The following is a 115,343-nucleotide window of genomic DNA, read 5'->3' as shown; positions in this document are numbered from 1 at the left end:
GCTTTTTGGTGATAATTTTGCCAATAGAATGGTTATTGCCACACTCGCAGCGCATAGCCTCAGATGGACATATACAACTTGATTGCCAAGATTTAAATTTATCTTTTATTATTCTATCTTCAAGTGAGTGAAAGCTTATTATTGCTACTCTTGCGTGATTTATGGCTGAGTTTTGGATCGAATTTAATAACTCTTTTAGCACATCTAGTTCTTTATTTACCTCTATTCTAATTGCTTGAAATGCTAAAGTAGCTATACTTACAGATCGATTTTGTAAATTTGAATTGCCAATGATTTGGACTAGTTCTTTAGCTGAGCTTATTTCTTTATTTTGCCTAGCAATAATAATTTTATTAGCTATACTCTTAGCATTTGGTAGCTCGCCATATTCATAAAATATCTTTTCAAGTTGAGATTGACTATAATTATTTACTATAGTTTTTGCATCAAGCCGATTTGAGCTATCCATTCTCATATCAAGAATATCGCTTTTAAGGGCAAATCCACGTTCATTTAAATCTAATTGAAGTGAGCTAACGCCGATATCAGCTAGAATAGCTCTTATATTTTCTTGTGGAATTTTTTGTAAAATTTGGCTAAAGTTGCTTTTGTAGATTTGAATTCTATCTGTGTAATTTTTAAATTTATTCGTGCAATAAGAGATCGCCATATCATCTTGGTCACAGGCTATTATTTTGATATTTGACAAGGTATCAAGCAAAGCTTTTGAGTGACCACCATAGCCTAGCGTGCAATCTAATATAACACCATCATTAATATCTCTAAAAGCTTCAACAACTTCGTTAAGTAAAACAGGAATATGGATAGAATTCAAAAGTTTGCCTTTAATAAATTTAGCAAAAATTTTATCATAAATTTAATGAATAGAGCCTTATAATTTGGTATAATATTGTAATTTGTGTGCAAATTTTAGGAAGAGTTATGAATATAGAGTATTCAATCAGCGAGATTAAAAAAATCTCAGCATCGATGTTTAAAAAGAATTTTCTAGGTATTTTTCACGGCTCAATATCGGCAAGAATTGAGCATAATCAATTTGTTATTAATAAAAAAGATGCGATTTTTGATGGACTAAATGATAATGATTTGACACTTTTATATTCTAAAAAAGATTATAGATGGAATGATGCAAGCATAGATGCTGATATCCATCTAAATATCTACAAAAATATAGCTGAGGCAAAATACGTCTGCTATTCAATGCCACCATTTATTACTGCTTATAGCATAAATCATTCATTTTTGGAGCCAAAAGATTATTTTGGCTATATGAAATTTGGTAATATTTTTATTTATGATCCAAAAAGATTTGATGATTGGTATGAAAGAGCGCCATCAGAAATTTATCGCTATATGATAGAAAAGCGTACAAATATCGTAGTTATCAAAGGTTATGGAGTTTATCTTTATGAACGAACTGCACATGATTTGGCTAAATCAATAGCGCTTTTAGAAAATAGCTGCAAACTATTAAATTTTTCAAATGGATTTGCAAGTTGATTTTTGGGTAAATTAACTTTAAGAAAAATTTGATTTTAATGTTGATTTTAAGGTAATTTAAAAGCAATTTTTGCTAAAATAAAGCCTTTAGAAAAAAGGTGATTTGATGATAACTTGGATGCAAAAACACAAGAAATATTTAGTTGTTACGATTTGGGTTAGCACTATAGCTTTTGTTGGTGCTGGATTTGTAGGTTGGGGTGCCTATGATATGAATACCAATCGTGCTAAATCGGTAGCTAAAGTTGGAAATAGAAATATTTCAATTGGTGAATTTCAACAAAAATATGGTACTATGTATGAGTATTATATCAATGCTTCTAATGGCAAATTTAGCAAAGAACAAGCCGAACAAATGGGGCTTGATAAGATTGTATTGCAACGATTAATCCAAGATAATATTATGTTAAGTTATGCTGATGAACTAGGGTTAAGCATCTCTGAGGAAGAGATAATTTTAGCTTTAATGAGTGATGCTAGTTTTTTGACTGATGGCAAATTTGATAAAACAAAATACGAAAATGCATTAAAACAGGCTAGAATTTCACCAAAAGATTATGAACAAAATTTAGCTAATAGTCTGTTACTGAAGAAGCTTTTTAGTGCTATTAGAGTTGATGTTAGCGATAAAGATTTAGATATGTTAGCAGCTAGCTACTTTATGCAAGATAAGGTATCTGCGCAGATTATTTCCCTAGATAGAAATAGTATAAAAGTAGATGAAAATGAGCTAAAATCAATCTGGGAAAAAAATAAAGATAAATATCTAACCCAGACAAAATACAATCTCAAAGGCAAATTCATCCCAAAAGTTGTAAGCGATGAGAATTTAACCTTATTACAAGAGTATTATGAAGAAAATAGAGCTCAGTATAGAGATGGATTTGATAAAATTTTAAGCTTTGAAGCGGCAAAAGAGCGTGTAAAAGATGATTACGATATGAGACAAACAAGAAAATTAGCCTTAAGCGAATATCTAAAAGCCAAAAAAGGTGAAGTGGAGCTTGAATTTGATCTAATTGCCTTAGATGATGATTATGAATTTGAAGCACAAGAGCTGAAAAATACTCAAATCGGCGAATATATAAAGCCAGTTAAATATAGAATGAACTATCAAGACGGATATCTGATATCAAGATTGGATTCTAAAGATTTGCCAAAGCCTATGAATTATGAAGAGGCTAGAGAGTTAATAATAGATGAGTATATAGATAATAAACTAAAAGATAGCCTAGAGATTAAGGCCAAGAGAGCTTTAGATAATTTTAGTGGTAAAGATATTGGATTTGTATCTAGGGATTCTATGCCGCAGATTGATGGATTAAATGAAAATGAAGTGAGTGAGTTTATAAATTCAATCTTTGCAAGAAATGTAAAAGATGGCTATATAATTGTAGGTAATAAAGCTATAATATATAAGATCACAGATCAAAAATTAGCAAATGCTAATGATATATCGCAATATGAAAATTTATTAAGCAATAGTGCTTATAATATTAAAAATGAACAGCTAATAGATGATTTACTCTCATCACTTCAGCATAGATATAAGATAGAACAATATTACAAAGGTCAGTAGTCGTGGGAACTAAAATTTTAGGTATTGATATCGGTTCTACGCAGATTTGCGCTGTGATGGTAGAACACGAGCCAAGGTCATTAGAAAATACTATAAAAGTTATCGGTATGGGAACTATCAAATCCCAAGGACTAAAAAAGGGCTCAATCACAAATATCGAATTAGCTTCAAATTCTATAAAATCAGTCGTAAGCAGCGTAGTACGGACAGCTGGAATTAAATTTGATAAAGTTATAGTCTCAATATCTGGTAAAGATGCAAAAAATATTAATTGTAAAGATGTGGTAAATATTCCTGAAAAAGAAGTAACAATCAAGCAGATTGAGCGCGCTATTAGTTCAGCTGAATATAAGGTAAAAATTCCACACGATTATGAAATTTTGCATACTTTACCATATAATTTTAAAGTAGATGAACAAGACAATATAGAAGATCCACTTGGTATGAATGGTACTAGGCTAGAGGTGCAAGCTCATATCATTGCTGTGCAAAAATCCGCTATTATGAATTTACGAAAAGCGATAGAAAAAGCTGGATTAAAAGCTGATAATATTGTATTATCCGGATATGCTTCGGCAATTTCTACATTAAATGAAGATGAAAAAGCTTTAGGTACAGTATTAATTGATCTAGGTGGTTCTAGCTGTAATATGGTGATTCACTCAGGAAATTCAATTAGATATAATGATTTTTTATCAGTTGGAAGTTTAAACATAACCACTGATATATCTACAGTACTTCACACTCCACCAGCAGTAGCTGAAGAAGTAAAAATAAAATATGGCACATTAAAGCCTAGAAGTAACGAGCTAATAGTATTGCCTGATTTAGGAGATGAGAACTCTAGTCACGAAGTAGATATTAGTGTAATAATAAATGTTATATATATGCGTGTTGAAGAGGCTTTAATGATACTTGCTAAGATGCTTAGCGAGAGTGGATATAAAGAGTATGCTTCAGCCGGTATTGTGCTAACTGGTGGTATGGCTAAGATAGAAGGGCTTAGAGAGTTAGCTACTGCAATATTTGATAATATGCCTGTTAGAATTGCTAGACCAAGAGAGTTTAGCGGTTCTATTGATGTCTTTCAAGACCCAGCAAATTCATGCGCAATTGGACTTTGTCTATATGGTGCTGGATATTTTACTCCATATGAAATAGACTCTGAGCGAAAGCTACGCCACAAAGATGAGATAGTATTAAGACCAAATCCATTTGTGGAAACTAAAGAATTTGATGAGCATATCCCGCAGACTATTCCAAGTAATAATTCAGCTAATTTTGATGATGTTATGCCTAAAGTTCAGCCTAAGCAAAAAATGGAACTAGATCTTAAAATTGATGATAATGGCGACAAAGATGTCCTAAAAGAGAATATTGCCCTAGAAAAGGTCAATTCTGTCTCTAAATTTATGAACTATTTAAAAAATTTATTTTAAAAAGGGGCTTGTGATGAGTGGTTTTACAGTAGAAGAGAAACAAAATGTTTATGGTGCAAAGATTAAGGTTGTAGGTGTCGGCGGCGGCGGCGGTAATATGATTAATCATATCATTAGAGAAGGTATACATAACGAAGATGGTATGAAAACTGTGGATTTAATTGTAGCCAACACAGATGCGCAAGCACTTGATAGTTCAGCAGCCCCAAATAAAATTCAACTAGGTGAGAAAAAAACTAGAGGCTTAGGTGCTGGTATGCAACCAACTGTAGGCAAAGAGGCTGCAATGGAGAGTTATGAAGATATTAAAACAACATTAGAAAATTCTGATATTGTATTTATCGCTTCTGGATTTGGCGGTGGTACCGGTACTGGCGCAGCTCCTATTGTAGCTCAAGCTGCTAAAGAGATTGGTGCGCTAACTATTGCTGTAGTAACTACCCCATTTAAATTTGAAGGTAGCAAGAGAATGCGCTTAGCAGTTGAGGGTATAAACGAGCTTAAAAAAGAGTGCGATAGCGTAGTAGTTGTACCAAATGAGAAATTAAGTAATATAGTAGATAGAAAAGCTGGAATTAAAGATAGCTTTAAAATTGTAGATAGTATTTTAGCGCGTGCAGTAAATGGTATGAGTTCAATCGTTCTTAGTCATGGTGAGAGTGATATTAATCTTGACTTTGCTGATGTAAAAACTGCTATGAGTCATAGAGGTCTATCACTTATGGGGGTAGGAGAAGCTCAAGGTGATGGCGCAGCTCAAGAAGCCTTAAAATCAGCTATGCAATCTCCATTATTAGATGATATGGATATAAAAGGTGCGATGGGTGCTATTGTACATTTTACCATTCATCCAGATTGTCCAATGAGCGATATGACTGAGGCGATGGAGATTATTGAAGCAGCTGCTGATCCTGATGCAGATATATTCTGGGGTACAAAATGTGATATAAATATGCCAGTTGATAAAGTTTTAGTAACTTTAGTAGCTACTGGTTTTTCAGATAGCAATGTAGCTAAACTTCAACCATCTACCGCTACTGCTAATGCAACTACAGTAGCAGCTACTAAAGAGAGTACTCCAGTAAAAGCTGAAGAGCCAAAAGAGAGTATATTTAGTTATCGTAGAGTTTCAGGTTTGGATTTAAATATTAGTAGCGATGATTTAGATATTCCAACAATTAGTCGTCACCAATTAGATTAATAAATTTAGCCCCTTTATTGGTGGTCAAGCTTAAATTTGGCCACCAACTCTTAAATCTATCTTTTATTTATAACTTAAATTTAACTACAAATTCCAAAATCTACCTTTTATTTAAGCTAAACTGAATATAATTATAAATCTAATTTAAATTTAAGGTGGTAACATGGAAATTACACTCAATTTTTACTCCACTAATTATATTTACCAAACTAGCATAGCTATAGTAACCACTCCATTTAAATTTAAAAATAATGAACAAATTCAACTTGCTACTAAAAATATTAATGAGCTTAAAAAAATGTGCGATGGCGTTGTAGTTATCTCAAATGAGAAATTAAGTGATATCACAGATAGTAAAGCTGACCCAAAAGATAACATTGAATCATTTGATACTATTTTAGCGAGTGCAGTAAATGGTATAAGCTCTATATTTCTTAGTCATAGTGAGTACGATATCAATATTGATTTTGTTGATATTATAACCATTATGAGTAGTATAGAATGTTTCTTGACGGGTATTGGCGAGGCTCAAGGCGAGAAGGCAGCTCAAGAAGCCTTAAAATCAGCTATGCAATCTCATCTTTTAGGTGGTATAGATATAAAAGGCACAATGGGTGCTATAGTTAATTTTACTATACATCCTGATTGTCCGATGAGCGATATAGCCGAAGCTATGGAAATTATAGAAGCAGTTGCTGATCTTAATGCTGATATATTTTTGGGGACAAAATGCGATACAACTATGCCGATTGATAAAGTTTTGGTAACCTTAATGGTTGCTGACTTTTTTGATAATGTATTTAAACTCCAATAAAAAAGAGCTCTAGCTAAGACATAAGAATAGATATTAGTAGTGAGAATTTGGGTATTGGCTATTATCAAAAATTCTCATAAATGCTTTATTGTTTAAATAAATTAAATATAATAGGTATTAATATTAAATTTTAAGGATTTAAATGGAAATTACACTCAATTTTTACTCCACTCTTTGTGCGATGGTTTTTGTTTTGTTATTAGGTACTTTCATCATCAAGCATGTTAAATTCCTAAGAGTTTATAATATCCCTGAGCCTGTTGTGGGTGGGATTATTGTGGCTATTTTGTTATTTATAGCTAATAAATATATTGGGATTAGCTTTAATTTTGATGGTTCGCTTAAAGATCCATTAATGCTTGCCTTTTATGCTACTATCGGTCTTAGTGCGGATTTCGCCTCTTTTAAAAAGGGTGGAAAGGTAATTATCGGATTTTTATTTATTGTAACTGGGTTATTGATTTTACAAAATTTAGCCGGTATCGGTGTGGCTTTGGCAATGGGTGAAAATCCTATTATAGGAATGCTATCAGGATCTATCACAATGAGTGGTGGGCATGGTACGGGTGCAGCGTGGGCGGCTGAGTTTATCAAAGAGCCTTATAACTACGCTCCAGCTATGGAAGTAGCGATGGCAGCGGCTACATTTGGTTTGATAGCAGGCGGAATCATAGGTGGACCTGTGGCTAGATATTTGGTTGTGAAAAATAATCTAAGCGGACATCGCTTAGAAGAAAAGGACGATCCAACTCTTTTTGAAAAGCCTGAAAAACGAAGATTGATAACATCTTCTTCATTTGTGGAGTCTTTGGCGTTGATTGCTATATGTTTGCTAGTGGGGACTGAGCTTAAAAAAATTGTTACATTTGTAACTATGCCTACATTTGTTTGGTGTTTGCTTACTGGTGCTGTGCTTAGAAATATCCTATCAGCAACCAAAATTCACACAGTATTTGATCGTGAAATTTCTGTGATTGGCAATGTGAGTTTATCTCTATTTTTGGCATTTGCTTTGATGACTATCAATATCGCTCAACTTATCTCACTAGCACTTCCAATGCTAACAATTCTTATAGTTCAAATTATCCTTATGATATTATATGTTATATTTATCACTTTTAGATTTTGTGGTAAGAATTATGATGCGGCTGTGCTATCGGCTGGGCATTGTGGATTTGGTCTTGGTGCTACGCCTACGGCACTTGTAAATATGCAAACGGTAACAAAACATTATGGCCCAAGCCATATGGCGTTTATCGTTATTCTATTGGTTGGGGCGTTTTTCATAGATATTATAAATGCCTTTATAATTTCAGCAATGATGGGATTGCCTATATTTAATTAACCCCTAAGGCGGCAAATTCGGGGCGATACTCAAAATGCATTGTATCAAAATGCTCCCATCTGCCGCCCCAGATAAATCCATTTTTTTCAAATACCTCTACTATTTTATATGGAATTTTGTTTTGATAGCCATCTTTACTCCATAGCCAGTAGTGGCTATTTGCTACATTTATATCTATAGCGATTCCCCAGCTATGCGGTGATAGCCTGTTGGTTTGGGCTATATTTCTATATTTAAATGTTCCGCCGATATCTTTAAGATAGATAATCAAATTTGGCTCATTTTTTACCAATATATCAAGCTCATCGCTGACTTTTTGTAGTGCTTTGGCTGCGCCATTTAAGGAGTTGAATTTGATCTTTTGGTTTAGGCTATTTTTTAGCCAGATTACTTCGCTTAGATTAGCCTCTACTGCTTCTTTGCTATCGCCATAAATTGCGTTAAAAAACTGCTCATTTCTTATCCGTCCAGCGTCTGTTAACTTAGAGTTTAAAGGCTTTAAAAGTGGGTAGTTGAGAGCAAACATATCTTTTATACTTGGGTTATTTAAAATATCGCTACTACCGATCTCATATGGCATATATGAGTTGTTGGCAAATATTATATTATTGTTTTGAAATTTGATATTGTAGCTATTTTGTAGGGCTAGTTTTGGATTTGGGGTTAAGATATTCATAGACTCTACAAGGCTTAATAAAAGCGCTTTTATATCACTTCTATCCTTGCCAATCTCGATATCAGTTATAGCTGTGCGACCTATGACTGCTCTAGAGTTGTTTTTGGTTTTTAAACCCCATGAAGCGTGAGTAACGCTGATTTTGCCATCTACTACGCCGGTGTAGAGCATGATATGGCCACGCATATACAAAAGCGTAGCATAAGGCATGCCAAATTCAACTATTTTGGCCTTTTTGGCTTCATCTGATAACTCTTTTAAATCTATTATTTGAGCGATTTGGGATTGTTGTTTGGAGTTTCGTGGTAGCCAAATTCCAAAACTAGCAAAATAGTCTTTGGTAAAAGCAGAGCAATCTCTAAGCTCATCGAGTCCGCCCCAGCCGTAATTCATCCCTATCATCTCATTTAATATTAGTTTAGCGTTTTTGGAGTTTAGCTCTAAATTTATAGTGGCGATATCTTGGCTGATTTTATAGCCTTGTGGGGTGATGAAGTTGCCATTTTCAATCTTTGTATATGGGACTAGGCCGCCGATTCTTGAGTAAAATAGAAATTTATTAGATTGATCTTTTATAGCGACTCTATCTTTGATAAATATGCCAAATTTGGATTTTCTAAACTCATTAGCCTCTTTTTTGTTTAGAATCTTGATATCGTTACTGGCTACAAAGCCGGTAAATGAGTCGCTTTGGATAAATGCCCACGCACCATCAAGGCTAAAATGTGATACCAAAACTGGATGAAAGGCTTCTAAATTTGAATCTTGTAAGTAATCAAATGGATATCCCTCGCCTGGCCTACTATCCAAAAATAGTCTCTCTTTGGTAGGAAAACTCCTAACGGCGGTATCTCTAAGGATTATTGCAGGTTTTAAAACTCTTTTATAAGCTGCGAAATTCGCATTTTGTCTGTGTCTATCAAACCACTCTTGATCACGCAAGATATGGCTCTCTCCATAATATTTTTGCTTATCATAAGTGTAGGTATTAAACGCCCACATAGCCTCATTTATATCCACATCAAATCCGCTATCCCAAACGCTAAAATATCTATTGATTAATTCATTATTATTTGATTTGAAGTTTAGAGTGGTATCAGGTAGGATATTTGCACTTTGATTAAAATCCAAATCAAGCCTTAAATTTAACTCATTTAGCGTATAGCTCTGTTTAGCGCAGCCCAAAAATATAAAAATTATTAGAAATAGTAGTGAATTTTTCATCTTTATCCTTAATATTTTTTGGGTATAATTCTAACAAAAATAGGATAAATAGTTTGTTAAATTGTATTATAGAGCTTCTTAGGGATAATAATCTATTTTTAACTGGTGGTGGCGGAGTAGGCAAGAGCTATACCACCAAAGAGATTATGCGAATTTATAAAGATAATGGTAAGAATATTGTAGCACTTGGTAGCACTGGGATTAGTGCTGTTGGGATCGGTGGGGTGACTATACATAGCTTTTTTAAATTTGGGCTTTGTGCTAATCATATGGAGCTAAAAGCTCTTGATCTTAAGCAAAAATCAAAGTTAAAAGAGTTATTTGATATTATCAAAAATATCGATCTTTTGATAATTGATGAGATATCTATGGTAAGTGCTGAATTGATGGAGATGATATCTTTGCGTCTGATGCAGGGTGAATTTAAAGGGCGGCTTATGGTTGTAGGGGATTTTTATCAGCTCCCACCTATTAAACGCCAAAAAGATGATATGACATTAATAAAATTTAACTATGCATTTGACTCGACAGCTTGGTATAATTTTAAATTTAAAAATATTGAATTGGTAATATCTAAGCGTACATCAGATACTCAGTTTTATTCTATGCTTTCACGCATTAGACTAGGAAATATTGATGCTGAAATTTACAAAAAACTAAGCTCAAAAATTACAAATGAGATTGCCAAAGATAGCGTAATTTTATATGGTAGAAATGCTGAAGCTGATGCATTAAATGCTAAAAAATTAGCCCAGATTCCAAATCAGCTTGAAACTATAAGTGCAAGTGGTAGAGTTTATGATGAGACACTGCAAAACGATGCTTATACTAAATGGATAAATAATCTAAATGTCTTAAGTGAGCTTAAGATAAAAATTGGTGCTAGAGTTATGTTTTTATGTAATAAATGGGGCGAGTATTATAATGGCGAACAAGGCATTATCAAAAATATTAATAAAGATGATAATGGCGTGGTAGTTAGCATAAGTGTACTAAAAGATAGCGGAAATATAGCCGATGTAGAGCCATTTACATATTCACTTTTTGAGTATGAAAAAGATGATGAAGGCGGTATAAAAGAGAAATTGCGGGCTGAATTTACTCAGTTTCCACTAAAATTAGCCTACGCTATTACAATCCATAAATCACAAGGTATGAGTATAAGGCGTTTGGTATGTGATTTAAATAATATTTTTGCTAATGGACAGCTTTATGTAGCACTATCACGAGCAATTAGCTGGAATGATTTAAGTATAATTTATACACGCAAAAGAGATTTTTACTCATATCTAAAAAGTGTAGTAAATATAGATAAATGCGTAGCTAGGTTTTATGAAAAAGAGAATTTTATAAAGGAAGGAATATGAAAAAAATTTTTATGTTTTGGCTAATTTTATGTGGAATTAGCTTTGGTGATGTGGTGAGTGTAGAGGGGTTTGAGAGTGATTTATACTCCAAATATGATGTAAATAATCTTAAAAAAATATCAATGGATTTAGAGATTATAACTAGAGATGATAATGTGGCAAGAGCGCCTATTTATGATGCTTTAAATATTGTTGTAGGTAGCTTTTATGCTGAAGATATTATGACCTCAAAGGGCAAAGAGAGCTTTAAATCTACTCTAACAAAATATATAGATAAAAAGCACTCTATAACAATCGATGATATATATATCATTAGGCTCAAATTTGTCGATGAAACTAATGTTCAAAAGATTCTTGATGCTATAAGAGATATGCACAACAAGGGTGATTCAACTCAGCCTAATTTGCCAAATTTACCAAAGATTGAAAATCAACTCTTAGATGGTAGATTTTAATAAAAATTTTAATTGCTAATAATATCGTAATTGCTTGGAATTTGTGGCGTTAAAATATCCTTGCTTATTATTTTATCTTTGCTTATTTGGGTAAATTCAATTATAGCTTTATTGCCTAGTTTATCCTCATAAGCAATGAGTTTTGGTAGTGAGTTTTGCGTTATAATATCATAGACTACATCTTCATAAACTGCTTGAAAATTATCATCGCTAAGCTTTTTGGCGTTTTTTAGTATTTTAGTGATATCTGGAGAACTTTTTAGGTTAGTAATTATGGCTTGTTCTAATTCTGGTTCTATGATAATAACTTGATTATTGCTAAAATATATTAGTTTTTGCATTGGTGTATTATATTGCCAAAATGCACCAAAATCACTATCAATAGCTAACGACCCAGTATATATTATCTTTTGGTCTTGACTGGTGATAGTTTGAGTAAATTCGCCAATTAAACTTTTAAATGTTAACTCATTAGCTCCAAAAAGATTTAAAGATAGGATAAAAACAAGTATAAATTTTCTCATATTTTGCCTTAAATTTGAGTATTTTAAATAGATGATTTTAGCTAAATTTAGCAAATAAAAGCTTAAATTTAAGGGATTTTTAGATAAAATAGCGACTTATTTTAACTACAGGATATAATATGCTTTCATTCATAGCTAGAAAAATATTTGGAACTAAAAATGATAAAGAGATTAAAAAATATTATAAAAGAGTAGCCAAAATTAATGCCTTAGAATCAAAATATGAAGCCTTAAGTGATGATGAATTAAGGGGCGAATTTATTACTTTGCAAATCTCTTTAATAGATGGTAAGGTTACTAAAGATAGCATATTAAATGATGTTTTTGCTATTGTTAGAGAGGTCTCTAAAAGAGTTTTAAATATGAGACACTTTGATGTGCAACTAATAGGCGGTATGGTTTTAAATGAAGGCAAGATTGCAGAGATGAAAACTGGTGAGGGCAAAACCTTAGTAGCGACTTTGCCGGTGGTGTTAAATGCTATGGATAAAAAAGGGGTTCATGTAGTTACAGTAAATGACTATTTAGCCAAAAGAGATGCTACTCAAATGAGTGCTATATATAATTTTTTAGGCCTTAGTGTTGGTATTATAGTAGGTGGCGAGTATGATGATACAAAGCGTAAAGCCTCATATGATGCTGATATTACATATGGTACAAATAATGAATTTGGCTTTGATTATCTGCGTGATAATATGAAATTTGAACTATCTAGCAAGGTGCAAAGAGAGCATAATTTTGTAATTGTAGATGAGGTTGATAGTATCTTAATAGATGAGGCTAGAACTCCATTGATTATCTCAGGGCCTACTAATCGCACATTAGATGGGTATATAAAAGCTGATGAAGTGGCTAGAGCGATGGTAAAAGGCGAGCCAGCTGCTACACCACAAGATAAGCCAACTGGGGATTTTATAGTAGATGAAAAGAGTAGAACTATAATAATAACTGAGGCTGGAATCGCTAAAGCTGAACAGCTATTTGGTGTAGAAAATTTATATAATTTAGAAAATGCAATCTTAAGCCACCATCTAGATCAAGCTCTTAAAGCTCATAATCTATTTGAAAAAGATGTACACTATGTAGTTCGTGATGAAGGCGTAGTAATTGTAGATGAATTTACAGGAAGACTTAGCGAAGGTAGGAGATTTAGTGAAGGCCTTCATCAAGCCTTAGAGGCCAAAGAGGGTGTAAAAATCCAAGAAGAGAGCCAAACTTTAGCTGATATCACTTTTCAAAATTACTTTAGGATGTATGGAACAATTGCTGGAATGACTGGTACAGCACAGACTGAAGCAGCTGAATTTGCTCAAATTTATAACTTAGATGTAATCTCTATCCCAACTAATCTACCAATTAAAAGAGTTGATAAAGATGATTTAATATATAAGAGTGAAAATGAGAAATTTAAAGCTGTAATAGAAGAGATAAAAATAGCAAATGCTAAAGGTCAGCCAGTGCTAGTAGGTACTGCAAGTATCGAAAAGAGTGAAGTATTTCACAAAATGCTAGTCAAAGAGCGTATAGCTCACTCTGTATTAAATGCTAAAAACCATGAAAAAGAGGCGCAAATCATTGCCGAAGCTGGAGCCAAAGGTGCTGTAACTATTGCAACTAATATGGCTGGTCGTGGCGTGGATATCAGAATCGATGATGAGGTTAGAGCGCTTGGTGGGTTATATATCATAGGCACAGAAAGGCACGAGAGTCGCCGTATAGATAATCAATTAAGGGGTCGTGCTGGTCGTCAAGGTGATCCCGGTGTTAGTAGATTTTATCTAAGCTTAGAAGATAATCTCCTTAGGATATTTGGTAGTGATAAGATAAAAGCTATTATGGAAAGACTTGGAATCGAAGAGGGTGAGAGTATAGAGAGTAGGCTAGTTACTCGTGCTGTAGAGAATGCTCAAAAGAAAGTAGAGAGCTTGCATTTTGAGAGTAGAAAGCATGTCTTAGAGTATGATGATGTAGCAAATGAACAAAGAAAAACTATATATAAATATAGAGATGAGCTATTAGATCCAAATAGCGATCTTAAAGAGAAAATAATCTCAAATAGAGAAGATTTAGTATTAATGATGTTAAGTGAGGCTGATGTTATAGAAGGTGGGTTAAGCGAAGATTTTGATACGAATAGATTAGCTCTTGTGGTAAAAGAAAATAGTCTAATTGATATTGATCCAAATGAGCTTAAAGGTCTTGATTTTAATGAGCTTAAAGGATTGATTATAGATAAATTGGCTGCTGATTATGAGCTAAAGATGTCGCAAATAGATATTGAACAAAGAAAAGGGATTGAAAAATTGCTATATCTTCAAATTTTAGATGCGGCATGGAGAGAGCATCTATATCAAATGGATATCTTAAAAACAGGAATCGGCCTTAGAGGTTATAACCAAAAAGATCCCCTAACAGAGTATAAAAAAGAGAGTTATAATCTATTTATGGAGCTTGTGAGCAAGCTTAAAACAGATAGTGCAAGAGCCTTACAGGTGGTTAAATTTAAAATAGAAGAGCCATCGCAAGAGCCAAAATCTAAAGATATAGAAACGCCAAAAGAGAGCCTAAAAACCGGTAAAAAACCATCTCGCAACTCGCCTTGCCCTTGTGGTAGTGGATTAAAATATAAAGAGTGTTGTGGTAAGAGTGGGCCAAAAATCGGAGTCTTTGCCTAGTGGTTAAGTATCTGCTATTTAAATATCTACGATTTGATAAGTCTCAGCCATTTATCACACTATCGGCGATTTTAGCTTTTTTGGGGGTTAGTGTTGGGCTTATGGTGCTTATAATTGCTATGGCTATAATGAATGGTTTTGATAAAGAATTTGAGCGTAAGCTATTTACTATGAACTATCCAATCACGATTATAAGCTATATGAAAGGCTCTATCGATGATAGCGATGTAGCTAAGCTTAAAGAGCAGTTTAAAGAGCTTAAATTTAGCCCATATATCTCTACTCAAGCTATTGTAAAACATGGCAATAAGCTTGAAGGCGGTCTATTGTTTGGAGTAAATTTTGATTATGAAAAACAGATAAACTCTGTGGTAAAAGAGGCACTTAGCAATACTACTCCAAGTGGTTTTGAAATTCTTCTTGGCAAGGGAATTGCTGATGATTTTGCCCTTTCGCTTAATGAGAAGGTTACTATGCTATTTATGCAGCTTAGTGCTGGCGGGTTAGTATCTATGCCAACGATGAAAAGATTTAATTATGTAGCTAATTTTAGCTCCGGATTAATCGCATATGATAAGGCTTATTCTTATACAGATGTTAATGCTTTGGCTAAAATTTTAGGCTATGAAAGTGGTAGATATGATGGAATTCATATCTACTCAGATAATCCAAAGAGTGATATTGTCAAATTAAATCAAAATCTATCCCCAGGTCAAAGAGCTATTGGATGGTGGGAACAAAATGGTAATTTTTTTAGTGCTTTAGAGCTAGAAAAAAGGGCGCTTTTTATTGTTTTAATGCTTATTATTTTGGTAGCTAGTTTAAATATCATTAGCTCACTTTTGATGACTGTGATGAATCGTCGTCAAGAGATTGCTCTTTTGCTTGCACTTGGTGCTAGTAAAAGCGAGATTAAAAAAAGTTTTTTTGTTCAAGGTGTTGTAATCGGAGGAAGCGGGATAATTTTTGGTCTTATTTTGGGGCTTTTTGGAGTGTGGTTGCTAGGTAGCTTTGATATAGTAAATTTACCTGCTGATGTTTATGGAAGCTCAAAATTACCAATGGAGTTAGCTTTAAGTGATTTAGCAATGATCTTGATTGGTGCGATAGTAATTGTTTTGCTATCATCATATTATCCAGCCAAAAAAGCTAGTAATGTAGATATTTTAACTACCTTAAGAAATGAATAAATTTACTTAGAGTTTAGTAGTTTTTGGCACAATATTAGGTTTATGTAGAAGGAAATTTATGGATATTACTCTATTTTTACAGCAGATGGTAAATGGTTTTAGTCTTGGATCCATGTATGCTTTGATAGCTATTGGCTATACTATGGTTTATGGTGTTTTAAGGCTTATCAACTTTGCTCATGGCGATATTATGATGGTTGGGGCATATGTGGCTTTGTTTTGTATGACTAGTATGGCACTTCCTTTTGGATTTGCTTTACTTTTTGCAGTTGTTGTATCGGCACTTCTTGGTGTTTGTACTGATAAGATTGCTTATAAACCACTTCGCTCAGCTCCTAGAATTTCACTATTAATTACAGCTATTGGTATTAGTTTTTTACTTGAAAATGTGTTTCAAGTAGTGTTTGGTGGCACACCTAGATCATTTAATGTACCTGAGTTTTTTGAACAAGTAGTAAGTATTGGTGCGATTACATTGCCAGTTAGTGCTATTTTTGTACCAGTAATTACAATATTTTTATTAATGATAGTGTTGTATGTGCTTTATAAAACAAAATATGGCATAGCAATTAGAGCGCTTGCTTTTGATATTAGTACAGTTAATTTAATGGGAATTGATGCAAATTTAATCATATCTATTGTTTTTGGACTTGGCTCATCTCTTGCTGCCATTGGCGGTGTATTTTGGGCTATTAATTATCCTAGTATCGATCCATTAATGGGCGTATTAATTGGGCTTAAGGCTTTTGCCGCTGCGGTGCTTGGCGGTATTGGTAGCGTTGGCGGAGCTGTGCTTGGCGGATTTATTATTGGATTTACAGAGGTTGTTGCTGTGGCGCTATTTCCAGATCTTGCAGGGTTTAAAGATGCTTTTGCATTTATCTTTTTGATTTTGGTTTTACTATTTAAACCAACTGGAATTTTGGGATATAATTTTGAAAAGAGTAGGTTTTAGATGGCAAGTAGATTTAAATTTTGGTTAGCTGTTATTTTAGCAATTGGGTTTTTATTTTTCTGTGATGCGTATCTAGGCGAGTATAGTTTAGGAATTGTAAATAATATTGCTATATTTATTACTCTTGCTATTAGCTATAATCTTATAAATGGAGTTACTGGACAATTTAGTCTTGAGCCAAATGGGTTTGTGGCTGTTGGGGCTTATGTAGCTGCTATTTTGCTTCTTAATGCTGATTCTAAGCTATATCAATTTGATGCAGCTGAGCCATCAAATATTATCTTAGCTATTTATACTAGTAATTTTATTTTAGCAATGTTTATCAGTGGTGTTTGTGCTACACTTTTAGCTTTACTGCTTGCTATGCCTGTATTTAGAGTTAGGGGTGATTATTTGGCTATTGTTACTTTGGGGTTTGGTTTTATAATTCAACTTTTAGCTGTAAATTTCCCTGCCTTTACAAATGGTTCAATTGGCTTAAATGAGGTTATGAGAGTTGATAGTAATGGAGATTTAAGTCGCTTTACAAATATTTTTTATAGTGGTGGACTAGCTATTTTTGCTACTGTTGTAATTTTAAATTTAGTATATTCTAAATTTGGCCGTGCTATGAAAGCCGTAAGAGATGATGAAGACGCAGCTATGGCTATGGGGATTAATACCTTTGCTACTAAGACTACAGCGTTTTGTGTAAGTGCATTTTTTGAAGGTATGGGTGGAGCTTTACTAGTTGGATTATTAGGTAGTGTTAGTCCTGATCAATTTACATTTATGTTTACATTCTTACTGCTTATTATCATAGTGCTTGGTGGACTTGGTAGTACTACTGGAGCTATTATTGGTACAGTGTTAGTAATTGGTGGTAGTGAGTGGCTAAGATTTTTAGATGAGCCTATGAATATCTTTGGCTATCAAACTGAGGCTTACCCAGGGCTTAGAATGGTTGTATTCTCATTAGTATTAATCTTTGTAATGCTGTTTGCTAGAAAGGGTATTATGGGGCAGATGGAGCTAGGGGATCTATTTAGAGGTAGACGCAAATGATATTAGAACTAAGTAAAATTTGTAAAAATTTTGGTGGTGTAGAGGCTATCAAAGAGACTAGCTTTGGTGTAAAAAGTGGAGAGATTTTTGGGCTTATTGGGCCTAATGGGGCTGGAAAAACTACTATGTTTAATATAATTACTGGAGCCTATGAGCCAAGCAGTGGTGAGATCAAATTTGATGGCAAAAGATTAAATGGAATTAAGCCAAATAAAATTGTAAATTTAGGTATTGCTAGAACATTTCAAAATATTCGTCTTTTTGGTTCTCTTACTGTCTTAGAAAATGTATTAATCGGCTTAAATAGCTCAACAAGATATAGTTTTTTAGAAGCTTGTTTGCATCTTGGTAGATTTGCTAAATCTGAAAGAATAGCCAAAGAGCGCGCTATGGCAATTTTAGAGCGTTTAGGTATTGCTAGATATGCTAATGAATTTGCTAAAAACTTAAGTTACGGAACGCAGCGCAAAGTAGAGATAGCAAGAGCGTTAGCAACTAATCCAAAACTACTTTTACTAGATGAACCAGCAGCTGGTATGAATCCTAGCGAGAGCGATGAGTTAGCAAATTTGATATTTGATCTTAGGGCTACTGATGGGTTATCTATTTTATTAATTGAGCATGATATGAAATTTGTAAATCATCTTTGCGATAGGGTTTTGGTGCTTGATTATGGTAGGGTGATTTTTACTGGCTCGCCAGCTGATGCGGTAAAACACGAAGATGTTATAAGTGCTTATTTAGGGGATTTTATACAATGATAGATGTTAGAAATTTGCATGTATATTATGGAATGATTGAGGCTGTAAAGGGGATTAGCTTTTCTGTGCAAACTGGTCAAATAGTAAGCTTAATCGGCTCAAATGGCGCAGGCAAAACTAGCACTCTAAATGCGCTTATAAATTCAGTCAAAAGAAGTGGTGAGATAAATTTTTTAGGCTATGATACTAGCAGACACAAGACTCACACAATCGTAAAGCAAGGTATAGCCTTAGTGCCAGAGGGCAGAAGAGTTTTTATAAATCTAAGCGTAGAAGAAAATCTTAAAATGGGTGCTTTTAATAATGATGAAAACTATGAGCATTTAAAAGAGACTATGTATGATCTATTTCCAAGGCTTAAGCAAAAGCGTGATCAACTTGCTGGAACTCTAAGCGGTGGAGAGGCTCAAATGTTAGCTATATCTAGAGCTTTAATGAGTGAGCCAAAGCTTTTAATGCTTGATGAGCCTAGCCTTGGCCTTGCTCCTAAGATTGTAGGCGAGGTTTTTGATATTATTGAGAGGCTTAAAGAAGAGGGTATTACTATATTATTGGTTGAGCAAAATGCATTTTTAGCCCTTAAAACTAGTGATTATACCTATGTATTAGAAAATGGCCATATCGTTATGGAAGGTGTATCAAAAGATATGATAGGCAATGATGAAATTCGCAAAAGATATCTTGGTGCATAATTGTAAATTTAGATAGATTTAGAGTAAATTTAAGTATAAATTAGGGCGAGTTTCTTCGCCCATTTTATTAAAATTTATAGTTATATCCTACATATACACCATAGTTAAGTATGTTATCATAATCTTCTATACCAGTTGTTTGGTAGTCGCCTTTTATACCAAATTCAATCTCATTATTTTCAACAACTTCATAGATACCACCAAGTTTTACTTGACTTTCAACCACTACAAATAGATCTTTAATCGCTGCAACACTGCTCATTAAATCTATATCAACCAAAACTTTTTGCCAAATTTAATTATGTTTGCTATATAAAAAATTTAAATTATTAAAATTTAATTATAAAATAAAAATTATAAAATAAAAATTATAAAATAGTAATTAAAAGTTACTTATAGTAACATTTATGGAGTAATCATCTGGCTTGGGCTTCCATTTATACTATGATAGATTGTGGTTTTGTATTTATATGCTTTTAGTTTTAGTAGTTTGCTTTGTAAATTTGGCTGAGTAGATGGGCTAAACCACGCATTATTGCTAATAGCTATCATAAATTTAGGATTATCCTTAAATAGCTCATCTTTGGTAGCTTCATAGCAGATAGCATTTCGTATCTTGACTCCATCTATCTCATAATCACTTACGCTATTAGCATGACTATAATCTACGGCTGAATCAAAGAATATCTCATTTATTAAATTTTTAATAAAATTTGGAAGTGGTATCTCTTCACCAAATGGCACTAATATTAGCTTGTCAAGTCTTTTTATTTCCCCTTTATCAAAAAGATAGGTTGAATTGTATATCTTATTATTATTAGCTCCTAGAGCTCCAGCTACGATGGCGATTTGATATGATTTTTGTTTTAAAACGCTAAGTAAAATTTCACTATGATCTAAAAATAGTGGAAATGAACTCTCAGGTAAAACTACAATTCTAGAGCCATCACTTATAGCTTGATCAATCATATCAAGATTGCTTTTTACAATTTTATCTTTTGTAGAGCGTTCCCAGATTTTATCTTGACTAATATTTGTGCTAATAAGTGAGATATCAAAAGGAAGGCTTTTAGACTCAGTTTTATAGTTGTAATTAATCGCTAAAGAGCAAATAAGCAATGAGATACCAATATATATATTAAATTTAATAGCTATAATTATAGATATAAGCACCAAAGCAAGAGTATAAATAGTAGGCTTAAAAAGTGTATCGACAAATATCAATTCAAAATTCAACCAATCAAAGCCAAAAGGTGTCACATAACTAGCAAATAGCAAGAAAATAGCCTTGATATAGATACTCTCTAGCCAACTAACAGCTAAAAATATAAAGCCATATATTAAGCAAATTCCCAAAATTTCAACAGGTATAAGATAGCCAAAATTATAATAAATCAAACTAAAACTAATCCAATAAAACCAAAATAATCCGATAAAAAACCCACTCCAAAACCAAATTTTTCTATCGCTTTTTAAAAGGATATATAAACCTATAATCGCACTTAAAAGCCCTAAATTTGCTATATATTTTAAATTTAGTAGATCCAAAAATATAAAAAGGGATAGCAAAATAGAGATCATAAAGCCTTTTATTATAAATTTTAATGTAAAATAGGCAACTAATTTTTTCTTAAAGGATTTACATGGCAGAAAATTCAATGCTAACTTCATTATTACCTCTTGTTGTATTGTTTGCAATATTCTATTTTTTGGTTATTAGACCACAGCAAAAGCAGCAGCGTGAGCATAAAAATATGCTAGCAAATCTCCAAAAAGGTGATAAAATCATCACAAATGGAGGCTTAGTATGCGAAGTGGTAAAACCAGAAGATGATTTTATCAAAGTTAAACTTAATGATGATGTAATTGTCCGCATTGATAGAAATTTTGTCGCCAAAAAATTAGACAAAATAGAGTCAAGTGATGAGAAGTAGGGTAACTTATAGGCTTATAGTTTTTATCCTTGCTTTAGTGTTTGGTATATTTTTTTCTATACCAAGCTTTACTGATAGTCAAAATGGTAAAAAGGTAAGCCTAGGGCTTGATTTACAAGGTGGTTTATATATGCTATTAAGCGTCCAAACAGACGCAGCTTTAATATCTAAAATCAAATCAATAGCTTCAGCTATCAAATACGATACTGATAAAAATGATATCTTAGTAGATAGATTAAAAGCCGATGAGAGCGGGATTAGTATAGCTCTTTTAGATAGTGATGATATCAAGAAATTAGATGGAATTTTATCTAAAATCAGTGGTATTGAAATTCAAAAAGATGAGCTAAATTACAGAATTTTACTCACCCCGCAAGAGAAGATCGACACAGCCAAATACGCAGTAGATCAAGCAGTAGAGACTATCAGAAATCGCTTAGATCAATTTGGCTTGGCTGAGCCTACGGTGATTAAGCAAGGTGAAGATAAAATTTTAGTTGAACTTCCTGGTATTAAAAATGCAGCCGATGAGCAAAGAGCCATGGATTTGATAGCCAAATCAGCGCATTTACAGCTCATGGCAGTGGATGAAAAACGCCAAGATATGGCTCAAACTATGAACGAAGATGAGGCCGCAGCTTATGGAGATCTATTATTAAGCGATGCTAGAAATCCAAGATATAAGTATTTAGTTAATGAAATTCCTATCTTAGATGGTAGTATGCTAGTAGATGCTAAGGTGGCATTTGATAATCAAACAAATATGCCAATTATAAATTTTACTCTAAATGCTCAAGGCGCTAAGATATTTGGGGATTTTACTGGAGCAAATGTAGGTAAAAGACTTGCTATAGTATTAGATAATAGAGTATATTCAGCTCCATCTATTAATGAGAGAATTGGCGGCGGAAGCGGTCAGATAAGTGGTGGATTTAGTGTAGAAGAGGCTAGAGATGTGGCTATAGCTTTAAGAAGCGGGGCATTGATAGCTCCTGTGAATTTAGAAGAGAAAAGAAGCATAGGCCCAAGCCTAGGTCAGCAAAGTATCGATCAAAGTATGGTGGCGCTATCTGTGGGTGCTATTTTGGTTTTGATATTTATGGTTATGGTGTATGGTCTAGCTGGAGTTTTGGCTAATATCGCTTTAGTTGTTAATATAGTGCTACTTATAGCGGTTATGGCGCTATTTGGTGCGACGCTTACACTTCCTGGTATGGCTGGTATTTTGCTTACTATCGGTATGGCCGTGGATGCCAATGTGATTATAAATGAGCGTATTAGAGAGCTTTTAAAAGAGGGTCACAATATCCACACTTGTATCCAAAAGGGCTATCAAAATGCTATGAGTGCTATCGTGGATTCGAATTTAACCACGCTTATAACTTCAGCTGCTCTATATGCTTATGGCACTGGACCTGTAAAGGGCTTTGCTGTAACTATGAGTATAGGTATTGTAGCCTCTATGCTTACGGCGATTTTAGGTACCCATGGGATGTTTGAGTTTTTAAGTCGCAAGATAGAAAAGGGTAGTAGCGTGCTGTGGTTTGGTTATAGGATTAAAAGGGGCTAAAATGCAGGTATTTGATAAGGGTAAAATATATAATTTTATGAGCATTAGATGGGTGATGTTTGCTCTTAGTGGTGTGCTGTTTTTTGGCTCTATTGCGCTTTTATTTACCAAGGGGTTAAATTATGGGATTGACTTTGCTGGTGGGACGCTAATTCAGGTTAAATATCATGATAAGGATGCGCCAATAGATTTGATTAGGCAGAAATTTGCTAGTAATGAAATTTTGAAAAATGCTAGTATCACAGAGTTTGGTTCAGCTAGCGAAATCACCATTAGATATACCACAACTAGTGATAGCTTAGGCAATAATCCTGGGGATTTTGTGGCTGATATGCTTAAAGGTAGTGGGGAATTTGAGATTCGCCGAGTTGATGTAGTAGGGCCAAAAATCGGTAGTGAATTAAGGCAAAAAGGTATAATGGCTATTGTTGTTTCGCTTATTTTGATACTTGTTTATATCGGTATTAGGTTTGAGTGGAGATTTGCAATAGCAGCTATATTTAGTGAAATTCACGATGTAGTTATCGTGCTTGGGGCTATTAGTTTGCTTAGTATTGATGTGAATTTAGATACCTTAGCGGCGGTTTTAACTGTTTTAGGATACTCTCTAAATGATACTATTATTATATTTGATAGGATTAGAGAGAGGATTAGAGATAGTAAATTTATAGAGTTATTTGGGGTGATTAATGAGTCTGTATCGCTTACTCTTTCTAGGACTTTGATGACTTCTGTGACTACTCTTTTAGCGGTGATTACCCTATTTTTCTATGGTGGAGATATGATACATGGATTTTCTACTATTATGATAATTGGAATTTTAATCGGCACTCTAAGCTCGGTTTTTATAGCAGCACCTATGCTAAGTTGGTTTAGATTTAGTGTTGAGGGTTATAGAGCGTTGATTGTTGCTAAGGAGCTAAGAAAAAAAGAGAAAGAGAAAATTCGCGCTATGTATGAAAAAGGTAGATTATAAGGAGTTTATATGGATTGGGGTAAGGTTATATTTACATTTTTTGCACTTATGAGCTTGACTACTACGGCTGGGTTTTTATTTGAAGATAGTGCTGTGGCTCTGTTTATCGCTGCTAGTATAAATTTGATCTCAACTCTATTGAAAGTAGGAGTAAGAAATTTGCTCGCAGCGGAGCTTTTTGCTAGTTCATTGGTGGCTGATTTACACCTAATTCCTGCTTTTGTATTGCTAATAACTGGCTATAGCCAAAGTATGGTATATACGCTAGTTATAGGTGCGATTTTGGCAAATATATTTTCTATTATTTTGATATTGATAGAAGCGTATAAAACTAGAGATGAATTTTAAGGATAGATAATGCAATATGTAGCTAAAGATATAGAGTATAAATGGCAAACTACTTGGAGAGATAGCGGTTATAGCGAGCCAAAAGATGATTATAGCTTACCTAAAAAATATATTTTATCTATGTTTCCATATCCTAGTGGCAGACTTCACATGGGGCATGTGCGAAACTACGCTATAGGTGATGCCCTATCTAGGTATTATAGAAATATGGGGTTTAATGTTCTTCAACCAATGGGTTTTGATAGCTTTGGTATGCCAGCAGAAAATGCTGCTATAAAGCATAAAATTCATCCTAAAAAATGGACATATGAAAATATAGAATATATGATAAAAGAGCTTGATACCTTGGGGTTAAGCTTTTCTAAAAATCGCTTATTAGCTACTAGTGATCCACTCTATACAAGATGGGAGCAAGAGTTTTTCATAAAAATGTATGAAAAAGGCTTAGTATATCGCAAATCCGCTGTGGTAAATTGGTGTGAAAATGACCAAACAGTTTTGGCAAATGAGCAAGTAGAAGATGGCAAATGCTGGAGATGTGGCCACGATGTAATCCAAAAAGAGATGCCAGGATATTATCTTAAAATTACAGATTATGCTAATGAGCTTTTGGAGTGTTTAAAAGATTTAGATGGTAAATGGCCAAATCAAGTTATAACTATGCAAGAGAATTGGATAGGTAAAAGTAGTGGGCTTGAGTTTGAATTTAAGCTTGATGATCGTAGCAAGGAGATTGCTAGTGAAGATGGATTTATGGTCTTTACTACTAGGGCTGATACTATTTATGGAGTTAGTTATTGTGCTTTAGCGCCAGAGCATAGCCTTACAAAAAAGATTTTAAATAGTGATAATACCCCAAAAGAGATAAAAGATAAGATCAAATTTATGCTAAATCAAAGTCCAAAAGAGCGCCAAATAGCCGATAAAGATGGGGTCTATCTAGGCATTAATGCTATCCATCCGATAACTAAAGAGCTAGTGCCGATATGGTGTGCGAATTTCGTCTTGGCTGAGTATGGTCATGGGGCTTTGATGGCGGTGCCTGCTCATGATGAGAGGGATTATGAGTTTGCTATTAAATTTAATCTACCTATTAAAAAGATAATAGAGTGCGATGAGTTGCCATATACTCAAAAGAGTGGCAAGCATATAAATTCAGATATGATAAATAATATGGATTATGATGAGGCCAATAAAACTATCATAAATTACTTTGAAAATAGCAGTAGCGGTAAAGAGGTTACAAACTACAAATTAAGAGATTGGGGTATCTCTAGACAGAGATATTGGGGTGCGCCGATCCCTATAGTGCATTGTGATAAATGCGGAGTTGTGTGCGAGAGTATTGAGAATTTACCTGTTTTATTGCCTGAAGATGTGAGTATCACAGGTGAGGGAAATCCGCTAGACAAGCATCCAAATTTCAAAAAGTGTAAATGCCCTAAATGCGGTGGTGAAGCTAAAAGAGAAACCGATACTATGGATACATTTTTTGAAAGTAGCTGGTATTTTGCTAGATATGCAAGTGATGAGAAAACTTGGGAAAAAGTAGCCTTTGATAAAAAAAGTGTTGATTATTGGATGAGTGTAGATCAATATATCGGTGGGATAGAACACGCTATACTTCATCTTTTATACGCTAGATTTTTTCAAAAAGTTTTAAGAGATCTTGGTTATTTGCGTGATAGTGAGCCTTTTGCTAGTTTATTAACTCAAGGTATGGTCTTAAAAGATGGCGCTAAAATGAGTAAAAGCAAGGGAAATACAGTTGATCCAGATGAGATTATTAATAGATATGGTGCTGATACCGCAAGGCTATTTATACTTTTTGCAGCACCACCGCAAAAGGAGCTTGAGTGGAATGATAGCGCTGTTGAGGGTGCTTTTAAGTTTATAAATAGGCTTTGTGATAGAAGTGTAAATGCCTATAAAACAGAGCAAATCCCATCTATAAATCACTCAAATTTAAACAAAGATGAGAAATACGCAAGGCTAAAAGTCTATGAAGCACTTAAAAAATCAAGCGAGGTTTTTGAGAGTAGCTTTACATTTAATACCTTAATCGCTGCTTGTATGGAGGCTCTAAATGCCCTAAATGCTCAACAAAACAAAGATATATGGACGGAGGGGTATTATATAATTTTAAGTTTGCTTGAGCCTATTATCCCGCATGTCTCTTGGGAGCTTAGTAGCGAGCTATTTGGACTTAAAAATCTTAGAAAAATCGAGCTTAAAAGTGAAGTTTTTGAGAGTGATACTATAAATTTAGCTATCACTATAAATGGCAAAAGACGAGCCGAGATAGAGATAGATAAGAGTTTAAGCGATCAAGAGATCATAAATCAAGCCAAAATCGCTGTATCTAAGTGGATTGGCTCATCTGAGATTATAAAAGAAATTTATGTGCCAAATAAGCTTGTAAATATCGTCATAAAGGGATAGAGTGAGATTAATTGCCATTTTATTGCTAGCGTTTTTTATCGCAGGTTGTGGCTACAAACCATCTAGCGTGGCAGCTAGAGATGCTATAGGAAGCAGCGTTTGGGTTGATGTGATAATTAGTAAAACTGATCCTGAGAGTACTGTGGTTATCAAAGATGGTATAAAATCAGCAATGCTTAGGCGCTTAGGTGTAAATTTAGTAGATAAAAATGAGGCTGATAGCATAATAATAGCTTCTATTAAATCGCTTACATTTTCAGCTATATCATATGATCAATTTGGATATGCTACAGCATATAAAGCAAATTTAGTAATGGAATATAGATTAAAGCAAAAAGATGGCTCAATAAAGAGTATTTTAACTAGCGGAGATTATGATTTTAGAGTTACAAAGCGACTAAATGATAGAAGATTTACCGATAGTGTTATTAGCGATAATGAGAGATTTGATGCTATTACAAATGCATCTTTGCAGTGTTTTGACGAGTTTGTAAGTAAGCTAGCTATGCAAGGTCTTTTAAATGGCAAGCCTAATCTCTGAGGTTATCAAAGATGTATTTAAGGAGGCGAGTGATAAGAATATTATTCTAACTCCAGATAACTATCATGAGTTATTTTGTGCGGCTGCAGCTAGGCGAGGACTGAGTGTAAATGAGTGCAAGAGACTTGAAGGCTATATTGCTCGCTTAGATAAGAGTTACCAAGATGAGATAAAAAAGATAAATGTAAAAAGCATTGATGAGCTTTTTGCTTTTATCTGTTTTAGGTTAAATCGTGCTAATCTAAATGATATAGCTAAAATCAGTCAAGCCCAGACAATGCTTTTAAAACGAGTGTTGCATGCTATAAATTTAATGCACAATAATAAGGCTAAAGAACTAGCTAATTCAAGCTATTCTATGCTAAATGGAACAATTAATGTTGAGAATTTAAATTTAATCAGAGACCGATGGTTTGAGTTTGTTAGCCATTTTGATACTAATTACATCAAGCGACTTGAAAAATATGGAATCAAACAAAGTGATGATATAGAAACCATAATTTCTAAAATTGAGAAATTTAAATATAAAACTAAAGAGAAAAATTTAGAATATCTATCTTACTGCGAGTTATTAATTGCTGCTCTTGTACCATCTATTGCGCCTGGTGCAGATGATGATATAGCTAGAGTAAGTGAGCATTTAAGATCTAATCCTGCTTTATTAACTAGTCAAGCTATGGAAGAAGATATTAAAAAATGTATTTTAAAGCGTGTAAGATTAGACCAAAATGAGATAAAACAAAAAATTAGCGCCTTAGATGAGATTTTAAACAATTTAAATAAACAAATTCAAGATTTTGCTAATACTCTTTTAGATAATGGCAGCAGTCTTGATGGTGCGATTTTTGAGATAAATAGCATAACTAGCTATGATGAATATAATGCTATTAGACAAAAACTACAAAATACATCAAATTCACTTCGTAGTGAAATTTCGGCTATGGGGTTAAAGCTTAGCGATGATAGCAAGATAATTAATGGATTAAAAGAGCGTATAAAAGAGCTTGAAGAGATGATGGAGCAAAGTAAGACCGATGAGCTAACAGGAGTTAATAATAAAAATAGCTTTGAGATAGAACTTGCTAATATCGAAGAGGCTAGAGTAAAGTATGGTGTTGATTATAGCATTGTAGCTATTGGGATAAATTTACTAGATGAAATCAAAGCAAAATATGGAGCAAATGCCAAAGATGCAATTTTATCTACAATGGCTAAAATCGTACAAAATCGTTGTGTAAATGGAGAGTTTATAGCTAGAACAAATACGGATGAGTTTGTGATTTTAGTAGGTAATTTAGATAAAAATGCTACTAATAGGTTAGCTGAAATTATGATAAATGATATTAGTGGGTGTAAATTTAGATATAAAGATGAGCACATAATAGTAAGTGCAAGTTGTGGAATTGCTACACGCTCAGAGTGCAATAGTCAAAATGAGATGCTACAAAGGGTAAATTTAGGGTTGCAAACAGCTAAAAATGAGGGGATAAATTGTATACGAGCACTTTGATGGATTATGAAGCATTTTTAAATAAAAAGCCATTATATTATGATGAGATTGATTATACTAGATTTCCTAGGATATTTAATTTAGTTAAATTACACTTAAATTTACCACCTATAATCCATATAGTAGGCACAAATGGCAAGGGAAGTACAGGTAGATTTTTAGCTCAAATTTTAGCTGGGGCTGGTAAAAAAGTTGGACATTATACTAGTCCGCATATTTTTGATTTTAGTGAGAGATTTTATAGTAGTTTTGAAGAAATTGATAAATTTAGATTAAATTTAGCTCATAATAGACTTTTAGAGATTTTTAGTTTAATTAATAATACTAGTGAAATAGTAGAGAGTTTAAGCTACTTTGAGTGGGCAACATTGATGGCTGGGGTAATTTTTGAGGGGTATGATTTTTTAATTTTAGAGGCTGGAATGGGCGGAGAATATGATGCGACAAATGCCTTTGATAAGTCTCTTAGTATATTTACCCCTATTGGTCTAGATCACATTGATATGCTTGGTAGTACGATAGAAGAAATTGCTAAAACTAAACTTAATTCAATGCAAAATCAAGCATTAATTAGTAGTGAGTTTGCCTGTATGGAGTTAGCAAATCAAATCGCTAAGCAAAAAAGTGTAAGATTAATAAAGCAAAGTGAAATTTATGCTAAAGAGATTCAAAATTATGCTATTAAATTTAATTTACCAGAATTTTTAAGAGCAAATTTAAGTTTAGCAGTAAATGCAGCCAATATTTTAAATATAGAGAATTTAGCCCAAATCATATCAAATTTAGGCGCCTTAACTTTGCGTGGCAGATGTGAAAAAATAAAGCCAAATCTTATAATTGATGTTGGACATAACGCTCACGCTGCTAAGGCTATAGCTCAAAATTTGCAAAATATAGGTTGGAGAGAGGTAAATTTAATATATAATGCCTTTGATGATAAGGATATCTTTGGCGTTTTATTAAGCTTAAAGCCTTTTATTGGTAAAATCCATATTTATAATTATAAAAGCTATAGTAGAAAATTAGCTACACATAAGATAACTCAAATTGCCAAAGATCTTGGTATTACATGTTGCGAGTTTACAAATTTAGATGAAAATGAGAAATATTTAGTCTTTGGTTCATTTATGTTAGTAGAAAACTTCATTAAGGAAGAGATTGAAAGATAAGATTGTTGTTACTATAACTGATGTCAATGGCTCTAGAAATTATTTATTAAGCCAGGTTTTAAAGAGAATTTTTATATATGTTGTTGCGGTTTTATTGCTTATTTTTGTTCTTGGTGGGCTATATATGGGATATTTGCAAGATGAGACAAATGTTCTAAGAGAGACTAAAGAGGAGCTAATAAGTAGTAGTAAAAATTTAAATATAGAGTATGAAAATATAAAACAAAAGCTTTCAACCAAAGAAGAGGAGTTGATGGCTATAGAAGATAAAATTTCATTTTTAGAAGAGCAAATCGGGCTAAATGATGACTCAAATAGTACTACAATTGATGATAGATTAGAGCAGATTAAGCTTACTGTTGAGCAACAAAATATAATATTTTCAATGATTCCAAATGGCAAGGTAATAGAAGATGGCGGTATTACAGCAGCATTTGGTTGGCGAACTCATCCAGTGTTAGGGCATAAGCATCTTCACCAAGGAATTGACCTTAGAGCGCCAATTGGAACTCCAGTGTATGCTCCAGCAGATGGAGTGGTACAAGTGGCGGGATTTAATGTAGTTGGCGGATATGGATATTTAGTAGTTTTAGAGCATAATTTTGGCTTTAAGACTAGATTTGCCCATCTATCTAGAAAAGATGTGGTAAAAGAGGGACAGTTTGTTAAAAAGGGCGATCTAATAGGCTATAGTGGAAATACTGGTATAAGTACAGGTCCGCATCTGCACTATGAGATAAGATTTGTACAGCGGCCACTTGACCCGATAAATTTTATCAATTGGAGTCGAAAAAACTATGAAGAAATATTTGAAAAGGAGAAGCGAGTAACATGGCAGTCTTTGGTAAAGGCAGTAGCAAATTTAACTCTGAAACAACCATAATATCAGAAGGCGCATATATAAAAGGCGAGTTAGCCTGCGGTTCAGTTTTATATATTGAAGGTCATGTAGATGGTATGATAAAATCAAATAACACAGTAGTAATTGGTAAAAATGGTAAGGTTACAGGAATAATATCAGCTAATAAAATTGTAGTAAATGGTATTTTTGAAGGCAATGTAGATGCAGATTCAGTGGAGATTTTAAGTGGTGGATTTGTGTTAGGTGATATTTGTTCAGGTAGTTTTAGCATAGAAAATGGTGGTAAATTTGATGGTAAAAGCTCTCTTAAAAAGTCAAATTCAATGCAATCGCTAGAGAATTTTGAGATAATTGACACAGAGGAAAGTGGTGCAAGCAAAGATATATGAGTTTTTTAAAGCTCATAGGGATAAATTTAAAATATTAATAGTAAGCGACGATAAGAGCGCTTCTAAGGCTTACGCAGCAGCGACTTATGCTGGGCGTGAGTGTTTTGTTTTGCCTGATTTTAGAGCTAAAAGAGGCGATGATTTACGGGCGTTTAATAGTGAGCTTTTAGATATTAGTAAAGCTTTAAGCAGCTTTTGGCAAAGTTCTAATTCAAATAAACTTTTAATAACTCCATTTCGAACAATCCTACATAAATTACCAAGCGCTAATCAATTAAGAGTAAAAAATATAAATTTTGCCGATACAATTGATTTAAATAGTTTTAAAAACGAAATGCTAGCTTATGGATATACTTTTGTTGATATTGTCGAAAGTAGGGGAGAGATTAGGATTAGCGGAGATATTATTGATATTTATAGCGTAGCTGATGAGTGGCCGTGTAGAATTTTGCTTGATATTAATCTAGTTGAGAGTATTCGTAGGTTTGACCCAGCTACGCAAAAAAGTATAAAAGATGAACAAAGCATCACTATTACTCCATATGTGGCTGCGCTTGATCAGACTGAATTTAAGAATGCATTAAAGAGTGCTGAGCATATAGAGTCAAATTCTCTTACGCATGATCTAAATTCGTTTGGATTTTGGGTAATTGATGGATTTATAAATTATTTAGAACAGTTTGAGGCTGTGCGTGATGGAGATATAGATTTTGATGAGTGCGAGATGGATATAAGTGCTCTTGAGGCGGTAACAATCTTGCCTTTAGCAAAATCATATAGGCCATTTGAAGGCAAGATAAATAATGAACTAATTAATTTTCACAAAGATAAAAAAATAGATATTTTAAGCTCTAATAAGAGTGCTTTTAGAGCATTGGGGCTTGATATTAATTTAAATTTAAATTTTATTCAAAGTGACTTAATACTAAATCTAATAAGCAAAGATGAGCTTATAATTAGCCTAAATCAGCCTATTTCACGTCAAAAAAGACGCAAGGCTAGTATTGTTTTAGATGAGTTAAAGATTGGAGATTTTGTCGTTCATAGCGAGTATGGAATTGGTAAATTTGCTGGTCTGGAGTTAATAAGAGTGCTTGGTAGTAGCAAAGAATTTGTTGTTTTAACTTATCAAAATGATGATAGATTGCTTTTACCAACAGAGCATCTTGATATGATAGATAGATACATCGCTGGAAGTGGAGCAGTAGTTAACCTAGATAAGCTTGGCAAGGCTAGTTTTGCAAAGCTTAAGCAAAAAGTCAAAGAAAAACTCTTTATCATTGCTAGTAAAATTATTGCTTTAGCAGCAAAGCGTGAGTTAATCGAAGGTGTTAAAATAGAAGCCAATACAGCTGAATTTGCTAAATTTCAAATGGAAGCAGGCTTTTGCTACACTAGTGACCAAGATAGAGCTATAAATAGCATTTTAAGCCATTTAAAAAGCGGTAAGGTTATGGATATGCTCTTAAGCGGTGATGTGGGCTTTGGTAAGACTGAAGTTGCTATGAATGCGATATTTGCCTGTGTTAAGAGTGGATTTCAAGCGCTATTTTTTGTGCCTACTACCTTACTTTGTGCTCAGCACTACAAAAGTTTACAAGAGAGACTGAGTAAATTTGATATTGATGTAAGACGACTAGATAGATTTAGTAGCACAAAAGATAAATCACGCTTGCAAGCTGATTTGCAAAATGGCAAACCACTTGTAGTAATTGGAACGCATGCTTTGCTTAGTGTACAAAGTGCAAATTTAGGACTGATAATAATCGATGAAGAGCATAAATTTGGCGTAAAGCAAAAAGAGAAACTAAAGGAATTTAGTGAGCATTCTCATCTATTATCAATGTCAGCTACACCAATTCCACGAAGTCTAAATATGGCGCTAAGTAGCATAAAAAGCTATTCTACATTAACAACGCCACCACTTGATAGATTAGATGTTAGAACTTTTGTTAAAGAGTGGGATAAAGGATTAATTAAAGAGGCTATAATGCGTGAAATTCGCCGTGCTGGGCAAATTTTTTATCTTCATAATAAAATTGCTGATATGCCTAGTATTGAGCGTGAGCTAAAGCAGATTGTGCCGACTTTAAAAATTTTAACTCTTCATAGTAAAATTGATGCTAAAACTAGCGAAGATGAGATGATTAAATTTGCTAATGGTGAGTATGACTTGCTTCTTTGTACTAGTATTGTAGAAAGTGGAATTCACTTGCCAAATGCAAATACTATAATAATAGATGAAGCTAATAAATTTGGTATTGCAGATTTGCATCAGCTACGAGGTAGAGTTGGTAGGGGTGCTAAGCAGGGATTTTGCTACTTTTTGGTTGAAGATAGGCAGAGTTTAAGCGATGAAGCGATTAAACGACTTGTAGCACTAGAATCAAATTCATTCTTAGGTAGTGGCGCCTTATTAGCTTATCATGATTTAGAAATTAGAGGCGGAGGAAATCTAATTGGTGAGGCACAAAGTGGCCATATAGAAGCTATTGGTTACTCTTTATATCTTAAAATGCTCGAAGATGAGATAAATTTACTTTTAAATAAAGATAATAAAAACGATACTCAAGTCGATATAAAACTAAGCGTAAATGCATTTTTAAATAGTGAATTAATTGCTGAAGATAGGCTACGACTTGAACTTTATAGACGACTTAGTAAATGTACTGAGGTAAGCGAAGTTTATGAGATTGGCGGTGAGATTGAGGATAGATTTGGTAAGCTTGATGTTTATACTAAGCAATTTTTAGATATTATTGCTATTAAAATTATGGCTGCTAAACAAGAATTTAAACATATTAGCAACTATGAACAAAATATAACATTAACCAAAATTGCTGGAACAAAAGTTGCTTTGAAATCGCCAAGCAAAGATGATGACGATGTCTTGGCTGAAATTTTGAGCTATTTAAGGAAAAATAGATGATGATTTCAAGTGTTTCATACTACCAGCCAAATTATATGGTAGATAATCAACAAGCTGATGCAAAAACAGGTGATCAAGAGAGCCATAAGCACAACAATCAAACTCAAGCAGAGTTAAAAAAAAGATATAAACATGAGCTAAGTCAAGAGCAAAAACTTCAAGTAATAGAACTTCAAAAGCGAGATATAGAGGTTCGCAATCATGAAGCTGCTCACATGTCAGCAGGAGCTGGACTAACTACTGGGGCTAGTTATAGCTACCAAAGAGGCCCAGATAATAAGATGTATGCTATAGGTGGTGAGGTTGGCATAGATACATCACCAGGCAAAACTCCAGAAGAGACATTAAAAAAGGCCGCCCAAATCAAAAGAGCAGCCCTAGCACCAGCCCAGCCAAGCTCAGCTGATCTTCAAGTAGCAGCCACAGCTACAAATATGGAGATTGATGCTAAGATTGAAATTCAAAATGAATTACTAAAAGAGCAAAAGCAAGATAAGCAAAGTGATGATAAAACTCAAAGTAATAAGAATCAATCTGAGCAAAACGAGTCAAATTTAATTCAACATATTTATCAAAATAAAAATAATCCATATGTGCAATATGATTATAGCTCTAGAGTAATAGGATTATTTTAATGAAAATAAAATGGAGAAATACCTATGCAGCACTCGTGCGAGATGGCAAGTTAAGACCGGTTAGAGATATTGCTAAAATTGAACTTGATAGTTTTGTAAATTTGCAAAGTCAAATAGAACAGCTTGAGCTTAATACAATTAAATTTATTGAGCACGGAGTGATAAATCATGCGCTTTTGTGGGGCGAGAGAGGCTGTGGAAAGTCTAGTTTAGTGCGTGGAATATTTTGTAAATTTATGGATAAAAACCTGCGTTTAATCGAGATAAGTGCTAGAGAGTTAAAAAGTTTGCATAAAATTCTTGATAAAATAAGAGATAAGAAAAAGTATAAATTTATAATTTTTTGTGATGATTTTGGATTTGAAAATGGGGATAAGGCCCTAATTGAGCTTAAAAGCCTCTTAGAAGGCTCGATTGAATCTCCGCCAAGTAATGCAATATTTTATGCTACAAGCAATTTAAAGCACTTAGTAAGAAGCCGCCCAAATAGCGACAATTATATCGTCGAAAAAGAAAATAGTAGAGAAAATTTAAGCCTAGCTGATAGATTTGGATTGCATATTAGCTTTTATGAGCTTAGCGTAGATGAGTATATGGATATTGTTTATAATCTTTTTAAAGGGTGTGATATAGATAAAAATCGCCTAAAAACTCAAGCGCTTGCTTTTGCAGCTAGTAAGGGTGTAAGAAGCGCAAGAAATGCTAAGCAATTTTGGCAAAGTATAAAGGACGATATTGAGAAGTGTTGAGCTATTTTTGGCACTTGATGGGGTTTGCGAGTTTGACTTTGAGTTAAATAGACATTGGTGGCCAGATTATGGGAGCTTTTGGGTTATAGTGGGTGCGATTTTGACTCAAAATGCTAAGTGGTCAAGCGTGGAAAAATCTTTAGCCAATTTAAGAGATTATGGGGTTAAAGAGCTATCAGATATCGCAAATTTGAATATCGAAGTTTTAAGCGAACTTATTAAGCCGAGCGGATTTTATAATACCAAAGCCAAAAGGCTTAGTATGCTTTGTAATAAAATTATAGATAAATTTGGTAATTTTGATGAGTTTGCTAGTAGCGTTAGCTTTGAATGGCTCATAGCACAAAAGGGCTTAGGACTTGAGAGTGTTTATTCTATTTTGTGCTTTGGTTGTGGGCGTGATGTGATGGTCGTAGATAGCTATACTAATAGGATTTTAAGTGCTTTAGGATATGAATTTGAAAGCTATGAAGAGGCTAGGGAGTGGCTAGAGAGTATCGATAGAGATGAGATTTATAAAGCAATTGGTGATATAGGCGATAATGAGCTATTTTGTCGTTATCATGGGGTTATTGTGGAATTTTGTAAAAGCCATTTAAAAGGGGCTAAATTTGATGATTTTGCTTTGAGTTTATTTAGTGAGATTGCTATTTAGATAGCGTTTAAATCAATTTCTATCTTTATAATTAAAATTCACAATAGCTTAACAAATATCATATATAATTACGCTGTATTAATTATTAAAAGGAATTAAGATGAAAAAACTCAGTTTAATAGCTATTTTAGCTTTAACAATTAGCGCAAACGCAGCAGGTTTTACAGGCGGTGCTAGCCAATCAAATACTTCAGGCTTTACAGGTGGTCAAGCACCGATGAATCAAGGTGGATTTTTAGGTCCTAGATATGGGGTAAATAGCGTCAAAGCGGCCCTTAGTGCGTGGGATGATACCTGGGTTGAGATAAAAGGCAAAATCATCTCTCAAGTAGGCCACGAAAAATATAAATTTAGCGATGGTAAAGATACTATTATTATAGAGATTGATGATGATGATTGGGGTGGAGTTAGTGTTGGGCCTGATGAGCTTATCACGATATATGGCGAAGTTGATGGCAACGCTCTTAAAGCAAATGAGATTGATGTAAAAAGAATTACTAAATAAGACTTTAAGTTAGTCTAAATTTAATAAAAAACTTCAAAAACCGCCAAAGTTTGAGTATAAATCACTCACTTTTGGGCGGTTTAAATTTAAACTTAGTAAAATTTAGTTAAAATTCACTCCTAAATTATTAAAAAAGAAAAAATAATGCAAGATATCTTAAAATCTATGAAAAATATAGCCGTTGTAGGCTTTAGCCCTAATGATACTAAAGCTAGTAATCAAGTAGGTTGCTATCTTATAGATATGGGTTTTAATGTCTTTCCTATTTATCCAAAAAGTGGCGAGATAAAAGGTCGAAAAATATATCAAAGTATAGATGAAATTTCAGAAAAAATAGATACTATTGTGATGTTTAGAAAGGCCGAATTTGCCACTGAATTGGCTAAAAAAGCTATAAATTTAGGTGTAAAAAATCTATGGCTTCAGCTAGGAATTGTAAATGATGAGGCTAAGCAAATAGCACAAGATGCAGGATTAAATTTCATACAAGATGCCTGCATAATGATAGAGCATAAAAGGTTTAAAAATGATAAGTCTAAATAAAATTATTCAAGCTAAACGAAATATTGATGGATTTGTGGCTAAAACTCCATTTGGCTTTGCTCCAAAACTAAGCAAGATAGCTGGTGCTGATATATACCTAAAAAAAGAGAATCTTCAAATCACAGGAGCATATAAAGTAAGGGGTGCTTTTAACAAGATTGCAAATTTAGATGAAAATGCCAAAAAGTGCGGTGTAGTTGCTGCAAGTGCTGGTAATCACGCTCAAGGCGTAGCAATTAGCGCTAAGCATTTTGGAGTAAAAGCTATAATTATTATGCCAGAGGCTGCTCCGCTTTCAAAAGTATCAGGAACTAAAGCTTTGGGTGCTGAAGTGATATTAAAGGGTAATAATTTTGATGAGGCTTATGCCTATGCTTTAGAGTATGCTAAAGAGAATAATATGAGCTTTATCCACCCTTTTGATGATGAGTTAGTCCAAGCAGGTCAAGGGACAATAGCTTTAGAGATGCTTGATGAGGTTAGCAATTTAGATTATATTGTCGTGCCTGTTGGTGGCGGTGGGTTAATTAGCGGTGTGGCGAGTTGTGCTAAGCAGATTAATCCTGATATTAAGATTATTGGTGTTAGTGCAAAAGGCGCGCCGGCTATGTTTGAGAGTTTTAAAGATAAGTGCCAGCATAACTCAAAAAGCGTTCGAACTATAGCTGATGGAATTGCTGTAAGGGATGCAAGTCAGATTACTCTATCTCATATTTTAGAGTGCGTTGATGATATGGTACAAGTAGATGATGAAGAGATCGCAAATGCTATTTTGTATCTTTTAGAACAGCAAAAGATTATGGTCGAAGGTGCTGGGGCTGTATCTGTGGCTGCAATTTTAGAAGGAAAATTTGAATTTAAAAAGGGCGCTAAAATCGGTGCTATTTTAAGCGGTGGCAATATAGATGTCCAAACTCTAAGTGTAATTATCGAAAAAGGGCTTTTAAAAAGCTATAGAAAGATGATAATTAATGTCACATTGATAGATAAACCGGGTGCTTTAATGGCGCTTGGAGATGTTTTACGGATCGCTGGAGCAAATATAGTTAAGATTGATTATGATAGATTTTCAACCAAATTAAGCTATGGCGACGCCAAAATTACCATCACGCTAGAAACCAAAGGCAAAGAGCATCAAGATACTATAGAAAAAGCATTAAAAGATGCTGGATATGAGTTTACTCAGGAGTTTTAATTAATTTTTTGAGCTAAATTTAGATTTTAAATTTAGCTCTTATTAGTTATTTTTTGAGCTACGCTTTTGTTTGTTACTTTTTTAATCTCATCAAAACTTGCATTTTTAATATTTTCAAAGCTTCCAAAATAGTTAATTAATTTAATTATAGAACCTTTTGAAATGCCTAAATTGGCTAATTGACTACTTTGTATATCGTTTTTTTGCCTAATTTTTTGATGAAAGCTAATGGCAAATCTATGCGCCTCATCACGCAAACGCTGAATAAATTGAAGTTTAATATCGTTTGAGTTTAGACTAAATTTGCCTATATTTGTGCAAATTTTATCATTTGCCTTGCCTTTAGCACGATGGGCTTTAGCATCAATTTTTTCTTTAGAAATTGCGATTATATCTACATTTGCACCGCTACTTTTAATAATATCATTAGCTAAATTTAGTAGCGCATCGCCTCCATCTATTACCCATAAATCTGGAGCTGATGATTTATCAAAGCTTTTGGCTCTATGAGTTAGCATCTGTTGCATCTGGTCATAATCATTTATATTTTGTAGATGCATATGGCGGTATTTTGCCTTATTAAACTCTCCATTTTCCCATACAACCATCGCACCCACAGGGGCTGTGCCAAATAGATGAGAGTTATCGAAAATTTCAATTTTCAAAGGTAGGTTATTTAGCCCAAAACTCTCTTGAATATCCCTTGCTAGGGTGTAGTCATTTGTTTTTATATGTTTTTTGATTAATTCAATAGCATTTTGATAAGCTATATTTACTAGCTCTTTTTTTTCACCTATTTTTGGCTGGATGATTTGAAATTTCTTATTGTGGCGAAAATTTAAGATATTTTCTAAAATCTTAGCATCCTTAAGCTTTATATATGTATAAATTTTAGTTGCACCAACTGGTTGGTCTATGTTAAAAGTATCTAAAATCATTGTAGAATATAGAGTCTCTAGATCTGATTCTACCATATCTTTAGCCGGTTTTATAGTATGAGTAGATGCGCATACTCTACCATCGCGCACGCTAAACCTGACCCCGCAAACAAAGCTACTACTAATATTTACACTAATTACTTCAAAATCTTCTAATTTAGCTAAATCGATTTGAATTTTAATAGCTGTATCGTTGATTGCTTTTATCTGATCTCTAATCTTAGCAGCCTCTTCAAAATTTTCATTTTGAGCTAAGTTTAGCATTATTTTTTCTAAATTTGGTATTAAAAGCTCTGGATTTTTAATCTTTTTTATAGCTTCATCTATGATTTTAGCATACTCTTCTTTATTTATTAATCCAAGGCAAGGTGCGTGACAGCGTCCAATTTGATAAAATAAACAGCCCTTTTTTTCTCTTAAACAAGATCTTTTTTGTACTAGTTTAAACTCCAAATACAAAGCTTCTAAAATTTCATTAGCACCCCTAAAAAATGGACCAAAATATTTGATATTAGAGCCTTTTAAAACCTTTCTAGTAATTTCAAATCTAGGAAAATCTACACTTAAATCTACACAAATATATGGATATGTTTTATCATCTCTTAGTAAAATATTATATTTTGGATGAAGTTGCTTGATAAATGAATTTTCTAATATTAACGCATCTTGTTCGCTTGAAGTTGTAATCCACTCTATATGTATAGCTTCACTTATCATTTTGGCTATTCTAGGGCTTAGTCTTGGGCTAGGTGAGGCATCAGCGTTGAAATAGCTTTTTACTCGATTTTTTAAATTCTTAGCCTTGCCAACATATAAAAGTTTTGAGTTTTTATCAAAATATTGATAAACTCCAGGGGAATTAGGTAGGGATTTTAGTTCATCGATTAGCATTTATAGACTCTCTAAGCTTTTCAAAAAGTGCATGAATTTGCTCATCTTTTGTACTGTTTTTAAATAATCCATCACTTCTTTCTATAAATATAGGCTTTTGTTGCGGTGATACTGCTTGAAAATTTTTTAGTTTTGTAATAAAGATTACCACACTATTTATTGGTTGTAATGCACTATTTGGATTGTTGCTAATATAGGTGTTTAATAGGTTTTTTATTTGAAATTTGATACTATCATGATTTAGCTCAAATTTGGCAAGTGGATGTGTAACGGCTATGAATAAAATTCCATCTTTTTGATAGCTAAATTTAATAAGCTTACTCTTAGCTACACCTAATAAATTTAGTAAATTTCTTGCCTCTTTAGCAGCTTTTAAATTTTTATATTTAGGATCGTTGATAATATGATTAATAATCTCAAAACTTCGCATTTGGCTATTATAGCTGCTTTTTGCTTAATTTTTTTAGTAGGGTGTGGATATAAAGCAGATCCATTTTATACAGATTCGCAGCAAGTAAATGTGGCTAATTGATTTATCAGCCAAATTTAGATAGACTTGCACAAATTTAATTTTAGGATGAGTTATGAAAAATGCAGATATTTTGGTACTAGATTTTGGCTCGCAATATACTCAGCTAATTGCTAGAAGACTTAGAGAACAAGGAGTTTATACTGAGCTTGTACCTTTTAATGCTAGCATAGATACTATAAAAGCCAAAAATCCAAAAGGTATAATTCTAAGCGGTGGCCCAGCTAGTGTTTATGATGAAAATGCCTATTTTTGCGATGATGGGATTTTTGCTCTTGGACTTCCTATTCTTGGGATATGCTATGGTATGCAATTAATCGCTTACAAAAATGGCGCAAATGTCGCACCAGCCAATCACAAAGAGTATGGCAAGGCTAATATCAAGATTATAAAAGAGTGTGAATTTATGAGTGGCGTGGTAGATAATAGCATTGTTTGGATGAGCCACTCTGATAAGGTAAATGAGCTACCAAAAGGCTTTGAAGTGATAGCTAAGAGCCAAAATAGCGAATTTTGTGTTTTTGGTGATTTTGAGCGTAAAATTTATGCTATGCAGTTTCATCCAGAGGTCGCTCATAGCGAGTTTGGGAGTTTGATGCTTAAGAATTTTGCCAAGATTTGTGGGTGCGATAGCACTTGGAATATGGGAAGTTTTGCTAAGACTCAAATTCAAGCTATTAGAGAAAAAGTAGGCAATGATAAGGTGCTTTGTGCTGTAAGTGGTGGTGTGGATAGCTCTGTTGTAGCAGCGCTTTTGGCTACTGCGGTGCCAGAAAATTTGATAGTTGTATTTGTAGATAATGGGCTTCTTCGCACTAATGAGGCTAAGCAAGTTGAGGAGATGTTTAAGCTAAAACTTGGGGTAAATTTGATTAGCATTGATGCGAGTGAGTTATTTTTAAGTCGTTTAAAAGGTGTAAGAGACCCAGAGAAAAAACGCAAAATCATCGGCGAGACATTTATAGAAGTTTTTGATAACGAGGCTAAAAAGCACACTAATGTGAAGTATCTAGCACAAGGGACGCTATACACTGATATTATAGAAAGTAGCGTTGTAGGGGCTTCTAAAACTATCAAAAGTCATCACAATGTAGGGGGGCTTCCTGAGTGGATGAAATTTGAGCTTATTGAGCCTTTAAGAGAGATTTTCAAAGATGAGGTTAGAGCGCTTGGCTTGGAGCTTGGGCTTAGTCGTGATGTGGTTTTCCGCCATCCATTTCCAGGACCTGGCCTTGCTATTCGCATTATGGGCGAAGTAAATGAGCCTAGCTTAGAACTACTTAGAAAAGCTGATGTGATACTTCAGCAAGAGCTTAAAAGTAGTGGTTGGTATGATAAGACTTGGCAAGCATTTTGTGTACTTTTAAATGTAAGCTCAGTTGGTGTGATGGGTGATAATAGGACTTATGAAAATGCTGTTTGTATCAGGGTAGTGGATGCTAGCGATGGTATGACGGCGAGTTTTTCTAGATTGCCTTATGATCTATTAGAAAATTGTAGCCGTAGGATCATAAACGAAGTTAGCGGGATTAATCGTGTAGTTTATGATATCAGCTCTAAGCCACCAGCGACAATCGAGTGGGAGTAAATGAAATTGAGGGAAAATATATGAAGCTTAATTTAGAAAAAGAATGTATAAGTGTTGATGGTGTTGATATCAACATAAGGGAACTTAGCGAAGTAGGATTAATAGACATTGATTTTATAAATGTAAAAATTACATTTGCATATTTGTATGCTAGAGATTATATTTTTATGTATAGCGACACTACATCGTACGAAGAGTTGATTAAAAAAATAGCTGGAAATAGAACAGATATGAGACGAAAATTGCTTCAATATAAGAATGATTTTGGTGTTGAGCATTTTTTATGGAAGCAATTATTACAAAGTATGTGCGCAAAATTTGGAGTAGATAGATATGAATGTGCGGGTATATATGATGATTACTATGCGAGGTACTTTACTATAACCAGTGACTATTTTTCTGGTGCAAGTTGGTTGTATCCAAGAAAGGTAAATTGTATAAAAGAGGCGTATGATTTATTGAGTAGTGTGTTGCCACAGAATTTTTCTAAAACAAGAGAAAATTATCTAAGACAAGAGATTAAAGATAAATTAAAAGAGTTTACAGATATATGTGGTAATAATCTTGAGAATAGAGACAATTATTTGGAAAAACTTGAAATGCTTAATGAAAGTAGTCTAGATAAATGGAATACTTCAAAGGATAAATTACAATCATTAAGAGTAAAGTTACAAGGACTTACTCAAGAAGGAATTTTTGATGCTAAAGAGAGTAGCAACATTCAATTGTTTTTGGATTATTGTTTTCATTATGTGTGCGGAAGAGTTGATAAACTTAATGAGAAATCATTACTTCAACAATATGGCCCTATAAGTGGTTTGAAAATAAAACTTCGAGAGAGCATAGATAGATTAGGATTTAAGGAATTGCTAGATTTGTATAAGGAATATAAGGAAAAAGAGAATCTACTATGTTCAAAAGCACGTCATGCTGGAATGAAGTTAAATGAGTTTCCTTATGGAGAGTATATAGATATTTATAGGTTGGGGAGCATCCTTATTAGCGATAAAATGAATCGGGTTAATAAAAATAAGACAAAAAACAAATATATTTCACAAGATTTGTTAGATGAAGCATTGATTTTTTATTATGACACAGAGTCTGCTAAGGAGGCAGATTTCATACGAACAAATGAAAAGTATGCCCAAGATAAACTAAGTGGAAATGAAGGGGAACAAAAAGTAGACTATGCTTTAAAATGGTTAGATAAATCTTACATTCAAATCGAAAAAAAATCGATTGATAAGGTTGGAAATAGATGTATTTTTATTAAAAATGCCGAGTTTATTGATGAACAACAGGAATATGATCATTTAATTGTTTCAAATAAGGGAATTTTTAATATTGAAACAAAAAATTATACTGGAAAGTTAGTTGTTGACCAGTATGGTAATTGGATAAGAAAAAAGGATAATGAAGAAGAAGGACTAAAAAATCCACTTCAGCAAATAAGGCAGCATGAAAAAATTCTGATGTCATTCCTTCCAGAAAATTGCAAGGTTATAAGTATTATTTGTATTGCAAATGATAAGGCTATAATAGAAGGAAGTGAAAATTGTCCCATACCAATTATAAAAAGTGATATGTTAGTTGAATATATTGAGAATTATAATGAAGTTGAGGCGAAGATTTCAGATTTGCAGGTAAAGCAGTGTGTGAATGCGATATATAGTCATATGGTGCAATAAAAAAGAGTAGGTTAAAAAGCTACTAATTGATAACTTATGATTTATTTAATCTCTAATACGCCTTTTGATGATGAGAGTGTGGAGCAAATTTCGCTTTGCGATATTAAATTTAATAAATTTAATATCGATTTGAGTGAGTTTGACGCTCTTATAGTTACTAGTAAAAATGGTATTAATTCGCTTAAATTTAACTCTATAATCTTAGCTGATATTTTGGTTTTTGCTATTGGCAAGGCTACAGCGCTCTCTTGTAGGGAATTTGGCTTTACTCAAATTTACGAAGCGAAAAATTCGCACGGAAGTGAGTTTGGGGCTGAAATTTTAGAGAAATTATATGGTAAAAGGGTTTTATTTATCAAAGCCAAAGAGACAATTTCAAATTTAGATATATATTTTAATCAAAATGGTATTGATATAAGCGTGATTGATGGTTATGAGAATTTAATCTTAAAAAAAGATATATCTAGCAAGCCAAAATCTAACTCAATTTTGATATTTACAAGCCCGATTAATGTTAGGGCTTTTATCCAAAATTTGGGTTGGGATGATAGCTACAAAGCAGTTGCTATCGGCAAAGCCACAGCCCAAGCATTAAAGCCATATACAGATCCCATAATCTCTAAATCTCAAACTATTAAAGGTTGCGTAGAGTTAGCCAAATCTTTAAAGTGATAGCGACAAAAAGGCTAACCCTAAAATTATACGATAAACCCCAAAACTAATATAACTAAAATGCGCCACAAAACGCAAAAATAGCTTAATCACTATTAAAGCTACGATAAACGCCACAGCAGCGCCAGTTAAAAATATCCAAATTTGGTCTAAATTTGTAGCGAAAATCTCTCTATTTTTATAGCTATCATATATTGTAGCTGCTAGCATAGTGGGGATAGCGAGCAAAAAGCTAAATCTAGCAGCCACTTCACGACTAAGCCCACAAAGCAAACCTGTGATAATAGTAGAGCCACTTCTAGAAGTCCCTGGTATCATAGCTAGGCATTGGCTAAGACCAATTATAAGGGCTTGATTATAGCTGACATTGTGTAGGTGAATTGTGCTAGGAGTGTAGCTAGGGCGTTTATGAAATAGCTCAACAATGATGAAAATAATACCGCCGATTATCAGCATATAGGCTACTGTATTTGGATTAAATAGCTCTTTAATATATTTGTAAGCCAAAAATCCAATAATCGCAGTCGGTATAAATCCGATAATTAGCTTAATCCATAGTGAAATATCACTTGTCAAACGCTCTTTAAAGGCCCATACAACAGCCAAAATACTACCTAATTGAATAACTACTTCAAAACATTTTAAAATTTGAGTCTGTTCAAGACCCAAAAAGTGCGAAGTAAGTATCATATGGCCAGTTGAGCTAACTGGTAAAAACTCAGTAAGCCCCTCTACAATACCTAAGATTATAGCCGAGATTATATCCATTTTATCCCTTTAATATCGTGTTTAATTTGGCTAGATTTTGCGTGATTGACCCAGATGTATATAGTGCTGAAACAATGGCTATATAATCAATTTCAAGATCTTTAACGATATTTAAATTTGAGCTATTTATCCCGCCTATTACTGCGATTTTACTAGTTAGGTTATTTTTTGCTTCTTTTATTATATCAAGTGAGCAAATAGACGCATTTGGCTTAGTAGGACTAGCAAACAAAGCTCCAAAAGCTACATAATCAGCCCCATTTTTTACTGCATCTTTAGCACGCTCTAAGTCATTATAACAACTTACTCCTATATATGCATTATAGCCTAAAATATCTCTAGCTTTTTGTAAGCTATCATCATCTTTGCCTATATGTACTCCACTAGCATCTACCATTTTAGCTAGTCGTACATCATCGTTAATTATAAATTTAGCACCGCTATTTTTGCAAATTTGGCTTATATCTTTTAGTAAGGCGATATCGTGATTTTGGCTTTTGTTTCTATATTGGATTATTTTGACCCCACCGGCTAAAAGCTCATTTATTTGAGCTTTTAGAGTGTTTAGTGGGGTGAAGTGTTGATCGGTTAGTGCGTAAATTTGATTCATTTTAAATCATATTTGATTAAGAGTTTATCATAAGTACCGTTTTCTTTAACCTCTTTTAATCCTGCATTAAATTTAGCCAAGAATTCGCTATCTTTACCTTTATCAAATGCAAATGCAAACCCATCGCTACCATCTGATTCTTCTAAAAAGCTTATGATATCGCTATTTTTCTTAAGATATCCAAATCCTACTGAACTATCAACGATAACTACATCTACCTTGCCAGCTTTTAAATTCATAATTGAACCAGCAATACCTTCAGTTGGTATAACTTTAGCTCCTTTTATAGCGTGAGCTACACCTTCTTGAACAGTACCTAGCATTACACCAATTTTTAATTTACTTAATTGTTCTTTATTGGTTATATCTTTATTTGTAGCTAGTTTTAGATATAAATTTTTAGTAAAAAAGTATGGATCGCTAAAATCTACTGATTTTTTTCGTTCTGGTGTAGCGCTCATACTAGCTGCGATAGCATCTATTTTACCAGCTTTTAAAGCAGGGATTAGAGCATCAAAGCCAATCTTTGTAAATTTATACTCAAATCCAGCAATTTTTGAAATTTCATCTATTAAATCAATATCAAATCCAGCAATTTTACCATTTTCGTTTATATAATCAAACGGAGGATATTCAGCATCAGAGCCTACTATAATTGTTTTAGCATTTAAGCCAACTGCAGTCAGTGCAATTACAAGAATAAATTTGAATATATTTTTCATTATTTAACCTTATTTTAGATTATATTTAACTAAAAGCTTATCATATGTGCCATCGTTTTTTAATTCATCAATAGCTGAGTTGATTTTTGCTTGAAGTTCTTTGTGTTTGCCTTTATCAAATGCAAAGCTAAAGCCTTCGCTACCATCTGGAAGATGTAAAAATTCAACTAAATCTGGATTTTGTTTTAAATATCCATAGCCTATTGAGCTATCTACGATAAGAGCATCGGCTTTTGTGTTTTTGACTGCCATAACCGCACCAAATATCTCATCAATAGCCATAACCTTAGCTGATTTAATATCTTTAGCGGCTAGCTCTTGGACTGTGCCTAATTGGACGGATATCTTTTTGCCTTCAAGTTGCTCAAATTTAGTTAGCTCTTTATTATCAGCTCTTTTGATAAATAAATTCATAGTATGATAATATGGTTTGCTAAAATCAACGGCTTTTAATCTCTCAGGCGTAGCACTCATAGCAGCTGCGATTATGTCTATTTTGCCAGCTTTTAGTGCAGGGATTAAAGAGTCAAATGAGATATTTACAATCTCAATTTTAAAGCCAATTTTTTTTGCAATTTCAGCCATTAAATCCATATCAAATCCAGTAATTTGATTTTGTTCATTGACAAATTCAAATGGCGGATAAGCGGCATTTGTGCCTACTTTGATTGTTTGAGCATTTGCTGCGACTATTAGCATAGCGATGCTAATTAAAAGTTTAAATAGTAACTTCATTTTGTTCCTTTATTAGTGATTTAGTACTTTGTTTAAAAACTCACTTAGTCTTGGATGAGTAGTATCTTCAAATATTGCTTTAGGGCAGCCATCTACGGCAATTATGCCTTTATCCATAAAAAATATTCTACTAGCTACATTTCTAGCAAATCCCATCTCATGAGTTACTACAACCATAGTTAGTCCTTCATTTGCTACCTCTTTCATAATAGATAAAACCTCGCCAATCATCTCAGGGTCTAAGGCGCTTGTAGGCTCATCAAATAGTATAACTTCAGGTTTTAAAGCTAAACTTCTAGCGATTGCAATTCTTTGTTTTTGGCCACCACTTAGTTTGTGTGGATATACATCGGCTTTGGATTCTAAGCCAACTTTTTTTAAAAGTTCAATAGCTCTATCTTTTGCTTCAGATTCACTACATAGTTTGGCTTGAATTGGAGCTAATGTTAAATTTTGCATTACAGTTTTATTGGCAAATAGATTAAAATGCTGAAATACCATACTTACTTTTTGTCTAATTTTATTAATATTAACTTTTTTATCTAAGATATTTTGGCCATCTATTATTATCTCTCCATCTGTAGGCTCTTCTAATCTATTTAAACAGCGTAAAAATGTACTTTTACCGCCGCCACTTGGGCCAATTACAGCTACTACCTCGCCTCTATTTATCTGCGTATTTATACCATTTAAAACGCATAAATCACCATAGTTTTTTGTTAAATTTATTGTCTTAATCATGTCTATTTAGCCTATTTTCTAATAATTTTGCTATAACGGAGAATAGTTTAACATTAGCATAATATACCACACCAGCAAATAAAATTGGCTCAGGAGTAAATAGTGTAGATTGCAAGCTTTTGCTCTGCATTGTTAAATCAAATATTCCTATTAATCCTACTACAGATGTCTCTTTAAATAAGCTTATAAATTCATTAGCAAGAGCCGGTAGAATATTTTTAATTGCTTGTGGGAATATTATTAGACGCATTGAAACACTGTAGCTTAATCCCATAGCACGAGCTGCTTCCATCTGACCACGATCGACACTATTGATACCACTGCGAACTATCTCAGCGACATACGCAGAACTATTAAGTCCTAGGGCAATCACAGCTGCATAGAAGTTATCGCTAAGTGTAGCAAGTATAACAAAAGCAAATATCATTAATTGTAAAAGTACAGGCGTACCACGAATAATATCTATATATTCATCTATAAAAAATGATAAAATTTTAATATTTAAGAATTTTAAAAAAGCTAATATAAAGCCCAAAACAATACCGATGCTAATCCCGCCAAAAGTAAGCATAATAGTAGTAAAATATGCATTTGTGTAGGCTGATTTTTGTGCTGATGTAAGCTCACTAGGAAATGTAAGCCACACGCCAATAACAATTATACTAACAGAAAAGATGAATTTAAAAAATTTTTCATTGAGTAATTTAGTCAAATTTATAAACCTTATTTTGATTTTCAAAGTAACTTGCAATTATACATTAAAATTAATTTTTTATAGCTTAAGATTTTTATATGATTATCTTTTTTATTGTTGATTTATGATATTTTTAATATTATAAAACATTAAGATATAATTTAATAGATATTATCAATAAGAGCAAATAATGAGTATAGAGTATTGCCAAATAGTGGCGAAGTAATAAAGCAGAGTAAAAACTCATCTATAATAGAGTTAGCTCAGCTTAGTAAAGATACAAATGATAGAATAAATAGAGCATTGCATAGCAGTATGCCTAAGGCTAAAATAAGTATTCTAAGTAAATATGATAATAGAATGCGATATGTGCGTGGGGGAGTAGCAATCTGTAATTATAACATATAGAAATTAAGGGGGTTCTTATAGTTTAAATTCAAAATTGGAACACAACTTGCTTAAGGACTAGAAAATTAACGCAGGAGCGATTATGCAAAATGGATATTATCAAGCAACTGGCGCAATGGTGACTCAGTTTAACCGCTTAGATATCATTACTAATAACTTAGCTAATGTAAATACTAGCGGATATAAAAAAGATGATGTGGTAATAGCTGATTTTGAAAGAATATTTAAAGAGACAAAGGATGCTTTGCCGCTAGAAAATCACACTAAAGATTCAGCTAAATTTCTAAACCGCACATTAAATAGAGTGCCACATATCAATGAGGTTTATACTGATTTTGGCACTGGTGGGCTAAAGCATACTAATAATCCGCTAGATATATCACTTGGCAAAAATGATCTATTTTTATTAGTAGATAGTCCATCAGGTATAAGGCTGACTAAAAATGGCTCACTAAATTTAGATAGCGAAGGATATTTAGTTACAAAAGAGGGTTATAGAGTACTGCCTAGCAACTATGCTGCTCAACAAGGACCAAATAGAGGTATTCAAATCCCGCAAGATACTCAAATGACAGTCGACAAAGATGGTAATATTTACGCAGGAGATGAGCCTGTGGGGAGATTTTATATCGCTCAGCCTAGAGAGCTTAGAGATTTACAAAAAGAGGGCGATAATCTCTATAAACTAGATAATATCGATGGCCTAACTGACAATATTGAAAGCGGATCAATTGCTCAAGGCTATGCACAAATCTCAAATGTAAATCCAGTTAAAGAGATGGTAAGTCTAATTGAAACACAAAGAATGGTAGATATGTACCAAAAAGTTATGACAACGCATATGAGCGACCTTAACCAAGATGCAATAAATAAACTAGCTTCTATGAGAGCTAATTAAAGGATAAGATAATGATAAGATCACTATATACAGCAGCTACAGGTATGATAGCACAACAAACACAAATCGATACAACTTCGCATAACATCTCAAATGTCAATACTATAGGTTTTAAGAAAAATAGAGCCGAATTTGCTGATTTAATGTATCAAACAATGCAATACGCTGGTACTCCTACAAGTGCTACTACAATGAGCCCAACAGGTATGGAAGTAGGTCTTGGCGTGCGTCCGACTGCTATTACAAAGATGTTTGGGCAAGGATATTTTAAAGAGACAGGAAATGCACTTGATATGACAATTGCCGGTAATGGATTTTTCCAAGTTCAGCTTCCAGATGGTACTACAGCATATACAAGAAATGGGGCATTTAAGTTAGATGGCGATGGAAATATAGTAAATAGCGATGGTTATAGACTACTTCCTGAGATGACTATCCCAGCTGACGCTACTGAAATTTCAATAGGAACTGATGGAACTATATCAGTACTTCAACCAGGCAATGAAGAGATGACACAGATCGGTCAAATAGAGTTAGCTAACTTTATAAACCCAGCCGGACTTCACGCTATGGGGGATAATCTATTTTTAGAAACCGCAGCGAGCGGAGCACCAAATATCGGTAATGGCGGTACTGATGGCTTCGGTCAGATCAAGCAACACTTTGTAGAGATGAGTAATGTCCAATTAGTAGAAGAGATGACTGATCTCATCACAGGCCAAAGAGCTTATGAAGCTAACTCAAAAGCAATCACAACAAGTGATGAAATGCTCCAAACCGTAAATCAGCTAAAACGATAATTTAAATAATTAAATTTGATATAGCCCTATTTATGGGCTATATTTACTGCTTTATCTCCTCTATCTCTATATTTTCTAAAGCTTTGATAAGTGGCTCTATATCATAGGATTTGATCTTTTGCTCCATTGTTTTTAGATATTTATCTATGTTTTGTGGAGTTAGGATATTTGTTTGATTTTTTATAGCGTCGAGCTGGATTGAATTTAAATCTATGTTATAGTGGCTTAAATCGTTGTAATTAGCTATATCATCAGCATAATCTAAATCATCAAATCCATATACTTTGACATTTTCTAGTTTGCTAGTTTCTTTAATAAACCATTTTAAAATTTCGCTCCATGTGTAAAAAAATATTGAGTTATCGTCTGTAAAATTATTTTCTATTACATAAAATAATCTAAGATATGGTGGGATAATGATTGAAAATTTAGTATTTGTGTATTTTTTAATGAAATTAATTAAATATCGATTTATATATTCTTGTTGTTTGGTGATATTAATCATATTTGGTTTTTTGAGATTATGAAATTTAGAATTTTTGATTGCTAAAAGTGTTGGTTTTACTCTCTCATCATTTTTATGTTTTATCCAATTATCAAATCCACCAAATCTATGTTTATTTTTATTATACCATGAAGTAATATTGTGGATTTTATACTCACCTATACACTCTTCTTTATCTAAAAATAATACTATGCATTTTAACATTTCTTTATTTAGATAAATTTTAATATCATCAAACGGATTTTTATTGTATAAATAATCAAAATGTGATACATCTTTTTTTGAGATTTTCACATTATAAAATGGATCTAATGAGTATATAATGTGTTTAGGTGGCGGTATTTGCCTTAAAAGATAGTCTGTGATTACAGCACTTTCATTAAGATAACTATCCAATAAAGATATATTGACAAAATTTCCACCTATTTTTTGATTTGCTTGAGTGGCTGAAGTTGTCTCTAGCATTGAGGTGCCTATTATATATGAGTCAAATTTATAATGTTTTATAATCCCTAAAGCTTGTTTTCTCATATCTGTAAAAAATGTAGCTTCTCTAAAGTATGGCTTATGAAATATCTGAAATGGGTCATAAATATATGTTAACCCAAGAATTATAACTACAAAAGGCAGTGGATATAATAAAGAAATAAATATAAATTTTTTCGCATTTTTATCTGACATGTTAAAACCTTAAAAATTAAAATATATAAACTCTACATATGGAGTTATGCTAAGTGTGATGAGTGCTATATATAGCAACAATCCAGCGAAAATTGCGTTTTTCAAATTTGGCTTAAATGAATTTAGCATCTCAATGCTATTTTTGCACATTAGAGTTATGATTAGTGCGATGATAAGATATATTATAGTATCATTTCTACCGCCAATTTGCTCTAAAATAAAAGGAAATCTAAGCTTTTGTGGTAGTTCTATCCAGACAACCCCAAACATTCCTTTAAGTAAATTCAAAGCCCCATCTAAGTTTTGACTTCTGAAAAATATCCAAGTGATATTTAAAAAATTAAATGTTATAAACCAGCAAAAAATTTTATAGATTTTTGAATTTGCGTATCTTAATGAGATATCAAAATATAGATAAATTCTATGAATCACCATAGCAATGCCATGAAGCGCACCCCAAATCACAAATCCCCATCCAGCACCATGCCAAATTCCGCTTAAAAATGCTACGATAAAGAGATTTCTAAGGGTTAAAACCTTGCCAAATCTATTGCCACCAAGTAGAATATATAGATAATCTTTTAAGAATCTACCTAAGGTTATGTGCCATCTACGCCAAAATTCGGTTATGCTTAATGATTTATATGGTGAGTTGAAGTTTATAGGCAAGATGATACCAAATATCAGCCCAAGCCCAATAGCCATATCACAATACCCACTAAAATCAAAATAGAGTTGAAAAGTATATGAAAGCGATGTTACCCATGACTCTATGATATTCATTACCCCGCCATTTTCTACATAGCTAAATCCAGCATTAGCCCACTTCGCAAAGCTATCTGCGATAAATACCTTTTTAAATAGTCCAATACTAAAGATAAATAGCCCTTTGGCTATGGATTGATATTGAGTAGGGATAGTCTCATTAGCTTTAAATTGTGGCATCATCTCTTTGTGATGGACTATTGGTCCGGCGATTAACTGCGGAAAGAAGCTGATAAACAAGCAATAATCTATAAAATCTATCTTTTTACCATGCTCCCTTAGGTCATTGATATCTACATTTTTATAGCAATCAGTTAAAAATGCGATCTGCTGAAAAGTGAAAAATGATATAGCTAAAGGCAAAACTATATGTGGCAAGGGGATATTGAAATTTAAATTTAAAATTTGATTAAAGAGATTGAAATTTTCTAATAAAAAATCTGTATATTTGAAAAACCCAAGTAAGCCAAGATTAAGGATAATTCCAATGATTAAAAGGCTCTTACCTCCCCCCAATTTGGCTAATTTGATAGATAAAATTCTACTAGCGATAAGGTAATTTATCAAAATCGACCAAACCAAAATAGGCAGATACAAAACATTCCAAAAAGCATAGAAAAATAGACTTCCTAGGACTAAAAATATATTAGAAGCCCTATGATAATTAAGGTATTTTAATAGATAAAATCCAACTATCATAACAGGCAAAAAGCCAAATATAAAAGCATAAGAGCTAAAAACCATAAATCTCCTTTTGTAAAAATAGCCCAAGATAATAGCAAAAAATTGCTAAATTTAATCTATAGTTTATTGGATTTTAAAATTTATTTTGTTATTCTTTTGGGATTTAATTAAAGGTATTTTGATGGCAAATTTAGTTAAGATTAGAGCCTTTGGCGAGTGGGAAGACCAAGAGCTTTTGATGCTTAGCATTCCGCATATTAATAGCGATTGGGCTGAGTATTTAGATGAAATTTTAGATAGCTATGAAGAGTTAGTAAGGGTGGTTAGTAATTACCAAAAAGTGCTATTGATCGCCCCAAATTCAAGTGATTTTGATAGGTTTAAAAAGTATAAAAATTGCGAATTTTTACAAATCGATACCGATGATACTTGGATTAGAGATTATGGTGCTATCGATGTGAATTTAGATGATGAGATTATCAGCTATGATTTTAAATTCAACGCTTGGGGCGGAAAGTTTAAAAGTAGCAAAGATAATGCACTAAATAAGAAGTTATTTGAGTATTTTGGAACTAAATTAGAAGAGATTAATTTGATTTTAGAAGGTGGAAGTATAGATTTTAATGGTGATGGAGTAATGCTTACAACCACTGAGTGCTTATTAAATGATAATAGAAATAGATTTAGTAAAGATGAGCTTGAGATAAGGCTAAAAGATCTGTTTGGGTTAAAAAAGATAATTTGGTTAAATCATGGATTTATAAAAGGCGATGATACCGATAGTCATGTAGATACTCTAGCTAGATTTATTGATAAAAATACAGTAGCTTATGCTGCTTGCTATGATAAGAGTGATGAGCATTATGAAGAATTAAATTTAATGAAGCAAGAGCTTGAAGCAGCTGGGTTTAATCTTGTAGCTCTACCATTGCCAAAACCTGTAATTTATGAAGGCAAAAGACTTGGCGCTACATATTGCAATTTTATATTTATAAATAATGCTGTAATTGTACCAACTTATGCAGATAAGGTGGCTGATGAATATGCTATAAATGCTCTTAAAAATGCTTTGCCTAATAAAGATATAATAGGTGTAGATAGTAGAGTCTTTATCAGGCAAAATGGTAGCTTACACTGCTCAAGCCAAAATAGATTTAAAAGGATAAAATAGTGAAAGTAGCATTAATCGCACATAGATATTATGGGGACAAAGATAGCACAATTAAGTATACTACACAGATGATTCAAAAAGCCGCCAAAGATGGAGCGCAGCTAGTCGTGCTTCAAGAGCTTCATCAAGGGGCGTATTTTTGTCAAGATGAGAGCGTGGGTAAATTTGATCTAGCAGATGATTATGAAAAAGATAAAATTTATTGGTCTAATGTAGCTAAGGATAATAAAATAGTGCTAGTAACTTCGTTATTTGAGAAGAGAGCTGAGGGCTTATATCACAATACTTCAGTTGTCTTTGATAGCGATGGAAAAGAGGCTGGCAAATATAGAAAGATGCATATCCCTGATGATCCAAATTTTTATGAGAAATTCTATTTTACGCCAGGTGATTTAGGTTTTAGGCCTATTGATACGAGTTTAGGTAGGCTTGGGGTTTTAGTTTGCTGGGATCAGTGGTATCCAGAAGCGGCTAGATTGATGGCTTTAAGCGGGGCTAAAATTTTGATATATCCAACGGCAATTGGATGGTTTGATGGAGACGATGAAGCGACTAAATCGGCTCAATTAGAAGCTTGGGTGGCAGTCCAAAGGGGGCATGCTGTAGCCAATAATCTACCTGTTATCGCTGTTAATCGTGTAGGATTTGAGAGTGATGAGTGCGGTGGTGGGATTAGATTTTGGGGAAATAGCTTTGTTTTTGATGCTCAAGGCGTGGAGCTATTTAGAGCCAATTCCACAGATGAGATCGTCCAAATAGTAGATATAGATATGAAAAAATGCGAAGAAGTTAGGCGATGGTGGCCGTTTTTAAGAGATAGAAGAGTCGAGTCTTACGGCGATATCACAAAAAGATTTATAGATTGAGCCTATCTTTGAAATCAGGCATTAAAGAGTAGATAAAATTATAAAACTCCTTTTGGTGGTGTGGGTAGATAAGGTGCGCTAGTTCATGAAGGACTACATATTCGATAAATTTGATATCTTTTTGAATTAAATTTGTGCTAAAGTTTAAGTAGCCTTTTTTACTATTGCAGCTCCCCCACCTTGTGTTCATCTTTTTGATTCTTATGGCATTTATAGGTCTATTTATTTTAGGATTATATATATTTATATACTGGTTTATTAGATCTTTTAATATGCTATTTGCGTAGTTTGTAAAAGTTTGAATATCTGGTGTAAATATTTGATTATCAATAATTTTAAAATCTGGTGAAATTTGAATTTGATAGTTTTTACCTAGAAATTTTATGGAGTTTGGGTCTGTTTTTGGGATTTTTGATAGGGTTTTTTCTATCCATTTAGTATGAGATGAGATAAAGCTGTCTATCTGAAATTTGCTTGCATTGAGTGGAGCTACTAGCTTAATATCGCCAGTTTTAGTAATCTTTAAGCGTAGATATTTTACCCGTTTTTTGCTATATTCTATTTTAAAACCCTTATACTCTATCAAGCTAATTCCTTAAGATTAAATTTCAAGATTTTATCTAAATTATTGCTATATTTATTTAAAAAATATTCAAAATTTAAATTTTAAATTTAAATATTTTTTAAATAAATAGTATTTGATTTAATATTTGATTTTATTATTAAACTCTATTTTAGTAATGCTTTTGTATAATACTAGATTTAATTTTTTAAATAAGGAATAAGATGGCTAGATCATTTAGTAGATCAGACATTAGAATTTTGGGGCTTTCATCTCTTGGTGGAATGCTTGAGTTTTATGATTTTATTATCTTTGTATTTTTTGCTTCTTATATATCATTGCTATTTTTTCCGGCTGATTTAGATCCATTTTGGGCTATTTTTAATACATATGGCACCTTTGCTGCTGGATATTTAGCTAGGCCGATTGGTGGGGTGATTATGGCACATTTTGGGGATAAAAATGGCCGTAAAAATATGTTTATGCTCTCTATTTTGCTTATGGTTATTCCTACATTTTTATTAGGTATTATGCCAACATTTGAAAGTATTGGATATTTAGCACCAATTATTTTAGTTATTATTAGAATTTTACAAGGTATTGCAATTGGCGGAGAGCTTCCTGGAGCGTGGGTATTTGTTAGTGAGCATGCACCTCGTGGAAAGCTATATACTAGCATAAGCATTCTAACAGCAGCAGTTGTAGCTGGTATCTTGCTTGGTAGTTTTGTTACTATGATTGTTAAAGATATTTGGAATGATAATGAGATTAGAGATGGGATGTGGAGATTGCCATTTATTTTAGGTGGTGTCTTTGGGATTATATCTATATATCTTAGAAGATATTTAAGTGAAACTCCGGTATTTAAAGAGATGCAAGAGAGAAATGAGCTTGATAAAATTCCTTTAAAATCTGTATTTAAATTTCATAAAATTGATAGTATCGTATCTATGCTTATCACTTGGGTTTTAACTGGATGTATTGTTGTTCTTATACTTTTAATGCCAAATTTTATGCCTAAGGCATTTAACGCTGATGGAGTTGAGTTAGGGCGTCTTACAACTATATATATGCAGATGGGTGCTATAGTTCTTTTATGTTTTGGTTGTTTTGTTTATGGTAGATTAAGTGATAAATATGGTATTGCTAAAACTACTTTAGTATTGGCTTTATTATTTTCAATTAGTGTTTATGCCTATTTTGATGCGCTTTATAGTGGGGCGAGTTTTGAGATGGTATTGATTTTATACTTGCTAAGTGGGTTGCTAGCCTGTGTTGGGCCGTGTGGGGCGCCATTTTTGATGATTGCAATATTCCCTAATAAACTTAGATTTAGTGGGATTTCATTTGCTTATAATATTGCTTATGCTATAGCTGGTGGTGTTACTACTCCATTTGCTACTGCTATGGTATTTAAATTTGACCCTATGTATTTGGCGTATTATATGGTAGTTCTTGGCTTTATAGCTGCTGGTTGTAGTATATGGTTTATGCTTAGACGCAAAGATCTTAACATATAGGAATTGATATGGCTCTTATTGATCTTATAGAAGTTAGTAAAAAATTTGGCGATAAAATTATTTTAAATGAGACGAATTTCAGTGTAAATGAAAAAGAAAGAATCGCCATAATAGGTAAAAATGGTGGCGGTAAGAGTACATTAATGAAGATCTTGCGTGGAGAGTGCGAGATTGATAGCGGTAGAGTGATAAGGCAAAACTCAATAAGTATTGAGATGTTAGCTCAATCACCTAAATTTAATGATAATTTAAGCGTAAAAGATGCATTAAATTATGAATTAAAAGAGATATTTGATGCTAGAGATGAGTATGAGAAAGTTTTAGCTAAAATAAGCAATGAGCATGATAATCATGAATTACTTCATCGTCAAGATGAGCTTGTTAAATTTATTGAGTCTAAAGATGGTTGGAATATAGAAAATAAAATTGAGAGAATTTTAGATAGTTTTGGGCTTAGAGAGTATGAGAATAGGCTTGTTAATAGTTTAAGCGGCGGAGAGATACGCAGAGTAGCACTTGGTGCTTTAATATTAAAAAAACCAGATGTGCTTTTACTTGATGAGCCTACAAACCATCTTGATGTTTATATGGTGAGATTTCTTGAAGAGCTATTATTAGCCTCTAATCAAACAATTGTATTTATTAGTCACGATAGATATTTTATCGATAGACTTGCTACTCGTTCAGTTGAGATTGAAGATGGAGCATTAAGAAGTTTTGATGGAGGATATGCTAATTATCTAACCAAAAAAGAGGAAATTCTAAGAAGCTTAGCTAAATCTCACGAGACACTAATAAAAAATTTAAAAAGCGAAGAAGAGTGGTTAAGACGCGGTGTAAAAGCAAGGCTAAAACGCAATGAAGGTAGAAAACAAAGAATCTTAGCTATGCGTGAAGAGGCTAAGAAAAATCCAGGATTAATTAGAAGAGTTAAACTAGAGCTAGAAAGAGCTAGTAAGAGTTTTAATGGTGGTGGATTAAATCAAAATCGCAAAAAGATGCTATTTGAGTGTAAAAATTTATCTAAAACTATAGATAATAAGGTACTTTTTAGCGATTTTAACGCTAGGGTTTTACAAGGTGAGCGCATAGGAATAGTAGGTAGAAATGGTAGCGGTAAATCTACTATGCTAAAGATATTGCTAGGAGAGCTAAGCCCAGATAGTGGTGTAATCAATCGTGGCGATATCAAAATTGGCTATTTTGATCAAAGCAGAAAGAGTATTAGTGATGATAAGTCCTTAATTGAGCTATTTTGCCCTAATGGTGGCGATCATATAATGGTTCGCGGAAGAAATTATCATGTGTATGGATATCTTAAAAATTTCTTATTTCCAAAGGAGTTTTTAGACAAACCTGTGGGCGTACTAAGTGGCGGAGAAAAAAATCGCCTAGCTTTAGCTCTTCTTTTTACTAAAGAATATGATTGTTTAATTTTAGATGAGCCAACAAATGATCTTGACATAGCTACTATTAATATATTAGAGGAGTATCTACTTAGCTTTGAAGGAGCGATATTAATAGTAAGCCATGATAGGTATTTTATAGATAAGATTACTAATAAGCTTTGGGCGTATGAAAATGGCAAAATTGAGCAAATTTATATGGAGTATAGTGAATACTTAGATATAGAAGAGGAGCTAAATCAGCTAAGTGATATAGAATCAGAGCTAGGTCAAAACATAGAAACTAAAGAGAAACAAAAAACATCTAAGGTTAAACTAACCTATAAGCAAAATCAAATTCTACAAAATCACCCAGCACTAATAGAAGCTTTAGAGAGTAGAATAAGTGAATTGAATCACGCTCTTTCAACCCCAGAAATTTACCAAAAAATAGGCTTACAAACTCTATTTGAAGAGCTTGAAGAGAAAAAGGGTGAATTGAATTTGCTAGAAAATGAGTATTTTGAGGTGCTTGAGCTTTCTCAAAATTAAGGGATATAAATGGTAGAAAATAGACAAACTTGGAGTTCTAGACTTACATATATTTTAGCTGTTGCGGGTGCTACTATCGGCTTTGGCGCTACTTGGCGTTTTCCATATTTAGTAGGCCAAAATGGCGGCGGAGCTTATGTTCTTATATTTTGTATAGCGATGATTGTTATTGGCATTCCAATGATTTTAGCTGAAAATGCCATAGGTAGAAGACTACATATCAACTCAGTAGATGCATTTGGTGGTTATGCAAATGGTAAAAAAGTAAATCCATTGTGGAAAATTGTCGGATGGATGGGGATTTGTGGTGCCTTTGGTATTATGGCGTATTATATGGTAATTGGCGGTTGGGTGTTAGATTATATATATAATATTATTGTTGGTGGATTTGATATTTCACAGCCAATTAGTGCTACTGTAACAGCTGAGTTTTATGAGATAAATATTATTAATTCGCCACTTGCTATTGGTATTATGACAGCTATTTTTGTGCTTATTAATTATATTATATTAGTAAAAGGCGCAGTAGATGGAATAGAGAAGGCCGCTAAATATCTAATGCCATTACTATTTATATTGATGCTAGCTATGGTTGCTAGGAATGTCACACTTGATGGAGCTATTGAAGGTATTAAATTCTATCTTACGCCTGATTTTAGTAAAATAACTATGAAGCTATTTATCGATGTTTTAGGTCAAGTTTTCTTTGCATTATCGCTTGGATTTGGGGTTATGATTACACTTTCTAGCTTTTTAAGAAAGGATGAAGATCTTATAAAAACCTCAGTAATTACTGGGATTGTAAATACCGTAATTGCTGTAGTAGCTGGATTTATGATATTTCCATCTTTATTTACTTTTGGAATTTCTCCTGATAGCGGACCAAGTTTGGTATTTAAGAGCTTACCAATAGTATTTTCTAATATGTTTGCTGGTCAGATTATGGCTATTGCGTTTTTTGGGCTACTTATGATTGCGGCACTTACTACTTCGTTGCCAATTTATGAGGTTATTATTACTGTTTTAGAAGAAAAATTTAAAATTAAACGCCATAATGCTATTGTGTTAGTACTTAGTGTAATTTTTGTAGTTGGCAATATCCCTTCTTTGATGGCGACAAATATCCTATCAGATATTACAATTTTTGGTAAAAATATATTTGATGCTTATGATGCTATTAGTGCTACTATATTTTTTGTGCTGACTTCTTTGTTTTGTGCGCTTTTTGTTGGTTGGGTGCTAAAAGATGAGGCTAAAGCTGAGATAATGTATGGAACGAAAAGCTCAAAAACTATTGTAAATATGTGGTTTTATTATGTTAAATTTGTAATTCCATTTATAATCTTAGTTGTATTTATTAGTAGTTTTTATAATAATTTTTTAAAGTGAGTTTTTATGCTTGAAATTTTAATTACTTTGTATGCTTTATTTACAATTTATAGAGTGGTTTTAAGTATCTTACAGATAAATTACATTAAAAGATGTAAGGAGCCAGTAGTATTGCCTAAGGCAGAATTTCATAATGCCGCAATCGTAGCAATACAAAAGCAAAAATTTGAGATAATTCATAATATTTTTCTATTTATTACTGTAGCTATATGGAGCGTATGGGGCGCTAGTGCTTTGGCTTCTAGCCTTAGTGGTATAGAGATGGTTATAGTAAGAGATGCTTTGCTTGTTGCTTTATTTTTAGTCATTGGGGCAGTAATTAACCTACCTTTTGAGATATATAGTAAATTTGTAATGGATAAGAAATTTGGCTTTTGCAATAGCACAGTTGGGCTTTTTGCTATGGATTTTATTAAAAGTATAATAATGATTTTTGTATTTGGATTTGGAGTTTCATGGATTTTATTAAATTGCTATGAGTTTTTAGGGCAGAGCTGGTGGATATGGGCTTTTGCGATTAGTTTTGGATTAATTTTGTTAGTAAATTTGATATATCCGACAATTATTGCTCCAATATTTAATAAGATTACTCCATTGCAAAATGATGAGTTAAATTTAGCTATAAATAATCTATTAAACTCATGTGGATTTAAAAGTAGTGGTATATATAGTATGGATGCTAGTAAAAGAGATAATAGATTAAATGCTTATTTTGGTGGGATTGGAGCGACTAAGAGAGTAGTATTATTTGATACATTAATAAACAAACTTGATAAAAATGAGATTATAGCAGTTCTTGGCCATGAGCTTGGTCACTTCAAACATAAAGATATAATTAAAAATATAGCCTTAATGAGTGCGGTTTTATTTGGTTTTTTTGCAATTTTTGGAAATATTCCAGTTAATATTTATACCGCACTTGGATTAGAACAAAGTGGTGGCGGATTGTTTATCTTTTTCTTGCTATACTCTTCACTTTTTATGGTGGTTGTAGAGCCTTTAATATCGACATTTTCTAGGTCGCATGAATTTGGCGCTGATGAATTTGGCGCTAATAAAACTAATAAAGAGTATATGATATCAGCTCTTAAAAAACTTGGTAAAGAAAATAAATCTTTTCCACTTTCTCATCCATTTTATAGTTTTGTATATCATTCACATCCAACCCTATTTGAGAGGCTAAAGCGTCTTGAGAATTTGTGATGGTTTGAACTTAGCCAAGGAATTTGGTAATCGTTTTGCGTACTTATTAATGGAGTTTCATTTAAAAAAAAGTAGAGAGTGGATATTTTTACATTTAAATGATGAGTTGGCTAAAAAAGATAAATTCATAGAATTATTAGATAGATATAAAAATGGAGAGCCATTAGAGTATATTTTTGGTTGTTGTGAGTTTATGGGAAGAGATTTTGAGGTAGGGCAGGGAGTTTTAATCCCAAGATTTGAGACTGAGATTTTGATAGAAAAAGCCCTAGAGATAGCTAGTAAATTTAATGCACCAAGGATTGCTGAGATTGGTGTTGGGAGTGGAATTATTAGTATATCTTTAGCCTTAGAGCTTAAAAATGCTAAAATAATTGCTACTGATATTAGTCCAGATGCACTCAAGTATGCTAAGATAAATAAAGATAAATTTCAAGTCGATATAGAGCTTATAGAGTCAAATTATCTTGATAAAGTTAATGGTGATTTTGATATTATTATCTCTAATCCGCCATATATTGCAGCCAATTATCCGCTGGATAAATGGGTTTTAAGTGAGCCAAAAACAGCATTAATAGGTGGTCAAATTGGTGATGAGATATTAAAAGATATTATTAATCTAGCAAAATCTAGAGCTAAATATTTAATTTGCGAAATGGGCTATGATCAAAGAGAATCTATGAAAAATTATCTTGATAAGCTTGATTTTCAAAGTGAGTTTTATACCGATTTAGCTGGATTAGATCGTGGGTTTGTAGCTTATAATAAAGGAAAATAATGGTTAAATTTAGAAGTTTTTATCTGCTTTTGCTTGGTATTTGTATTGGTGCTGAGCTTGCTATTGGGATATTTATGGCGCCTGTGATATTTTATCCATCGCAATATATTGGCGAAGGAGTTTTGAGCCACTATCAAAGCGGTCAATTAATGACTCAAGTATTTTTAAAATATAATGTGATGTTGACATTTATCTCATCGCTAATTTTTCTTTTTGAGATTATTAATTTGAAAAATAGCGAGAGTTTTAATTATAAAATTAGCGCATTTTTCTTAGCACTTATTATAACTCTTTTGGCTATGTCGTTTGTATTTTATTTCACGCCATATATTCTTCAAGCTCAAAAAATCGGCGCTGAAGCGACTGCTACGGCTGAATTTGCTAGTATGCATAAAGCTAGTGAATTTGTGATGAAAGCAATGATGTTGGCTCAAGTGGCACTATTTTTCATTAGAGTGCGTAAGGAGAGTTAATGGGATTAAAGGTTAGAATTTATTACGAAGATACAGATAGTGGTGGGATAGTATATCATAGCAATTATATTAAATTTTGTGAGCGTGCTAGAAGTGAGATAGTATTTGCTTCGGGAATTGAATTTAATGATAGTCGTCACTTTGTAGTTACAAAGCTTGAAGCGCACTATTTAAAACCTACTGTTTTAGGAGATATATTAGATGTTCAAACCAAGCTTGTCAAGGTTGGCAGTGTAAGTTTAACCCTAGCTCAAGATATATATAAAGTAGCAAACATTAAAGGAGAGTGCGAGCGTGAATTGATATTTCGTGCAAAGGTTATAGTAGGGTTTATTAGCGATGGAAAGCTCTCTAGACTTGAGCCAGAATTTGCTAGAGTTTTTGGCCGGTTAAATGAACATTAAAGCTAAGTAATAGGATTTACCTATTACTACTCATCAAAATAAAATCCATAATTTCCAGCACGCATAATATTTATATTGTATTGTATTTGATTATTTTGCATCTCTTCTTTAAAGATAGCTTTTGCGCTTTTGTTTATGTAGTTTAGATATATAAAATCCATTCCAATCATTGTAGAGTAAGCCACCCAATCATAATCAAGCTTTTCTCCTAAAATAGCACTAAGTGTCTCTAGCTGGCTATCAGGAGTCATTATGGAGTTAGCAATATACATATTTTTACGATCACCACTTTGAGTAAGGCTGATTAAAGCGCTATTATAGTTAAGCTGAGTTGAGAGCAGTATGTGAGGTGTAAGCTCAAATACTCTAAATTGCGAACTAAGTAGTGCGCTTTTAATTAATGGAGTATTTAAAAATATAGAGCTATTTTTAACTTTATAATTATTTTTTAAGAAATTTAGCTTTATATCACTACCTTCTATATTCTTAATATATGCTTCATTTGTGTTATTAGTAACTAGATTATTTAGCATATCTGAGACTCTACTACCATCGCCAAATGTGGTTATTTTATGGTTGGCTTTTGTTAATAGCTTTTGAATTTGTGCTTCATAATCAATGCCACCAAAGAATAAATTTGATCTTGGGTTTGAAATATTTTTGATATTGATTGTTGGAATGTAAAATATTAAATCATCATAATCATCGCTATTTACAATCTCTAAGCCGTTTGTTGTTAGTGGAGCAATAAGATATTTAAATCCAGCATTTTTTGCTCTGTTTATAGCTAAATTTAGATTTTCTGCACTCTCATCACCGCTATAAAATATCTCAATATGCGAACCAACATCACGTTTGAAAATATATGCAAAAACTGAATCACTTACTACTACAGAGTAGCTTTTTATTACATCTTGAGGAATTATTAGGGCAACTTTTATATCTTTGCGGCCAATCTCAATCTCTGGAATGGTTGCAAGCTTTTTAATACCAGCATAGTAGCTCTTAAAAGGTTCGCTCATAGTTAGCGGAGTGTAGATAAATTGGATAAAATCAACCCCACGAGATAACTCTTTTAAGCACTCTTTATCACATCTAGATTGCGAATTTGCCTGTATGACTGCTATAAAAATCATAAAAAATGAAATAATTAAATTTTTCATAAATATCCTTTTATTTTTTTTAAATCTGCTATAAACTCATTAGCTTTACTAGGATTTTTGTCTATCCAAGCGTTATCAAAAGTCGGCATATAAAGTGAATTTTTAAGTCTATAAATGCCACCTCTATGGCTCTCAAATGAGCCATTTTTAGCTAGTTCTTTAAAACAATTTAATCCAAAGCTTACAATAAATTTAGGTTTAATGATTGCAAGTTCTTGGTTAAAAAACTTTGTACAAATATCATTATAATACCAATTATTCTGCTTATTAATACATTTTAAAATATATGTAAAATATATCTCATTTGCGTTAAGTCCAGCTAAATTTAAATATCGCAAAAGCGAATCATCAGGAGTACAAAGACCATTTTTATCGCTTCTAACATTTGGACTATCAAGCACAAAAACTACACCACTACTAATATTTCCACTACCAATGACTGCGTTAGTTCGGCTTTTGCATAGCTGGCAAAGATTACAGCTTTTTATTTGTGTATTTAATAGCTTTAAAGAGTTAAACTCAGATATTTTATGTGGTAAAATCTCATCAAAGCTAACAAATTTAAAACCCATTGTACGCAATATCTCAAGCTTGTAAATGGTATAATTTTTATCCATTATACTACCAAAAAGCTATTTAATCTTTAATAAAATTTGCTAAATTTTCCAACTCTTTACCATCGAGTCTAAGATGAAAAAACTCATCTCTATTTTTAGCGCCAAGTTTATAATAAAACTCTAAACTTGGTTTATTCCAAGTCAAACACTCCCACTCTAGTCGCCCCAATCCTTCATCAATGCATTTTTTAGCAAGAATAGCTAAAAATTGTTTACCAATACCATTGCCACGGAATTTAGGCTGAACATATAAATCCTCTAAATATATCCCCGCACGCCCAAGAAAGCTAGAGAAGGTATAAAAATATATAGCATATCCTATGATTTTTTCGCTATGTTGGCAAACTAAAATGTGAGCGTATTTTTTTTCAAAAATAGAATTTTGAAATAATTCATCACTAAATTTTATCCTATCACTCATCTTTTCATATTCAGCCAGTTCTTTAACAAGATTAATTATATCTTTGATATCATCTTTTTTGGCGGGTCTAATTTTATACATTTTCTACCTTAAATTTTAAAATTTATGCTAGATTATAGCAATTTGGAGCTGAATTTGAAAAAAATTTGATTTAAAATCCAATAAACTATCTAAAATTTAAGTCAAATTTGATATAATTTCCCTGCCTGGATGACTCGATAGCATTTTTATGAAGGTCCAACAAATTAGTATTAGCGAAGATGTGCAGAGTGGTGTGACGCGACTTTGATTGATGCCTAACGGTTTAGAAGCTGCGACCTAAAGCTGCTGCCTATTTGCAAGATTGGCTTTATATTAGGGCCGATTCTACTATGCACCGACCATCTGGGTATTTTAAATTTATAGGAATTATATGAATATTCTCATTATTGGAAGTGGCGGTAGAGAGTACGCCATTGGACTTAGATTAACTCAAGATAACCAAACACATAATCTTTTTTTCTCGCCAGGTAATGGAGCAACTGCAAATTTGGGTCAAAATGTAGATATTAAAGATTTTAATGATCTTGCTAAATTCGCACTTGAAAATAAAATAGAACTTACTATAGTTGGTCCTGAAAATGCTTTAAGCGATGGTGTGGTTGATATCTTTAAAGCTAATAATTTAACTATTTTTGGTCCATCACGTGCTGCTGCAAGATTAGAGAGTTCAAAAGCATATATGAAGGAATTTTTAGCCAAAAATAGCATAAGAACAGCAAGATTTATAAATACTAATAATTATGATGAAGCGGCTGAATTTATTGATACCTTAGGCGATATAGTTGTAGTAAAAGCAGATGGGTTATGTGCTGGAAAAGGTGTAATAATTGCTAAGAGCAAAGATGAGGCTAAGACTGCTGTAAAAGATATGCTAAGCGGGGAAAGCTTTGGTGCAGCTGGTAAGAGAGTTGTAGTAGAAGAGTTTTTAGATGGATTTGAGCTTAGTTTTTTTGCTATTTGCGATGGAAATAACTTCGTCTCACTTCCAGTAGCACAAGATCATAAAAGATTGCTAAGCGGCGATGAAGGGCCAAATACTGGTGGAATGGGTGCTTATGCACCAAGCCCATTAGCCAATGAAGAGCTAATAAAAAGAGTAGAAAAAGAGGTAGTAGAACCGACACTTAAAGGAATGCAAGCTGAGAATGCGCCATTTTGCGGGGTATTATTTGTAGGATTAATGGTGGTAAATGATGTGCCATATGTGCTTGAATTTAATGTTAGATTTGGCGATCCGGAGTGTGAGGTTTTAATGCCATTAATTCGTGGTGAACTAGGTGAGATTTTGCACGGTGCAGCACTTGGAAAATTAAGTAAATTTGAACTAGAAAATGAGATTGCTGTAGGCGTGGTGCTAGCTAGTAAAGATTATCCATATAAAAGCAGTCCAGCAGCTAAAATAAGCGTAGAAAATATTCCACAAAACTCGCATATAGCATATGCTGGAGTGTCGTTAGAAGGCGGTAAATTATATGCGACAGGTGGTAGAGTACTAGTAGCTGTAGGTAAAGGAACGAGTGTAAAAGAGGCTAGAGATAGAGCTTATGAACTAGCTAAAAATATTCAATTTGATGGTATGCAATACCGTGATGATATCGGATATCAGGCGCTTTAATGAGAGAGAGCTTAGAAGAGAAATTATATAGAGAAAATATTACTATTGCAAGCATAAATAAGAGAGCTCTAGCTTATGCTATCGATGATGTTATCATATCTGTGCTATTTATGTTAATTTATTGGGATTATATCGCTAGAGCCAGTGATATTGGCGTTGAGGCTACATTAGCTGCGATATCAAATTTATTTTGGCAAATTGCGCTTATGAAAGTGGCGTATCATACATTTTTTATCTGGTACTATGCTGCAACCCCTGGTAAAATGTTATGCAAGCTTGTTTGTATAGATACTGTAATGCTATCTAGACCTAGCCTTAGTAGTAGCTTTTTAAGAGCTTGTATGAGGCTTTTGAGCGAGACGCTATTTTATATTGGATTTTTTTGGGCGCTTGGTAATTCTCAGCGGCAAACATGGCAAGATAAATTAGCCAAGACTGTAGTTTGTAATGCGTATTAGATTACTAGCATTTGCTGGGCTTTTATGTGGCGAGCTTTTGGCCAATATAGAAAATGTCGAATTTTTAGCTAGTGATGTGCAAAAAGATGGCGATATAATCAGTGCTAGTGGTAATGTTTTGTTATATTCACAAAACTACTTAGCTAGTGCTGATAGTGCAAAGTATGACCAAAAAAGTAATATTATAGAGCTATTTGGTAACGTAAATTTAATGCGTGGTGAGTATGAAGCCAGCCGCTCAGAATATGCTAGAATTAATCTTGCAACTAATGAAATGAGCTTTGATAGAAGCTTTGCAATTGACAAGAAAAAAGAGATTTGGCTTCAAAGTAATGAGAGTTGTAGTTCTGATGAGATGCTAAGTGTTAAAAATGCTATTGTATCTAGTTGTAATGTTAGCGATCCAGATTGGCATATAGGATTTAGTAGCGGTGAATTAAATAAACAAAGCAAATTTTTACATCTTTACAATCCTGTATTTTATGTTAAAAACACCCCTGTGATGTATCTACCATATTTTGGTTTTAGCACTGATAAGACTAGAAGAACTGGACTTTTAACTCCACAGTTGTCATATAGTGGAGATGAAGGACTGGTGTATTTACAGCCAATTTATGTGGCTGAGTATAATGAATGGGATTTAGAATTTGACCCGCAAATCCGTACAAATAGAGGGGTTGGGCTATATTCAACTTTTAGATTTGCTGATTCACCGTACTCTAATGGATATATTCGTTCTGGAATATTTAATGAGAGAAGTGAGTATAAAAATCGTGAGAATTTAAAAAATAAACAGCATCGTGGAATTGAGTTAGGCTATGATAGAGATAGGTTAATTAGTTATTTAATTGATGGTGATTTTAAAGAGGGCTTGTGGCTTGAATTTGTAAATCTAAATGATATTGATTATTTAAATTTACGTGGTAGAGATGGATCTAGTCATGCCTCACTAGTAGAATCTAGATTAAATTATTTTATTGCTACAGATAATCACTATCTAGGTACATATGCTAAATACTATATTGATACGGCAAAAATCGGTACAAAATATGGTAATGATGATACGCTTCAAGAGCTACCAAAGGTGCAATATCATAGCTTTTTTAATACCTTTATAGTGCCAAATTTGACTTATTCATTTGATGTTAAATATCATAATTACACTAGAGAAATTGGCGTAAGTGCTAATCAATATGAGATTGATATTCCTTTGGGATTACAGTTTGGATTATTTGATGATTATGTAAATTTATATATTAGTGAGAATTTATACGCTTCACATGTTGATTATAACAGAGCAAAGTACTATGATGGCAGTGATTTTTACAATAATCATTATGATGATATAATTAACCATTATCATAGAATCTTGTTAGAAAATGATATGTCAAGGGCATTTAGCAGCTTTTATCATACTATAAATTTTAAATTTGATTATATTAAACCAGGGTATAATAATGGTGATATCAACGAAAAGCTATTAAAGTATTATATGATAAAAGATGGCGCAACCTATGATCCAAATAATCTAGCACTATTTGAAGATAACTTTATCGATAGAGTTTCAAATAGCTTTACAACTGAGCGAATAACATTTGATGGAACTCAATTTTTTTACGATGTTAATGGCCAAAAAGTGCTAAGACACAGCGTAAAAGAGAGCTATGATTTTGATAGAGATGAGTTTGAGAGTTTTGAGAATCGAATAAATCTATATTATGGTAATTTTGATTTTGGTAATAAAATAGAATATTCGCATTTAGATCATGATATCGCAAAGATTCAAACCGGTATATCATATAGCGGAACTAAAATTGCTACTAGAATCTGGCATACATATGATAAAAACTTTTATGATGGCGATGCATATGATAAGGAGAGCTATCTAAGTGGCAATGCAAGTTTAAAACTTCCATATAATTATGAGATATTTGCAGGTGTGGATTATGATCTGCAAAGGGATTATACTAAAATGTGGCAAGGCGGTATCCACTATAAAAGAAAATGCTGGGATTATAGCTTAATTTATAAAGAAGATATCGAACCTAAAAATACTAGCGCTGGATTAGAGTCTAAAAAAAGCCAGGGCGTGTATCTATATTTTAGCTTCTATCCATTAGGGGATGTGGGATATGATTTTTCCATTGAACAAGATAATAAGGCCACAAATTGATAAGCCCAAATGATCTTAAATTTCAAGATGAACTAGATGCAGCAAGTAAATTGCTAGATGTATTGCCACATAATGAGTTAATATCTGGCGATTTTGTCGTAGTTTGTTCATCTTTAGATAGTGTTGTTTTGGCTAATGCTATTGCTAATGAGCTAGATCTTAGTTATGAGCTGTTTTTTAGTGAGAGACTTTATGCGCCAAATAATCCTGAGTGTGAAATTGCTATAGTTAGCGAGACTGAGGAGATTGTTTATAACAGTGAATTGGTTAATGCTTTTGATATAAGCTTAGATTTTATTTATGGTGAAGCACACCGTAAATATGAGGAAAAAATTTTAAAAAATGTTTATAAATATCGTAAAGGTAAGCTTTTAGAAAATCTTCAAGGTAGAAATATTTTATTAGTTGATTTAGGATGTCAAACGGGTATTACAGCACTTGTATGCATTAAATCGTTAATAAATTTAAATGTAAAATCTATAACATATGGCACTCCACTTATAGCAGCTGATATATTATCATACTTTAATACCTTGGTTGATAGTTTATATTATGCTAAAAAGATAAGCAATTTTGTGGATGTAGATTTTTATTACAATTCTAGAGTTGCAGTAGAGTCGGCTATGTCTATTTTAGAAGATAGTCCGCACTATTTACCACTACAAAAAATACAAAAATCAAAGGAGATATAAATGCAGTGCAGTATAGAAGTAAATAATCAAATTCAAATTTTTGATCTAAATAAGGTTGCTAAACAAGCTAGCGGAGCAGTGCTTTTAAGGGTAAAAAATACCGTAGTACTAGCTACAATAGCAAGAGAAGATACTCAAGTTGAAGAGGATTTTTTGCCTTTGACTGTTCAGTATTTAGAAAAACAATATGCAGCTGGTAGAATTCCTGGCGGGTATGTCAAGCGTGAGACAAAGCCAGGAGAATTTGAGACTCTTACAAGTCGTATAATAGATAGAAGCCTTCGTCCGTTATTTCCAAAAGGCTATGCCTATCCTACTCAAATAGTAGTTATGGTATTAAGTGCTGATCCTGAGGTGGATTTACAAGTCGTAGGATTAAATGCTGCAAGTGTAGCTTTGTATTTAAGCGATATTCCAGTTGAGCGTCCAGTGTGTGGAGTGAGAGTTGGGCATATTGATGGTGAGTTTGTCTTAAATCCTAGTAATTCAGAACTTAAAAAATCCACACTTGATCTATATGTAGCTGGGGTTAAAGATGAGCTTTTGATGATTGAGATGAGAAGCTTGCCGACATTAACTAATGATATAACCTCTATGATAGCGATGGATCCAGTAGTTGATATGGGTCTATGTAGTGAGTTTATTCAAAAGCAATCAATGAATGAATTTGATGAATCTAAGATGCTTGAAGCGATTAAATTCGCTAATGAAGCTATCATAAATGGCTCTAATGCCTATGAAGAGGCCTTTAAAGATTATAAAAAACTAGCAGCAAATTTAGAGTATAAAAGCGAGATAGAAAATAACGATATCGCAATTTATATAGATGAGTTTTATAAAACTGAAGTTAAAAACGCTATAAATCAGATGGCAAAAAGTGAAAGAGCAAGTGAATTAGTTAAAATAGCTAATCAAATTGCCCTTAGCGATACAGCTATAAGCGAAGGCTGGGATAAGAATTTAATACTAAATATATTAGGTAAATATAAGAAGAAAATCGTAAGAGAACAGATAATAAATGAATCAAAAAGAGCTGATGGTAGAGGGCTTAGAGATGTTCGTCCAATTAGTATCGAGACAAATATATTACCAAATGCACATGGTAGTTGTCTATTTACAAGAGGGCAAACACAAGCTTTAGTAGTAGCAACTTTAGGGACTGATAGTGACGCACAAATGAGCGAGATATTAACAGAAAAGGGCGTTGTAGCAGAGAAATTTATGTTTAATTATAACTTTCCAGGCTTTAGCGTAGGTGAGGCTAGTCCTATTAAGGCTCCAGGTCGTAGAGAGTTAGGTCATGGTAATTTAGCCAAAAGAGCCTTGTATCCAAGCATAGATCTAGATAGCCCATACTCTATTAGATTGGTAAGCGAAATTTTAGAAAGTAATGGCTCAAGCTCTATGGCTAGTGTATGCGGTGGTTCTTTAGCGCTTAGAGCCGCTGGAGTACAAAGTTGCAAGCTAGTAGCAGGTGTAGCTATGGGGCTTGTATTTGAAGGTGATAAGCATGCTGTATTAACTGATATTATGGGCTTAGAAGATCATGATGGCGATATGGATTTTAAAGTCGCAGGTAGCAAAGATGGCATAACTGCACTACAAATGGATATCAAACTTGGCGGCATTAGTCATGAAGTTTTAAAAGAGGCTTTATTGCAAGCCAAAGAGGCTAGAGAACATATCTTAGCCATTATGGAAAAAGCCAGTGATGATATAGTTATAAATGAAGAGATATTGCCAAAATTAGAGCTATTTAGCGTAGATCCATCAAAAATAGTTGATATCATCGGTCAAGCTGGAAAAACTATCAAAGAGATAATTGAGAAATTTGATGTAAGCATCGATTTAGATAGAGAAAAGGGCGAGGTTAAAGTAGCCGGTTCGCAAAAAGGCAAGGTTGAAGCAGCCAAAGAGTATATAATCCAAATCACACAAAAAGATCTAAAAACAAGAGGTGGTAAAAAAGAGGTTAAAAATATAGATAATTTTAAAATTGGAGAGGAATTTGATGGAGAGATTAAAAAGATAGCTACTTTTGGTGCTTTTGTCTCATTAAGAGATGGGGTAGATGGTCTCCTTCATATCTCAAAAATTAAATCACCTATTAAAGAAGGTGATCGCATTAAAGTAAAAGTAAGCGAGATAAAAGCTGGTAAAATTTCACTAGATTTAGTTTAAAAGGGGTGCTTATGAATATCAAAAAAATATTTTGTCCATTAGTTAATAATGATGAAATACAAAATCATATTTATGGTGGTTTGCTTATTGCTAAGGAATTTGGTGCTCATATAGATTTTTTATCTTCTCAGATAGATCTTGAGTTAATATCAAATTTAGATATGACAATTAGTAGAAGCAATATGTTTGAGTCTTTAAAAGGTGCTTTTGCTACTGAATTAAATGATCAAAAAAACAAAAATTACCAAATTTTTGAAAAAATTTGCGGTGAATTATGCATCAGCATCGGCGATATCACAGGCACAGCAAGTGCGAAATTTGAGACACAAAATGGAATTAGAAGTCGCCTTTATGAGTATGAGGCGAAATTTTGTGATTTAGTTGTGGCAGCGACTCCATTAAAGGGCGAGGCGACATCTACATTTGATGCAACGGTAATAAATAGCGGCAAAAATGCTATTATTATCCCAAATGAGATGAAAAAATTTAGTATGGATAATATATTAATTGGCTGGAATGGTACTACAAGTATCTCAAGAAGTTTAACAAATTCTATAAATATTTTAAAAAGAGCAAAAAATATTCATATTATCGTAACTAAAAAATATGATGATACAGCTTTAAACGCTAAATCAAAACTACTTGAATATCTAAAGTATCATAATATCAATGCTACATTTGAGGTGGTTACTACCACAAATATACCAGGAGAGGCTTTATTAGAAAATACACTAAAAGGCAAATTTGATATGGTTATAGCTAGTAGCTATGGAGAAAATGGGGTAAAAGAGATATTCTTAGGTGGTAGCACGAAGTATTTCTTAGAAAATACTCCAGTGCCAGTTTTTATGTAGTTTAAAAGCTACTTTTTGGGTCGTGTTGGTGATTGTCTGTCCATTTTAGCATAGTTCCTCCTAGCATATGGAAGTGTAGATGCATCACCTCTTGACCGCTATTTTCACCACAATTAGTCACTAAGCGATATCCGGTTTTATCCACACCAATTACTATTGCAACCTCTTGAATAAATTTAGTCATCTCACCCATTAAAGCTGGATCCATTTCTTGAAAATTTTCATAGTGCTTTTTAGGGATTATTAAGATATGAACAGGTGCTTTAGGATTTATATCGTGAAATGCTAAAAATTTATCATTTTCTAAAACCTTATTTGAAGGGATTTCTCCAGCTACAATCTTATCAAAAATGCAAGACATCTAAACTCCTATATATAAATTTGGCTATATTATATCAGATAATTTTATATAATTTTCTATAATGCTGAATATTTTTTGATTTTCACTAAAGTTGTTTAAATATTTTTTAATAGGCTTAAATTTGGCATCGTTATGATTATAAATTTAAGTAATTAGTATCAATTTATTTTAATTAAATTTTAGATACAATAAAAATAAATTTAGTTAAGGAATATGGTTTGCAAGATATTATTAACAAGATCGACTCTGCTCTAAATTTAGATGAATTGGAGCAAATTCGGCTTGAGCTATTTGGTAAAAAGGGTAGCATTACGGCTGAATTTAATAGATTAAAAGATGTTGAGCCTGAAAATAAAAAGGCTTATGCCCAAAGTTTAAATATCAAAAGAGACACTCTAACAGCTAAGCTAAATGAGAAAAAACTTAGCCTAGAAAGTGAATATATTAAATCTAAGATGAAGAGTGAAGCTATTGATATTTCACTATTTAATGAGCCTTTATCTACTGGTGCCTTGCACCCTGTTATGGAGACTATGGATAGGATCATTGAGTATTTTGTAGCACAAAATTTTAGCATCGAGACTGGTCCATTAATAGAAGATGATTTTCATAATTTTGAGGCTTTAAATTTGCCTAAATATCACCCAGCAAGAGATATGCAAGATACATTTTATCTAAAAGATTTTAGACTTCTTAGAACTCACACTAGTCCAGTTCAAGTTCGTACTATGTTAAATCAAAAACCACCAATTCGTATGATAGCTCCTGGTTCTGTTTTTCGTAGAGATTTAGATCTTACTCATACTCCGATGTTTCATCAAGTAGAAGGTCTAGTAGTAGAAGAAGAATCAAAAGTTAGCTTTGCAAATTTAAAATATATCTTAGAGGATTTTTTAAGATATATGTTTGGTGATGTTAAGGTTAGATTTCGCCCTAGCTTCTTCCCATTTACTGAGCCTAGTACAGAAGTTGATATTAGCTGTATATTTTGTAGTGGATGCGGATGTAGAGTATGCAAGCAAACAGGCTGGCTAGAAGTGCTTGGTAGTGGAGTAGTAGATCCAAATGTATTTAAAGCAGTAGGATACAAAAATGTAAGTGGATATGCTTTTGGGCTTGGAGTGGAGCGTTTTGCTATGTTGCTTCATAGAATTCCTGATCTTAGAAGCTTATTTGAAGGGGATATTAGACTATTGGAGCAGTTTAAATGATAATAAGCAAAAATTGGTTAAATGAGATTATAGATCTTTCAAATTTTAGTACTGAGCAGATCTGTGCTAAGCTAAATTCAATTGGATTAGAAGTAGATAGTGTTACTAATATAACAATACCTGATAATATCGTAGTTGGCTATGTTAAGAGTTGTGTAAAACATGAAAATAGCGACCATCTACATGTCTGTGAAGTTGATGTAGGAGATAGAGTTTTACAGATAGTTTGTGGTGCGAAAAATGCTAAGGCCGATATATATGTTGCTGTGGCTTTAGTGGGTGCTGTAATGCCAAATGGGTTAGAGATAAAAGAGGCGAAATTACGAGGCGTTCAAAGTAGCGGAATGCTATGCTCATCAACTGAATTAGGCCTACCTAAGATCAATGATGGAATCATGATCTTAGATGATAGCATTGGAGAGTTAGTCTTAGGCAAGGCTTTAAATGAATTTGATATCTTTGATGATGATATTATAGAGATTGAACTAACGCCGAATCGTGGAGATTGCTTAAGTATTTATGGTATAGCCAGAGATCTTTCATGCGCTCTTGATCTTATTTTACGAGATGAAAAAGCAATAAATGAAGATGATAGACAGCTTGGAATTGGGCGTTTAGTTAGCATACATTGTGAAGCTTTGATTAATGGTGCTTTTGCTTATAGGGCTATTGAGATAGGTGAAGGCTTTAAAGAAAGCTTAAAATTAGCATTAAGAGCCGCATTAATAGGATCGCAAAAGACTACGAATTTAGAGCGACTTTTAGAGTGCCTAACTCATTATACAGGAGTTATATTTAGGGCTTATGACCATGGTAAGTTAGCTAGTAGTAGTGATGAAAAGATAGCTTTAACTATAAAAAAGCTTGAAAATGGCGCATACGGAATTCACTGCGGAGATAGACTTTTAAGCATTGCAGGCATTAGTCAAAATGACGATGCAAGAGTGGATGAAAATAGTAAAATAGCTATTATAGAGGCTAGTTATATAGAGCCAAATTTAATCTCAGAGATTTTAGGCAACGATAAAGATATTAAAAAAGATGAGTTTGCTTATCGTTCAACTCGTGGTTCTGAACCAAATTTAAATTATGCGATGAATATTTTATTTAATATTTTTACAAAAAATCATAATATCACACCATATTCTGGTACTCAGCAAGTCCAGCTTAGTAGAGAGCCAATTGCTATTGGTTTTGGCTCATCTGAGATTAGCGCAATGATTGGAATGACAATTAGTAGCACAGATATTGCTAGAATTCTTAAAAAGCTTGGCTTTGAGATTAGCGCAACATCTGATAATGAACAAATTTATGCTAAAGTTCCGCTATGGCGTCATGATATTGTAAATTCGCATGATATTTGCGAAGAGATTGTAAGAATAATTGGGATTGATAATATCCCATCAAAAGCCTTAGAATATAGCGAAAAAAACCGCACAAATGAGTCTTATAAGCGATATAAGCTTTCACATAATATTAGACAAAAAGCAGCAAATTTAGGATTTTTTGAAAGTGTGCATTATCTATTTGATAATCCAATTGAGCTTAAAGAGTTGGGTGTGGCGTGTTCGTCTGAAGTGCTATTAAATCCTATAAATAGTGAGTTAAGTGTGTTAAAGCCTACATTAATAAATCACTTGCTAAATGCAGCTAGCTTTAATATCAAAAACTCAAAAAGATCGGTTAAATTGTTTGAATTTGGCGATGTTATTAGCAAAGATGGGATTCAAAGGGCTAAATTTGGCTTTGTTTTTAGCGGACTTATAGGTGAGCCAACGCTGTTAAATGGGGCTAAACCAGCGACGATTGATTTTATACATTTTGCCAATTTAATCCAAAATATTTTAGGTAAAATTGAGCTAAGAAAATCAAGTGATATTGAATTCCTAAGCGAATTTGAACAAGCAAAAGTCTATCAAAATGGTGATTATATCGGCTATATCGGTAGAGTAAATGCTACAATAGAACAAAGCAGAGACCTATTTAAAACCTATGTTTGTGAGATAGATTTTGATAATTTAAAACCTATAAAAAAATTAGCAAATCCATACTCTAAATTCCAAAGCTTAAGTAGAGATTTAAGCATCATAATGCCAAAAGATATGCCTTATATCCGCATTAAAGAGACAATTGAGAAGTTAGATATTAAGAGCTTAAAAGAGTTTTTGCCAGTTGATATCTATAGTGATGAGAGCTTGGGCAATAGCGTGAGTTTGAGTATTAAATTTACATTTCAAGATGATAGCAAAACACTTGAAGATGAAGAGATTGTAGCTATTATGGATAGCATTTTAAGAGCATTAACAGAGAATTTGGGTATTGGATTAAGATGAGAGTAGAGCCTTTAAAATCAAAATTTGATGTAGAGTTTGACCTAGTATCAACAGATAAATCCATTAGCCATAGGTGTGCGATATTTTCGCTTTTGAGTGATGGAGTGAGCGTAATTAGCGATTATCTTGAGGCTGAAGATACTTTAAATTCATTAGAAATTGCTAAAAAACTTGGTGCCAAAATCGAAAAAATTGATAATAAATACTATATCACTCCACCAACCAAAATTAGCTCGGCTAAATCAGTTTTAGAGTGCGGCAACTCTGGAACTGCGATGAGAATATATATGGGGCTTTTAGCTGGTTGTGATGGATTTTATGTATTAAGTGGCGATGAGTATCTAAATGAACGCCCAATGAGGCGAATCGCTGAACCACTTATGAAAGTTGGTGCTACTATCGATGGTAGAGATAGCGCTAATAAAGCACCGATCGCTATTAGAGGTAGAAGCTTAGACTATTTTAGCTACGATTCTAAGATATCTTCAGCACAGGTTAAAAGCGCCTTAATCTTAGCTGGACTTTGTGCGAAGGGTTGCGAATTTAGCGAACCAGAATTGAGCCGAGATCATAGTGAAAGAATGCTAAAAGGAATGGGTGCTGATATCAGCTATAAAAATGGTAAAATCATAGTCCAACCGCTAAATTCAAAAAAGCTAAAACCACTTATAATGAGTGTGCCAAATGACCCTAGCTCGTGCTTTTTTTATGCTGTAGCAGCAGCTATAACGCCTGGTGCTAGGGTGAAATTTAAAAATATCTTACTTAATACAACTAGAATTGAAGCTTATAAAGTGTTAGAAAAAATGGGAGCGAAAATCAATTATACTCTTACTAGTTCTCAGTATGAAGATATCGGTGATATCGAGATTATCGGTGATGAGTTAAATGCTATTATCGTGGATAAAAATATCTCATGGCTCATTGATGAAGCCCCAGCTCTTGCTATCGCTTTTGCTTGTGCTAAGGGAAAAAGTGAGCTTAGAAACGCAGCTGAGCTTAGAGTAAAAGAGTGTGATAGAATTAGCGTAACTATCAACGCCCTAAAAGCTTGCGGGATAGAGGCCGGAGAGTATGAAGATGGATTTTGGGTTGTTGGTACTAAGCCAAATAGGGCATTAGTCGATAGCCACGGAGATCATAGAATCGCTATGAGTTTTGCAGTGCTTGGGCTAAAATGTGGTATGGATATATCAAAGAGCGAATTTATCGCTACATCTTTTCCTAAATTTAGCTATTTCTTGCGAATGTTGGGGGCTAGAGTTGAAGATTGAACTTGCTAAAAATTATGGATTTTGCTTTGGTGTTAAAAGGGCTATTAAGATTGCTGAAAATTCGGCTGGATCACAAAAATCCACATCTGCTACAATCGGTGAGCTTATCCATAATAGCTTAGAGATTAATAGATTAAAGGATAATTTCAGGGTTAAAACCTTAAAAAATATAAGCGAATTAACCGATGAAAAAAGAGCAATTATCCGCACTCACGGCATAACAAAAGGGGATTTAGAAAAGCTCAAAACTACAGGGATTGAGATAGTAGATGCGACCTGCCCTTTTGTCACTAAACCTCAAAATATCGTTGAAAAGATGAGTAATGAAGGCTATGAAATAGTTATTTTTGGGGATATTAACCATCCTGAGGTTAGAGGTGTTATGAGCTACTCAAGCAAACCTGTCCATGTAGTCTTATCAATCGATGAGCTAAAAAATACAAAACTACCACAAAAAGTAGCCGTCATCTCTCAAACAACCAAAAAAATTGAAGAATTTATCTCAATTGTCACCTATCTAATGCAAAGGGTAAAAGAAGTTAGAGTCTTTAACACTATATGTAATGCAACATTAGAAAATCAAGAAGCCGTAAGAGAGCTAGCCTCCAAAGCCGATGTAATGGTAATCGTAGGTGGCAAAAATTCATCCAATACCAAGCAGTTATATTTAATAGCTAAAAATTTATGTAAAGATAGCTATCTAATAGAGAGCCAAAATGAGCTAAATTCAGAATGGTTTAAAAATAAAAAGATATGCGGAGTAAGCGCTGGAGCTAGTACGCCTGAGTGGGTTATTCAAAATGTTATAAAAGAGCTTGAAAATATCGATAAAATTTGCAATAGTTAATATAATATAAAGCTAAAAAAAGGTAAAATTGAGTACTTAAATGCTTTAAAGCAGAAAGAAAATCTATAGATAAAAAGGAACAAGATGGCTGAGGCGAATAAATTCGTTCATAATGAAATTGACAAAATCGACCTAGATGAAGATTTTGCTACTATGTTTGAAGAGTCTTTAAAGAGTGAAGAAGCTACTGTGTGTGATGGTGTCATCGTAAATATAAAAGATGACGAAGTGTATGTAGATGTACACAAAAAATCTGAAGGCGTAATGCATATATCTGAGATTACCGATGAAAATGGAAATCTAGTACATAAAATCGGTGATGTTATCAAGGTAGCAGTAACAGGCTCTAGAAATGGCAGACCTAGCGTATCTCATAAAAAAGCTCTTAGAAAAGAGAAGGTAAAAGCTTTCATAGATAATTTTAATGAAGAGGCTGAAAATATATTTGATGTAAAAATCATCTCAAAAAATAAGGGTGGATTTGTCGCTGTTAATGATGATGGTATCGAGTTCTTCATGCCTAGATCACAAAGTGGATTTAAAGATCCAAATCAAGCTATGAACAAAAGCTTTAAAGTTAAAGTTATTAAAATCGATAAAGACGATCAAAGTATCATTGTATCACGTAAAAAACTAGTTGACGAAGATAGAAAAAAACGTAAAGAGATAGTGTCTGCAATTTTAGAAAATACTGATGTAATCGAAGGAACTATCAAAAAAATCACTACATATGGTATGTTTGTTGATGTAGGCGGTATAGATGGACTAGTTCATTATAGTGAAATTAGCTATAAAGGACCAGTAAATCCAAATACTATATATAAAGAGGGCGATAAGGTAGATGTGAAAATCATTAAATATGATAATGATAAAAAACATTTATCGCTATCAATTAAAGCCGCTACTCCAGATCCGTGGGATGAAATTAAAGATGGCCTAGAAGTTGGCGATACTATTAAAGTAACTGTAAGCAATATTGAACCATATGGTGCCTTTGTTGATTTGGGTAATGATATTGAGGGATTTTTACATATTAGCGAAATTTCTTGGGATAAAAATATCAAAAATCCAAAAGAATTTATAAAAGAAAATGAAGAATTAGATGTAGAAGTTATTGAGATTAATCCAACTAGTCGCCGTCTAAGAGTGAGCTTGAAAAACCTACTTCCAAAACCATTTGATGAATTTAGTGCTAAATTTAAAGAGGGCGATATTGTAAAAGGCGTGATAACTACACTTACAAACTTTGGTGCATTTGTAAGAGTTGGTGGATTGGAAGGTTTATTACACAATGAAGATTCGTCTTGGGATAGAAATGATAAATGTAAAGATATCTTTAAAGCCGGTGACGAGGTAGAGGTAAAAATCATTAAAATCGATCCAAAAGAGCAAAAAATCTCTCTAAGCCAAAAAGATTTAAAGGCTAGCCCAGCTATGGAATATGCTAAATCTCACTCTATAGGAGATATCGTAAATGGCACTATAAGAGATATTAAAGATTTTGGTGTATTTGTAAGCTTAGATGATAATGTAGATGCTTTAATTCGTAAAGAAGATATTGGCTCACTTAATATTGATTCTTTAAAAATTGGGGATAAAATCGAGGCTGCTATTGCTTTTATCGATGAGAAAAAAAATAGAATTCGCCTAAGCGTGAAAAGATTAGCTAAACAAAAAGAGCGTGAAGTTTTAAATGAAATCAATAATGATGATAAAATGACGCTTGGCGATATCATTAAAGAGCAACTAGCATAATTAAGCTATGAAAAAAAACAGCCTTTATCTAATTTTAGCTGTTATATTTGTAGTAGTTTTTGGTGGGTTTATATCTCTGTTTGCTTATTTAAATTCAGGGTTATCCTCACCATCTATTCATACTAGTAGTAGTGGTGTAGATTTAGAATACAACTATCAAAAATCAGATAATTGGCTTGAGAAGATTGCGGAGTTTGAAAAAAAAGACTCCGTACTACCTACAAATTTGATGATAATCGAGATAGGCGAGAAGAGTAAATTTGAAAAATATATTTCAAGATACTATATGCTAATTATCGATAGATGTGATTTTTATTCTATGTTTTGTATAAATAGAGTTATTAAAGATTTTAATATAAATTTTACAATTGTAAAAGATGGCGATCAAGCTACCATTTATATAGATACAGATAATAAAGATATAGCCTTAAGTGTAGCTAATGAACTCAAAAAATATAATATTCATACAACTTTAAAGGAAATTAACCTATGAAAACAGTTATAGTATGCGATGCTATTCATCCAGTTGGATTTGAGATCTTAAATGCTCAAAAAGATATCAAAGTTATAGATGCTGTAGATATGCCAAAAGATAAGCTTTTAGAGATTTTAGGTGAAGCTGATGTGGCAATTACTCGTAGTTCAACTGATTGTGGCGAGAAATTTATAAATGCAGCTACTAAGCTAAAAGCCCTAGTTCGTGCTGGTGTTGGTGTTGATAATGTTGATATAGATGGCTTTTCAAAAAAGGGCATTATAGTTATGAATGTGCCAACTGCAAATACAATTGCAGCTGTTGAAATGACTATGTGTCACCTATTAAATAGTGCTAGAAATTATATCAATTCTGTAAATGATTTACAACAAAATCGTGTTTGGAAGCGCGAAAAATGGTACGGAAATGAGCTTTATGGCAAAACCTTAGGAGTTATAGGTTTTGGCAATATTGGCTCTAGAGTAGCATATAGAAGTCTTGCTTTTGGTATGAAAGTTATAGCTTATGATCCATATATTGATCCTAGCAAAGCTACTGATATGGGAGCTACATATACTACTAATTTTGATGATATTTTAGGTTGTGATTTTATTACAATTCATACACCAAAAAATAAAGAGACAACCAATATGATCGATGAAGAACAGATCGCTAAAATGAAAGATGGCGTTAGACTTATTAACTGCGCTCGTGGTGGCTTATATAATGAAGATGCGCTTTATAAGAATTTAAAAAGCGGTAAGATCGCTTATGCTGGTATAGATGTATTTGTCAAAGAGCCAGGAAATGATCATCCATTGCTAGATTTAAATAATGTAAGCGCTACTCCGCACCTAGGTGCCAATACTTATGAATCACAAAAAAATATCGCCATAGATGCAGCTGAACAAGCTATTAGTGCTGCAAGAGGTATTTGCTATCCAAATGCTCTGAATTTACCTGTGAAAGTAGAGGATTTACCGCCATTTGTAGCGCCTTATACAGAGCTTTTACCTAAGATGGCGTATTTTGCTTCTCAGCTTAGTGGTAAAAAGCAGATTAAAGCTATTAGGTTAGAGCTTGAAGGTGAAGTATCTGACTATGCTGAACCGATGTTATCATTTGCTATTGCAGGTGCTTTAAAAGATGTTTTAGGTGATACTATAAATTACGAAAATGCCACATTAAAAGCAGCTGAAAAAGGGATTGAAGTATCTACAACTATAGTCCCAGCAAGTGGGTATAAAAGCAAATTAACAATCAAGCTAATCACAGATGAAGACTCTGTGAGCGTTGGCGGAACGGTCTTTAGTGAGACAGAGCAGAGAATTGTAAGCGTAAATGGATTTAAAACAGATTTTAAACCAAAAGGCAGAATGATAGTATTTAAAAATCGTGATATACCAGGTGTTATAAGTGATATTAGCGGAATTTTAGCTAAATCTAAGATTAATATTGCTGATTTTAGATTGGGTAGGGATAATGATGGTTTTGCTTTGGCTGTTATATTAGTTGATGAAGATATCAAAAAAGATATTTTAGACCAGTTAAATGCACTTGATGCGTGTGTTTGGGCTAGATACGCAGTATTAATTTAAAAGGAGAAAATATGGCTACATACTCTATGGGCGATTTAAAAAAGGGCTTAAAAATTGAAATTGATGGTAAGCCTTATAAGATTGTTGAGTATCAACATGTCAAACCAGGTAAGGGTGCGGCATTTGTTCGTGTAAAGATTAAATCATTTCTTGATGGTAAAGTATTAGAAAAGACTTTCCACGCTGGTGATAAATGTGAAGCTCCAAATCTGGTAGAAAAAGAGATGCAATATCTCTATGATGATGGTGAATATTCTCAATTTATGGATGTTGAATCATATGAGCAAGTGGCTATCGCTGATGATGATGTTGGTGAAGCTAAAAAGTGGATGATAGATGGTATGATGGTTCAAATTCTATTCCATAATGGTAAAGCAATTGGCGTAGAAGTACCGCAAGTAGTGGAGTTAAAAATAGTTGAAACTCAACCAAATTTCAAAGGTGATACTCAAGGTAGCAATAAAAAACCAGCAACCCTAGAGAGTGGTGCTGTGGTACAGATACCATTTCATGTGCTTGAGGGCGAAGTTATCCGTGTCGATACTGTCCGTGGCGAGTATATCGAAAGAGCAAATAAATAGCCACTCTTCTCCTTGTAAATTTATCTTACAAGGAGTTTATTCTAATTATTACATAATCTTTGCTTGATTTTGGGGTGATTTATGAAAAGATTAATTTATGCTATTTTATTGATTATTTTAGCTTTTGGTGTTTATAATTTGGTTGATAATAGGCTTAAGATAGCCAAATATGATTTTGATGCTAATAGTACACTTGGAAATGTCAATATAACAAGTTTTAAAGATGAGTATAAAATATTATATTTTGGATATACATTTTGTCCTGATATCTGCCCATCGACTCTTACTATTTTGTCATCTGTGATCGATGAAATGAAGCTTAATAATGATATTAAAATACTATTTGTTACGCTTGATTTACAAAGAGATAGCGAAAAAGAGTGTGATGAATTTGCTAAGTATTTTTACTCAAATTCAGTATGCTTAAAGATGAAAGAAGATGAGTTAAAAAAAGTTGTGAATAACTACAACGCCAAATACGCAATTGTAAATTTACAAAATTCAGCGATGGATTATAGTGTAGCTCATAGCTCTTCAGTTTATCTATTTAAAAGAAATGGAAAATTTTATAAAGAGATCTCAAATTTAACAAAAGATGAGATTAAAAAAGAGATTTTAGAGCTAACTAAAGATTAAAAATTAATCTTAACAAATCTATTGGTCTTGTCAAATCTAAAGGTCAATAGATTTTGTAAAATCCCAAATAGACACATAAAAGTAATAAAACTACTTCCACCATAACTATAAAAAGGCAGAGGGATTCCAACTACTGGCGCAAAACCTATTGTCATAAAGATATTTACACTAACATAAATAAAGATTAAAAGCGCTACAGCGCTTACTGCAGCTTTGATAAAATACTCATCTTTAAGTTTATAATTTAAGCTTAAAAGATGCATAATTAAAAATCCATATAGCATGATTAGTCCTGCGCCACCAATAAATCCATATCTCTCAACAGTATAAGCAAAGATAAAATCGCTAGTGGCGATTGGTAGGAATTTAAATTTAGTTTGTGTAGCTTCATCAATACTTTTACCAGTTATACCGCCATTACCGATTGCGATAATACTTTGCCTTACTTGATAGCTTGGCTTTTCGCTTATAAAGTCAGCTATTCTTTGCTTTTGATAGTCGTGTAGATTTTCATATAAGATTGGCGAACAAACGCCAATTAACAAGGCAATACTAATCCAAATTTTGCGATTAACACCTACTATAAACAACACCCCATAGCCAGTAATTAATAGCATAAGTGCCGTGCCTAGATCTGGCTCTTTTAAGATCAAAAAAAATGGTAGAAGGATATAAAAGCTAATTTTTAAAAATTGTTTAAAGTTATATCCATTTTCATCGGGGGGAGTTTTTTTGATGATATAAGCTAGCATCAAGACAAAAGCAGGCTTCATAATCTCACTTGGCTGAATAGTAAAATTAATAAATGGAATCTCAATCCATCTTTGAGCGCCAAGTTTGCTAACGCCTACAAATTCGACACTTAGTAGCAAGATAATATTAACCCAATAAATTGATGGAATGAGCCATTCAAGCTTACGAATCGGTAATAAAAAAAATAGCATAAATGCCCCAAAGCCAATTATAAAATAGGCTATCATCTTAGCTGAGAGCATATCGCTAGCTTCGTTTATTAGGCTATATGAGAGAAATATAATCGGAAGTATAAGTGCTGGCTGAACATAATCAAAATGTGTTAAAATTCTCTTATCTAATAGTATCAAAATTCAAACCTAAGCAAAAATTGGGTAAAATTCTAGCTAAAAAAGGGTTAAGATTGACTGAATTTATATCATCGCAGACTTTAAGGCTTGACCAAGAATTAGCTGCCAAGCTTCAAGTTTCACGAAATCAAGTAGTTAGTCTCATTAAAAACGGTAGTGTAAGTGTAAATGGTAAAATAGTTACAAAAGCTGGTTTTGCTCTAAATTTAGGCGATAAAATATCTCTTATAAAACCGCAAATTACTCCAATTCAAAGTGAATTTAAAGCTGAGTTTGATGTAGAAATTTTATATGAAGATAGCGATATTTTAGTTATCAATAAACCAATTGGTGTTACTGTTCATCCAGCACCAAGCGTAAAAGAGGCCACTCTTGTTGAGTGGTTAAAGCAAAAGGGTTATACACTTTCAAGTTTAGGTGGAACAGAGAGAGCTGGAATAGTACATAGGCTAGATAAAGGTACTAGCGGGGTAATGGTTGTAGCAAAAAATAATCAAGCACATACAGCACTAAGTCAACAGCTAAGTAGTAAAGATATGGGAAGAATTTATTTAGCACTTTGTGATTTACCGCTTAAGGAAAATTGCGTTATAGACAGACCAATTAGCAGACATCCTCAAAATCGCCTAAAAAACGCAGTAGTAAGCAGTGGAAAGCCGGCAAAATCAGCCTTTGCTAATATCATTTCAAGTCAAAATCGTAGAGTAAATTTAATTTCAGCAAAACTTTTTACTGGGCGTACACATCAGATTCGTGTTCATCTAGCTAGCATTAATAGGCACATTTTAGGTGATGATTTATATGGTTTTAAGAGCAATAGTGATAAAATAAGAAGAATTTTTTTACACGCTTATATTTTGAGATTGATTCACCCTAAAAGTAATCAAATTATGGAATTTAAAGCCCCTTTGCCTAGTGAGTTTTATGAACTAATTAGTAAGGAATTTAATAAGGAGATAGTAGATGAGAATATTAGCGTCTTGTGTGATATCTTTGGGGGTATTGCTCAGTGGATGCGTTACGACTAAGACAACGCAGATAAATCCAGATTTGCCTACAATGAGTGGATTAAAGACTATTAGTGATATGACTGAAATTGCATTTGAGTGGCCACTTATGGCTCAAAGCAATATTAGTGGATTTTACCTATATCGCTCAAATCCAAATGCAAATAATCAGCTAAATGCAATTGCCAAGCTTGAAGATAAATTTATTACTCACTATGTAGATAGTAATCTAGCTCCATCAACTGAGTATATTTACGAGCTTAGAACATATGATAATCAAGGTAATATATCAGCTGAAGGAGAAATGATTAGCGTTACTACTATGCCGTTAATCGAGTCAGTATCATTTATCCAAGCACTTTATGGTTTGCCAAATAAGATAAAAGTTTTATGGCGCCCTCATCCAGATTTGCGAGTGGTTTCATATATATTAGAAAAAAGTGCTTTATCAAGCAACAACTGGCACGAAGTTGCTCGTATAAATGGTAGATTAAATGTCGAATATATAGATAATGATGTTGAGCCGGGACAGAATTATAGATATAGAATTTCAGTTAAAACTTATAACGGCATAATATCAGTACCAAGCAAGGTAGTAGATGCACAGACAAAAGCATTGCCAAATATGGTTATAAATTTAAGCGCTAGTGTGAATTTGCCTAAAAAAATTATCCTAACTTGGGAGCCAAATTCAAATGATGATTTTGATCATTATGCTATTTATAGAGCAACAAATGATATCTTTCCAATGACTAAGGTTGCAACAACGACAGCAACAGAATATGAGGACTTAATCAATGATAATGGGGTAAATTATCATTATAAAGTTACAGTAGTAGATAGAGATGGTCTAGAAAGCCCTCGTCAAAATGCTTCAGTAGTAGGCTCAACCTTGCCAGCACCTAAAGAACCGGTATTTAGTTATGCTAGATTTAATGGTTCATTAGTAGAGCTTAGCTGGAATCAAAGTAGTGACTCAAGGGCACTTAAATATAAAATTACAAAAACAAGTAACAATGGTGAGGATATCATTTATGATATCGATGGTTTAAGTTATAGCGATACTCAGGTTCAAAAAGGTGTAGAATATACATATAAGATTCAAGCTGTTGATGAATATGGCTTAGAGTCTAAATATAGTCAAAAAGCAGTGGTGATAACTAAATAATGCCAAATATTGTAGCAAAAAATTTAAAAAATGTAGAACTTCCGGTTAAATTTAATGAAGTTGAATTTATCTGGGAAGCTAAAAGTAATGATGAGAAATTAATATATACTAAAGCACTTGAGTGCGAGTTTTGCCTAGTAGTAAAAGACAGAGGTAATAGCTATGTAATAAAGTGCGATAAGCTTACTAGACCAGCTAAGCTTGAAGCTGTGCAAATGGCGCTGGAGGCTTATAAGCAGCTATTTGCTAGCGATGTAATAAGCCAAGCTACAGCAGTTAAGAAGCCTAAAAATTTAGAGAGCAAATATATAATAAATAGCGATGAATTGCTAAATAGACTTGAAGACTGTGAGTATAAGAGGATTTTTGTAGAGATTGGCTTTGGTAGTGGTAGGCACTTGCTTTATCAAGCAAAAGAAAATCCAGAAGCACTTATAATCGGTATAGAAGTCTATAAGCCAGCATGTTTGCAAGTAGAAAATTTAGCTGGAATAAATGGGCTAAAAAATATCGTTTTATTAAATTTAGATGCTAGATTGGTGATGAGCTTGCTTAAATCAAATAGTATAGATAGGCTATTTTTGCACTTTCCAGTACCGTGGGGTAAGAGCAAAATGCGTCGAGTAGTTAGTCCGCAATTTGCCTTGGAGTGTCAGCGTACTTTAAAAGATGGTGGAACATTTGAGCTAAGAAGCGATGATAGGGATTATACAGATTTTACAATTGGTTGCTTTATGGATCTTAAAAATGCCAATATACAGATATTTAAAAACAGATTTTTAGAGATTTCAAGCAAGTATGAAGATAGGTGGATTAGACAAAATAAGGATATTTATGATGTAATTTGCGCTTTTTATGGTAGTAGTGATGAGTTAGATTTGGATTTTAAATTTGAGTTTAGTGGATTAAAATTAGAATATATAAAATCAAATTTTGCTAATAAAACTATAAAATATAGCGATCATTTTATCCATTTAGAGCGAATTTATATTTTAGACAATGGTGATGCATTAGTTAGAGTAGCGTTTGGGTCTTTTTATAGACCAGAGCATAGATATTTATTAATTTCTAGACAAAATACTATCTATTTATTTAAAAAACCGTTACTAACACCAGAAAATATTAAGGCTCATAATAATTTAGAGGATATGCTAAAATGCGCCACATTGTAGAAGCTAGAGATCTGATTTTAGAGTATGATAAGAGTTTTAGAGTTATAAATAAGGCAAATTTTAGCATCAATGTCAACGATTTTGTCTTTATTACTGGCAAAAGCGGCAGTGGTAAATCTACTTTAATTCGCTCTATGTATGGCGATATGGCTATTAGTGATGGAAGTTTAAATGTCTGCTTAAATGAACTTAAAGGTATTAATCATTCTAGTTTAGCACTTCTTCGTCAAAGAGTTGGAATAATTTTCCAAGATTTTCGCCTAATAAATGAATGGAATGTAGAAAAAAATGTAATGCTTCCATTAATTATTAAAGGTTATAATCAAAGTGTGTGCAAAAAGCAAGCCGCAAAGCTTTTAAATCATGTAAATTTACTGCATAAATCTGATAGATTTCCGCTTGAATTAAGTGGTGGAGAGCAGCAAAGGGTTGCTATGGCTAGAGCTTTGGCTCATAACCCTCAGTTGCTATTATGTGATGAGCCAACTGGAAGTTTAGATGATTACTCAAGCGAAGTAATATGGATGTTGCTTCGTTCAGCAAGAGAAGCGCTTGGTACTTGCGTAGTGGTCGTAACGCATAAGATTCCAGCAGGTTTAAGAATGCATTATCGTCACTTTGAGTTATCAAATGGAGAGGTAAATGAGATCATTTAAGAGCCATATTAGCGTTATTTTTCCACTTTTAATTTTGCTTTTTGCGATTGAATTTAGCCTAATGCTGGGCAAATTTGTGAGTGATTATGAAATAAAAATGGCAAATGATTATAATATTATAATTGTCTCAGAAAACAATCTAAACCAAGAGTCATTAATTTCGCTTATTCCTACTTTTGCTTCTCTTACTAGTCTTGATCCAAAAAGTGTTTTAAACCGCCTTAAAAATGATATATCATCTAAGAATATATCTGTACTAATTAGTATTTTACCAAAATTCTACTCACTCAAACTGACTAAATTTCCATCAAAAGAGACAATGGAAGATATTAAAGAAAATTTGAGCAAAATTCAAGGTATAAAGCGAGTCGAGACATTTTCTAAAACGCACGACCAAGTCTATAATATGCTAGTTTTATCTAAAAATGTAGCTGAGTGTTTTGCGTTTATGGTTGGACTTTTAGGACTTGTTTTAGTGTTTAAACAGATGAGAATTTGGCTTTATGAGCACCGTAGGCGTGTTGAGATTATGACGCTTTTTGGGGCGCCGTATTGGCTAAAATCTGCTATGCTTTATAAGCTTGCTGTGGTTGATAGTATTATTGCTACTACGCTTGTCGTGGTATTTTATGCGATTTTTCCAGCACTTCCTAGTTTTCAAAGTGCAATTTTTTCTATTGGATTTGAACAGCCAAATTTAAATCTTTTTAGTGATGCTTTGATTTTATTTAGTGCTTCTATTAGTATATCTATTATCGCAGTTAGTCTTGTTATGCTATTTTCAAGGCGTTCGTAAATGATTAGATTTTTGTTTATTGGCTTGATTTTTTCTTCGCTTTTTAGCGCAAATGTATCTGATAAAATTAAAGATCAAAAAAATAGTATTGATTCAGCCAAAAAGCTTGAAAATCAGATAAATAAAAAACTTGAAGAGTTAGCTAATGATATAATTGCTGGCAATAAAGCTGTGCAAAATACTGCTAAGCAGATTGAAGAGCTAGCTAAGCAAGTTGAGGAATTAGAAGATAGTGCTCATAGTGCTAATCTTGAACTAGATAAGCTTACTAGCCAAAATGGTGAGCTAATTCGTAGTCAAAAAGATATGGAGCTTAGGCTAGTCAAAATTATAAGTGAAGATTTTGCCTACGATTTAGTAGCGCCAAATGATTATAGTGAGAGTCAAGATAGCATAATAGCAACTGAGATTTTAAAAAATTTAAATAGTGTAATGAATAGTGAATTTAAAAAATTAGCTCAAGATTATGAAGAGACTACAAATTTGATAAAATCACAATCAAAAAAGATTGAATCGATTAAATTTGATTTAAAAGAATTTCGCCAAAAGCAGACCGCCCTTAAATCCTTACAAACCAAACAAAAGCGAAATTTAGAGATTTTAAACCAAGATAAAAATATCTATTCTAAAAAGTTAGCCGATATCAAAAAACAGCAAGATGAGATGAGAAAAACGCTTGAGAGCTTACAAATTTTAGCTATAAAACCAAAAAAACAACCAAAGCAGCAAACCCAAACTACAGCTAAAAACGATGATGTAAGAGTGATAGGCACAAGCTATCAAGCAGGTAATGTAAAGCGATATAGTGGTGCTAAAACCATTGCGCCTTTGGATAAATTTAGCGTAAAGCAAAAATTTGGCGATTATGTAGATCCTGTTTATAATATTAAAATTTTTAATGAATCTGTCGTACTTCGCTCAGCCACTACAGATGCTAGGGTGAAAAATGTTTTAGCTGGGACAATTGTATTTGCTAAAGAGACACCGGTATTAGATAAGGTGGTAATAGTAGAAAATGGCAATGGAATTCACACAATTTATGCTCATTTAGATAAGATTGCTCCTACTATCAAAGTAGGCCAAAAGGTGAAAAAAGGCTATGTTATAGGGCGAGTGAAACAAGATTTGACCTTTGAGGTTACGCAAAAAAACTATCATATAAATCCGCTTGAATTGATCGCTATGAATTGATTGGCTTGAATTTAATATTGATTAATGCGTTTTTTAATTTGTTTTAGATATAATTGCCAAATTTTATGGAGATGGTAATGAGTAAAAATAAGCGAATTTTAGTTAAATTTTCTGGTGAAGCACTTGCTGGCGGTAATGGATTTGGGATTGATTCTCATATTTTAAAGTATATTGCTGGCGAGATTAAGTCTTTGGTAAATAGTGATATTGAAGTAGGCATTGTAATTGGCGGTGGCAATATAATCCGTGGTGTGAGCGCAGCCCAAGGCGGCATTATCAAAAGGACAAGTGGCGATCATATGGGGATGCTAGCTACTGTTATCAATGCTATTGCTATGCGTGAGGCGTTGGAGCATTCAGGACTTGATGTAAGAGTCCAAAGTGCTATTAAGATGGAGGCTATATGTGAGACATTTATCACAGGTAGAGCCCAAAGACATTTAGAGAAAAAAAGAGTTGTGATATTTGCTGCTGGGACTGGAAATCCATTTTTTACTACCGATACGGCTGCTACTTTAAGGGCTATTGAGATAAATGCTGATATGATTATCAAAGCTACAAAGGTAAATGGCGTCTATGATAAAGATCCTATGAAATTTAACGACGCAAAGCTGTTAAATGAGCTAAGCTATGAAAGAGCTATGGAAGATAATATAAAAGTTATGGATGATACTGCTATAGCTCTAGCTAAGGATAATGCTCTTCCGATTGTAGTTTGTAATATGTTTGAAGATGGGAATTTATTAAAAATCGCAAATGGTGATTATAATAACTGCTCAATAGTTAAAAATTTATAAGAAGGGAAGATAATGAGAATAGAAGAGATAGCTGCTAAGGCTTTAGAAGCTGTGGGTGATGATAGATATAAATTAGCGCTTTTGGTGGCTAAAAGGGCTGAAGCTATAGCAAATGGCGCACAAATTTTAGTAGATGCAAATGCTCAAAAGATGAAATATACAGATATAGCACTTTTAGAGATAGCTCAAGGTAAAGTATCTTTAGAGGGAATAATTGAATCAAATAGATAGCGAGCAGCTCTTAGAGCAGCTTATAGATGAAGTTGTCTGTGCTAAAAGCATAGAGTCGGCAAAGGATGTTTTATACTCTGTAGCTAAGCCAACTGGGATGCTTTTAAAGGCTGTTGATTATTGTATTAGATTACATGATGGGCAGTTTAGAAAGAGTGGTGAGCCATACTCTATTCATCCGATTTTGGTTTGTTCATTTGTAGCGCATATGGGTGGCGATGAGAGTATGCTTATTGCTGCTTTGCTCCATGATGTAGTAGAAGATACAGAATGCACTGAAGAGGAGCTACAATTTGAATTTGGCGAAGAGGTAGCGCTATTAGTGCGTGGGCTTACAAAGATTGTAGCTATTAGAGAAAATGAGCTTATAAGCTCTAGTTCTAATGAGAAATTGGCAGCTTCGGCCTTGACATTTAGAAAGATGCTTTTGGTATCTATAGAAGATGTTAGGGTTTTAATTATCAAGCTTTGTGATAGATTACACAATATGCTAACTTTGGATGTATTAAGGCCAGAGAAACAAAAGCGAATTTCAGAAGAGACCTTGGTGGTGTATGCGCCAATCGCTCATAGACTTGGTATATCATCTATTAAGAATATATTAGAGGATTTGAGTTTTAAATATGTTATGCCTAAAGAGTATGCTGGGATAGAGTCATATATAAATGAGCATAAGCAACAACTTCAATTAAAGATAAATTCATTTAGCCAAAAGGTTAGCGAAAAGCTTTTGGCAAATGGCTTTTCTGAAGATAGCTTTGTTATGCAAAAGAGAATCAAACACTACTACTCAATATATTTAAAAATGCAAAGAAAAGGCATTAGCCTAGAAGAGGTTTTAGACCTTTTAGCAATTCGAATTTTAGTACATAATCCAAAAGATTGCTATTTGGCACTTGGTATTATACATATGAATTTTAACCCATTAATATCAAGATTTAAAGATTATATCGCCTTGCCAAAGCAAAATGGATATCAAACGATCCATACGACAATTTTTGATAATAAAACTATTATCGAGGCTCAAATTCGCTCATTTGACATGCATAAAACCGCAGAGTATGGGGTGGCGGCTCATTGGAAGTATAAAAGCGGTGGCTTGGTATCACCTAAGCTTGATTGGCTAAGTGATATTAAAGCTCAAGAGAGCGATGATAAGAGCATTGAGGATCTATATGAGTATGCTAAGGATAGCTTATATGTAGAAGATATCGCTGTCTATTCTCCAAAAGGTGGGATTTTCACACTTCCTAGGGGTGCTACGGCTTTGGATTATGCGTATGAAATTCACTCTGAAGTTGGCCTACACGCTAAAGAAGCTTATATAAATAGGATAAAGGTTCCTTTATTAACTGAGTTAAAAAATGGAGATATAGTCCGCATTATCACAGGAGATGAGGCCAAATATCGTTGTAGTTGGCTTGATAGTGTTAAGACTGGGAAGGCTAGGGCGACTATTAGAAGTTTTTGTCGCCAAAAGTTGCGTGATATAAACTATCAAGTATCGATTGATATTTTGTCGGCCATATTTAATGTTAATGAAGCTAAAATTTTGGAGTGGTTAGAAGAAGAGGGATTAGGCAAAAAGATCTCAAAAATAGCCACAGACTCTGTCTATCTACAAGAGGTAGTCCAAATTTTAGATACTCACTCTAAAAAAGATAAGCTATTTTCGCTTAAATTTAGTGATAAACACGAGGTTAAAAAGCAGAAATTTGACAATATAGTTGTATATTCAAATTTCACTATTAAGAGTGTGGATTTTGACTATTGTTGTAACCCAAAACGGGGCGATGATATCATAGGATTTAGAAATAATAGCAATGTTACAGTCCATCACAAATTATGTGAGAGAGCCGCAAAATTAATGAGTGATAAAGAGGAGATGATCTTTGTCAAATGGACTAGAAATGCTCCGCATAGATATAAGGTTATTTTAAGTATCGAAAACAAAAGAGGAAGTTTGGCTGAATTTTTAACATATTTAGCTAAACTCAATGTTGATTTAGTTACTATCACGCTTAGTGAGAGTGATGATTTGATAGCGGCTGATTATTTCGATGTTGTGATAGAACTTAGCGATAATCTAGATAGCTCTGTGATTAGAGATAGATTAAAGGATCGCTATAAGATAGCTGAATTTAGCTCTCTAAGTGACGCATATAAAAATTAAGGAAGATTATGATAGCTAAAATTATGAGTGAGATCAAGCGTGGAACCGCTGAGATAATTGATTATGAGAGAATTGAAAAATTGATTAAAGATTACTATGAAAATGGTAAAAATTTCTATATCAAGGCGGGATTTGATCCGACTGCTCCAGATCTTCACTTAGGCCACACAGTGGTGTTAAATAAGATGAGATTACTTCAAGATCATGGCGGTATTGTGCAGTTTTTGATAGGTGATTTCACTGCTAAGATAGGCGATCCAACTGGCAAAAGCGTTACTAGAAAGATTTTGAGTGATGATGTTATAGCACAAAATGCCAAAACCTATAAAGAGCAGGTTTTTAAAATTTTAGACGAAAGTAAAACTGAAGTAATGTTTAATTCTACTTGGCTAAATAGCCTTGGTGCTGATGGATTAATAGCCCTTGCAAGTACATTTAATGTAGCTAGAATGCTTGAGCGTGATGACTTTACTAAGCGATATAAGGCTGAAACTCCTATAGCTATAAGTGAGTTTTTGTATCCGCTTTTACAAGGTTATGATAGCGTGGCGATGAAGTGCGATATAGAGATGGGTGGAACGGATCAGAAATTTAATCTTTTAATGGGTAGAACTCTTGGTCGCACATATAATATAGGAAAAGAACAAGCTATCATCATGATGCCACTTCTAGTTGGTCTTGATGGTGTCAATAAAATGAGTAAAAGCCTTGGTAACTATATCGGTGTAAGCGAATCTGCTAAGGATATCTTCGCTAAAACTTTGAGTATTAGTGATGAACTTATGTGGGTTTGGTATGAGCTACTTAGTAGTTTAAGTGGTGATGAGATTGAGAAGCTTAAAAATGATGTTAAAAGTGGTGCTTTGCATCCTAAGGTTGCTAAGGAGAATTTGGCTTTAGAGTTGGCTGCTAGATTTAATAGCATTGAAGAAGCTCAAGCTGCTAGAGATGAATTTAATAGAGTCCATGCTAAGGGTGAATTGCCAAGTGATATGGCTAAATTTGAGATTAATGCTGATGATATTTGGATAGTTGAAGCGCTTAGTTTGTGTAAGTTAGTTGGGTCAAATTCAGATGCTCGTCGCCACATTAAGGCAAATGCTGTTAGTGTAAATCAGGCCAAAATTAGTGATGAGCAGCTTAGACTTTCTAAGGGCGAGTATGTATTGCAAGTTGGTAAAAAAGCTTATGCTAGATTAGAGGTAAAATAATGGAATTAAAAAGTTTAAAAATCGGAAAATATGTGATCAAATACCCTATTATCCAAGGTGGTATGGGTCTTGGTATAAGCTGGAATAAATTAGCTGGTAGTGTCAGTTTAAATGGCGGTTTAGGTGTTATCAGCTCTGTTGGTACTGGATATTATGAGCATAGAGCCCACATCACTAAAGAGCTAAACTCAAAACCATATGATAGTGTGAATTTTTACTCTAGAGAGGGATTTAAGGCTATAATAGATAATGCGCGTAAAATTTGTGGAGATAAACCACTAGCTGCTAATATAATGTGCGCTAGTAATGATTATGCTAGAATAGTCAAAGATGCTTGTGAACATGGCATTAATATCATAATTTCAGGTGCTGGACTTCCTACGAATTTACCTGAGCTTACTAAGGGATTTGCCGATGTGGCTTTGGTGCCGATCATTAGTTCGGCTAAGGCTTTAAAGATAATTTGTAAAAGATGGTATGATAGATATAATAGACTACCAGATGCTGTGGTGCTAGAAGGGCCACTTAGTGGCGGACATCAGGGATTTACATATGAGCAGTGCTTGGATCCAAACTATCAGCTTGAGAATTTGATTCAGCCTGTTGTAGATGAGGCATCTAAATGGGCTGATATAAGCGGAAATCCTATCCCTGTGGTGGCAGCTGGTGGGATATGGGATCATGATGATATAGCTAAGGTTTTAAATCTTGGAGCGAGTGGTGTTCAGATGGGGACTAGATTTATCGGGACTTATGAGTGCGATGCTTCTGATGGGTTTAAAGAGGTCTTACTAGCGGCTAAAAAAGAGGATATTAGACTTATCAAAAGCCCTGTTGGATATCCGGCTCGTGGAATTCAGACAAATTTACTTGATCTAGTAGAGAAAAAGGCTGGACCTAAAATTCAGTGTATTAGCAACTGCGTCGCTCCATGCCAAAGGGGCAAAGAGGCTAAGCAAGTTGGGTATTGTATCGCTGATAGGCTCTATGATGCTGTAAGTGGCAATAAAGAAACGGGGCTATTTTTCAGTGGGGCTAATGGATATAGGCTAAATGAGATAATTAGCGTTAAAGAGCTTATTAAAAAGTTGGTTTATGGGGAAAATAGTTAAGCTTTTATTGCCGTTTTTTCTTGCTATTTTTGCTTTTGGTGGTGGTGTTTTTGATGATTTTGATAATAAATTTACCAAGGCAAATAAGCAAGATAGAATTCAAATTTACCACGAATTAAAGGGTGTCTATCTTAGTTCTATTTTAAATAATAATGATAAATTAAAGCTAGAATGCCTTGAGAGATTAGTAAGTGGTGGCAAGAGCCTTGGGATTGATTATAGTGTTTATGCTAATGAGTTAGATTTACTTAGTTTAAAATTTAGCAAATTAAAGCCAAAAATAGTAGAAACTAAAGAGCCAGTTCAGTTAGCTAAAAATACAACCAATAAGATAGTTCAAAAAATAGAGTATAAAATCCTATCTACTAGTAGTTCTAAAGATGAATTTATTATTAGACTAAATGAAAATAGTAGCAATATAAAGATCAAAAAATCTCAGCTCAACACAAATAAAAGCTATCGTCAAATTTTTGATTTTGATGGGGTTTTGACTACATCATATAAGAATAAAAAAAGCCAAATTTCAGATCAAATAAGGGTAGCACAATTTGATAAAAATAGCGTTAGAATTGTATTTACAAATGATACAAAGCAAGAGATTAATTACACTATTGATGGTAAAAATATAATTTTTAGCATAAAAAATAGTACTCAAAAAGCAACTACTAACACTAAGAGCGTTAAAACAAACCAACAAGCAACTCAAAAAACAAAGACTAATGAACAAAAACAAAATCTAACAACAACTTCAGCTAAGTCTGGTATCAAAAATGATACACAACAAAATATTAGTAAAACTACAGCACAAAAGGCACAAGCAAGAGGTGTAAATAAAAATAGGATAATCGTATTGGATGCAGGGCATGGTGGCAAAGACGCAGGTGCTGTTGGAAAAAATAAATTATATGAGAAAAATATCGTTCTTAGCATTGCTTTAGAGACTGGCAAAATTCTAAAAAGTCGAGGATACAGGGTATATTTTACCAGAAGTAATGATAAATTTATAAATTTAAGAGATCGAACAAGCATAGCAAATGAGAAAAAAGCTGATATTTTTATTTCAATTCATGCAAATGCTGCCCCAAATGCTAAAAAAGCCAAAGAGATGCAAGGTATCGAGACATATTTTCTAAGCCCGACTAGAAGTGAGCGAAGTATGCAAGCTGCGAATTTAGAGAATAAAGCTGATACTGATGAGATGAATTATTTTACTAAAATTAGTTATCTAAATTTCTTAAATCGTGAAAAGATTATTGCTTCAAATAAGCTTGCAATAGATGTGCAAGCTAATTTATTAGGAGCGGTAAAATCTAAATTTAAAGTAATAGATGGTGGAGTAAGGGAAGCGCCATTTTGGGTTTTAGTAGGTGCGCAGATGCCTGCTGTATTAATAGAGACTGGATATATATCCAATGATAAAGACCATAAGCTACTATCTAATAAGGTATATAGAGATAAGATCGCCCTTGGTATAGCAAATGGAATTGATGATTATTTTGTTAAAAATAGATGATAAAATACCATAATAACGCACTTTATAACTCTAAATTTGATGATATATATTTTAATACTTATGAGCCTTTGGCTGAGTGTGAGTATGCTTATAGTAGTGCTTTAGATGGAGTTAATAAAAGTACAATTGTAGTAGCTGAGGCTGGATTTGGCGTTGGATTGAATTTCTTTTGCACTATTGCAAAGTTTAAAAGCTTAAATAAAAAGAGCCTTCACTATATCGCAGTTGAAAAGTATCCATTTAGCAAAGATGAATTAGCTAGTATTTATGAGCAATTTGGGCTTGATAGTGCTATTTATAAAGAGTTTTTAGATAACTATCATATTATACCAAATTCGCTTTTGCGTATATATTTACTAAATCGTACAATTATTCTTGATCTATATTTTGGTGATATTTTAGAGTTTTTAGAAGAGTGCGAGTTTAGAGCTGATGTTTGGTATTTAGATGGTTTTGCCCCAAGTAAAAATCCGCAAATGTGGAGTGAGAAGTTTTTATCAAATTTAGCGTGTTACTCTTATAAAGATACAATTATTAGAAGTTTTAGCTGTGCTAGAGTTGTGCGTGATAGGCTTAGTCAAAATGGATTTGAAGTTGGCAAATTAAAGGGTTATCATAAAAAGCGAGAGATGTTACAAGCTATTTGCATAGAGCCAAAATCTAGGATAAAAAAGCAAATTTGGTTTGATTCCCCAGTAATTACAAAACCAAAAACTATCTTAGTAGTTGGTGCTGGAATTTCTGGATTAGCTATTGCTACGCTATTTAAAGAGGCGGGATTTGATGTTGTTGTAGCTGAGGCTAATGATAAAGCTGCACAAGGTGCAAGTTCAAATTTAGCTGGAATTTGCGCTCCACTTATTACTCAACCTGGCGTAGCTTTGGGTGATATGCATATGAGTAGTTTTTTGCTCTCTAGGCAATTTTATAGGCAATTTGGTGGTGATTTTGTAGATTTTTGTGGGTGTGATGAGTATTTGATAAATGATAAAATGCTTAGTAAATTCAACCACAAAAGCGAATTTTTTACAATTAGTAGCGATAAATATCCTAAGGCAAATATAAGCTTAGCCATGCAAATTATGCCTAAAAATCTCTGCCAAAGCCTAGCTAAGGAGCTTGATATACTCTATAATCATGAAGTAAAATCGCTCAAACGCCTTGGCAGTAGCTATGAGATTGGCTTTAATGGACTAAATGGGATTAAGGCGGATTTGGTGATTTTTGCTAATGGAAATAGGGCTAGGGAGCTTTTTATAAGTGAGTTTAATGATCCATATATGCAACTTAGCAGCGTTCGTGGGCAGACTACGATGGTAAGTGAATTTATGGAGATTAGTAGACCACTTAGCGCTAGGGGATATATCACAAAGGCGATTGATAAAATTCAGCTAATAGGTGCTAGTTACGCTAGGGGTGATGAGTATGCCTTGCCTAGGGATAGTGATGATGAAGAAAATTTGGCTTTGGTCAGTGAGTTTATAGATGGTAAAAATATAGATATAATTGGCTCAAATGTTGGATTTAGGGGTTATAGCGGAGATAGATTTCCTATAATTGGCGGTATTCATAATGCTAGTGAGTATATGCGAATTTATAGCTCACTCTTATGGACAAAGGCTAAATCAACTCACCAAAATCCGATATACCATCCAAATATTTTGATATCAGCAGCTCACGGATCAAGGGGGCTTAGCACTGGAATTTTGGGGGCTAATATGCTATTAGATATGGTTTTGGGGCGTCAAATTTGCGTTAAAAAGAGCATAATCAATGCTCTAAATCCATCAAGATTTCTAATTAGAAAACTAAAAAAAGGCTTAGTAAAATCAAGTAGCTAAAATAATAAGCTAAGTCAATTATAAATTTAGTTAAAATTACCAAAAGCTTATAAAAGGATTAAAATGTATTGGCAAGATACGCAAATAGCAGTTGTGGAGTGCGATGGTAGGTTTTTTGCTTTAAATGGCTGGAATGATGAGTGCTTTGATAGATGTTGGGAGTGTTCTAGCAAGGATGGCAAGAGATTTGATAGCATTGTAGGCGATGAGACATATCGAATTTGGTGCGATGAAAATGGCGTTAGGTTGGAGCCAAACTGCTTTGGCGCTAAGGATAGTATAGAGTATATGTATAAGGTTTTGGTGCCGTATTCTGGGGCGGCAAATAGCGTAAATGGCGAGATTTTACGAGCTGTTTTAGCTATAGAAAATGGCGAGTCATATAGAAGTGGAGCTATAAAATTTATAAATTCACATATAGATAATAGTGAGATTTTAACTCTTTTAGGCTCTTTAAAAGATGGCGATATGAGTAAATTTAGCGAGTTTAAAAGTATGGTCGAGAGCCATATCTATACTAAGTTTTTGGCAAATGAATTTATAGATAATTTTGTTGATTTTGAAGATTTGGCAGATTGACTCTGCCATCAAGACCAGCTAAAACTGCTAAGCTCATCAAAATCGCCTTTATATTTGGCTTTTAATGAGTTTATGTAGGTTTGGTTTTTATCCATTAATTGTTCTGTTTGGGCTTGGAGTGAGTTTATGAATTTGGTGATAAATGTGGAGTTACCAGTAAATTCACTCTCAAATTCATAGTAACTCAGCTCATTTAAGATTCTCTCATTTATCTCACTAAGTCTAGGATAATAGAGGCTAAAAGCAAGTGGGTCAGACTCATAATCTTTGCTACTTTTTTCACATTTTTGGGCGATAAAATTTACACTTAATCTAATTGCGTTTTGATAGTTAGCACTAACTTTGATAAATACCCTTTCAAAAAATAGCTCTAAATTTGAAAATTTAGCCAAAAATAGAGTTTCAATATCGCTTAAAAATAGAGAATAAACCTCACTTGAAAATTTACGAATATCAGCAAATAGTAGATCTGAGTGGAGTGGGTCAGATTTTCTAAGGCTTTCATATTTGGCTTTATAGCGAAGCGTTAGCTCTTTTAACTCATCAAAAATAGCTTGTAAATCAGCTAGGATTTCGCTTTGAAATTCGCTTAAATCTCGCTTAAATTTTTTAAATATTTTGGTAAATTTCTCATCATTATATATTAGTTTAGCCAAAATTTCATCTATATCTAAGCTAACTCTTTCATACTCAATTTTCTCAAAGCTATTTTTATTTAAAAAGCCGGTTTTTTCTTTATAATAGGCGGATTTTTGGTTTTTTAAAGCGGAGTTGATCTCATTTGCGATTAGGGCGGCATTTTGTTTGATAGCTTCAAAAAATATCTCAAATTTAGAGTTATAGATATCTTTTAGTTCGCCAAATTTAAGATTGGTTTTGTTTTGAAATTGAGTGAAAATATCTGAAATTTCATCTAAGATATTGATGAAATTTAAATTTTGATTTTGTGATGAGAGGAGTATCTCTTGCGAAGTTGCTTTGATAAAATCCTCTTTTGTGTTTGCTATTTTATCTAGGAATTTAAAGACCGCTTCAAATCCGCTATCGCTGTTATTTTCTCTTTGGAGTTTAGCCGAGATAGCCTCAACAGAGCTAAAATAATTGCTATATGTGAGATTGGCGTGGGCTAAAACTCTAGTTATCTCATCGCTACTTAATTTATCTTTTTGGTTTAATAGGGCAATTGCGTTTTGTTTTAGGCCATTTGGGATGAGAGTTAGCTCATCTAGCTCGCTTTTTCTAGCGGCATTATCGATTAAGCTAATCCAAATTAAAGCTACGGCTTCTTTTAATATCATTTTAGTCTCATTGGTATCAGCGTCGCTTCTTGAATTTAGCCCAGGGGTATCGATGAAACTTATCTTTTTAAGTAGTTCATTTGGGGCGTAGATTGTGAGATTTTTGACATCTTTTAGGGCGTGGCGTTGATCTACAAAGGCACTTAGCTCATCTATATTTTTATACTCATCTCTACCATCGTTGTGTAGAATTTTAAGCATATAATTTGGTGCGTATTTGATAAATGTAGGCTTAGCGGTTACTGGCACAACCCCAGTTGGTAATATATCAGCACCTAAAAGTGCGTTTAAAAAGCTTGATTTCCCGCTACTAAACTGCCCGACAATCACTATAAGCGGAGGTTCGTGGCTTAGTAGGCTAAGGAAGTTTAATCTCTCGATTAGCTCCTTACTAGGGTGAAATTTAGGCTCACAAATAAAGGCACAAAATCTCTCAAATTCACCTAAAAATCCATCATCAAAGCTGATTTGATATACTCTTTTATACTCTTTTATAAACTCTTTTAGCATAGCTCTATCCTATTTTTGATCTCTTGGCATTGCGATATTTTGGTATCTATATCGGTTATTAATTGCTCTTTGTCTTTGATATTTTCAAAGGCTGATTTGGCTAGTTTGTTTATCTGTTCTTCTTTGGTTTGTAGATGCTCTCTCATAGCGTTTAATTCAAATTTAATACCATTTATATACTCGTTTGTACAAGCACTAGCTAGTTTGCTAAGTTGGTTTGGTAGATTTAAACTCACTATAAAATCATCAAAAATTTTGGTTAAATTAGCTCCTATAATCTCAATATTTTTATCACTTTTAATAGCTTTATTTACATTGCTATTTAAAATTTCGTAGTTGATTTTAGGTAGATTTTGGTCTATATAACCCCTAATATCTGGCAGATTCAAATTCGCATTTTTCGCCCCAAGTTTTAGCTCTAAAATTTTATTAGCAGAGTCAATATCCTTGCTGATTTGTTGCTTAAAATCTCTGAAAAAATCTATAAAAGAGTCATTAAAACCACTCTCTATAATCACCCCAAGTCTAGCGGTATCTAGCTTGATTTTTTTATTTGTGGCGTATTTGACATCGCTGATTACTCTATCTTTGATTTTAGCGCTTATGGCTTTTAGCGTTGCGTTGCTATTTTCGTTATCATAATTTAATCTTTTAAGTAGATTTTCAAGTTCGCTATTTATGCTATTTGTGGCACTGCTTATCTCATCTATCTCATTTTGGAGTGATTTGACAAGCTCTTTGGCTGTGGAGGTATCTGAAGTTAGGGCTGTTTTTTGTGCTTTTAGATCATCTTCTATTAAATTTGCGATATTTAAAAGCTCTTTTTTGTAGTTATCGATAATTAGGGTTGCCTTTTTAGAATTTGAGCCAAAAAAGCTCTCATAAAGATAGCTTTTTAGCTCATCTATTCCGATATTTTTAATCGCTGAAATGGTAAAAAACTTCGTCTCATCAGCCAAGCTCTCATCAAACCCACACTCACTAAGCTCGGTTTTGATGCTATTTTTGGTGTAGTTTAAAACCTCTTTTATATCATTTGGACTAAGCTTATCAATGTGAGTAAGAGCGATGATTAGGCCTGCGCTTTTACCATTTTTTAGAGTATTTACTATAAATGCCATATCTTTTTTTGTTGCGCTTTGACTAGCGTTCATTAGATGAAGTGTAAAATCGCTTTGACTCATATAATTAGCTGTTAAAATCTCACGCAATACCACCGCATCATCAAGGCCAGGAGTATCAACTATATCAATTCCATCTTTTAAAATATCTAATTTAATCCCCAAAATCACCTCTTTAACCATCTTGCTAATCTCATTAGAAGCTGTTGTGTAGGACTTTAGCTCATCTATTGGGATGATTTTGTCTTCTAGGATTTTTGGTTCTAAATCCATCGATTTTAGCTCTTCGGGTGACCAGAAGCAGACTTTGGCAAATTCATCTTCGCTATATGTTAAGACACTTAAATTCGCCGTTTCTGGGATATTAGATGCGCCTAGAATTTTCTTATTCATTAAAGCGTTTAAAGTGCTACTTTTGCCAGCGTTGATAACTCCAGTAACTGCTATTTTAAATTTAGAGTTATTAGCACTTTCATATGCATTGCTTAATCTTTTACTAACTTCGCTAAGTTTAAATTCACTTAAGATTTGATGAATTTCATTTAATGTATGTAAATTTTTATGAAATGGCTGAGTTTCAGCACTATTTTGAATCGTATGGTTTAATTCAAGATTGTTTATAAAATCACTTATAAGATTATATCCATTAAAATCTATAATCTCATTTTTGGCTAGTTCATTTAATCCATTTAATACTTTTTGATTATCTATTTTTATAGATTTTATAGCATTGATTATACCGATTTGACTTAATTGGACGCTATATTCGTTTAGATTTAAATTCGCTTTTGAAAATATATCTTTTAAGCTTTGAAGTTTGATTAATCTATCATAATTTCGTGGATTTATACAAAGTATTATCGCCGCTTCATCGCTGTTAAATTCACTTATGTGATTCTCATCTACATATAGGGTTTTAACTCCCCAAATTTGCTCTAATATTTTAACCATTTTTTACCTTTTAATCTTAATATAAATAAAATCAAGCCCAAAATCAAAGCTATACTAAAAATAATAATTGAAATTTGCGCCATATTTATTAGTTTTAAACTTGGGATTAGATACCAGCCATCTTGGTATAGGCTCACAAAATAGCCTTGAATGGCATCAAGCTTAATATCAGTTGGCACCATTGGCATATCTAATCCACATTGCCCAGTTGCTTTAAATAGCGATGGCAAAATCTCATCCCATGCAATTTTTAGCTCAAAAATAGGCCTATCAAGACATCCTTTTACTCCAAATGGATTTGCATTGGCAATTGCTTGATGGATTGTATTTAGTTTCAAACTCTCTAAAAGACCACAAATTGCCCCATAACTAAAAACTAAAATCCCAAATATATAAAGTAAAATTTGCTTATAAAATATCGCTATAAAAATAGCTCCAAATCCTGCTATAATCATATAATATCGTATATAGATACACTGCACACATGGACGCATATATAGATAATTTTGAAATATAAAATGTGCCACGCCGACGCAAAAAAGCATAAAAACACCTATATAAATCCATAATCTTTTACTACTCATTTAATACCATTGTGTTGAATTTGGGCTTTATTATAACCAAAACTTGCTATAATTTTGTAAATTTAAAAGGTTAGAGTGATTTGGATACCTTAAAATATCTGCAATTTTATTTTGTTTTTGACCGGATTTTAGATGGTTATGATGATATTTTTGAGGCGATTGATGGCGAAATTTTAGCTAAATTTGATAGTTTTTGTAGCGAATTTAGTTTCTATCATGATGAGGCGAAAATATTTCTAATGCGCCTTGCTAAGGGTGATAGAAAGAGATTTGTAGCAAGTAAATATCTACCTAGAGCGCTTAGCTTGGCTATAATTAGTGAGTTAAATACTAAGGGATTTATCAAATTTGAGTACTCAAAAGAGGTAAAACCGGTTAAAAATCGTCACCAAAAGTTAAAAAAAGAGCTTAGAAGATATCAAATTCAAGATAAAATTCACTTTACTAAGCGGTTTTATAGATTTTGGTTTAGATTTATTGAGCCAAATTTAGAGCTTTTAAAAGCTGGTGATAAAGAGTCTGTAATGGATAAGATAAAAGTAGAATTTGACCACTACTGCTCGCTTGAGTTTGAACTAGCAAGCATTGAGCTACTCTCAAAAAATTTAAATATTCCAAAAGAGCAAATCTCAAGCTATTGGGATAAGGAAAATGAGATTGATATCTACACTAGTTATGATGGTTTTACTCTAGTGGCCGAAGCTAAATATAAGGAGCGAAAAATCTGCAAAAATATATTAAATTTATTAATGCAAAAGTGTGAAAAATCTAAAATAAATTGGGATAAGATGGCGTTATTTTCAAAATCTGGCTTTAGCAATGAGCTTTTAGGGCTTAGAGATAATAGAGTGATTTTGTTTGGACTTGATGATTTTAAGGATTTATATGAATGAGAATATAAAAAGTATAGAAGAGGGGCTAAAAAGCCTAATAGAACAGACATATTTAATAGAAAAAGAGTATAAAGTATTAGGCGAGTCCTATGCAAATTTGCAAAAGTTTACCCAAGGGATTGTAGAGAGTTTAGGTGCATCACTATGGGCGATTAGTACTAGTGGCGAAGTAATGCTAAGTAATGATAAAGCCAAGCAAATTATGGATATTTTGCCTAGTATTAATATGCAAAAAAGTACTCAAGAGGTTGAATTTGATGGTAGGGTTTATGCTATTAAAATTACTCACAATATGCAAAATAAAATAATTTTAGCTACTGATATAACTGATGAAAAACGAAGTGCTAGACTAGTATCAATGGGTGCAGTAGCAGCACATCTTTCTCATGAGATTCGCAATCCAATAGGTTCAATTTCATTATTAACTAGTACGCTTTTAAAACGAATAGATGATAGAAATCGACCATTAATAGAAGAGATAAAAAAGGCTATTTATAGAGTTGAGGGGATTATAAAGGCAACATTGCTTTTTACCAAAGGTGTTCAAATAAGTGCAAATGAATTTGAGTTAAAAGATTTAGAGATTATGTGTGGAGAGGCGGTTGCACAATATGCATTTACTAAAGATATCGAGTTTAAATTTAGCGGTTTTGATGGGGTGATTTGCGGTGATATAAATTTGCTTGATTTGGTGTTTAGTAACTTTATATTTAATGCTATTGATGCGATTGAAGAGAGTGATGATGATGGCGGTGTAGTAAGCATAGAACATAAATTTAAAGATGGTATGCATAATTTTTATATCAGTGATAGTGGTGTGCAGCTACCTAGTGGAACAATATTTGAGCCGTTTAAGACTACAAAGCTTAAAGGTAATGGTTTGGGTCTTGCGCTTAGCTTAGAGATTATAAACGCTCATAAAGGCTCAGTTGCAGTTCAAAATGAACCAAAACTATTTACAATAAGCCTGCCTTAAAAGTGTTTTTTAAGTAAATTTGAGGTAAATTTAGCAAATTTTTATACATTAAGGAGTTATAATGATACAAACTTGTCTTTTTCCTGCTGCTGGATATGGGACTAGATTTTTACCAGCGACAAAAAGCTTGCCAAAGGAGATGTTGCCAATCTTGACAAAACCGCTTATCCACTATGGTGTAGATGAGGCTAGAGAGGCTGGTATGAATAATATGGCTTTTGTTACTGGGCGTGGTAAAAGAGCGCTAGAAGATTACTTTGATATTAGCTATGAGCTAGAACATCAAATTGCTGGAACTAGCAAAGAGTATCTATTAACTGATATTAGAGAGTTGATGGAGCATTGTACATTTAGTTTTACTCGTCAAACTCATATGAGAGGTTTAGGTGATGCAATTTATAGTGGCAAGGGTCTTGTAAGAGATGAGGCATTTGGTGTAATTTTAGCTGATGATTTGTGCGTTAATGAAGATGGCGAAAATGTCCTAGCTCAAATGGTAAAAATTTATGAGAAATATCGCTGTAGCATAGTTGCTGTAATGGAGGTACCTAAAGAAACTATAAGTAGTTATGGCGTCATAGATGGCAAATTTATCGAAGATGATCTAATAATGGTAAATGATATGATAGAAAAACCAGACCCAAAAGATGCACCAACAAATTTAGCAATAATTGGTAGATATATTCTAACTCCAGATATATTTGAGATCATAGAACATACAAATCCAGGTAAAAATGGTGAGGTGCAAATCACCGATGCGTTACTTAAACAGGCGCAAAATGGAATGGTTTTAGCCTATAAATTTAAAGGCAGAAGATTTGATTGTGGTAGTGTAGCTGGATATGTTGAAGCTACGAATTTTTTCTATGAGCATGAATATGGTAAAAAATAATCTCAAATTTAGCCCAAAAAATATCACAACAATCAATAGCTATGCTAGGCGTATGAATGATGAGATTAAAAGTGATGATATAGGGTATTATCACCTTCCTAGTTTAGGAATGGATATAGTTAGCAAGATAGAAGAGATAGCTAAATGCGATTTTGATAGCGTAGTGCTTGTAGGAGTAGGTGGAAGCTCTCTTGGAGTTAAAGCGCTATATGATATGTTAAATTTACAAAAAGAGCTTATATTTTTAGATAATCTTGATCCATACAGCATAGAAAAAAAGTGTGCTAAAATCGATCCTAACAAAACGCTATTTATAATTTCAAGTAAGTCAGGTACTACAATTGAAACTATATCTATATATAAGTATATTTTAGCAAAATTTGTTATAAAAAGTTATGAGAATTTTATCTTTATTACTGATCCAGATAGTCCGCTTGAATCATATGCTAAAGAGATAGGTGCTATTATATTTAATATTCCAAAAAATGTAGGTGGCAGATTTAGCGTTCTTTCAGCTATCGGGCTTGTACCACTTGGTTTGTGTGGAGCTGATATAAGCGAGCTTTTAGCTGGAGCTAATAGTGCAAAAGAACAATATTTAAGTAGAAATGATGATGGGGTATTGCAAAAGGCCTATCACTACGCCACACATAGTAGTGCTAAGATAAATGTATTATTTAGTTATAGCGATAGATTAACAAGCTTTAATGAGTGGTATGTACAGTTATGGGCTGAGAGTTTAGGAAAAAAGCGTGGGTATAAAAGAGTTGGTTTGACTCCTGTTGGTCTAGTAGGCAGCAAAGATCAACACTCATTTTTACAACTTATAATGGAGGGCGTAAAAGACAAGACAGTAACATTTATAACTATAAAAGATCACAACAGCACTATATCGGTGCCAAATTTAAAATTAAATTTTTTAGATGGATCTAATTTTGTAAATAGCAAAAGTATAGCTGAGGTTTTTAATGCTCAAGCGCATTCTACTATGCAGGCTTTGGCTAGCGAGATGATTAGTATTGATGAGTTAGTTATTGATAGGCTTGATGAGTGGCATTGTGGTTGGTTAATATACTATTACGAGCTACTTACTAGTGCAACTGGATTAATGCTAGGTATCAATACTTACGACCAGCCAGGCGTAGAAGCTGGTAAGAGAATACTTAAAAAGCTATTAGAGAGTAAAGAGAGTTGAATTTAACTTAAATAGTAAAATATTCTAAATAATAAAAATTATTATTTGCTTTATACTTTTTTAAGTTAATTTTGTGTATAATTACACAACTTAAATATAAAGGATAAAAAATGAAAAATGTAGTAACACAACTTAACCAACTTCAAGCTGATGCACATAGCTTGTTTGTAGCTTTCCATGATTATCACTGGAATGTAAAAGGTTTGCAATTCTTCTCAATTCATGAATATACTGAAAAAGAGTATAATGAACTTGCTGAGCTTTTTGATGAGATGGCTGAGCGTGCTATTCAACTAGGTGGCAAAGCAATTACAAAAACTGATGAGCTTTTAAAAGTTGCTAAAGCCCCAGTAGTTAGCAAAGATAGCTATACTCCGGTAGAAGTAATTGAAGCTTTAAAAGATGCTTTTGTTTATCTATTGGCTGAGTTTAAAAAGCTAGAAGAGGTAGCCCAAAAAGCTGATGATAACACAACAGTAGCAATAGCTCAAGAAAACTACGCTAAATTAGAAAAGAAAATTTGGATGCTTAAAGCAACCTTGGCGTAATCTTAGGTGTAAAGCGGCTTAAAACCGCTTTACTAATTAATTATTTTTTAACTGCTTCGACATCGATATTTATCTTAATCTTATCGCCAAGTGCAACTGTGCTAGACTCTGGAGCAAAGTTAAAATCACTTCTTTTAATTTCGCCTTCTAGGCTAAATCCTACGATTTCAACACCTTTTCTATTTTTACCTGTGCCACTAAATTCATAATTAAGCTCAACTGGTCTTGTTACATCTTTGATTGTTAGATCGCCTTTGATTTTACCTTCTCCATCGCCTTTATTTTCAAAGCTTTTCATTGTGAATTTGATTTGTGGGAATTTTGCACTATCAAAGAAATCTGCCTTTTGAAGGTGAGCATCACGACCATCGTTGTTTGTATTGATTGAATTAACATCAATTGTAGCTGTAAGGCTAGATGGAATTTTGTTTGTGATATCTACTTCACCAGCAAATTTGCCAAATGAACCAGTTACATTGCTAACTTGTAGGTGTTTGATTTTAAAAGTTGTACTAGAATGTGCTGTATCAACGCTATAAACTGTGGCATTTGCCGCACCAAAAAGCAGACCTAAAGCTGCAACTGAAGTTAATATTTGTTTTTTCATATTTTCTCCTTTTGAGTTTATAAATTTGATTATATTTAGCTAAAAATAATATATCTTAAATAATCTAAAATTTAGCCAAAAAACACCTTTAAACGATGGGCTAAAAAGCTAGAAAATTCATCTATTTTTATATCTCTTGGTCTTGCTTCTCGCTGTTTTTTACCCCATAAAGACTCTGGAAAATACTCATCATCTTTAAATCTAGCTTGAATATGCATATGTACTCGTGGCATATAATTTGCAAAGCTTGCCCAATTAATCTTATCAGGGCTATAAAACTCAATCATAGCTTTTTCGCACTCAAGTGCTGCTTGAAATAGTCTATTTCTCGTATCAGTATCGCAATCGCTAAGTTCTTTAAATTCGCTTTGAGTAAATATTTTTACCCATGGAGAGGCGTTTGGTTCTATCTCGATATATATAAATTTATCGCTATAAATCATATTAATCCTTTCTAAAATTTATATAAATTATATCAAATTTATCGCTATTTTATAGGAGTTTTGATACTATTTCGCTATTAAAAAATAATAAGGTTAAAAGTGAAAAGTGCAATTATTGTCTATGATGGGGTAAATTTTCTTAGTTTTGCTAGAATTTATGATGTTTTTATGCGATGTGGAATTGATTTTGTTGTGATTGGATTTCGTGGAGATGCCCGAGATGAGATGGGATTAGCCCTACCTATGCATCTGAGTTCTGAGTCACTTTATGGTTATGATATTGTAGCAATTCCTGGTGGTTCAGGTGCTGATGTCTGGGCTGATGATGGGATATTTTTAAGCTGGATGAATAGCAGCAGCCAATCAAGAGATATAATCTCACTAGATAATGGAGATTTAATACTTGATGGTGCAGGGCTAAATGGCCGTAAATTTGGCTATGAAGAGGCGCTTGTAGAGTGGATAAAGAACAGAGCATAATATCGAATTTTAAGCATAACTTAAATGGTGATGATGGTGCTATCATCGGTGATATAGTATATAGCAAGGATATGTTTGTAGAAGATATTCATTTTAAATCGCATTGGTTAAGTCCAAAACAGATTGGTAAAAAGGCTATGATAGTAAATTTAAGTGATGCAATTGCTATGAACGCTACGCCAAAGTATGCACTTTTAGGTCTTGGATTACCTAAGAATTTAAGCAATAAATATATTAAAGAGTTAAGCATTGGACTAAAAGAGTGTGCAGCACAATATGGCACGCAAATTATCGGAGGAGATACCATCTTAAGCAATAAGCTTATAATTAGCTTAACTATAATCTCATATTTAAACTCAAAAAAACCATTAATAAGAAATGGAGCCAAAATAGGTGATATAGTATGTTATACCGGTACTTTAGGCGGTTCTATTAAGGGGCTTAGAACGCTTTTAAACGGTGGTAAAATTAGCTCAAATTCACGCTTTGTAACTCCAAATTTAAGGCAAGAGTTTATAAAACAAAGTGCTAAATGGATAAGATCAGGAATGGATATTAGCGATGGTTTAGCTAGTGATTTGCCAAAGATTACACAAAATAGAGCAGTTAAATTTAAGAAAAAATTATCCAAATTTGAGTTTATTAGCGGGGAAGAGTATGAGATGTTAATTGTCGTACCGCCTAAAAATATAAAAAGAGTATTAAACCAAGCTAAAAAATGTAGAGTAAAATTAAATTTACTAGGTAAAATTATAAACGAAAGGGCAAAATTTCATGGAAAATTCACCCATTTTTAAGCCATTATTAACAACAACACATACGCCAATCAATGCGCATTTTAGCAAAAATGCAAGTGATTTTGTGGTGCGTGAGATTCCACTATATGAGTTTAGTGGAAATGGCGAGCATTTAGTTATGCAAATTCAAAAAAAAGGCCTAAGCACATCTGAGGCATTGAGTATTTTAGCATCAGCTACTGGTGCTAAGGTTAGAGATTTTGGCTATGCTGGATTAAAGGATAAAGAGGGTATGACTACGCAATATATATCAATTCCAGCTAAATTTCAGAGTGCTATAAGTAGTTTTTCTAATGAAAATATTAAAATTTTAAATGCTACATTCCATAATAATAAGCTAAGAATCGGACATTTAAAAGCAAATCACTTCTTTATTCGTCTTAAAAAAGTATTGCCAAGTGAGGCTAAAAAGCTTCAAAATGTTATAGAATTGATCAAAAATCGAGGTTTTGCCAACTATTTTGGCTATCAAAGGTTTGGTAGATTTGGTGATAATTATCAAAGCGCTAAAGAGTTATTAATAGCTATGGCAAATAATGATAAAAAGAGTCTTAAAAAATATAATCCAAAGCTTAGAGATTTTTTGATTTCTGCATATCAAAGTGAGTTATTTAATCGCTATCTTAGCAAAAGAGTAGAGATTAGTCGATTTTGCGAGAGTTTTAGCGCTAAGGAGTTAGCTGAAATTTATAAATTTGATAATGATACTATCAAAGATTTAAAAAGTCAAAAGCAGTTTTTTAGATTAATTCGTGGCGAAGTGATGGGGCATTATCCATTTGGCAAGTTATTTTTATGCGAGGATTTAGAATCTGAGGTTGATAAATTTAATCAGCGTGATCGCACCAGCTGTGGTTTATTAGTTGGAGCTAAGGCTTATGAGGCTACTGGTGTGGCGCTTAGTCTTGAACAAGAGATTATGGCCGAAGGGTTTGAGTTTGCTAAGTTTGCTAATGGAGCAAGAAGATTTAACTGGGTATGGGCCGATGAGATGAAATATAACTATAATGAAGAGGAGGCACAATTTAGCCTAAGCTTTACATTACAAAAGGGATCTTATGCTACTGTGGTTTTGCGTGAGATTTTAGGTAGGGAAATTTTTGATATTTAAAGATTATTAAATTTGCCAAATGCTATGATTATTAGCAGCTTGTCAGCAATATAGTTTGTGCTGACAAGTCTTATTATAAATATCTATTTAAAGCTAGTTAGCTTATCGTTTAGTTTTTTTGCGCTATTTAAAATTTCATTTGATACTATATCAATTTGAGTAGCTAATTGAGTCAGATTAGTAGCTGCTCTACTTACCTTATCTATATTACTATTTAGCAGCGTTACACGCTCTTTGGCTATGATGGATTTTTCTTCTACGGTTTGAGTAGATTGAATTCCAGCGTTTAATTTATTTATTGAATTTGCTATATTATTTTTTAGATCAGCAGCTTTATTTGAGGTATTATTCATAGAGATATGGATATCATCCATTAGGGTTTTATTATAATTAACTTGTTGAACAATAGTTTGAACAGTTATATTTATCTCGCCTAACGATCTGCTAGTTTTATCAGCTAGCGCACGAACTTCATCAGCTACTACTGCAAAACCTCTACCATGTTCTCCTGCACGAGCAGCTTCTATAGCAGCATTTAACGCTAGTAGGTTTGTTTGGTCTGCGATATCTTTAATAGCACTTGTAACGCTATAGATAGTATCAGCGCTTTTTACTAGTTGATCCATATTAGCTACGATCTCATTTTCTTGTTGGCTACTAACTTCAATTAATTCAATCAACTCTAAAAGCGTATTTTCTACAGTATTCATTAATGTTTTTAAATCTTGCATATTTAGCGTTGCGTCATTAGCAAGTAGCTTATTTAGGTTAATTGTTTCATTTAATAAGATTGTAATCTTTTGAACACTAGCTACTTGTTCGTGCTGGTGAAGTGAGTTTTGTTTTAGTTTTTTAGCATTTTCTTGCAAGCTAATTGAGTTTTTATGACTTGTATTTGAACTATCAATAGCCTCTAAAACTGAATTTTGAACAATCTGAATAAATTTATTTATATATCCAGCACTAGTGGCTAGTTCGCTTTTTGGGTCTATTTTTAATCGAGAGTTAAGATTTGCTCTGTTGCTTGCTAAATTCGAGCTAAGTGATTCTAGATTTTTAGTTGGGA

110 protein-coding genes (2 of these 110 cut by a window edge) are annotated in these 115,343 nt (G+C 33.2%); 83 read left to right on the top strand and 27 right to left on the bottom strand.

From position 1 onward, the window contains the following. Positions 1 to 835 carry the 5' portion of a 16S rRNA (cytosine(1402)-N(4))-methyltransferase RsmH gene (gene rsmH, locus CIGNP85_RS07060; protein WP_086287651.1) on the bottom strand. 89 nt of this gene lie to the left of the window's left edge, so only the first 835 of its 924 coding nucleotides appear in the window; its start codon is at positions 833 to 835; its stop codon lies beyond the left edge, outside the window. Between the two features lie 107 nt (positions 836 to 942). Here rsmH and CIGNP85_RS07055 point away from each other — a divergent pair, with 107 nt between their 5' ends. From CIGNP85_RS07055 to gltS, 6 genes are all read left to right on the top strand, one after another. Beyond that, positions 943 to 1,521 (top strand): class II aldolase and adducin N-terminal domain-containing protein, encoded by a 579-nt coding sequence (locus CIGNP85_RS07055; protein WP_086226298.1) that lies wholly within the window; start codon positions 943 to 945, stop codon positions 1,519 to 1,521. Between the two features lie 106 nt (positions 1,522 to 1,627). After that, the gene (locus CIGNP85_RS07050) at positions 1,628 to 3,100 is read left to right on the top strand and encodes a peptidylprolyl isomerase (RefSeq protein WP_086241022.1); all 1,473 of its coding nucleotides are present in this window, start codon (positions 1,628 to 1,630) and stop codon (positions 3,098 to 3,100) included. Positions 3,101 to 3,102: 2 nt separating this feature from the next. Next, positions 3,103 to 4,539, top strand: a complete 1,437-nt coding sequence (gene ftsA, locus CIGNP85_RS07045; RefSeq protein WP_086235898.1) for a cell division protein FtsA — start codon at positions 3,103 to 3,105, stop codon at positions 4,537 to 4,539. A gap of 13 nt (positions 4,540 to 4,552) precedes the next feature. Beyond that, positions 4,553 to 5,740: a cell division protein FtsZ gene (ftsZ, locus tag CIGNP85_RS07040; RefSeq protein WP_086224826.1), complete on the top strand. Its 1,188-nt coding sequence runs from the start codon at positions 4,553 to 4,555 to the stop codon at positions 5,738 to 5,740. Between the two features lie 163 nt (positions 5,741 to 5,903). Continuing rightward, complete coding sequence (locus CIGNP85_RS07035) at positions 5,904 to 6,554, top strand: hypothetical protein (protein WP_086287649.1); 651 nt, start codon at positions 5,904 to 5,906, stop codon at positions 6,552 to 6,554. A gap of 142 nt (positions 6,555 to 6,696) precedes the next feature. After that, on the top strand, positions 6,697 to 7,899 hold the full coding sequence (gltS, locus tag CIGNP85_RS07030; protein ID WP_086287647.1) for a sodium/glutamate symporter: 1,203 nt from the start codon (positions 6,697 to 6,699) through the stop codon (positions 7,897 to 7,899). On the opposite strand, the gene CIGNP85_RS07025 is transcribed toward gltS, so the two are convergent. After that, entirely contained in the window at positions 7,892 to 9,799 is a 1,908-nt protein-coding gene (locus CIGNP85_RS07025) for a bifunctional C40 family peptidase/M15 family metallopeptidase (protein WP_086287645.1), read from the bottom strand. The genes gltS and CIGNP85_RS07025 overlap by 8 nt on opposite strands. Positions 9,800 to 9,852: 53 nt before the next feature. Between CIGNP85_RS07025 and CIGNP85_RS07020 the strand changes: the two genes are divergently transcribed. Then, positions 9,853 to 11,166: an ATP-dependent DNA helicase gene (locus tag CIGNP85_RS07020; RefSeq protein WP_086268708.1), complete on the top strand. Its 1,314-nt coding sequence runs from the start codon at positions 9,853 to 9,855 to the stop codon at positions 11,164 to 11,166. Beyond that, complete coding sequence (locus tag CIGNP85_RS07015; RefSeq protein WP_086235903.1) at positions 11,163 to 11,621, top strand: hypothetical protein; 459 nt, start codon at positions 11,163 to 11,165, stop codon at positions 11,619 to 11,621. The genes CIGNP85_RS07020 and CIGNP85_RS07015 overlap by 4 nt, the downstream gene beginning before the upstream one ends. An 8-nt stretch (positions 11,622 to 11,629) precedes the next feature. On the opposite strand, the gene lolA is transcribed toward CIGNP85_RS07015, so the two are convergent. Next, a complete protein-coding gene (gene lolA, locus CIGNP85_RS07010; RefSeq protein ID WP_086228147.1) occupies positions 11,630 to 12,145 on the bottom strand; it encodes a LolA-like outer membrane lipoprotein chaperone in 516 nt (171 codons plus the stop codon). Between the two features lie 119 nt (positions 12,146 to 12,264). On the opposite strand from lolA, the gene secA reads away from it, so the two are divergent. From secA to CIGNP85_RS06980, 6 genes are read left to right on the top strand one after another with little or no spacing between them, the layout of a single operon-like run. Next, positions 12,265 to 14,820, top strand: a complete 2,556-nt coding sequence (gene secA, locus CIGNP85_RS07005; RefSeq protein ID WP_086287644.1) for a preprotein translocase subunit SecA — start codon at positions 12,265 to 12,267, stop codon at positions 14,818 to 14,820. Beyond that, positions 14,820 to 16,010: an ABC transporter permease gene (locus CIGNP85_RS07000; RefSeq protein WP_086224818.1), complete on the top strand. Its 1,191-nt coding sequence runs from the start codon at positions 14,820 to 14,822 to the stop codon at positions 16,008 to 16,010. Before secA ends, CIGNP85_RS07000 begins: the two co-directional genes overlap by 1 nt. 58 nt (positions 16,011 to 16,068) lie before the next feature. Then, positions 16,069 to 16,965, top strand: a complete 897-nt coding sequence (locus CIGNP85_RS06995; protein ID WP_086224817.1) for a branched-chain amino acid ABC transporter permease — start codon at positions 16,069 to 16,071, stop codon at positions 16,963 to 16,965. Further along, the gene (locus tag CIGNP85_RS06990; protein ID WP_086232727.1) at positions 16,966 to 18,009 is read left to right on the top strand and encodes a branched-chain amino acid ABC transporter permease; all 1,044 of its coding nucleotides are present in this window, start codon (positions 16,966 to 16,968) and stop codon (positions 18,007 to 18,009) included. Continuing rightward, complete coding sequence (locus tag CIGNP85_RS06985) at positions 18,006 to 18,770, top strand: ABC transporter ATP-binding protein (RefSeq protein WP_086224815.1); 765 nt, start codon at positions 18,006 to 18,008, stop codon at positions 18,768 to 18,770. The genes CIGNP85_RS06990 and CIGNP85_RS06985 overlap by 4 nt, the downstream gene beginning before the upstream one ends. Next, on the top strand, positions 18,767 to 19,462 hold the full coding sequence (locus tag CIGNP85_RS06980) for an ABC transporter ATP-binding protein (RefSeq protein ID WP_086224814.1): 696 nt from the start codon (positions 18,767 to 18,769) through the stop codon (positions 19,460 to 19,462). The genes CIGNP85_RS06985 and CIGNP85_RS06980 overlap by 4 nt, the downstream gene beginning before the upstream one ends. 67 nt (positions 19,463 to 19,529) lie before the next feature. Here CIGNP85_RS06980 and CIGNP85_RS06975 read toward each other — a convergent pair whose 3' ends face one another. Beyond that, positions 19,530 to 19,742: a hypothetical protein gene (locus tag CIGNP85_RS06975; protein ID WP_086252347.1), complete on the bottom strand. Its 213-nt coding sequence runs from the start codon at positions 19,740 to 19,742 to the stop codon at positions 19,530 to 19,532. 125 nt (positions 19,743 to 19,867) lie between these two features. Continuing rightward, positions 19,868 to 21,133, bottom strand: a complete 1,266-nt coding sequence (locus CIGNP85_RS06970) for an apolipoprotein N-acyltransferase (RefSeq protein ID WP_086287642.1) — start codon at positions 21,131 to 21,133, stop codon at positions 19,868 to 19,870. Here CIGNP85_RS06970 and yajC point away from each other — a divergent pair. The 17 genes from yajC to ilvA all read left to right on the top strand — a co-directional run bounded on the left by yajC (position 21,106) and on the right by ilvA (position 38,414). Continuing rightward, positions 21,106 to 21,396: a preprotein translocase subunit YajC gene (yajC, locus tag CIGNP85_RS06965; protein WP_086224811.1), complete on the top strand. Its 291-nt coding sequence runs from the start codon at positions 21,106 to 21,108 to the stop codon at positions 21,394 to 21,396. The two genes, CIGNP85_RS06970 and yajC, sit on opposite strands and share 28 nt — an antisense overlap. Continuing rightward, on the top strand, positions 21,383 to 22,966 hold the full coding sequence (gene secD / locus CIGNP85_RS06960; RefSeq protein ID WP_086233715.1) for a protein translocase subunit SecD: 1,584 nt from the start codon (positions 21,383 to 21,385) through the stop codon (positions 22,964 to 22,966). The genes yajC and secD overlap by 14 nt, the downstream gene beginning before the upstream one ends. A 1-nt stretch (position 22,967) precedes the next feature. Continuing rightward, on the top strand, positions 22,968 to 23,942 hold the full coding sequence (gene secF / locus CIGNP85_RS06955; RefSeq protein WP_086287640.1) for a protein translocase subunit SecF: 975 nt from the start codon (positions 22,968 to 22,970) through the stop codon (positions 23,940 to 23,942). A gap of 9 nt (positions 23,943 to 23,951) precedes the next feature. Beyond that, the gene (locus CIGNP85_RS06950) at positions 23,952 to 24,290 is read left to right on the top strand and encodes a DUF6394 family protein (protein WP_086226273.1); all 339 of its coding nucleotides are present in this window, start codon (positions 23,952 to 23,954) and stop codon (positions 24,288 to 24,290) included. Positions 24,291 to 24,299: 9 nt separating this feature from the next. After that, positions 24,300 to 26,732 carry a leucine--tRNA ligase gene (gene leuS / locus CIGNP85_RS06945; protein WP_086287638.1) on the top strand — a complete coding sequence of 811 codons (2,433 nt, stop codon included), beginning with the start codon at positions 24,300 to 24,302 and terminating at the stop codon, positions 26,730 to 26,732. A gap of 1 nt (position 26,733) precedes the next feature. Then, positions 26,734 to 27,273: an LPS assembly lipoprotein LptE gene (gene lptE, locus CIGNP85_RS06940; RefSeq protein WP_086244194.1), complete on the top strand. Its 540-nt coding sequence runs from the start codon at positions 26,734 to 26,736 to the stop codon at positions 27,271 to 27,273. Then, the gene (locus tag CIGNP85_RS06935; protein ID WP_086287635.1) at positions 27,254 to 28,783 is read left to right on the top strand and encodes a diguanylate cyclase domain-containing protein; all 1,530 of its coding nucleotides are present in this window, start codon (positions 27,254 to 27,256) and stop codon (positions 28,781 to 28,783) included. The genes lptE and CIGNP85_RS06935 overlap by 20 nt, the downstream gene beginning before the upstream one ends. Then, positions 28,783 to 29,952 carry a Mur ligase family protein gene (locus tag CIGNP85_RS06930; protein ID WP_086238708.1) on the top strand — a complete coding sequence of 390 codons (1,170 nt, stop codon included), beginning with the start codon at positions 28,783 to 28,785 and terminating at the stop codon, positions 29,950 to 29,952. Before CIGNP85_RS06935 ends, CIGNP85_RS06930 begins: the two co-directional genes overlap by 1 nt. After that, on the top strand, positions 29,942 to 30,835 hold the full coding sequence (locus tag CIGNP85_RS06925; RefSeq protein WP_086226267.1) for a M23 family metallopeptidase: 894 nt from the start codon (positions 29,942 to 29,944) through the stop codon (positions 30,833 to 30,835). Before CIGNP85_RS06930 ends, CIGNP85_RS06925 begins: the two co-directional genes overlap by 11 nt. Beyond that, positions 30,784 to 31,203 carry a bactofilin family protein gene (locus CIGNP85_RS06920; protein WP_086224802.1) on the top strand — a complete coding sequence of 140 codons (420 nt, stop codon included), beginning with the start codon at positions 30,784 to 30,786 and terminating at the stop codon, positions 31,201 to 31,203. Before CIGNP85_RS06925 ends, CIGNP85_RS06920 begins: the two co-directional genes overlap by 52 nt. Next, on the top strand, positions 31,184 to 34,132 hold the full coding sequence (gene mfd, locus CIGNP85_RS06915; protein WP_086287633.1) for a transcription-repair coupling factor: 2,949 nt from the start codon (positions 31,184 to 31,186) through the stop codon (positions 34,130 to 34,132). Before CIGNP85_RS06920 ends, mfd begins: the two co-directional genes overlap by 20 nt. Further along, on the top strand, positions 34,129 to 34,767 hold the full coding sequence (locus CIGNP85_RS06910) for a putative metalloprotease CJM1_0395 family protein (protein WP_086287631.1): 639 nt from the start codon (positions 34,129 to 34,131) through the stop codon (positions 34,765 to 34,767). The genes mfd and CIGNP85_RS06910 overlap by 4 nt, the downstream gene beginning before the upstream one ends. After that, the gene (locus tag CIGNP85_RS06905) at positions 34,767 to 35,516 is read left to right on the top strand and encodes a DUF815 domain-containing protein (RefSeq protein WP_086232739.1); all 750 of its coding nucleotides are present in this window, start codon (positions 34,767 to 34,769) and stop codon (positions 35,514 to 35,516) included. Before CIGNP85_RS06910 ends, CIGNP85_RS06905 begins: the two co-directional genes overlap by 1 nt. Further along, positions 35,503 to 36,171 (top strand): 3-methyladenine DNA glycosylase, encoded by a 669-nt coding sequence (locus CIGNP85_RS06900; RefSeq protein WP_086287629.1) that lies wholly within the window; start codon positions 35,503 to 35,505, stop codon positions 36,169 to 36,171. Before CIGNP85_RS06905 ends, CIGNP85_RS06900 begins: the two co-directional genes overlap by 14 nt. A gap of 100 nt (positions 36,172 to 36,271) precedes the next feature. Then, positions 36,272 to 36,676, top strand: coding sequence for a YgiW/YdeI family stress tolerance OB fold protein (locus CIGNP85_RS06895; RefSeq protein WP_086224797.1), 405 nt, complete (start codon positions 36,272 to 36,274; stop codon positions 36,674 to 36,676). 144 nt (positions 36,677 to 36,820) lie between these two features. Then, a complete protein-coding gene (locus CIGNP85_RS06890; RefSeq protein WP_086224796.1) occupies positions 36,821 to 37,219 on the top strand; it encodes a CoA-binding protein in 399 nt (132 codons plus the stop codon). Then, a complete protein-coding gene (gene ilvA / locus CIGNP85_RS06885; RefSeq protein WP_086242730.1) occupies positions 37,203 to 38,414 on the top strand; it encodes a threonine ammonia-lyase in 1,212 nt (403 codons plus the stop codon). The genes CIGNP85_RS06890 and ilvA overlap by 17 nt, the downstream gene beginning before the upstream one ends. 32 nt (positions 38,415 to 38,446) lie before the next feature. Here ilvA and uvrC read toward each other — a convergent pair whose 3' ends face one another. Beyond that, positions 38,447 to 40,243 (bottom strand): excinuclease ABC subunit UvrC, encoded by a 1,797-nt coding sequence (gene uvrC, locus CIGNP85_RS06880; RefSeq protein ID WP_086287627.1) that lies wholly within the window; start codon positions 40,241 to 40,243, stop codon positions 38,447 to 38,449. Then, entirely contained in the window at positions 40,230 to 40,673 is a 444-nt protein-coding gene (locus tag CIGNP85_RS06875) for a hypothetical protein (RefSeq protein ID WP_086229212.1), read from the bottom strand. The genes uvrC and CIGNP85_RS06875 overlap by 14 nt, the downstream gene beginning before the upstream one ends. Before the next feature lie 154 nt (positions 40,674 to 40,827). Here CIGNP85_RS06875 and guaA point away from each other — a divergent pair, with 154 nt between their 5' ends. Genes guaA through CIGNP85_RS06860 form a run of 3 tightly spaced genes read left to right on the top strand, consistent with a single transcriptional unit; the run spans position 40,828 to position 44,720 of the window. Next, positions 40,828 to 42,360 (top strand): glutamine-hydrolyzing GMP synthase, encoded by a 1,533-nt coding sequence (guaA, locus tag CIGNP85_RS06870; protein WP_086287625.1) that lies wholly within the window; start codon positions 40,828 to 40,830, stop codon positions 42,358 to 42,360. A 20-nt stretch (positions 42,361 to 42,380) separates the two neighbouring features. Continuing rightward, entirely contained in the window at positions 42,381 to 44,048 is a 1,668-nt protein-coding gene (locus CIGNP85_RS06865; protein ID WP_086287623.1) for a nuclease-related domain-containing protein, read from the top strand. A gap of 36 nt (positions 44,049 to 44,084) precedes the next feature. Then, positions 44,085 to 44,720, top strand: coding sequence for a uroporphyrinogen-III synthase (locus CIGNP85_RS06860; RefSeq protein WP_086287621.1), 636 nt, complete (start codon positions 44,085 to 44,087; stop codon positions 44,718 to 44,720). On the opposite strand, the gene CIGNP85_RS06855 is transcribed toward CIGNP85_RS06860, so the two are convergent. The 6 genes from CIGNP85_RS06855 to CIGNP85_RS06830 are packed head-to-tail and all read right to left on the bottom strand — an operon-like array spanning position 44,712 to position 49,008. Next, positions 44,712 to 45,488: an undecaprenyl-diphosphate phosphatase gene (locus CIGNP85_RS06855; protein WP_086287618.1), complete on the bottom strand. Its 777-nt coding sequence runs from the start codon at positions 45,486 to 45,488 to the stop codon at positions 44,712 to 44,714. The genes CIGNP85_RS06860 and CIGNP85_RS06855 overlap by 9 nt on opposite strands. Position 45,489: 1 nt before the next feature. Continuing rightward, positions 45,490 to 46,098, bottom strand: coding sequence for a thiamine phosphate synthase (gene thiE, locus CIGNP85_RS06850; RefSeq protein WP_086234658.1), 609 nt, complete (start codon positions 46,096 to 46,098; stop codon positions 45,490 to 45,492). Beyond that, a complete protein-coding gene (locus tag CIGNP85_RS06845; protein ID WP_086226251.1) occupies positions 46,095 to 46,820 on the bottom strand; it encodes a transporter substrate-binding domain-containing protein in 726 nt (241 codons plus the stop codon). The genes thiE and CIGNP85_RS06845 overlap by 4 nt, the downstream gene beginning before the upstream one ends. 9 nt (positions 46,821 to 46,829) lie before the next feature. Further along, positions 46,830 to 47,555, bottom strand: a complete 726-nt coding sequence (locus CIGNP85_RS06840) for a basic amino acid ABC transporter substrate-binding protein (protein WP_086287616.1) — start codon at positions 47,553 to 47,555, stop codon at positions 46,830 to 46,832. Positions 47,556 to 47,567: 12 nt separating this feature from the next. Continuing rightward, positions 47,568 to 48,296: an amino acid ABC transporter ATP-binding protein gene (locus CIGNP85_RS06835; protein WP_086240630.1), complete on the bottom strand. Its 729-nt coding sequence runs from the start codon at positions 48,294 to 48,296 to the stop codon at positions 47,568 to 47,570. Beyond that, a complete protein-coding gene (locus CIGNP85_RS06830) occupies positions 48,289 to 49,008 on the bottom strand; it encodes an amino acid ABC transporter permease (protein WP_086224784.1) in 720 nt (239 codons plus the stop codon). Before CIGNP85_RS06830 ends, CIGNP85_RS06835 begins: the two co-directional genes overlap by 8 nt. Before the next feature lie 186 nt (positions 49,009 to 49,194). Here CIGNP85_RS06830 and CIGNP85_RS06825 point away from each other — a divergent pair, with 186 nt between their 5' ends. The 3 genes from CIGNP85_RS06825 (at position 49,195) to flgG (ending at position 51,096) form a co-directional block, all read left to right on the top strand. Continuing rightward, positions 49,195 to 49,398 carry a hypothetical protein gene (locus CIGNP85_RS06825; protein WP_086238695.1) on the top strand — a complete coding sequence of 68 codons (204 nt, stop codon included), beginning with the start codon at positions 49,195 to 49,197 and terminating at the stop codon, positions 49,396 to 49,398. A gap of 82 nt (positions 49,399 to 49,480) precedes the next feature. Then, entirely contained in the window at positions 49,481 to 50,296 is an 816-nt protein-coding gene (locus CIGNP85_RS06820) for a flagellar hook-basal body protein (protein WP_086224782.1), read from the top strand. A gap of 11 nt (positions 50,297 to 50,307) precedes the next feature. Then, positions 50,308 to 51,096 (top strand): flagellar basal-body rod protein FlgG, encoded by a 789-nt coding sequence (flgG, locus tag CIGNP85_RS06815; protein ID WP_086224781.1) that lies wholly within the window; start codon positions 50,308 to 50,310, stop codon positions 51,094 to 51,096. A 43-nt stretch (positions 51,097 to 51,139) separates the two neighbouring features. Here the strand turns inward: flgG and CIGNP85_RS06810 are convergent, their stop codons facing one another. Both CIGNP85_RS06810 and CIGNP85_RS06805 read right to left on the bottom strand, forming a co-directional pair. Then, positions 51,140 to 52,282 carry a hypothetical protein gene (locus CIGNP85_RS06810; RefSeq protein ID WP_086287615.1) on the bottom strand — a complete coding sequence of 381 codons (1,143 nt, stop codon included), beginning with the start codon at positions 52,280 to 52,282 and terminating at the stop codon, positions 51,140 to 51,142. A 9-nt stretch (positions 52,283 to 52,291) separates the two neighbouring features. After that, positions 52,292 to 53,791, bottom strand: coding sequence for an MBOAT family O-acyltransferase (locus tag CIGNP85_RS06805; protein WP_086287612.1), 1,500 nt, complete (start codon positions 53,789 to 53,791; stop codon positions 52,292 to 52,294). Positions 53,792 to 53,930: 139 nt separating this feature from the next. Between CIGNP85_RS06805 and CIGNP85_RS06800 the strand changes: the two genes are divergently transcribed. Then, entirely contained in the window at positions 53,931 to 54,902 is a 972-nt protein-coding gene (locus tag CIGNP85_RS06800; protein ID WP_086287686.1) for an agmatine deiminase family protein, read from the top strand. After that, positions 54,902 to 55,768, top strand: coding sequence for a carbon-nitrogen hydrolase (locus tag CIGNP85_RS06795; protein WP_086268726.1), 867 nt, complete (start codon positions 54,902 to 54,904; stop codon positions 55,766 to 55,768). The genes CIGNP85_RS06800 and CIGNP85_RS06795 overlap by 1 nt, the downstream gene beginning before the upstream one ends. Here CIGNP85_RS06795 and CIGNP85_RS06790 read toward each other — a convergent pair. Then, positions 55,758 to 56,354: a M48 family metallopeptidase gene (locus CIGNP85_RS06790; RefSeq protein ID WP_179187395.1), complete on the bottom strand. Its 597-nt coding sequence runs from the start codon at positions 56,352 to 56,354 to the stop codon at positions 55,758 to 55,760. The genes CIGNP85_RS06795 and CIGNP85_RS06790 overlap by 11 nt on opposite strands. A 200-nt stretch (positions 56,355 to 56,554) precedes the next feature. Here CIGNP85_RS06790 and CIGNP85_RS06785 point away from each other — a divergent pair, with 200 nt between their 5' ends. The 7 genes from CIGNP85_RS06785 to CIGNP85_RS06755 are packed head-to-tail and all read left to right on the top strand — an operon-like array spanning position 56,555 to position 64,034. Continuing rightward, positions 56,555 to 57,850: an MFS transporter gene (locus CIGNP85_RS06785; protein WP_086287608.1), complete on the top strand. Its 1,296-nt coding sequence runs from the start codon at positions 56,555 to 56,557 to the stop codon at positions 57,848 to 57,850. An 8-nt stretch (positions 57,851 to 57,858) separates the two neighbouring features. Next, on the top strand, positions 57,859 to 59,787 hold the full coding sequence (gene abc-f / locus CIGNP85_RS06780) for a ribosomal protection-like ABC-F family protein (RefSeq protein WP_086242745.1): 1,929 nt from the start codon (positions 57,859 to 57,861) through the stop codon (positions 59,785 to 59,787). A 9-nt stretch (positions 59,788 to 59,796) separates the two neighbouring features. After that, positions 59,797 to 61,176 carry a sodium-dependent transporter gene (locus CIGNP85_RS06775; protein ID WP_086287605.1) on the top strand — a complete coding sequence of 460 codons (1,380 nt, stop codon included), beginning with the start codon at positions 59,797 to 59,799 and terminating at the stop codon, positions 61,174 to 61,176. A 6-nt stretch (positions 61,177 to 61,182) separates the two neighbouring features. Next, entirely contained in the window at positions 61,183 to 62,379 is a 1,197-nt protein-coding gene (locus tag CIGNP85_RS06770) for a M48 family metallopeptidase (protein ID WP_086287603.1), read from the top strand. After that, positions 62,366 to 63,157 carry a peptide chain release factor N(5)-glutamine methyltransferase gene (gene prmC / locus CIGNP85_RS06765; protein ID WP_086241056.1) on the top strand — a complete coding sequence of 264 codons (792 nt, stop codon included), beginning with the start codon at positions 62,366 to 62,368 and terminating at the stop codon, positions 63,155 to 63,157. The genes CIGNP85_RS06770 and prmC overlap by 14 nt, the downstream gene beginning before the upstream one ends. Continuing rightward, complete coding sequence (locus CIGNP85_RS06760; protein ID WP_086238685.1) at positions 63,157 to 63,630, top strand: DUF4149 domain-containing protein; 474 nt, start codon at positions 63,157 to 63,159, stop codon at positions 63,628 to 63,630. Before prmC ends, CIGNP85_RS06760 begins: the two co-directional genes overlap by 1 nt. Then, positions 63,630 to 64,034, top strand: coding sequence for a YbgC/FadM family acyl-CoA thioesterase (locus CIGNP85_RS06755; RefSeq protein WP_086241057.1), 405 nt, complete (start codon positions 63,630 to 63,632; stop codon positions 64,032 to 64,034). Before CIGNP85_RS06760 ends, CIGNP85_RS06755 begins: the two co-directional genes overlap by 1 nt. A gap of 26 nt (positions 64,035 to 64,060) precedes the next feature. Here the strand turns inward: CIGNP85_RS06755 and CIGNP85_RS06750 are convergent, their stop codons facing one another. Genes CIGNP85_RS06750 through CIGNP85_RS06740 form a run of 3 tightly spaced genes read right to left on the bottom strand, consistent with a single transcriptional unit; the run spans position 64,061 to position 66,316 of the window. After that, positions 64,061 to 65,197: a hypothetical protein gene (locus CIGNP85_RS06750; RefSeq protein WP_086287600.1), complete on the bottom strand. Its 1,137-nt coding sequence runs from the start codon at positions 65,195 to 65,197 to the stop codon at positions 64,061 to 64,063. Beyond that, positions 65,194 to 65,814, bottom strand: coding sequence for a uracil-DNA glycosylase family protein (locus CIGNP85_RS06745; protein WP_086241059.1), 621 nt, complete (start codon positions 65,812 to 65,814; stop codon positions 65,194 to 65,196). The genes CIGNP85_RS06750 and CIGNP85_RS06745 overlap by 4 nt, the downstream gene beginning before the upstream one ends. Before the next feature lie 19 nt (positions 65,815 to 65,833). Then, positions 65,834 to 66,316 (bottom strand): GNAT family N-acetyltransferase, encoded by a 483-nt coding sequence (locus tag CIGNP85_RS06740; protein ID WP_086241060.1) that lies wholly within the window; start codon positions 66,314 to 66,316, stop codon positions 65,834 to 65,836. Positions 66,317 to 66,647: 331 nt separating this feature from the next. Here CIGNP85_RS06740 and purD point away from each other — a divergent pair, with 331 nt between their 5' ends. Genes purD through CIGNP85_RS06710 form a run of 6 tightly spaced genes read left to right on the top strand, consistent with a single transcriptional unit; the run spans position 66,648 to position 74,250 of the window. Beyond that, entirely contained in the window at positions 66,648 to 67,892 is a 1,245-nt protein-coding gene (purD, locus tag CIGNP85_RS06735) for a phosphoribosylamine--glycine ligase (protein ID WP_086224765.1), read from the top strand. After that, positions 67,892 to 68,350, top strand: a complete 459-nt coding sequence (locus CIGNP85_RS06730) for an RDD family protein (protein WP_086287597.1) — start codon at positions 67,892 to 67,894, stop codon at positions 68,348 to 68,350. The genes purD and CIGNP85_RS06730 overlap by 1 nt, the downstream gene beginning before the upstream one ends. Beyond that, positions 68,340 to 70,523 (top strand): LPS-assembly protein LptD, encoded by a 2,184-nt coding sequence (locus CIGNP85_RS06725; protein WP_086241061.1) that lies wholly within the window; start codon positions 68,340 to 68,342, stop codon positions 70,521 to 70,523. The genes CIGNP85_RS06730 and CIGNP85_RS06725 overlap by 11 nt, the downstream gene beginning before the upstream one ends. Beyond that, complete coding sequence (locus CIGNP85_RS06720) at positions 70,520 to 71,215, top strand: phosphoribosyltransferase family protein (RefSeq protein ID WP_086224762.1); 696 nt, start codon at positions 70,520 to 70,522, stop codon at positions 71,213 to 71,215. The genes CIGNP85_RS06725 and CIGNP85_RS06720 overlap by 4 nt, the downstream gene beginning before the upstream one ends. Further along, positions 71,216 to 73,396 carry a polyribonucleotide nucleotidyltransferase gene (locus CIGNP85_RS06715; protein ID WP_086287595.1) on the top strand — a complete coding sequence of 727 codons (2,181 nt, stop codon included), beginning with the start codon at positions 71,216 to 71,218 and terminating at the stop codon, positions 73,394 to 73,396. It begins immediately after the preceding gene. A gap of 11 nt (positions 73,397 to 73,407) precedes the next feature. Then, complete coding sequence (locus CIGNP85_RS06710; protein ID WP_086287593.1) at positions 73,408 to 74,250, top strand: universal stress protein; 843 nt, start codon at positions 73,408 to 73,410, stop codon at positions 74,248 to 74,250. A 1-nt stretch (position 74,251) separates the two neighbouring features. Here CIGNP85_RS06710 and CIGNP85_RS06705 read toward each other — a convergent pair whose 3' ends face one another. Next, a complete protein-coding gene (locus CIGNP85_RS06705) occupies positions 74,252 to 74,611 on the bottom strand; it encodes a histidine triad nucleotide-binding protein (RefSeq protein WP_086224759.1) in 360 nt (119 codons plus the stop codon). A 218-nt stretch (positions 74,612 to 74,829) separates the two neighbouring features. Between CIGNP85_RS06705 and pheS the strand changes: the two genes are divergently transcribed. The 9 genes from pheS (at position 74,830) to CIGNP85_RS06660 (ending at position 85,321) form a co-directional block, all read left to right on the top strand. Next, complete coding sequence (gene pheS, locus CIGNP85_RS06700) at positions 74,830 to 75,822, top strand: phenylalanine--tRNA ligase subunit alpha (RefSeq protein WP_086232767.1); 993 nt, start codon at positions 74,830 to 74,832, stop codon at positions 75,820 to 75,822. Beyond that, a complete protein-coding gene (gene pheT / locus CIGNP85_RS06695; protein WP_086252363.1) occupies positions 75,819 to 78,155 on the top strand; it encodes a phenylalanine--tRNA ligase subunit beta in 2,337 nt (778 codons plus the stop codon). Before pheS ends, pheT begins: the two co-directional genes overlap by 4 nt. Next, positions 78,152 to 79,429, top strand: coding sequence for a 3-phosphoshikimate 1-carboxyvinyltransferase (aroA, locus tag CIGNP85_RS06690; RefSeq protein ID WP_086238677.1), 1,278 nt, complete (start codon positions 78,152 to 78,154; stop codon positions 79,427 to 79,429). Before pheT ends, aroA begins: the two co-directional genes overlap by 4 nt. Continuing rightward, the gene (locus CIGNP85_RS06685; RefSeq protein ID WP_086238676.1) at positions 79,419 to 80,276 is read left to right on the top strand and encodes a 4-hydroxy-3-methylbut-2-enyl diphosphate reductase; all 858 of its coding nucleotides are present in this window, start codon (positions 79,419 to 79,421) and stop codon (positions 80,274 to 80,276) included. Before aroA ends, CIGNP85_RS06685 begins: the two co-directional genes overlap by 11 nt. A gap of 84 nt (positions 80,277 to 80,360) precedes the next feature. Next, complete coding sequence (locus CIGNP85_RS06680; RefSeq protein ID WP_086238675.1) at positions 80,361 to 82,031, top strand: 30S ribosomal protein S1; 1,671 nt, start codon at positions 80,361 to 80,363, stop codon at positions 82,029 to 82,031. A gap of 7 nt (positions 82,032 to 82,038) precedes the next feature. Next, positions 82,039 to 82,524 carry a hypothetical protein gene (locus tag CIGNP85_RS06675; RefSeq protein WP_086229248.1) on the top strand — a complete coding sequence of 162 codons (486 nt, stop codon included), beginning with the start codon at positions 82,039 to 82,041 and terminating at the stop codon, positions 82,522 to 82,524. Beyond that, positions 82,521 to 84,104, top strand: a complete 1,584-nt coding sequence (serA, locus tag CIGNP85_RS06670; RefSeq protein WP_086252365.1) for a phosphoglycerate dehydrogenase — start codon at positions 82,521 to 82,523, stop codon at positions 84,102 to 84,104. Before CIGNP85_RS06675 ends, serA begins: the two co-directional genes overlap by 4 nt. Before the next feature lie 11 nt (positions 84,105 to 84,115). After that, positions 84,116 to 84,685 carry an elongation factor P gene (efp, locus tag CIGNP85_RS06665; RefSeq protein ID WP_086224751.1) on the top strand — a complete coding sequence of 190 codons (570 nt, stop codon included), beginning with the start codon at positions 84,116 to 84,118 and terminating at the stop codon, positions 84,683 to 84,685. Between the two features lie 81 nt (positions 84,686 to 84,766). After that, positions 84,767 to 85,321 (top strand): SCO family protein, encoded by a 555-nt coding sequence (locus CIGNP85_RS06660; RefSeq protein WP_086287591.1) that lies wholly within the window; start codon positions 84,767 to 84,769, stop codon positions 85,319 to 85,321. Here CIGNP85_RS06660 and CIGNP85_RS06655 read toward each other — a convergent pair. Further along, complete coding sequence (locus CIGNP85_RS06655; protein WP_086238672.1) at positions 85,318 to 86,424, bottom strand: FtsW/RodA/SpoVE family cell cycle protein; 1,107 nt, start codon at positions 86,422 to 86,424, stop codon at positions 85,318 to 85,320. The two genes, CIGNP85_RS06660 and CIGNP85_RS06655, sit on opposite strands and share 4 nt — an antisense overlap. Positions 86,425 to 86,477: 53 nt before the next feature. On the opposite strand from CIGNP85_RS06655, the gene CIGNP85_RS06650 reads away from it, so the two are divergent. The 14 genes from CIGNP85_RS06650 to CIGNP85_RS06585 all read left to right on the top strand — a co-directional run bounded on the left by CIGNP85_RS06650 (position 86,478) and on the right by CIGNP85_RS06585 (position 101,871). Beyond that, the gene (locus CIGNP85_RS06650; RefSeq protein WP_086226218.1) at positions 86,478 to 87,452 is read left to right on the top strand and encodes an RluA family pseudouridine synthase; all 975 of its coding nucleotides are present in this window, start codon (positions 86,478 to 86,480) and stop codon (positions 87,450 to 87,452) included. Then, complete coding sequence (locus tag CIGNP85_RS06645) at positions 87,388 to 88,599, top strand: fibronectin type III domain-containing protein (protein ID WP_086287589.1); 1,212 nt, start codon at positions 87,388 to 87,390, stop codon at positions 88,597 to 88,599. The genes CIGNP85_RS06650 and CIGNP85_RS06645 overlap by 65 nt, the downstream gene beginning before the upstream one ends. Next, the gene (gene trmB, locus CIGNP85_RS06640) at positions 88,599 to 89,771 is read left to right on the top strand and encodes a tRNA (guanosine(46)-N7)-methyltransferase TrmB (RefSeq protein WP_086287587.1); all 1,173 of its coding nucleotides are present in this window, start codon (positions 88,599 to 88,601) and stop codon (positions 89,769 to 89,771) included. Before CIGNP85_RS06645 ends, trmB begins: the two co-directional genes overlap by 1 nt. Next, the gene (locus tag CIGNP85_RS06635) at positions 89,756 to 90,427 is read left to right on the top strand and encodes a cell division ATP-binding protein FtsE (RefSeq protein ID WP_086224745.1); all 672 of its coding nucleotides are present in this window, start codon (positions 89,756 to 89,758) and stop codon (positions 90,425 to 90,427) included. The genes trmB and CIGNP85_RS06635 overlap by 16 nt, the downstream gene beginning before the upstream one ends. Next, the gene (locus tag CIGNP85_RS06630) at positions 90,414 to 91,223 is read left to right on the top strand and encodes an FtsX-like permease family protein (RefSeq protein ID WP_179186983.1); all 810 of its coding nucleotides are present in this window, start codon (positions 90,414 to 90,416) and stop codon (positions 91,221 to 91,223) included. The genes CIGNP85_RS06635 and CIGNP85_RS06630 overlap by 14 nt, the downstream gene beginning before the upstream one ends. Next, complete coding sequence (locus CIGNP85_RS06625; RefSeq protein ID WP_086287585.1) at positions 91,224 to 92,414, top strand: murein hydrolase activator EnvC family protein; 1,191 nt, start codon at positions 91,224 to 91,226, stop codon at positions 92,412 to 92,414. Positions 92,415 to 92,491: 77 nt separating this feature from the next. Then, a complete protein-coding gene (gene pyrH, locus CIGNP85_RS06620) occupies positions 92,492 to 93,211 on the top strand; it encodes a UMP kinase (protein ID WP_086245040.1) in 720 nt (239 codons plus the stop codon). A 12-nt stretch (positions 93,212 to 93,223) separates the two neighbouring features. Continuing rightward, complete coding sequence (locus CIGNP85_RS06615) at positions 93,224 to 93,442, top strand: DNA-directed RNA polymerase subunit omega (protein WP_086232778.1); 219 nt, start codon at positions 93,224 to 93,226, stop codon at positions 93,440 to 93,442. Positions 93,443 to 93,539: 97 nt separating this feature from the next. Next, positions 93,540 to 95,615 (top strand): RelA/SpoT family protein, encoded by a 2,076-nt coding sequence (locus tag CIGNP85_RS06610; protein ID WP_442861934.1) that lies wholly within the window; start codon positions 93,540 to 93,542, stop codon positions 95,613 to 95,615. 5 nt (positions 95,616 to 95,620) lie between these two features. Next, a complete protein-coding gene (tyrS, locus tag CIGNP85_RS06605; protein WP_236845612.1) occupies positions 95,621 to 96,826 on the top strand; it encodes a tyrosine--tRNA ligase in 1,206 nt (401 codons plus the stop codon). Next, positions 96,826 to 97,938 (top strand): nitronate monooxygenase, encoded by a 1,113-nt coding sequence (locus CIGNP85_RS06600; RefSeq protein WP_086287579.1) that lies wholly within the window; start codon positions 96,826 to 96,828, stop codon positions 97,936 to 97,938. The genes tyrS and CIGNP85_RS06600 overlap by 1 nt, the downstream gene beginning before the upstream one ends. Beyond that, positions 97,922 to 99,451 carry an N-acetylmuramoyl-L-alanine amidase family protein gene (locus CIGNP85_RS06595; RefSeq protein ID WP_086287576.1) on the top strand — a complete coding sequence of 510 codons (1,530 nt, stop codon included), beginning with the start codon at positions 97,922 to 97,924 and terminating at the stop codon, positions 99,449 to 99,451. Before CIGNP85_RS06600 ends, CIGNP85_RS06595 begins: the two co-directional genes overlap by 17 nt. Next, positions 99,448 to 101,292, top strand: coding sequence for a bifunctional tRNA (5-methylaminomethyl-2-thiouridine)(34)-methyltransferase MnmD/FAD-dependent 5-carboxymethylaminomethyl-2-thiouridine(34) oxidoreductase MnmC (mnmC, locus tag CIGNP85_RS06590; protein WP_086287573.1), 1,845 nt, complete (start codon positions 99,448 to 99,450; stop codon positions 101,290 to 101,292). Before CIGNP85_RS06595 ends, mnmC begins: the two co-directional genes overlap by 4 nt. 63 nt (positions 101,293 to 101,355) lie before the next feature. Continuing rightward, the gene (locus CIGNP85_RS06585; RefSeq protein WP_086287571.1) at positions 101,356 to 101,871 is read left to right on the top strand and encodes a hypothetical protein; all 516 of its coding nucleotides are present in this window, start codon (positions 101,356 to 101,358) and stop codon (positions 101,869 to 101,871) included. Between the two features lie 8 nt (positions 101,872 to 101,879). On the opposite strand, the gene CIGNP85_RS06580 is transcribed toward CIGNP85_RS06585, so the two are convergent. The 3 genes from CIGNP85_RS06580 to CIGNP85_RS06570 are packed head-to-tail and all read right to left on the bottom strand — an operon-like array spanning position 101,880 to position 106,335. Further along, positions 101,880 to 103,679, bottom strand: a complete 1,800-nt coding sequence (locus tag CIGNP85_RS06580; RefSeq protein WP_086287569.1) for a dynamin family protein — start codon at positions 103,677 to 103,679, stop codon at positions 101,880 to 101,882. After that, complete coding sequence (locus tag CIGNP85_RS06575; RefSeq protein WP_086287567.1) at positions 103,673 to 105,751, bottom strand: dynamin family protein; 2,079 nt, start codon at positions 105,749 to 105,751, stop codon at positions 103,673 to 103,675. Before CIGNP85_RS06575 ends, CIGNP85_RS06580 begins: the two co-directional genes overlap by 7 nt. Then, positions 105,736 to 106,335 carry a disulfide bond formation protein B gene (locus CIGNP85_RS06570; protein ID WP_086269966.1) on the bottom strand — a complete coding sequence of 200 codons (600 nt, stop codon included), beginning with the start codon at positions 106,333 to 106,335 and terminating at the stop codon, positions 105,736 to 105,738. The genes CIGNP85_RS06575 and CIGNP85_RS06570 overlap by 16 nt, the downstream gene beginning before the upstream one ends. Before the next feature lie 80 nt (positions 106,336 to 106,415). Here CIGNP85_RS06570 and CIGNP85_RS06565 point away from each other — a divergent pair, with 80 nt between their 5' ends. From CIGNP85_RS06565 to CIGNP85_RS06545, 5 genes are all read left to right on the top strand, one after another. Next, on the top strand, positions 106,416 to 107,228 hold the full coding sequence (locus CIGNP85_RS06565) for a DUF234 domain-containing protein (protein ID WP_236845607.1): 813 nt from the start codon (positions 106,416 to 106,418) through the stop codon (positions 107,226 to 107,228). Further along, a complete protein-coding gene (locus CIGNP85_RS06560) occupies positions 107,221 to 108,204 on the top strand; it encodes a sensor histidine kinase (RefSeq protein WP_086226204.1) in 984 nt (327 codons plus the stop codon). The genes CIGNP85_RS06565 and CIGNP85_RS06560 overlap by 8 nt, the downstream gene beginning before the upstream one ends. A gap of 61 nt (positions 108,205 to 108,265) precedes the next feature. Next, entirely contained in the window at positions 108,266 to 109,096 is an 831-nt protein-coding gene (gene galU / locus CIGNP85_RS06555; RefSeq protein ID WP_086229263.1) for a UTP--glucose-1-phosphate uridylyltransferase GalU, read from the top strand. Beyond that, positions 109,083 to 110,291 (top strand): glucose-6-phosphate isomerase, encoded by a 1,209-nt coding sequence (locus CIGNP85_RS06550; RefSeq protein WP_086228268.1) that lies wholly within the window; start codon positions 109,083 to 109,085, stop codon positions 110,289 to 110,291. The genes galU and CIGNP85_RS06550 overlap by 14 nt, the downstream gene beginning before the upstream one ends. Before the next feature lie 110 nt (positions 110,292 to 110,401). Then, positions 110,402 to 110,839 (top strand): Dps family protein, encoded by a 438-nt coding sequence (locus CIGNP85_RS06545; protein WP_086244145.1) that lies wholly within the window; start codon positions 110,402 to 110,404, stop codon positions 110,837 to 110,839. A 40-nt stretch (positions 110,840 to 110,879) separates the two neighbouring features. Here the strand turns inward: CIGNP85_RS06545 and CIGNP85_RS06540 are convergent, their stop codons facing one another. Together CIGNP85_RS06540 and CIGNP85_RS06535 are read right to left on the bottom strand one after the other, a co-directional pair. After that, positions 110,880 to 111,446, bottom strand: a complete 567-nt coding sequence (locus tag CIGNP85_RS06540; RefSeq protein ID WP_086233656.1) for a YceI family protein — start codon at positions 111,444 to 111,446, stop codon at positions 110,880 to 110,882. A gap of 71 nt (positions 111,447 to 111,517) precedes the next feature. After that, entirely contained in the window at positions 111,518 to 111,889 is a 372-nt protein-coding gene (locus CIGNP85_RS06535) for an HIT family protein (RefSeq protein WP_086228214.1), read from the bottom strand. Between the two features lie 99 nt (positions 111,890 to 111,988). On the opposite strand from CIGNP85_RS06535, the gene CIGNP85_RS06530 reads away from it, so the two are divergent. Genes CIGNP85_RS06530 through truD form a run of 3 tightly spaced genes read left to right on the top strand, consistent with a single transcriptional unit; the run spans position 111,989 to position 114,277 of the window. After that, the gene (locus tag CIGNP85_RS06530) at positions 111,989 to 112,369 is read left to right on the top strand and encodes a hypothetical protein (protein WP_086224726.1); all 381 of its coding nucleotides are present in this window, start codon (positions 111,989 to 111,991) and stop codon (positions 112,367 to 112,369) included. Beyond that, a complete protein-coding gene (locus CIGNP85_RS06525; protein ID WP_086269971.1) occupies positions 112,348 to 113,166 on the top strand; it encodes a thiamine-phosphate kinase in 819 nt (272 codons plus the stop codon). Before CIGNP85_RS06530 ends, CIGNP85_RS06525 begins: the two co-directional genes overlap by 22 nt. Beyond that, complete coding sequence (truD, locus tag CIGNP85_RS06520) at positions 113,144 to 114,277, top strand: tRNA pseudouridine(13) synthase TruD (protein WP_086287565.1); 1,134 nt, start codon at positions 113,144 to 113,146, stop codon at positions 114,275 to 114,277. Before CIGNP85_RS06525 ends, truD begins: the two co-directional genes overlap by 23 nt. A gap of 83 nt (positions 114,278 to 114,360) precedes the next feature. Here truD and CIGNP85_RS06515 read toward each other — a convergent pair whose 3' ends face one another. Beyond that, positions 114,361 to 115,343, bottom strand: partial view of a methyl-accepting chemotaxis protein gene (locus tag CIGNP85_RS06515; RefSeq protein WP_086287563.1) — the 3' portion only. Its footprint extends 817 nt past the window's final position; the window shows 983 of its 1,800 coding nt (coding positions 818–1,800); its start codon lies beyond the right edge, outside the window — the gene reads right to left on this strand; the stop codon is at positions 114,361 to 114,363.

Origin of the sequence: Campylobacter sp. P0085 (genome assembly GCF_002139495.1) — a bacterium.
GTDB classification, from domain to species: Bacteria; Campylobacterota; Campylobacteria; order Campylobacterales; family Campylobacteraceae; genus Campylobacter; species Campylobacter devanensis.
Note: the sequence above shows the minus strand (reverse complement) of the source record. Positions and strands in the feature narration are given on the sequence as shown.

Coding starts and splice junctions, on each gene's coding strand:
- CIGNP85_RS06770 (WP_086287603.1), top strand. CDS start 61,183: ATGCTTGAAATTTTAATTACTTTGTATGCTTTATTTACAATTTATAGA.
- efp (WP_086224751.1), top strand. CDS start 84,116: ATGGCTACATACTCTATGGGCGATTTAAAAAAGGGCTTAAAAATTGAA.
- CIGNP85_RS07035 (WP_086287649.1), top strand. CDS start 5,904: ATGGAAATTACACTCAATTTTTACTCCACTAATTATATTTACCAAACT.
- CIGNP85_RS06835 (WP_086240630.1), bottom strand. CDS start 48,296: ATGATTAAGACAATAAATTTAACAAAAAACTATGGTGATTTATGCGTT.
- uvrC (WP_086287627.1), bottom strand. CDS start 40,243: ATGCTAATCGATGAACTAAAATCCCTACCTAATTCCCCTGGAGTTTAT.
- CIGNP85_RS06595 (WP_086287576.1), top strand. CDS start 97,922: ATGGGGAAAATAGTTAAGCTTTTATTGCCGTTTTTTCTTGCTATTTTT.
- CIGNP85_RS06805 (WP_086287612.1), bottom strand. CDS start 53,791: ATGGTTTTTAGCTCTTATGCTTTTATATTTGGCTTTTTGCCTGTTATG.
- flgG (WP_086224781.1), top strand. CDS start 50,308: ATGATAAGATCACTATATACAGCAGCTACAGGTATGATAGCACAACAA.
- CIGNP85_RS06745 (WP_086241059.1), bottom strand. CDS start 65,814: ATGGATAAAAATTATACCATTTACAAGCTTGAGATATTGCGTACAATG.
- mnmC (WP_086287573.1), top strand. CDS start 99,448: ATGATAAAATACCATAATAACGCACTTTATAACTCTAAATTTGATGAT.
- serA (WP_086252365.1), top strand. CDS start 82,521: ATGAAAACAGTTATAGTATGCGATGCTATTCATCCAGTTGGATTTGAG.
- lolA (WP_086228147.1), bottom strand. CDS start 12,145: ATGAGAAAATTTATACTTGTTTTTATCCTATCTTTAAATCTTTTTGGA.
- CIGNP85_RS06935 (WP_086287635.1), top strand. CDS start 27,254: ATGGCAAGCCTAATCTCTGAGGTTATCAAAGATGTATTTAAGGAGGCG.
- leuS (WP_086287638.1), top strand. CDS start 24,300: ATGCAATATGTAGCTAAAGATATAGAGTATAAATGGCAAACTACTTGG.
- CIGNP85_RS06610 (WP_442861934.1), top strand. CDS start 93,540: ATGCTTTTAAAGGCTGTTGATTATTGTATTAGATTACATGATGGGCAG.
- CIGNP85_RS06705 (WP_086224759.1), bottom strand. CDS start 74,611: ATGTCTTGCATTTTTGATAAGATTGTAGCTGGAGAAATCCCTTCAAAT.
- guaA (WP_086287625.1), top strand. CDS start 40,828: ATGAAAAATGCAGATATTTTGGTACTAGATTTTGGCTCGCAATATACT.
- CIGNP85_RS06980 (WP_086224814.1), top strand. CDS start 18,767: ATGATAGATGTTAGAAATTTGCATGTATATTATGGAATGATTGAGGCT.
- CIGNP85_RS06820 (WP_086224782.1), top strand. CDS start 49,481: ATGCAAAATGGATATTATCAAGCAACTGGCGCAATGGTGACTCAGTTT.
- gltS (WP_086287647.1), top strand. CDS start 6,697: ATGGAAATTACACTCAATTTTTACTCCACTCTTTGTGCGATGGTTTTT.
- CIGNP85_RS06755 (WP_086241057.1), top strand. CDS start 63,630: ATGGGATTAAAGGTTAGAATTTATTACGAAGATACAGATAGTGGTGGG.
- CIGNP85_RS06930 (WP_086238708.1), top strand. CDS start 28,783: ATGGATTATGAAGCATTTTTAAATAAAAAGCCATTATATTATGATGAG.
- CIGNP85_RS06785 (WP_086287608.1), top strand. CDS start 56,555: ATGGCTAGATCATTTAGTAGATCAGACATTAGAATTTTGGGGCTTTCA.
- CIGNP85_RS07050 (WP_086241022.1), top strand. CDS start 1,628: ATGATAACTTGGATGCAAAAACACAAGAAATATTTAGTTGTTACGATT.
- CIGNP85_RS06740 (WP_086241060.1), bottom strand. CDS start 66,316: ATGTATAAAATTAGACCCGCCAAAAAAGATGATATCAAAGATATAATT.
- CIGNP85_RS06635 (WP_086224745.1), top strand. CDS start 89,756: ATGCGCCACATTGTAGAAGCTAGAGATCTGATTTTAGAGTATGATAAG.
- CIGNP85_RS06750 (WP_086287600.1), bottom strand. CDS start 65,197: ATGAAAAATTTAATTATTTCATTTTTTATGATTTTTATAGCAGTCATA.
- CIGNP85_RS07015 (WP_086235903.1), top strand. CDS start 11,163: ATGAAAAAAATTTTTATGTTTTGGCTAATTTTATGTGGAATTAGCTTT.
- CIGNP85_RS06985 (WP_086224815.1), top strand. CDS start 18,006: ATGATATTAGAACTAAGTAAAATTTGTAAAAATTTTGGTGGTGTAGAG.
- pyrH (WP_086245040.1), top strand. CDS start 92,492: ATGAGTAAAAATAAGCGAATTTTAGTTAAATTTTCTGGTGAAGCACTT.
- CIGNP85_RS06680 (WP_086238675.1), top strand. CDS start 80,361: ATGGCTGAGGCGAATAAATTCGTTCATAATGAAATTGACAAAATCGAC.
- truD (WP_086287565.1), top strand. CDS start 113,144: ATGGAAAATTCACCCATTTTTAAGCCATTATTAACAACAACACATACG.
- CIGNP85_RS06910 (WP_086287631.1), top strand. CDS start 34,129: ATGATGATTTCAAGTGTTTCATACTACCAGCCAAATTATATGGTAGAT.
- CIGNP85_RS06550 (WP_086228268.1), top strand. CDS start 109,083: ATGGTAAAAAATAATCTCAAATTTAGCCCAAAAAATATCACAACAATC.
- CIGNP85_RS06545 (WP_086244145.1), top strand. CDS start 110,402: ATGAAAAATGTAGTAACACAACTTAACCAACTTCAAGCTGATGCACAT.
- CIGNP85_RS06810 (WP_086287615.1), bottom strand. CDS start 52,282: ATGTCAGATAAAAATGCGAAAAAATTTATATTTATTTCTTTATTATAT.
- CIGNP85_RS06615 (WP_086232778.1), top strand. CDS start 93,224: ATGAGAATAGAAGAGATAGCTGCTAAGGCTTTAGAAGCTGTGGGTGAT.
- CIGNP85_RS07055 (WP_086226298.1), top strand. CDS start 943: ATGAATATAGAGTATTCAATCAGCGAGATTAAAAAAATCTCAGCATCG.
- CIGNP85_RS06855 (WP_086287618.1), bottom strand. CDS start 45,488: ATGGATATAATCTCGGCTATAATCTTAGGTATTGTAGAGGGGCTTACT.
- purD (WP_086224765.1), top strand. CDS start 66,648: ATGAATATTCTCATTATTGGAAGTGGCGGTAGAGAGTACGCCATTGGA.
- CIGNP85_RS06585 (WP_086287571.1), top strand. CDS start 101,356: ATGTATTGGCAAGATACGCAAATAGCAGTTGTGGAGTGCGATGGTAGG.
- yajC (WP_086224811.1), top strand. CDS start 21,106: ATGGCAGAAAATTCAATGCTAACTTCATTATTACCTCTTGTTGTATTG.
- CIGNP85_RS06730 (WP_086287597.1), top strand. CDS start 67,892: ATGAGAGAGAGCTTAGAAGAGAAATTATATAGAGAAAATATTACTATT.
- galU (WP_086229263.1), top strand. CDS start 108,266: ATGATACAAACTTGTCTTTTTCCTGCTGCTGGATATGGGACTAGATTT.
- CIGNP85_RS06845 (WP_086226251.1), bottom strand. CDS start 46,820: ATGAAAAATATATTCAAATTTATTCTTGTAATTGCACTGACTGCAGTT.
- CIGNP85_RS06600 (WP_086287579.1), top strand. CDS start 96,826: ATGGAATTAAAAAGTTTAAAAATCGGAAAATATGTGATCAAATACCCT.
- CIGNP85_RS06575 (WP_086287567.1), bottom strand. CDS start 105,751: ATGGTTAAAATATTAGAGCAAATTTGGGGAGTTAAAACCCTATATGTA.
- CIGNP85_RS06540 (WP_086233656.1), bottom strand. CDS start 111,446: ATGAAAAAACAAATATTAACTTCAGTTGCAGCTTTAGGTCTGCTTTTT.
- CIGNP85_RS06950 (WP_086226273.1), top strand. CDS start 23,952: ATGGATTGGGGTAAGGTTATATTTACATTTTTTGCACTTATGAGCTTG.
- trmB (WP_086287587.1), top strand. CDS start 88,599: ATGCCAAATATTGTAGCAAAAAATTTAAAAAATGTAGAACTTCCGGTT.
- CIGNP85_RS06580 (WP_086287569.1), bottom strand. CDS start 103,679: ATGCTAAAAGAGTTTATAAAAGAGTATAAAAGAGTATATCAAATCAGC.
- CIGNP85_RS06990 (WP_086232727.1), top strand. CDS start 16,966: ATGGCAAGTAGATTTAAATTTTGGTTAGCTGTTATTTTAGCAATTGGG.
- CIGNP85_RS06775 (WP_086287605.1), top strand. CDS start 59,797: ATGGTAGAAAATAGACAAACTTGGAGTTCTAGACTTACATATATTTTA.
- pheT (WP_086252363.1), top strand. CDS start 75,819: ATGATAATAAGCAAAAATTGGTTAAATGAGATTATAGATCTTTCAAAT.
- CIGNP85_RS06630 (WP_179186983.1), top strand. CDS start 90,414: ATGAGATCATTTAAGAGCCATATTAGCGTTATTTTTCCACTTTTAATT.
- ilvA (WP_086242730.1), top strand. CDS start 37,203: ATGATAAGTCTAAATAAAATTATTCAAGCTAAACGAAATATTGATGGA.
- ftsZ (WP_086224826.1), top strand. CDS start 4,553: ATGAGTGGTTTTACAGTAGAAGAGAAACAAAATGTTTATGGTGCAAAG.
- CIGNP85_RS06920 (WP_086224802.1), top strand. CDS start 30,784: ATGGCAGTCTTTGGTAAAGGCAGTAGCAAATTTAACTCTGAAACAACC.
- CIGNP85_RS06840 (WP_086287616.1), bottom strand. CDS start 47,555: ATGAAGTTACTATTTAAACTTTTAATTAGCATCGCTATGCTAATAGTC.
- CIGNP85_RS06560 (WP_086226204.1), top strand. CDS start 107,221: ATGAATGAGAATATAAAAAGTATAGAAGAGGGGCTAAAAAGCCTAATA.
- CIGNP85_RS06875 (WP_086229212.1), bottom strand. CDS start 40,673: ATGCGAAGTTTTGAGATTATTAATCATATTATCAACGATCCTAAATAT.
- CIGNP85_RS06760 (WP_086238685.1), top strand. CDS start 63,157: ATGGTTAAATTTAGAAGTTTTTATCTGCTTTTGCTTGGTATTTGTATT.
- secA (WP_086287644.1), top strand. CDS start 12,265: ATGCTTTCATTCATAGCTAGAAAAATATTTGGAACTAAAAATGATAAA.
- CIGNP85_RS07025 (WP_086287645.1), bottom strand. CDS start 9,799: ATGAAAAATTCACTACTATTTCTAATAATTTTTATATTTTTGGGCTGC.
- CIGNP85_RS06660 (WP_086287591.1), top strand. CDS start 84,767: ATGAAAAGATTAATTTATGCTATTTTATTGATTATTTTAGCTTTTGGT.
- CIGNP85_RS06570 (WP_086269966.1), bottom strand. CDS start 106,335: ATGAGTAGTAAAAGATTATGGATTTATATAGGTGTTTTTATGCTTTTT.
- aroA (WP_086238677.1), top strand. CDS start 78,152: ATGAGAGTAGAGCCTTTAAAATCAAAATTTGATGTAGAGTTTGACCTA.
- abc-f (WP_086242745.1), top strand. CDS start 57,859: ATGGCTCTTATTGATCTTATAGAAGTTAGTAAAAAATTTGGCGATAAA.
- CIGNP85_RS06625 (WP_086287585.1), top strand. CDS start 91,224: ATGATTAGATTTTTGTTTATTGGCTTGATTTTTTCTTCGCTTTTTAGC.
- CIGNP85_RS06995 (WP_086224817.1), top strand. CDS start 16,069: ATGGATATTACTCTATTTTTACAGCAGATGGTAAATGGTTTTAGTCTT.
- CIGNP85_RS06710 (WP_086287593.1), top strand. CDS start 73,408: ATGAATATCAAAAAAATATTTTGTCCATTAGTTAATAATGATGAAATA.
- CIGNP85_RS06895 (WP_086224797.1), top strand. CDS start 36,272: ATGAAAAAACTCAGTTTAATAGCTATTTTAGCTTTAACAATTAGCGCA.
- CIGNP85_RS06865 (WP_086287623.1), top strand. CDS start 42,381: ATGAAGCTTAATTTAGAAAAAGAATGTATAAGTGTTGATGGTGTTGAT.
- secF (WP_086287640.1), top strand. CDS start 22,968: ATGCAGGTATTTGATAAGGGTAAAATATATAATTTTATGAGCATTAGA.
- CIGNP85_RS06890 (WP_086224796.1), top strand. CDS start 36,821: ATGCAAGATATCTTAAAATCTATGAAAAATATAGCCGTTGTAGGCTTT.
- CIGNP85_RS06535 (WP_086228214.1), bottom strand. CDS start 111,889: ATGATTTATAGCGATAAATTTATATATATCGAGATAGAACCAAACGCC.
- CIGNP85_RS06675 (WP_086229248.1), top strand. CDS start 82,039: ATGAAAAAAAACAGCCTTTATCTAATTTTAGCTGTTATATTTGTAGTA.
- CIGNP85_RS06725 (WP_086241061.1), top strand. CDS start 68,340: ATGCGTATTAGATTACTAGCATTTGCTGGGCTTTTATGTGGCGAGCTT.
- CIGNP85_RS06970 (WP_086287642.1), bottom strand. CDS start 21,133: ATGAAGTTAGCATTGAATTTTCTGCCATGTAAATCCTTTAAGAAAAAA.
- CIGNP85_RS06645 (WP_086287589.1), top strand. CDS start 87,388: ATGAGAATATTAGCGTCTTGTGTGATATCTTTGGGGGTATTGCTCAGT.
- CIGNP85_RS06715 (WP_086287595.1), top strand. CDS start 71,216: ATGCAGTGCAGTATAGAAGTAAATAATCAAATTCAAATTTTTGATCTA.
- CIGNP85_RS06905 (WP_086232739.1), top strand. CDS start 34,767: ATGAAAATAAAATGGAGAAATACCTATGCAGCACTCGTGCGAGATGGC.
- thiE (WP_086234658.1), bottom strand. CDS start 46,098: ATGAATCAAATTTACGCACTAACCGATCAACACTTCACCCCACTAAAC.
- CIGNP85_RS06860 (WP_086287621.1), top strand. CDS start 44,085: ATGATTTATTTAATCTCTAATACGCCTTTTGATGATGAGAGTGTGGAG.